The sequence below is a fragment of the Microbacterium rhizomatis genome, assembly GCF_008710745.1.
Classification (GTDB): Bacteria; Actinomycetota; Actinomycetes; order Actinomycetales; family Microbacteriaceae; genus Microbacterium; species Microbacterium rhizomatis.
In genome coordinates this window covers 1,023,451-1,138,793 of the sequence record NZ_VYSA01000001.1, presented here as the reverse complement: position 1 = coordinate 1,138,793, position 115,343 = coordinate 1,023,451, and the positions used below count along the sequence as shown (strand labels likewise).

Here is a 115,343-nt window from a genome sequence, read left to right as displayed (position 1 = left end):
CGAGCTGCCCGGCGAGGAGCACGGCGCCGAACGCGAGGATGGCCGCGCCGTAGACCTGGATCGCCCGCTCGATGCCCAGACCGTGGTGCCGCACCCGCCCGATGGGGCCGGAGAAGAGGCTCGAGAAGAACGCTCCGACGGCGAAGGCCGCGGTCATGACCCCTGTCGTGATGGGGCCGCCCCCGAGGAGGACGGCGCCCACCGCGGGGAACAGCGCGAGCGGCTGGCCGAACGTCATCGCGATGATGTCGAGGAGGTACTGGAGGCGGATGTTCGGCGCACGCCGCAGGAACGCCCAGCCGTCTTTGAGTGACTCGAGCCCAGGGCGGACGATCGTTCCCTCCGGCTTGATGCTCGGCAGGGTCCACAAGCCCAGGAAGAGCGAGAACATCAACACGACGTCGATCGTGTAGGTCCACTGGTAGCCGGCGACGGCGACGAGGATCCCCGCCAGCGCCGGTCCCGCCATGACCATCACGCCCACGGTGATGCCGTTCAGGGCGGCGGCCGCCGGCAACAGCTCTCGAGGCAGGAGCCGGGGGGTGATGGCGGACTTGGTCGCCATCACGATCGAGTTGGCGGCCGAGTTGACGACGCTCAGCACATACAGCCACCACACCGTCTCGACGTGGGTCCATGCCAGGAGTGCGAGCAGCGCCGTCGAGATCCACGTGACGGACGCCGCCAGAAGCGCGACGATCCGACGATCGAACGCATCGGCGAGCATCCCTCCGTAGAGTCCGGCCACGATCATCGGAAGCAGGCCCGCGACGGCGATCATCGCCACCGCGAACGTGTCCTGGGTGATGTCGTAGACCTGCAGCATCACCGCGACGATCGTCAGCTGGCCACCGAGACCGGAAAGAGTCGAGCCGATCCAGAGCCGCGCGAACGGCGGGCTCACCCTCAGGGGGCGCAGATCGATGAAGCTGCTGCGGCTCAGGCCCGCCATCATGGGGCGATCGAGCGGGACAGCGGCATGCTTCGAGGCTATCCCGGTTCAGGAGGACGGTCGTCGTTCGTGCCGCGGGCTGGCGACTGGTAGACTCTGGAGGTTGCCGTTTGATCGGCCGCGGATAAAGAGAGCCCACGCATCAGGCGATGGGCGCCGCGCAATGACGAGAAAGGGGATCCCATCTATGCCACTCGAATCCGATGCTAAGAAGGCGATCATCGAAGAGTACGCGACGCACCCCGGTGACACCGGATCCCCCGAGGTGCAGGTCGCGATGCTGACGCAGCGCATCAAGGACCTCACAGAGCACCTGAAGGAGCACAAGCACGACCACCACTCGCGTCGTGGTCTGTTCCTGATGGTCGGTCAGCGCCGTCGTCTGCTCGGCTACCTCCAGGACATCGACATCGCGCGTTATCGCTCGCTGATCGAGCGTCTCGGACTCCGCCGCTAGGCGCGACCCGGCGTATATCGCACTTCTTCCGAAGGCCGTCCCACGGTGTGGGGCGGCCTTCGACGTTCGCGGTGCGGGGGCGGCCCCGGGCGCGAGCGCACGGGAGCAGGAAAAAGGCGCCGAGACAGGAGCATCCCCTCCCTATTCATCCTGATTCGGGAAGTTCTCCTGTGCGGGGGTCGCCCCGGGCGCAGGCGTCAGCTCGAGCGGCGGATGTAGCGCATCAGCCACGCGATGATCGCGATGACGATGATGACGATGCCGAGCCAGAGCAGGAACTTCACGGCTTCGACGAAGAGTCCGAACGCGAGCAGGACGATTCCGATGATGAGCAGGACGATAGCGAGAGCGGGCATGCGACAAGCCTCGCGGACGCCCACGCCGCGCGCGACCGCTTGACAGCGTGCGCGCGATCCGTCTAAAGGCTCGTCACGCGGATGCTGCGGCTCGCGCTGCGACCAGGTCTGCGTGGTGCAGAGCCGCCACGTCGGGGTGCGCACGCAGTCGCGATTTCAGCGCGTTCTCGCCGTAGAGGGCATGGATGGGATTGGTCGGATCCTGCGCGACGCCACGAGCTTGCGCGGCGAGCTCCGGCGGCAGCTCCAGGAGCGGCAGCCGCTGATCGAGGGCCGGGTTGAAGAAGAACGGCACCGAGATGCGGTCGTCCGGGTACCGCGGCGACACCACGCGATGGTTCGTAGCGGTCAAGTAGCCCTGCGTCGCGTACTCGAGGAGCTCGCCGATGTTGACGACGAACGCACCAGGCACCGAAGGGGCATCCACCCATTCATCGCCGCGCTGCACCTGCAGGCCGCCCTTGCCGGGCTCCACCCAAAGCAGGGTGACTACGCCGGAATCCTTGTGGGCGCCGACACCCTGCTGCGGTTCGGGGTCGGTGGTGCCGGGGTAGCGCACGATCTTGATCAGGGTGGACGGTTCGCCGAAATGCTCGTCGAAGTACGACTCAGAGGCGCCGAGCGACAGCGCCCAGGCCCGCAGCAGCTTCCGCGAGACACCCGACAGGTGGTCGTGCCATTCGGCGACGACGTCGCGTAGCTCGGGCTGCGCGTCCGGCCAGAGATTGGGTCCGATGAGCCGCAGGTAGTCGGCCGCCGAGGTGTCGGACAGGGGTTCGCGTTCCGGCCCGATATCGATCTGCTCACGCCAGTCGACCCGGCCCTGCGTGCGCTCGCCGCCGACGCGCGTATACCCGCGGAAGTGCGGGCTCTTGACGTTCTCGATGGCGAGTTTGTCTTCCTCGGGCAGCTCGAAGAACGCGCGCGCCGCGCGGTGCAGTCGATCCTCGAGCTCTGCAGGGATCCCGGTGCCGGTGAGGTAGAAGAAGCCGACGTCGTGCGTCGCTGCGCGCAGCTCGTCACGGAAGCGCGACGCCGCCTCCGGCCCGTCGTCCAGGAGGGAGAGATCAAGGAGGGGAAGGGTCGACTCTGCCATGGTCCGAGGGTAGGCAGAGCCTCCGGCATCCGCTCGTTTGTTGCCCTCCGTGACAGAGGTGCCTCTCAGGCGAGGGGCACCAACCTGCAGTAGCGTCTATCGCGATATGTCCGACGAGATCGATGCGCCTCCTGCCGAGCTTCCCCAATCCGAACCGGTCGCCCCCACGGGTGTGTCGCGTCGCGGACTGCTGGGCCTCGTCGGCGCGGGCGCCGCCGGACTGGCCGTGGGCGGGGCGGCAGGGGCGGGAATCGCCGTGGCCGCGCAGGCCTCGACGACGCCATCGGGCACCTCGAGCACGACCTACCCGTTCTTCGGCGAGCACCAGGCGGGCATCACGACACCCGTGCAGGAGCATCTGCATTTCGCTTCGTACGACATGATGTCGCGCACGACCCGTGAGGACCTCATCTCGCTCCTGCAGGACTGGTCGTACGCCGCGTCGCGCATGACCCAGGGCCTGGACGTGAGCGCGACGGGGGCTGTCGGCGGTCCGATGGAGTCACCGCCCGACGACACGGGTGAAGCGGTCGGCCTCGCGGCCTCGGGTCTGACGATCACGTTCGGATTCGGCCCGACGCTCTTCGACAACGCCGGCCAGGACCGATTCGGACTCGCCGGGCAGCGTCCCCCAGAGCTGGAGCCCCTTCCGGCGTTCCTCGGGGATGCTCTCGACCCGGCCCAGAGCGGCGGCGACCTCTGCATCCAGGCATGCGCCGACGACCCGCAGGTCGCCGTCCACGCGATTCGCAATCTCAGCCGCATCGCGTTCGGGCGGGCGAAGATCCGCTGGTCTCAGCTCGGGTTCGGACGCACGTCCAAGACGACGGCGGCGCAGACGACCCCGCGCAACCTGTTCGGGTTCAAGGACGGAACGGCCAACATCCTCGCCGACGATTCCGCGGCGCTCGCCGCCGACGTGTGGATTGCGCAGGATCAACCGGGATGGATGGCCGGCGGGTCATACCTCGTGGCCCGCAAGATCGCGATGATCATCGAATCGTGGGACCGCGTACGCCTGTCCGAGCAGCAGCGCATCATCGGTCGAGACAAGGCCGAGGGCGCTCCGCTCTCCGGCGGCGACGAGTTCACCGCGCCAGACTTCGAGGCGACCGGCGCCAACGGCAAGCCGCTCATCGATCAGCGCAGCCACGTGCGGCTCGCGCACCCCGACCTCAACGACGGTGTGCGGATCCTGCGCCGGGGGTACAACTTCGTCGACGGGAACAATGACCTCGGCCGCCTGTCCGCGGGCCTGTTCTTCGTGTCCTTCCAGCGATCACCCGCGCAGTTCGTCACACTGCAGCGCGCACTGTCGACCGATGCCATGAACGAGTACATCCGGCATGTCGGATCGGGCATCTGGCTCGTGCCGGCCGGGGCGACCACCGGTTCATACGTCGGCGCAGCCCTCTTCGCCTGATCGGCGCTCTCCGCGACGTCGTGCGTCCGCCGCACGGAGGACGGGTAATGTCGTGCAGCGTGATGAGGCGCAGATCATGACGACGGTCGACGACGCACGCGAGCGTGACAGGGCGATCGAGGACGTCGACTGGCACGTCTTCCCCGAGGGAACGGTGCGCGACCGCTTCGCTGCGCCGAGCGGCGACCTGGCGCGCGTGCGCCTCGGGCCGGTCGACGGGCCCCGCGTCGTGCTCGTGTCGGGAGTCGCAGGCTCGAAGGAGGACTTCATCCGGCTGTTCCCCCTCTTCGCCGGGGCGGGCTACCGCGTGGAGTCTTACGACATCGCGGGGCACTACGACTCCGTCGACGCCGGGCCGCAGAACCTCGTGCCGCCGCGCGAGCACTACGACTACCGCCTCTACATCGACGACCTGATCGCCATCCTCGAGGACGGCGGGGTTCCCGCCCACGTGCTGGGGTTCAGTTTCGCCGGACTGGTGGCGGAGCTCGCACTCATCGAGCGCCCCGACCTCTTCGCCAGCTTGACGCTGATGGCGGCTCCTCCGGCCACCGGGCAGGTGTTCCGCGGCGTCAAGCACATCGGCCCGATCTCCGACATGCCGCCGCACCGCGCCGCCGGACTGATCCTGTGGGGCATCCGCTACAACCTCAATCGCACCCCACCCCTCCGCATCGCGTTCGTGCGCGAACGGATGGCGATCACCCGGCGCGCCGCGATCGACGACATCGTCGGCGAGATGATGGCGATGCCCGACGTCGCCGACGAGGTCGCTGCCGTCGCCATCCCCAAACTGATCGCCGTCGGCGAAGAAGACCTCTGGCCGACGGCGCAGCATGCCGCGTACGCGGAGCGTATCGGAGCGCGTCTGGCGTTGTACGCCACCGGGCATGCGCCGTGCGAGACCGCCCCGCACCAGCTCGTCCGTGACATGCTCCGGCTGTTCGAGGGCGGCTGAATCTTGCGGATGCTCCGCAACCGCCTCCGTGAGGGGCGGCGTTGCGCGGCCGCATGTATCGGATGGCATCGCACCTGCCTCTCTCCGGTGAGCACCTCGCTCGCTCACCCGACTGGAGGCCCATCATGTCCGCACCATCCACCCGGCGCGCATCGCTGCTCCTTGCGTGCGCCGCTTCCGCCGTCATCGCGGGGCTCGTCCTGCTCCCGGCGACCGCCCAAGCCGACGAGATCGCCGCGCCCGACCCGGCATCCGCTTCTGCTCCGGCCGATCCGGTACCCGCGACGGACCCTGGTTCCGGCGCCGAACCTGCTCCCGCGGCGGACCCGGCGTCAGCCACAGATCCGGCGCCCGACGCCGCGACCGCACCCGAGCCCGTTGCGGCCGATCCTGCCGCACCGGCCGACGCCATTCCGGTGACCGATGCTGCTCCCGCCGGAGAAGCCGCGACTCCGACCGACGTCGTCGTGGTCGACCCCGCTGTCACCACTCCCGCGGACGTCCTCGCCGACGCGCCCGATGCCCCGACCGTCACGCTCTTCGCAGAGCCCGCAGACCCTGCTGCCGCGGCGGCGCCCGCTCCGGGCGACCCGTGCTACCCGGCGGTGTGCATCGACAACGGCACCATCCTCCTCGCGGTCAATCCGACAGGCGAGCTCAACACGAGCGACGGCACCGGTTCGAAGGCCGGCCCCGGCGACGCGGGGCTGGAGTTCCTGCCCACCGGCAACGACTCCACGTCCCCCGGCTGCCTGTGCGAGGGCTGGGGCGTCGCCGATCCGGCCACCGGCGTGTGGGGCGGCGCGAATCAGGATGACTCGCCGAACGGGATCAACCTCTCGGTCGAGTCGTTCACGTGGACGGGTTCCACGGCGACCTCGGTGGTTCTCGTCAACGATGCCGAGGGTGCTCCGTACTTCCGGGTGACCCACGAGTACGTGCCTTCCGAGGCCACCCCGAACCTGTACCAGGTGAACGTGACGATCGAGAACATGTCGGGCGCGCCGATCGCGACGGTCCAGTACCGTCGCGTCATGGACTGGGACATCGAGCCCACGGCCTTCAATGAGTTCGTGACGATCGACGGCGGCACCGCCACGGCCCTGAAGTTCACCAGTGACGATGGATTCGCCTCATCGAACCCGCTCTCCGGACCGAGCCAGATCCTGTTCACCGGCAATGCGGTCGATTCGGGGCCGGCCGACCACGGCGCCCTCTTCGACTTCTCGTTCGGCGGTCTCGATGTCGGCGGCAAGCTCTCGTTCGTGATCTACTACGGCGGAGCGGCCGCCGAAACCGATGCACAGGCGGCTCTCGCCGCCGTCGGTGCCGAGGCGTACTCGTTCGGCCAGACCTCGACCGACCCCGCAGGAGGAACGCCCAACACGTTCATCTTCGCGTTCGGCAAGGTGGGCGGTTCTGCCATCTTCGCGGCACCCGAGCCGCCGGCCCCCGCGGAGGTGCAGCCGGTCGTCGACGTGCAGCCGGCCGCGCCGATCGTCGCTGAGGTCGCATCGGCCCCGGCGCTGGCGGCGACCGGTTCCGACCCGGCGACGACCGCAGCACTCCCGTGGTGGTCGCTCGCGGCCGTGACGGGGATCATTGCCGGTGCCGCACTGGTGGTGCTGCGCCGTCGCGCGGTTCGCGCGGAGCGCTGAGACGGAAAACCCGAGAGGGGCGGATGCTGCGGCCGGCGGCATCCGCCCCTCTCTCGGTGTTTCATACGTCCCTGGCACGCGGCCGCCCAGGTTATGGCGCGCTCGTGCAGTGCAGGATGATCTCGACGTCGTTCTCGGCAGACGAGAGATTGGTCATGGAGCTCTGAAAGAAGGGCACGGGGTCGACGTTGCCGACGCTCCCCGGAGTCGTGCTCACGAGAAACGCGTCCAGTTGCTGGCCGGACTGAGTGAGCTCCACCCCCGGGGGGATCCGCCAGGCGGTCTCGGTGTTGTACCTGGTGGTGTTCAGATACATGTCCGGGGGACATGAGATCGGGGTCACATCTACCGTCCACGGTGCTTCGACCCAGAACCCTCCCAAGCGAAAACTCTTGGTGACGGTGGTTTCCGTGGCGACCGAATCTGTCGGCATGGCCTCGGCGTCGGCCGGGGCTGCCGTCCCGATCAGGGCCGCGCATGTGGCGATTGCGATGAGTGCGAGAGTCGACTCTGGCATCGGAAAAATATATCACTATATCGATACGTCGGAGAGCGTTCGATCCGGGCGCCGGTGGGGGTGGCGCCGGGCTGGACCGGGAATAATCTGAACGGACACGTGTTACACGAGATACATTCAAATGCATAGATCGGATGCCACAGCATCCGGGAAGCGGGAAGCGATCGTGAACGACACCACACAGTGGCCGGCCATGCAGTTCGGAATCTTCACGGTGAGTGACATCACCGAAGACCCCACGACCGGCACGACGCCCAGCGAAGCCGAGAAGATCCGCAACACGATCACGATGGCCAAGCACGCCGAAGAGGTCGGGCTCGACGTCTTCGCCCTCGGCGAGCACCACAACCCGCCGTTCTGGTCGTCGTCGCCCACCACGACGCTCGCCTACATCGCCGCCCAGACCGAGCGCCTCGTGCTCTCGACCGCGACCACGCTCATCACGACGAACGACCCGGTCAAGATCGCCGAGGACTTCGCGATGCTGCAGCACGTGTCGGGCGGTCGCACCGACCTCATGCTCGGTCGCGGCAACACCGGCCCGGTGTACCCGTGGTTCGGCAAGGACATCCGTCAGGGCCTCCCGCTCGCGATCGAGAACTACGCGCTCCTGCACAAGCTCTGGCGTGAAGACGTCGTCGACTGGGAGGGCAAATTCCGCACGCCGCTCCAGGGGTTCACGTCGACTCCGCGTCCGCTCGATGACGTGCCGCCGTTCGTGTGGCACGGCTCGATCCGCACGCCCGAGATCGCCGAGCAGGCCGCCTACTACGGTGACGGCTTCTTCGCGAACAACATCTTCTGGCCGTCCGAGCACTACCAGCGGCTCATCACCCTGTACCGCCAGCGCTATGCCCACTACGGCCACGGCACTCCCGAGCAGGCGATCGTCGGCCTCGGCGGGCAGGCCTTCATGGCGAAGAACTCGCAGGACGCCGTCCGTGCCTTCCGCCCCTACTTCGACAACGCGCCCGTTTACGGGCACGGTCCGTCGATGGAGGACTTCACCGAGATGACACCGCTCACCGTCGGCTCGCCGCAGCAGGTCATCGACCGGTACGCCGGCATGCGCGACCTCTTCGGCGACTACCAGCGACAGCTCTTCCTGATGGACCACGCTGGTCTGCCCCTCAAGACCGTGCTCGAGCAGCTCGACATCCTCGGGGGCGAGGTGGTGCCCGTGCTCCGCAAGGAGCTCGCGAAGAACCGTCCCGCCGAGGTTCCGGATGCCCCGACCCACGCCGCGCTCGTCGCCGCCAAGTACGGTGACGGCGACGTTCGTCAGCCGCGCCCGAATGCCAACCGCGGCGACAACGTGACCGGCGGATCGCCCTACCAGGACACCCCGGCACCCGCGGGCGCGTCCTTCGGCATCGGTCGCTGAGAACGCGAGAAGAGACGAAACCATGACCACCACTGCTCGACGCATCGCCGTCATCTCCGCGGGACTCTCGAACCCGTCCTCGACCAGGATGCTGGCCGACCGCCTCGCCGCGGCCACCGTTCGCGACCTCGCGGAGCGCGAGATCGCGGCCGAGGTCGACGTCTTCGAGCTGCGCGACTACGCGCACGACATCACGAACAACCTGCTGACGGGCTTTGCTCCACCGGCGCTCGAGACGATGATCAATGCGGTCGTGTCGGCCGACGCGATCATCGCGGTGACCCCGATCTTCTCGACGAGCTACTCCGGACTGTTCAAGTCCTTCATCGACATCGTCGACCCCGATGCCCTCACCGGCACTCCCGTGCTGATCGGCGCCACTGCGGGCACAGCGCGGCACTCGCTCGCGATCGACTACGCGATCCGCCCGCTGTTCACCTACCTCCACGCCGAGCCGGTGCCGACGGGGGTGTTCGCGGCCTCCAGCGACTGGGGAACGAGCGCCGATCGGGTCGCTCCGCTCGGCAACCGGATCGACCGCGGTGCCCGCGAACTGGCCGACGCGATCGCGCGGCGGCCGGTGACAGCATCCGTCGACCCGTTCGATCCCGCGCACTACCTCGGCGAGGGCCGCTCGTTCGGTCACCTGCTCGGCGGTCTCGCGGGGGAGTGAAGCCCCGCTCACCCGTCGCAGCATGCCCGTCGCTCATCGCGGCGGCGGGCGGGTCGTGACGGGTGGGGGTGGGCGGTCCGGGGGCGCGGTCAGAGGATGACGTCGGCCAGCGAGTTCAGCTCGCGCGGCGCGCGAGCGGCGGCCGTCGGGGCGGTGAGCACGTCAGCGGCGGCGAGAGCGCCGACGTCGATGCCGGCCAGCACGGCGATGTCGCCCACCGGCACCTGGAACGTCCGGAAGCCCCCGAGCGGGACGACGGTCACGCCCTTCGCCAGGGTGGTGTCGATGAGGTGCGACTGGTCGAGCACGAAGCCTGCCGCGGCCAGGGGAGCGGATGCCACGCCCGTGGCCCAGGCCGCCACCTTCCAGAATCGCCGGGGGATGCGGATGCCGCGATAGGGCGGGTCGTCGCACGCCAGCACCGGGGCGGTGAAGACGCTGATGCGCGAACCCTGCGTCTGCGCGTACGCGAGCACGTGGTCCTCGAGCCCCAGCCACAGTTCTTTGGACTGATTGAACCGGGCCGCCTGGGGCGCGGCGTTCGTGAAGACGAAGGTCGCGTCGGTCGCGCGCTTCGCCGTCGCGGCGTCGCCCCATCCGGGGTCGCGACGGCGTACCAGGTGCCCGCGATCGAGGTCGTTGTCGGCGTAGACGCCCGGCCCGGTCTGCTCGTCTTCGGGCACGCGAGGGTCGTAGTCCCAGGTGCCGGTGCGCGGGAGGTCTTGCACGGTGGGTCCGTCGATGTTCACCCCGGTGACGACCGCGAGACGGCGAGCGGGGTCGAGCGTCACCGAGAAGTGCGGATACGTGAGCTCTCGCGCCGGGCGCGCGTCAGCCGGGCGGGGGAGCGGCAACGGGATGCCGAGGAACGCCTCGTCGTAGCCGGGGTAATCGGTCATGGGGACGCCCCCGTCAGCCGAGCTTCTCGGTGAGGAACACCAGAGTGCGGTCCCAGGCGTCGGATGCCGCTTCGGGCTGGTAGCGCTGCGCGTTCGAGTCGTTGAAGAACGCATGCCCGGCGTCGGGATACACGATCGGCGTGAAATCGATTCCCGCAGCGGCCATCGTCGCACGCACTTCGGGGAGGGCATCGATCAGGGCGGGATCGTGCTGGCCGTAGAGCGCGAGGACCGGGCATCCGATGCGAGCGATGTCGTCGGCCTCGGGTGCCTGACCGTAGAACGGGATCGCTGCGCGCACTCTGTGATCGTCCGCCGCGAGGGCGAACGCGTAACTGCCACCGAAGCAGAAGCCGATGACCGCGATGCGCCCGTCCACCCCGGGCTCGACGTCGAGGGCGTCCACGACGGCGCGCAGCCGCTGCACGGCGGTGTGACCGAAATCGGGAACGCGTGTGGGGGCCAGCGCGGCCCGCAGGCGCGGCTGCGCGGCTGTGCGGCGCTCCTCGTCGGGATCGGCGAGCATCGCCTGGATCTCTTCGCCGAACTCAGGAGTGATGCCGACGTCGCTCAGCAGGTCGGGGGCCATCACGACGTAGCCTTCGGCAGCGAGGCGGTCGGCGATGTCGCGGATGTGCGGGACGAGCCCCCAGATCTCGTGGATCAGCACGATCCCGCCGCGCGGAGTGCCGAGGGGAACGGCGCGGTACGCGCGCACGCCGTCGAGTTCGATGAGAGCATCCATGGGTCCAGCCTCCCACTCGCCGACGACACCCGGTCTCGAACGCGGTCGCCATCGACGTGTGAGGACCGCGTCGAGGATGAGCCCGAACACCAGGGCCACCACGATCGAGATCACCACCGCGAGAAGAGTCGAGCCGGGCATCAGCTGGGCGACCAGGGCGCCGATGAACGCCTGGTAGAGGGCCCACACGAGCGCAGCGCCCGAGGCGAAGAGCACGTATCGGGGTGCGGGCACGCGGCTCGCCCCCGCGGTCAGGTTGACGGCGAGGCGCCCGAATGGGATGAAGCGGGCCGTGAAGAGCACGGCTGCGGTGCTGCGGTCCAGCCGACGACGCGCCCACGCGAACGCTGCCACGACGCGGGGTCGCCGCATCCATCCCCATCGATCCAGCCCGACGCGACGCCCGATCAGGTAGCAGATGATGTCGCCGAGGAGCGCGGCGGACGCCGCCACGAGGATGACCGAGACGAGCGGCGGCCGCCCCTGCGACACCGCAAGAGCGGCATACGCGGTCACGGCCGTCTCACCCGGGATCACCACGAGGAAGGCGTCACCGAGCACCAGGAGGAACAGGAGCGGGAGGGCGGCGCTGCTCGCGGCGAGAGCCGACAGGGCGTCATCGATCATCGTTGACACGAGCATCCCTTCGCTTGCCCGACCTTCAGGCAGACGCACGGTGGCCTGTCGACGTGCATTCGGTGAACACTCGATTCGGCGTGTGGTTTCGACGCATCCCCGCGCGCAGCGGGCCTCACCCTGGACGTGTGAGAGTCGCGCTGATGGCCGAGTCCTTCCTTCCCCACATGAACGGTGTCACCGGTTCGGTACTCCAGGTGCTCAAGCATCTCGAGCGGGAGGGCCATGAGGCCATGGTGATCGCCCCGGGCGCCGGAGACGGCGCGGCCGTCCACGGCGCGCGGACCGCGCTCCTGCGATCGGTGCCCCTTCCCTCGTATCCCGAAGTGCGTGTGGCGTTCGCACGCACGGCCTACCTGAGCCGCGTGGTGCGTGAGTTCCGGCCCGACGTCATACACCTTGCGTCGCCCTTCGTGCTGGGCTGGCAGGGGGTTGCGATCGCCGATGCCCTCGCCGTGCCGTCGGTCGCGGTGTACCAGACCGACGTCGCCGCATACGCGGAGCGGTACGGCCTACCCGGTATGGCGCCGCTCGTCTCGCGTCACGTCGCCCGGCTGCATCGTCGGGCGACCCTCACCCTCGCGCCGTCCACTCCGGCCACGACCCAACTCGAGGCCCTCGGGATCGACCGGGTGCGACGCTGGGGTCGAGGGGTGGACTCGGAGCGCTTCGCCCCCGAACGCCGGAGCGAGCAATGGCGCAGGCAGGTCGCGCCCGACGAGATCCTCGTCGGGTACGTCGGGCGCCTCGCCCCGGAGAAGCAGGTGGAGGACCTCGTCGCTCTGGCCGATATCCCGGGTGTACGCCTCGTGATCGTCGGCGACGGCCCGTCGCGCCCCCGACTCGAGACGCTGCTGCCTCACGCGATCTTCACCGGATTCCTGAGCGGCGACGAACTCGCCGTGACCCTGGCCAGTCTCGACGTGTTCGTGCACCCAGGGGAGAGCGAGACCTTCTGCCAGACGGTGCAGGAGGCGCTCTCCAGTGGTGTGCCGGTCGTGGCGACAGGGCGGGGCGGGCCTGTCGATCTCGTCCGCAGCAGCATCGACGGGTGGCTCTATCGCCCGGGAGACCTCGCCGACATGCGGGCGCGGGTCGCGGACCTGGTCGGCGACGAGGCCAAGCGCCGATCGTTCCGGCTCGCGGCGCGCGCCTCTGTTCGCGATCGTACGTGGGAGGCACTGGGGCGCCAGCTCGTCGGTCACTACGAAGAAGCGCGGATGCTGCGACCCCTCGACGATGCTCTGCTCGCACGGGCGGCCACCCGCCCGGTGATCCCGACGCGGCCCGCCGAGGCATCCGTCCTCCCCTCGCCGCGCTGGGCGCGGTACGTCGCGCTCGGCGATTCGATCACCGAAGGGCTCTGCGACACGTCTCGCGTGCCGACGGGCGCCTACCGCGGATGGGCCGACCGGCTTGCGCTCCTCCTCGCCTACGCACGCCAGGGCGGGGAGCGCTTCCGATTCGCGAACCTCGCGGTGCGCAGTCGCAAGATCGCCGACGTGCTGCGCGAGCAGATCCCCGCAGCGATCGCCCTCGGTCCCGATCTGGTCTCAGTGCTGATCGGGGCGAACGACCTCGTGCGGATCGGAGCCGATCCCGTCGCGCTCGCGCGCCAACTGGAAGGCGGGGTCCGCACGCTCCGGGCCGCAGGCTGCGACGTGCTGCTGGTCACACCGTTCCTCCCGCGCCGGATGGCCGCGCGGGTGATCCTCGCCCGAAAATTCTCGGCTTTCGCATCGGAGCTGCGTCGCGTGGCGACCGACACCGGTTCGATCCTGCTCGACATCGAGGCACTGCCGGCCCTGGGGAGCCTCGACATGTGGGCGCAGGACCGCGTGCACCTGCAGACAGTCGGGCACCGCTTCCTCGCCTACCGCGCCGCAGAGATGCTGGGCGTCCCGGACGCGGAGGCACTGGGGAGCCTGGATGCTGCGCTCCACGCCGATGCCGAGCTGCCGGTCGCCGGACTCCCGTCGGCGACGTGGCTGCGCCACCACGCGTTGCCGTGGATGATGCGCCGCCTCGCCGGACGCACGGCCGGCGACGGCCTGAGTGCGAAGCACGACGGGTACATCGAGCTGCGCCCCAAGGCGACGAAGCGCCGCACGGACGCGTGACGGACCGCGCGGAGGCGGGGCGCCGCGCTCAGCGCACCCAGGAGTACTCGGTCTCGGGGCGCCCCGGCGTCCCGTAACGGGGCGTGCGATCCACTCGCCCCGCTTCGGCGAGATACTCGAGGTAGCGGCGCGCCGCGACCCGCGACATCCCGAGCCGTCCCGCGGTCTCGGCGGCAGAGAGCGCCGACGCCGCCGAGCTCAGAGCGCTCACCACGAGCTCGAGCGTGGCGGCCGAGACGCCTTTGGGCAGTGCGGGAGCGGCCGCGGGACGAAGCGACCCGAGCAGCGCGTCGATCTCGGCCTGCGTCGCCGGTCCGGCAGCGCCCGTCATGCGTCGGCGGTAGTCGTCGTACTGCTCGAGGCGCTCGCGGAACGTGGCGAAGGTGAACGGCTTGACGAGGTACTGCACGACGCCCAGGCCCACCGCTGCCCGGACCACTTCGGCATCCCGCACGCCGGTGATGGCGATGATGTCGACGGCGGCGGCGTGCGCACGGATGTGGCGGGCGACATCGAGCCCGTGCCCATCCGGCATCGTCATGTCCAGGAGCACGAGGTCGATCCCCTCGGCGGGCGGCGTCTCGAGCACGGCCATCAGGGCGGCGCGGGCGTTGGCGCATTCCGCGACGACCCGGAAGCCGGGAAGCCGGCCGACGTACTCGCCGTGCAGCTCACGCGTCAGATGCTCGTCATCGACGACAAGGACGTTGATCATGGCGCCGCCTGGGCGGGAAGCTCCACCCGGAAGGTGGTGGGATCGGCCGCGAGCTCGAGTGTGCCCCCGGCGGACTCGGTGATCGCGCGCACGAGCGCGAGCCCGACGCCGCGGCCATCGGCTCCCGCGGGTTTGGTACTGAAACCGTGCTCGAAGATGCGGTCGCGGATATCGTCTGCGACCCCCGTGCCGCTGTCGCTGAAGGCGAGGACGATCCGGCCGTCGCCCGCTTCGGCCATGCTCACGCGCACCCACCGGGGCTCCGGGCCCGCGGCGGCGGCGTCGATGGCGTTGTCGACCAGGTTGCCCACCAGCGAGACCGCATCCACGGCGCCGAGCGCGGTGCGCGGGATCGCCGGCTGCATCTCCACGATCCACTCCACGCCGCGCTCGGCCGCCTGAGCGGCTTTGCCGAGAAGCAGTGCCGCGACGGTCGGATCGCCATCGCGGGCGACCACGCGATCGACGAGTTCCTGGCTGGACCGCGCGGTCTCGGTCAGCAGTTCGATCGCTTCCTCGGTCCGCCCGAGTTCCATCAGCGCGACGGCGGTGTGCATCCTGTTCCCGTGCTCGTGGGTCTGAGCGCGGAGCGCCTCCCCGAGTGTGCGCACGGATTCGTACGACGAGACGGCGTCGCGCACCGCGCTCGCCGGAAGGTCGCCCGCGATGCGCCGGGTGAACCGTCCGGCGAGCCATGCGGCCAGCAGCCCCACTGCCGCCAGCGCGGCCGCGACGGCGATCACGAACGGCACCTGCCGCAGGATTGCGCTCCCGACGCTCCCGAGTGTGATCCCCGCCGCCACGAGCGCGACCACTCTGCCCTCCGAGATGACCGGAACCAGTGAGCGAAGCGAGGGCCCGAGCGTACCGCTGGCCTCCTCGGTCAGGTCGTGCCCCTCCAGGCCCGGTTCGATCGTGCCGATGTAACGCTTGCCGATCTCGGCGGGATCGGCATGCGTCAGCCGGATGCCGTCCGTGGTCATGATCGTGACGAAGTCGATCGGTGTCTCGGCCATGATCCGCTCGGCGATGGGCTGCAGCTCTGCGGTCGCCGTGGCATTCGTCCCGCTCTGCACGGCCTGGGCGACCTCGGGCATCTCCGCGATCGTCCGCGCGACCGCGAGCGTCAGCGCTTCGGCCTGGGAGCGCTCGGTGGCCTCCGCCTGGAAGGAGAGCAGGACGACCAGGAGGGCCGTGATCACCACGACGGCTCCGAGGAAGGCGAGGAACACGCGGGATGCTGCGCTCGCGCGTCGCTCCGATACCGCCATCCGCGTCCTCGCGTTGTCGTGACCAATACGACCGTAACCCGGTGGGTGGGGCCGTCGTGCCTCACAGTCTAGGCAGGCCGAGACGCGAGCGACGCGTCCCGGTGGACAACGAAGGTCCCACTCACTCGGAGGCAACGATGGCTCTACAGATTCCCCGCACCCAGAGCTTCAAGCTCCCCGGCTACAACTGGCGCCGGGGCAAGACGGCCTGGGACAAGCACACCTGGCTGTACATCGCGGTGATCATCGCCGTGGTGCTGGGCGCGACGGTCGGCCTGCTCTGGCCGGATGTGGGGAAGGCCCTCGAGCCCATCGGCACGGGCTTCGTCGCCCTGATCAAGATGATGATCGCTCCGATCATCTTCTGCACCATCGTCGTCGGCGTCGGGTCGATCGCCAAAGCGGCCACCGTCGGCAAGATCGGTGGCCTCGCACTGCTCTACTTCATGGTCATGACGACCTTCGCCCTGGCGATCGGACTGGTCGTGGGCAACCTCATCCACCCCGGTGAGGGCCTGAACATGACGAGCGTGACCTACTCGGGGGCCGGCACGGGCGAAGCCACGACCACGCAGGCATTCATTCTCGGGATCATCCCGGCGACCTTCTTCGGAGCATTCACCGGCGAGAGCGTGCTGCAGGTGCTGTTCATCGCCCTGCTCGTCGGCTTCGCGCTGCAGCAGATGGGCTCGAAAGGCGAGCCGATCATGGCCGCCGTCAAGAACCTCCAATCGCTCGTCTTCCGCATCCTCGGCATGATCCTCTGGCTGGCTCCGCTCGGGGCGTTCGGAGCGATCGCCGCGGTCGTCGGCAAGACCGGCTTCGCCGCGATCCTCAGCCTGGGCGTGCTGATGATCGCCTTCTACATCACGTGCGCAGTGTTCATCATCGGCATCCTCGGAACGCTGCTCTTCGCGGTGGCACGGATCAACATCTTCAGCCTCATGAAGTACCTCGCCCGCGAGTACCTTCTGATCGTCGGGACCTCCTCGTCCGAATCGGCGCTGCCCCGCCTCATCGCCAAGATGGAGCACCTCGGTGTCGCCAAGCCCGTCGTCGGCATCACCGTTCCGACCGGCTACTCGTTCAACCTCGACGGCACGGCGATCTATCTGACGATGGCATCCCTCTTCATCGCCTCGGCGATGGGCGTGCCGATGTCGATTCCCGAGCAGATCGGCCTGCTGGTCTTCATGGTGATCGCGTCGAAGGGCGCCGCGGGGGTCACCGGCGCGGGTCTTGCGACGCTGGCCGGCGGGCTCCAGGCGTACCGGCCCGACCTGGTCAACGGGGTCGGGGTCATCGTCGGCATCGATCGCTTCATGTCCGAGGGTCGTGCGATCACGAACTTCACGGGCAACGCCGTGGCCACCGTGCTGATCGGAACATGGACGAAGCAGTTCAACGCGACGCAGGCGCGGGCCGTGCTGTCGGGCCAGTCGCCGTTCGATGAGACGACACTGTCCGGCGACGACCACGACGGCATGTCGGATGCGAAGGATGCTGTCGGCACGCAGGGCCTGGAAGACGCCGCGATCTCCGAAGCCGAGGCGAAGGAGCAGCGGGCGAACGACCGGGAACTCTCCGGGAGAAGCGCTCGCTGATCCGAGACAGACGAATCGCCCGCCGCATCCGATGCGGCGGGCGATCCGTCGTCCCAGGGGGATCAGCCGCTCTTGCGGCGGAACTCCCGCTTCGTGCCGGCGGGGCCGTGCGACTGGTGGACGACCGAATCGCCGTCCAGGTGAGCCTCGCCCTCGCGGTGCTTGGCGTTCTTCTTGTCGAGCGCCTCTTTGAACTTGCGCTTCATCTCTTCGGATGCGGCGTCTGTGGGCTTGTCGTCGGTGCTCATACCCCTCAGCTTAAGCGGAGGCCGGAGCTTCGGCACGGGCGGGCCCCTGGCGGGCCCCTGGCGCGGGGCGCGATCACCTCGATACGCCCCACGGGGATGCCGATCACTCCCGCTGATAGGCTTGGTCGGGTTGCCCTCGGGCATCCGCTCAATTGAACATGAGCTCACGGAGCAGGCCGGCAGGAAGCTGGTCCCCTGTGGTGGTCTCCCGATCTCGCGCGAACCGCGGCGAGAGCGGTGGATTTCTACTGGTGACCAGCGCTGGCACACACCTCGCGCACCCTTGCGCGCGCCGATATCTGCCTGTTCCTGCTCCTTCGCATGAACTCGCTCGCCACACGGGCGTGCGAGTCAAAAAAAAGAAGGAGAGACCTCTTGGAAGGTCCTGAAATCACCGCCGCCGAAGCCGTCCTCGACAATGGACGCTTCGGCACCCGCACGATCCGCTTCGAAACCGGCCGCCTCGCGCAGCAGGCTCAGGGAGCGGTTGCTGCATACCTCGACGAGGAGACGATGCTCCTGTCGGCCACCAGCGCCGGCAAGCACCCTCGCGAAGGGTTCGACTTCTTCCCGCTGACCGTCGACGTCGAAGAGCGCTCGTACGCGGCGGGCAAGATCCCCGGCTCGTTCTTCCGCCGTGAGGGTCGCCCCTCGACCGAGGCGATCCTGGTCTGCCGTCTGATCGATCGCCCGCTCCGCCCGTCGTTCGTCGACGGTCTCCGCAACGAGGTCCAGATCGTCGTCACCGTCCTGTCGATCGCCCCCGGCGAGTTCTACGACGCGCTTGCGATCAACGCGGCCTCGCTGTCGACGCAGATCTCGGGTCTGCCGTTCTCCGGCCCGATCGCGGGTGTGCGCCTCGCGCTCATCCCCGGTCACGGCGAGCATGCCGATCAGTGGATCGCGTTCCCGACCGTCACGCAGCTCGAAGAGGCCGTCTTCGACCTCATCGTCGCGGGCCGTGTGATCACGGATGCCGATGGCAACGAGGACGTCGCGATCATGATGGTCGAGGCCGAAGCCACCGAAGGCAGCTGGAACCTCATCAAGGCGGGCGCCGTCAAGCCCAACGAGCAGGTCGTGGCCGAAGGCCTCGAAGCCTCGAAGCCCTTCATCAAGCAGCTCGTGGGCGCACAGAACGTGGTCGCCAACACCGCGGCCAAGGAGATCAAGGAATTCCCGGTCTTCCTGCCCTACAGCCAGCAGACGTACGACTTCGTCGCCGGTCGCGCATACGACAAGCTCGTGCCGATCTACCAGATCGCCGACAAGATCCAGCGCCAGAACGCCGATGACGAACTGAAGGATGCCGTCAGGGCTGAGCTCGTCGCCGCGGTCGAGGCGGGGGAGCTGCCCGCCGTCGCCACGCTCGAGTTCTCGGCCGCATACAAGTCGGTCACCAAGGTGATCGTCCGCGGACGCATCCTCGCCGAGGGCGTCCGCATGGACGGTCGCGGCCTGGCCGACATCCGTCCGCTGGACGCAGAGGTGCAGGTCATCCCGCGCGTGCACGGCTCAGCGATCTTCCAGCGCGGAGAGACCCAGATCCTGGGTGTCACCACGCTGAACATGCTCAAGATGGAGCAGCAGATCGATTCGCTGTCGCCGGTGACGCACAAGCGCTACATGCACCACTACAACTTCCCGCCGTACTCGACCGGTGAGACCGGCCGAGTGGGAAGCCCGAAGCGTCGCGAGATCGGGCACGGCTTCCTCGCCGAGCGCGCGCTCGTTCCGGTGCTGCCCAGCCGCGAGGAGTTCCCGTACGCGATCCGCCAGGTGTCCGAGGCTCTCGGCTCCAACGGGTCGACGTCGATGGGCTCGGTCTGCGCGTCGACCCTGTCGCTGCTGAACGCGGGTGTGCCGTTGCGCGCGCCTGTCGCCGGTATCGCGATGGGCCTGGTCTCCGACCAGTTCGAGGGTCAGACGCGCTACGCGGCGCTCACTGACATCCTCGGTGCGGAAGACGCCCTGGGCGATATGGACTTCAAGGTCGCCGGCACGAGCGAATTCGTCACGGCGATCCAGCTCGACACGAAGCTCGACGGCATCCCGTCATCGGTGCTGACCGCCGCGCTGCAGCAGGCTCGCGAGGCTCGCCTCACGATCCTCGGTGTGCTCACCGCGGCGATCGACGGCCCTGACGAGATGGCTCCGACGGCGCCTCGCGTCATCAGCGTCCAGATCCCGGTCGACAAGATCGGCGAGCTGATCGGCCCCAAGGGCAAGACGATCAACGCCATCCAGGACGAGACCGGCGCGCAGATCTCGATCGAAGAGGACGGCACCGTCTACATCGGCGCGACCGACGGCCCTTCGGCCGAGGCGGCCCGCGCGCAGGTGAACGCGATCGCCAACCCGACCAACCCCGAGATCGGCGAGCAGTTCCTCGGCACGGTCGTCAAGATCGCGACCTTCGGGGCGTTCGTGTCGCTCCTGCCGGGTAAGGACGGACTGCTGCACGTCAGCGAGGTCCGCAAGCTCGCCGGCGGCAAGCGCGTCGAGAACGTCGAAGACGTACTCTCGGTCGGACAGAAGATCCTCGTGAAGATCACGAAGATCGACGACCGCGGCAAGCTCTCGCTCGAGCCCGTGGTCGAAGAGCCCGCGGATCAGGAGGGCCGTGCCGCGGCCAGCCAGGGTCCCGAGGCTCCCGCCGAAGGCTGACCCCGGCGGCTCACGCCGCCCTGTCCGGTTGCCCGCTCCCTCGTAACGAGGGAGCGGGCAACCGTCGTTGCGGGCCTGGCCGTCGTCGTCGCGCGCGCGGGAACGACCGCGTCGTGACGAAAGCGTTATTCAATGTTTACCGACTGGATGCCGCAATGTCCGGAACCCCAGCCGTCCGGGCCTACCCTCGTAATACGCGCCGGGGGGCGCGCAATATACGAACACACGATCGTTCCGAAGGATCGACGTGGGGGGTGGGACATGGCTTTCTTCACTGTTGGTCCGGCGGCATCATCGTCGGATTCGATCCCGCCGAGCCAGACCGCGCCCATCGTCCCCGCGACACACCCTTCGGCCCCGATTCCGGTGCAAGGTCCCGGTGTGGGGCACAACGTCAGGGTCGCGCTCGGTGAGACCGGCTTCGAGATCTTCCCCCTGATGATCGGTGGCGCCGAGTTCGGGTGGAACGTGGATCTCGAGTCGAGCCACGACATCCTGGACACGTACGCAGAGGTCGGCGGCAATGCCGTGCACACCGCCGACAGCTTCTCGGGCGGTCGCAGCGAGCACATCATCGGGCAATGGATGCACTCGCGCGGACTCCGCGACGACGTCGTGCTCTCGGTGCGCATCGGCGGACACCCCGACAACCCGGGACTCGGGCCGGTCAACCTGGTGCGCGCGGTCGAGGCATCCCTCACACGCCTGCGCACCGACCGGATCGACGTGCTCTACCTCGACGCGGGAACCGACCGCACGACGGCGCTGGAAGACACGCTCGCCACCGCCGAGTGGCTCGTCGAGGCGGGCAAGGTACGTGCACTCGGAGCAGTCGGCTATACCGCGGCCCAGCTCGTCGAGGCCCGCATCCTCGCATCAGCCGGCTTCCCGCGCATCATGGTGCTGGACGTGCCCTTCAATGTGCTGCGCCGCAACGACTTCGACGCGGATCTGCGGCTGGTCGCGGGCGCGCAGGCGATGGCCGTCACTCCCTCGCACGCTTTGGAGCACGGATTCCTCTCCGGTCGGCACCGGGCTCGCACCCGCGTCAATCTCTCGGTGCGCGGTGCTCAGATCGCCGCGAGCCTGAACAGGCGGGGGAGTCGCACGTTGCGCGCGCTCGATGCGGTCGGGACTGAGCTGGGTGTGCCCGACGCGGCGGTGGCCGTCGCATGGCTTCTCGCGCAGAAGCTCGTGACCGCTCCGATCGTGAACGCCTATGCGGCGCAGCATGTCGAAGAGCTCGTGCAGGGCATCGGTGTCCGCCTCAGCCGCGCGCAGCTGGCCGACATCGCCCGCGCCGCCGAGTAACGTACCGCTCGCGCGGCCGACGTCAAGTCCCGATGGCGTGTTCATCGGTCTGTCGTAGGCTGAGGATGCTGCGAGCAACCCCCGACGAAGTGAGCTGGTGTGACGCACTATCTGTATCTCGTGCGGCATGGCGAGCACCAGGACGCCGAGTACGGCCTGGCTGACGGACCCTTGTCGCCGCGCGGCCGACGCCAGGCAGCGCTCCTGGCGGATCGGCTCTCCGGTGTTCCGCTGGACGCCGTGTGGCACTCGCCGCTGGAACGGGCGAGCCAGACCGCCCGCGCGGTCGCCGACCGCCTGCCGTCGGTCTCGCCCGAGCCGACCGCGCTCCTGTTCGACTGCGTGCCGACGGGCATGACGCCTGAGACGCCCACGGTGTTCGAACCGTTCTTCGGCGGGTTCACCGAGGAGGAGATCGAGGCGGGGCGCGCCCAGATGGCCGACGCGGTCAGCGAGTTCCTGGTGCGCAAGCCGGGCGACGTGCATGAACTTCTCATCACGCACAACTTCGTGATCGCCTGGTTCGTGCGGGAGGTGCTTCAGGCACCGGACTGGCGCTGGATGACCCTGAACCAGGCCCACTGCGGATTGACGGTGCTCGCCCAGCGGCATCGCGGCCCGTGGACTGTCGTGTCCCACAACGACCTCGCGCATCTGCCGGTCGAGATGCGCACAGGGTTGCCCGAGATCTATCCGGTCTGAGTCGCCCTCCTCCGCGGGGAGCGCGTTTCGATGCGCTCGGCTAACGGAGCGATTTGGCGTACCACCGCGTCGCGTTCGGATTGTCGTTGAACCGCTCGGTCAGGGCGAAACCCGCCGACCGGTACAGCCCCGCGGCAGCTTCGAGCGAGTGATGGGTGTCGAGCACGAGCTGCGTGGCATCCCAGTCCCTGGCCCGCCTCTCCAGGTCATCGAGCAGCAGGCGCCCCCAGCCGCGGCCGCGCGTCTCGGGCCGCAGGTACAGGTGCTTCACCTCGTAGCGGATGTCTTCGCCGTCGTCCGCGATACGGCGTATTCCGCCGCAGCCGACGTCACGCCCCTCGCCGTCGACCAGCACCACGAAAACCCCCGCGGGCGGAGTGAAGACCGACGCAGCCGGGAAGTTCGCCGTGTACACCGTGTTCTGATGCGCGAAACCGATCTCACGCGAGTGGAAGTACTCCTCGAGCAGCGCATGGGCGCGTGGGTCCTCGACGGGGAGAGACTGAATCATCGCCATGAGTCGAGGATAGGCACGGGCGCCGGCGCACCGCGCCTAGGCTGGTGGGCATGACGACACGCGTGGCCATCGTGGGCGGCACCGGAAAGCTCGGCGGCATCATCCGCGACGTCGTCGACGCCGAAGACGGCTTCGAGGTCGCCGTGGTGCTTTCTTCGCGATCAGACCTGTCCGAGCTCGACAGCGTCGACCTGGTGGTGGATGCCTCGACTCCGGCCATCTCGATCGACGTCGTGCGCGCTGCGGTCGAGCGCGGCATCAACGTGCTCGTCGGCACATCCGGGTGGTCGGTGGAACGGATCGCCCTCATCCGCCCGCTCGTCGAAGCGGCCGGTTCGGGTGCGGTGTTCATCCCGAACTTCTCGATCGGGTCCGTCCTCGGTTCGGCTCTGACGGCGGTGGCGGCTCCGTTCTTCCCGTCGATCGAGATCGTCGAGGCGCACCGCGAGACGAAGGTCGATTCGCCCAGCGGCACCGCGGTGCGTACCGCTGAGCTGATCGCCGCCGCTCGCGCAGACGTGGGTCCCGTCGAGTCGCCACACGTCGACCAGCGCGCTCGGGGTCAGCAGGTGGCGAGCATCCCCATTCATTCTCTACGTCGCCCCGGTGTCGTCGCCCGCCAGGAGACGATCCTCTCGGGCGCGGGCGAGTCGCTCACGATCATCCACGACACGATCGAACCGGCCGCAGCCTATGGCCCCGGCATCCGTCTCGCGCTCCTCGCCGCGCGCGATGCGCGCGGGGTGAGCATCGGGCTGGACAGCGTGATCGACATCGGCATCCGCGTCCCGGGCCGCCCTCCCGTCGACCAGCCCGTTCCGGAGGGCGGCGTGCCGGGGCAGGTCGCCCGCTCGACGGCCTCGTGAGCGCCCGCATCGGCGCCATCGTCATGGCGGTGCTGCTCGCGCTCTACATCGTGCTCGTCGGGCAGCGCGCGGTCCTGCTGCTGACGAGCGGCGAGCCGGTGGGAATCGCGATGGGTGTGGCCCTGATCGTGCTGCCGATCGTCGCGGTGTGGGCGCTCGGCCGCGAGCTCTGGTTCGGCGTGCGCGCCGAAGCACTGGCACGGCGTCTCGAGAAAGAGGGCGGCCTTCCGGCCGAGCCGGTCGCCGTCCGGCCGAGCGGGGCGGTGCTTCGCGATGAGGCGGACGCGTTGTTCCCGGCGTACCGCGCCGATGCCGAGGCCGCGCCCGACTCGTGGCAGGCGTGGTACCGCCTGGCCCTCGCCTACGACGCGTCGGGTGACCGGCGTCGCGCCCGCGGGGCCGTGCGGCACGCGATCCGGCTGGAGTCGGCGGAGCGTCGCACCGCACGCTGAATCGGTACGGTGAACCGGATCGGGACGTCAGCTGCGCGCGGGAACAGCGTCTGCCACGGCGTCTTGGACGGTCGTGTGCCGGAAGACGAATCCGCTCTGCTCGAGCACGGTCGGCACGACGTCGGCGTCGGAGGTGAGAAGCGCCTCGGTCGCCTCGCGCCCCAGCACGAGCTTGATGCCCCACACCGGCGCTCGAAGCACGAACGGCCGATTCATGCGCACCGCGAGAGCGAAGCCGAGGTCGTTGGCGGCCGCACGCGTCGGACCCACGAGGTTGACCGGGCCTGCGATGTCCGCATCGATCACGTGCCGGATCGCGCTCACCTCGTCCTCCAGCGAGATCCACGGCCAGATCTGCGTCCCGCGGCCGATCGGCCCCGACAGGCCGAGTTTGGTGAGCAGAAGCAGCGGCGCGAGCACGCCTTTCTCGTGGACGATGGGCGCCGTGCGCAGCAGCGCCACGCGGGCGTGGGATGCTGCGGCCAGCGCCGCGGATTCCCATTCGCCGCACAGATCCGCCAGGAACGACTCGCCGCGCGGCGAGTCCTCGGTGAGCACCGCGCCCGGGGCCGACCCGTAGTACCCGACCGCCGATGCCGAGACGAACGCCGGAGCATCCGATCCCAGGGAACTCAACGCCCGAGCCAGGGTGCGCGTCGGAGTGATGCGCGACCACAGCAGCGTGTTCCTGTACGACGCCGTCCAGGGGAAGCGGCCGATGCTCGCGCCGTTGAGGCCCACGACGGCATCCGCGCCCGCGAGGATGCCCGGGTCCAGAGGAGCATCGTCGGTGAGCCACTCGATCTCGTCGGGTCCCTGCGCGGGACGCCGCACGAGCGTCGAAACAGCGACGCCATCTGCGCGGAGGCTGTCGACCAGGGCGGATCCGATCAGGCCGGACGCCCCGGCGACGATCACGCGCCGGGGGTCAGGCAAGCGTGGCCTCGAGAGTGATCTCGATGCCGGCGAGGGCCTGCGACACCGGGCAGTTCGCCTTGGCGTCGGCCGCGATGCGCTCGAAGTCCTCGGGGCTGAGCCCCGGGACCGACGCGTTGACGTTCAAGTGGCTGCCCGTGATGCCGGTACCCGGCTTGAAGGTGACGGACGCCGTCGTGTTGATCTCGTCGGGGGGTGTGCCGTTCTCGGCGAGGGCGTGCGAGAACGCCATGCTGAAGCACGACGCGTGCGCGGCGGCGATGAGCTCTTCGGGCGTGGTGACCGAGCCGGATCCTTCGCTGCGCGCCTTCCAGTTGATCTCGAACGTGCCGAGGTGGGAGGAATCGAATGTGACCGTGCCCGACCCATCGGTCAGGCTTCCGTTCCAGACGGTGGTCGCTTCGCTCGTGACGGTCATGGGAACCTCCAGGATGGTCGATGCGCCGCCCGCGTGAGGGCGCGCGGTCAGCCTATGGGGTCCTCCGCTCGAACGCGACGGGTTGACGGCTCGGGTGGCGGTCGTTCAGACCTCGGCGGGCGCGACGGACAGCCGCGCGAGTTCGAGCTCGACCACCTCGCGGCTCGGCACCCCGCCGAAGCGGGTCTGCACGACGCCCTCGCTGTCGAGGATCAGCGTCGTCGGAGTCTGCAGCACGTGGAAGTGCCGTGCGATGTCGGGGCGGTGGGTCAGGTCCACGTCGAGGTGGCGGACGCCGTCATGGCGATCGGCGACGGCCGACAGCGTTCTGTGAACGCCGGGGCACCGGGCGCAGAGCTCCGTGCTGAACTGCAGCAGGGTGGCATTCTCGCCGAGTCCGGCTGCGCCGAGTCGTTCGGGCTCGACGACCTCGTGCGGGATGTGTCGGCGCGGGCGCCCCTGGCGCCACTGGAGGAAGATGCCCACGCCGACGGTCACCGCGAGAAGGGCGGCGAGGCCGATGAGTGCGTTGACGATGGTCACAGCATCCCAGGCTAACTGGTCCGAGCGGCACGAGGCCGCACGACCTCGCTCAGCTCGGGGATGTCACGACCGCTCGCGCCCGCGCCGTCGGTAGGGTGGCAGGCGTGACCGATTCCGACGTTTCGCCTGAGACCCCGCAGATCGAATTCCGCAGCGACGTGACCGTCGAGCTCGTCCGCTCCAGTGCGAGTGATTCCGACGTGCTCTTCGCCGCGCGCGTGTCGACGATGGGGGAGCAGACCCTCGAGGGCGCCGCCGCAGGCACCGAGGCCACGGCCCGCGATCGCGGGCTGATCAACTACCTCATGCGCGATCGTCACGGCTCGCCGTTCGAGCACAACTCGATGACGTTCTACATCCAGGCCCCGATCTTCGTGTTCCGCGAGTTCATGCGTCACCGGATCGCGTCCTACAACGAGGAATCGGGCCGCTATCGCGAGCTGCGTCCCGTCTTCTACGTGCCGGGTCGTGAGCGCAACCTCCTTCAGGTCGGCAAACCCGGGGCGTACGAATTCCTCCCCGGCACTGCCGAGCAGTACGACCTCGTCGACACCGCCACCCGGACGGCATCCGTGTTCGCCTTCGAGTCGTATCAACGGATGCTCGCAGCCGGCGTCGCTCGCGAGGTCGCCCGCATCGTGCTGCCGCTGAACATCTACTCGTCGATGTACGTCACGATGAACGCCCGCGCTCTGATGAATTTCCTCTCGCTGCGCACGAAGGTCGAGGGAACGCACTTCCCGTCCTTCCCGCAGCGCGAGATCGAGATGTGCGCCGAGAAGATGGAGACGGCGTGGACCGAGCTCATGCCGCTCACCCACGCCGCATTCAATGCGAACGGGCGCGTGGCCCCCTGACATGGTCCGCACCGCACTGATCACGGGTGCGAGCTCCGGGCTCGGGGCCGAGTACGCACGTCAGCTCGCCGGGCGGGGCGCCGCCCTCGTCCTCGTCGCGCGTGACCGCTCGGCGCTCGACGCCCTGGCGGCCGAGATCCGCGCAGATCACCACGTCGCAGTCGAGGTGATGGCAGCCGACCTGCTGCACGAGCGTCAGCGCGCGAAGGTCGTCTCGCGTCTGACCGACACCGGGCATCCGATCGACGTCCTCGTCAACAACGCGGGATTCGGGCTGCCGCTCGCTTTCGAGAGCAACGACATCGCCGACGAGGTACGGCATCTCGACCTGCACGTCGAGGTGCCCATGCGGTTGACGCACGCCGCGCTGGGGCCGATGCTGGCGCGCGGGAGCGGGCGCATCATCAACGTCGCCTCCGTCGCCGGGTTCCTGCCCCGTTCGACCTACGGCGCGTGCAAGGGCTGGCTCATCAGCTTCAGCCGTTGGGCGAACGGTCGCTACCGGGCGCGGGGCGTCACGGTCACCGCGGTCTGCCCGGGGTTCGTGCACACGAATTTCCACGAGCGTCTCGGCCTCCCACCCGGCGAAGAGGGCGTCGCCTCCTGGATGTGGCTGAGTGCCCCCGACGTGGTGAGCGAGTCGCTGCGAGACGCCGCGCGCGGGAAGGCGGTATCGATCCCGTCGCTTCGGTACAAGGCCATCGTGGCGGTCAGCCGCCTGGTCCCGCCCGCGATTGTCGCGCGCGCAGCCGCCCGCGGGCGTTGACGCGGTTCCTCAGCCGACCCCGTCTCAGCGGACGCGGCCGAGGTGGATCGCTGCGAAGGCGATGGCGGCGATCGTCTCGCCGTCGCTGATGCCCCCGTCGCCGATCAGGCGTAGCACGTCGGCGAACGGCATCCACCGCACTTCGGCGATTCCTTCTTCGTGCTGCGACGCCGACACCTCGTCATCGCTCGCACCCCGCCGGAGCTCGCGAGCCAGGAACACATGCTCGGGGGCGTCGGCGAGTCCGTTGAGAGCGTTCATCCGTCCGATCTCCACCCACTCCTCCGCCACGATGCCCGTCTCTTCCAGCAGCTCGCGACGAGCGCCCACCAGTGCGTCCTCGCCGTCGGTTCCTCCCGCGGGCACCTCGATGGAAGGGCCGCCGGTCGCATAGCGGTCGACCGTGACGAGGCATACCCTGTCGTGCTCGTCGATCGCGACGACGAAGACGGCCGGGTTCCGGACCGTCACGACCCCATAGATCCCCGCCCCATCGGGTCCGGCGACCTCGTCCTCGCGGACGTGCATCCAGCGGTTCTCGTAGACGGTGCGCGAGGAGCGGGTCTGCCAGGCCATGCCGCCCACCCTAGGCCCGCGGCATCCTGCGCGGTCAACACCGTTACCCGCCGTCTGCAGGGAGCGGTGTGAAAGATCTTTCCCTCGGCCGGCCCGAAACGCGACGTTTGGTCTTGAGCTCCCTGCATATGGACGGCGCCATGGCCGCGGCGCGTCCTCCTCAGGCCGGAGCGCCGGACGGTTGTCCACCATTCCCGTCGGACACCAGCCACGCGCGACATCGCCGATGCACGCTCGGTGAGTGAGCACAGCAAGAATCATCGAGATCCTCGAATGGCGCGAAGGCGTGGCTCATCGGCGCGCCCTCATCAGGGCAGGGGCGAGCAAGGCGGATATCGCCTGTGCGATCCTCGGAGGTGCCATCGTGCGACTCCGAAAGGGCGTGTACGCCTTGCCGGCGGCCGACCCGCTCGTCGCCGTCGCGGCGCGACACGGGGGTGCCGTTGCGTGCATCTCTGCCCTGCGGGCGCATGGCATCTGGGTCCTCGACGGGCCGAATCGTCCACACGTGTGGCTCGGCGGCAAAGGACGCACCCATGCCCACCCCGACTGCAGGTGCATCGATCATCACGATGCGGGGCGTGCGACGTTCGGGCTGACGCCCGTGAGACTCGCGCTCGTACAGGTCGCTCAGTGCTGTGACGCCGAGACCTTCTTCGTCGCGTACGAATCGGCGTGGCGACTGGGCAAGCTGGCGCCGGCTGACCGTCAGTGGATTCGCAGCGTGGTCCCCGCACGAAGACGATGGCTCGTCGACCTTGCTCGAGGTGATGCCGACAGCGGGCTCGAATCGCTGGTGCGCCTGAGGCTCGTGCGAATCGGCATCAGCGTCGAGCCGCAGGTGCTCATCGTCGGGGTGGGCAGAGTCGACTTCCTGCTGTCTGGCAGGCTCATCGTCGAGGTGGACGGACGCGAGAACCACGACGGTCAGTCCCTCCGGCACAAGGATCTGGTGCGGGATGCTGCAGCCGCCGCGCTCGGCTACGACACCTTGCGGTTCGACTACGCGCTTGTCGTCTACGAGTGGGCGACAGTGGAAAGGGCCATCCTCGCGCGTCTGAGTCGAGCGCCCCATCCATTCGTCGGGTGACATGGGGCAGGAGTGGACACGACCCTCGCCGAACGGGCGAACGTCCGGCGAGCTCCCTGCACATGGCCGCCAGGCCGAGAGAAAGGCTGGCCCTGAACCGATACCCTGAGAGCATGACGCACACGGGAAACCCTTTCGGGCAGGTTCTCGTCGCGCTCGTCACCCCGATGACGGCCGACGGTGAGGTCGACTGGCCCGCCGTCGAGAAGCACATCGACGATGTCGTGGCCGCCGGCGCCGACGGCATCGTCGTGACCGGCACCACCGGCGAGACCAGCACTCTGACCGACCGCGAGAAGATCCGTCTCGTCGAGGTCGGCAAGGACATCGCCGCAGGCCGCGCGGCGATCATCACCGGAGGCGGTTCGAACGAGACCGCTCACGCGATCGAGCTGTACAAGGCCAGCGAGAAGGCCGGCGCAGACGGCATCATGATCGTCACGCCGTACTACAACAAGCCGACCCAGGCCGGGATCCTGACGCATTTCCGCCTCGTCGCCGACGCCACGGATCTGCCGGTGATCCTGTACGACATCCCCGGCCGCACCGGCGTGCCGATCCAGTACGAGACGATCCTGCGGATCGCGAAGCATCCGAATGTCATCGCGATCAAAGACGCCAAGGGCGACTTCAGCGAGGTCAGCCGGGTGCTCAATCAGACCGACCTGATGTACTTCTCGGGTGACGACTCGAATGTGCTGCCGCACCTGGCGATCGGGGCGACCGGCTTGATCGGCGTCACGGCGAACATCGCACCGGGGCCGTACCGTGCGATCGTGGATGCCGTCAACCTCGGCGACCTGAAGACCGCCACCGCCGAGCACCAGCGCCTCGAGCCGCTCGTCCGCGCGGTCATGACCCATGTGCCGGGCACCGTGTCGGCGAAGTACATCCTGCACGGCCTCGGTCGTATCGGCAGTCCGCGGGTGCGACTGCCGCTGGTCGGCCCCGAGGAATGGGAGGCGGCGAAGATCGAAGACGAGCTGGCTCTCGTCAAAGACATCCCCGGTGCCGACTTCTCCAACTTCCGCCCCGACCGCAATGCCGCCGCAGGCGGGGCATTGCCCAAGATCTCGGGCACGACCCGCTGATCACATGATCTTGCACCGTGCGGATTCCCCGAACGTGATTCCCGCCCGTGCACCACGTGCGGCGGCCGACCGGCTGTCCGCGCGAGCGAACTCACACTGAACGAACGGATGCCGCGCAGCGGCGTCGCAAGGAGGCACGCCATGCCCAGCACCGTCTTTGATCCGCCCGCCCTCGAATCCGGCACGCTCCGAGTGACGCCGCTCGGCGGTCTCGGCGAGATCGGCCGCAACATGACCGTCTTCGAATACGGCGGGAAGCTTCTGGTCGTGGACTGCGGTGTGCTCTTCCCCGAAGAGCACCAGCCCGGCGTCGACCTCATCCTTCCTGATTTCGAACCCATCAAGCACCGGCTCGACGATGTCGTCGCCGTCGTGCTGACCCACGGCCACGAGGACCACATCGGAGCGGTGCCGTATCTCCTCAAGCTCAAGGCCGACATCCCCCTCATCGGCTCGGGCCTCACCCTCGCGCTGGTCGAGGCGAAGCTCAAGGAGCACCGCATCAAGCCGTACACGCTCACGGTGAAGGAGGGCGAGCACGAGCAGGTGGGCCCGTTCGACCTCGAGTTCGTCGCGGTCAACCACTCCATCCCCGACGCGCTCGCGGTCGCGATCACGACACCGGCGGGTGTCGCGCTTGCCACGGGCGACTTCAAGATGGACCAGCTTCCGCTCGATGGCCGCCTCACCGACCTGCGGGCGTTCGCCCGCCTCGGTGAGGCAGGTGTCGACCTGTTCCTCGTCGATTCGACGAACGCCGACGTGCCGGGGTTCACAGCGCTCGAGCGCAGCATCGGCCCCGTGCTCGACCAGGTGATCGGCAAGGCCCCGCGCCGCGTCATCGTCGCGAGCTTCTCGAGTCATGTGCACCGTGTGCAGCAGGTTCTGGATGCCGCGGCCGCCCACGGTCGGCGCGTCGCCCTTCTCGGTCGCAGCATGCTGCGGAACATGACGATCGCCGAAGACCTCGGGTATCTGCACGTTCCCGAGGGCATCCTCATCGACTACAAGAAGGCGCGCGATCTGCCGGACGACAAGATCGTCTACATGTCGACCGGATCGCAGGGCGAGCCGATGGCGGTCCTCAGCCGCATGGCCAACAATGATCACGAGATCGAGCCCGGTCCGGGCGACACCGTGATCCTCGCCTCCAGCCTCATCCCGGGGAACGAGAACGCCGTCTATCGCGTGATCGACGGGCTGACCAAGCTCGGCGCGACCGTCGTGCACAAGGGCAATGCCAAGGTCCACGTCTCGGGCCACGCCGCCGCGGGCGAGCTGCTGTACTGCTACAACATCCTGAAGCCGAAGAACGTCCTGCCGGTCCACGGGGAGTACCGGCACCTCATCGCCAACGCCAAGCTCGCGCAGGACACCGGGGTGCCGGCTGATCGCACGATCATCGGCGAGAACGGGACGGTGATCGACCTCCGCGACGGGCTCGCCCGAGTCGTCGGGCAGCTCGATCTCGGCTTCGTCTATGTCGACGGCTCGACGGTGGGCGAGATCACGGATGCCGACCTCAAGGATCGTCGCACGCTCGGCGAGGAGGGCTTCATCTCGGTGATCGTCGTGATCGATTCGGCCACGGGCCGGGTGATCACGGGCCCGGAGATCCACGCCAGGGGCTTCGCCGAAGACGACAGGGTGTTCGACGCCGTCAAGCCGAAGATCGCCGCGGCGTTGGCCGAGGCCGCCCAGTCGGGTGTTCGCGACACGCACGCCCTGTCGCAGGTCGTCCGCCGCACGATCGGCCGCTGGGTCAACCAGTCGCTGCGCCGTCGCCCGATGATCATCCCCCTGGTCATCGAGGCGTAGCGGGCAGCCGCGTCCCGGATTCAGACCCATGCCCTCGACGTTCCGGATCCGCCCGGCCACACAGGCTGACGGGGCGTTCCTCGGCGACATGGTGGTCGAGGCCGCGAACTGGCGCCAGGGCGCCGCGCGACCCCGGCACGAGGTGCTCGCGAGCGCCGAGCACATCCGATACATCTCGGGCTGGATGCGCCCCGGCGACGCCGGGTTCGTGGCGCTGGACGGCAACGACGATCCGATCGGTGCGGCCTGGTATCGCAACTTCCCGCGCACGGACCCGGGGTTCGGATACGTCGGCACGGGTGTGCCGGAGCTCACGATCGGCGTTCGGCCCATCTGGCGGGCCCACGGCGTGGGACGTGCCCTCCTGCACCAGCTCGGCGACCACGCACGGGCCCAGGGTTTCGCGCGGCTCAGCCTGAGCGTCGAGCGGGGCAACTTCGCGATGACGCTCTACCGATCTGAAGGGTTCGCGGTCACGCAGAGCGGCATCGGACGCGACACCATGGTGAAGCGCCTGCGCTGACGGCATCCGCGGGGATCCGGACGACGGGCCCGCGTCGTTGCACCCGAAACCGGCTCGCGAGACGTAGCGTGGAGCGCATGGCCAGGAGTTCCACCCCGACCACGAATGGTCGTGCGTCCGCACGCGGGTCATCGGCGCGCGCGGGAAAGCCGGCTCCGGCGCCCAAACGCTACGTCGGCGACACGGAGAAGGCCGAGAAGCCGCCCGTGATCGTGCGGATGTGGCTCGCCCTCGCGCACGCGACGGGCGGTCTGTTCCGCGCCTTCGGACTCGAAACCCTCGAGAAGGATCAGCGTCGCGACGGCTTCCCGTTCCTGCTCGTGCTGCTCGCGATCGCGGGTGTCGTGGTGGAGTGGTTCTTTATCGGCACGGACGTCTCGCGCTCCATCAGCGCCTATACGGCGGGAGGGCTGGTCGGCCGCGTGGCCTTCGTGCTCCCGGTGATGCTCCTGCTTCTGGCCGGATGGCTCTTCCGCCATCCCGCATCGGTGCACGACAACGGTCGCATCGGCATCGGCTTCGCGATCTTCACCGTCATGGTCGCGGGGTTCTGCCACGTCCTCGGCGGCCGACCCGAGCCCAAGCAGGGACTGCCTGCGCTCAGCGAAGCGGGCGGTCTGTTCGGCTGGATGGTCGGCGAGCCGCTCTCGCTGGGACTCAGCGAGGTCGGCGCATGCATCGTGCTGGGACTGCTCACCGTTCTCAGCGTCCTGATCATCACCAAGACACCGCCCAACCGCATCGGCCGTCGCCTCGGCGACCTGTACACGTGGATGTTCGATGCCGAGCGGCCCTCGACCGAGCAGGTCGCAGGCGCAGGCGCAGTCGAGACGGATCCCGATGCGACCGATCCTGCTCTGCCGTGGTGGCGCCGCAACAAGAGCGGGCGCGAACGCGACCCCGAAGACGGCATCGGATCGCAGGATCTGACCGAGCTGCTGACCCCCGGCGCCTCCGAAGGCGGCTTCGAGCAGGTCTTCACTCCTCCGGTCCCTCCGCTTCCCGAGGCTCTTCCCGACGCGCTGACGGAGGTCATCGCACCCGCTCGCGCGGTGCCGGACGTGAGTGAGCCCGAGACCTCGCTGCGTGACGACAGCCCCGAGCACGACGACATGCTCCCCGGGCTCTCGGGCATCGGTGGGGGAGGGATGCCGGCATCCGCGCCATACCGTCTTCCCGGCGTGGCGGCGCTCGCTGCCGGGACCCCGCACAAAGCCCGCTCGGCGGCCAACGACGAGATCGTCCGCGCGATCACGAGCGTGCTCGAGCAGTTCGGGGTCGACGCGCGCGTCACCGGATTCTCGCGCGGACCCACCGTCACGCAGTACGAGATCGAGGTCGGTCACGGCGTGAAGGTCGAGCGCATCACGGCGCTCTCGAACAACATCGCGTACGCCGTGGCCTCCAACGAGGTCCGCATCCTCGCGCCCATCCCGGGCAAGAGCGCGATCGGCGTCGAGATCCCCAACACCGACCGCGAGATCGTGACCCTCGGCGACGTCCTGCGGTCGCAGGCTGCGACAAGCAGCACGCACCCGATGACGATCGGGGTGGGCAAGGACGTAGGCGGCGGCTATGTCGTGGCGAACCTCGCGAAAATGCCGCATCTGCTCGTGGCGGGATCCACCGGCTCTGGCAAGTCGAGCTTCGTGAACTCGATGATCACCAGCCTCCTGATGAAGGCGAAGCCCTCCGAGGTGCGCATGGTGCTGATCGACCCGAAGCGGGTCGAACTCACGTCGTACGCGGGTGTTCCGCACCTGATCACCCCGATCATCACGAACCCCAAGAAGGCTGCTGAGGCGCTGCAGTGGGTCGTGAAGGAGATGGACATGCGGTACGACGACCTCGCGTCGTTCGGCTATCGCCACATCGACGACTTCAACAAGGCCGTGGTCGCTGGGGAGGTCGTGCTGCCCCCGGGGAGTGAGCGGGTGCTCAAGCCCTACCCGTACCTGCTCGTCGTCGTCGACGAGCTCGCCGACCTCATGATGGTCGCTCCGCGTGACGTCGAGGACTCGATCGTTCGCATCACACAGCTCGCGCGCGCCAGCGGCATCCATCTGGTGCTGGCCACGCAGCGCCCGTCGGTCGACGTCGTGACGGGGCTGATCAAGGCGAACGTCCCCTCTCGTCTGGCGTTCGCGGTGACGAGCGTGACCGACAGCCGCGTCATCCTCGACCAGCCCGGCGCCGACCGCCTGATCGGGCAGGGCGACGCGCTCTTCCTTCCGATGGGCACCTCCAAGGCCGTCCGTGTGCAGGGCGCGTGGGTCAGCGAGCCCGAGATCGAACGCGTCGTCAAGCACGTCACCCAGCAGGCTCGGCCGGAGTATCGGCACGACGTCGCAGCCGACGTCGTGAAGAAGGAGGTCGACGCGGACATCGGCGACGACCTCGAGCTTCTGCTGGCCGCGGCGGAGCAGATCGTCTCGACGCAGTTCGGCTCCACCTCGATGCTTCAGCGCAAGCTCCGCGTCGGATTCGCCAAGGCCGGCCGCCTCATGGATCTCCTCGAATCCCGCGAGATCGTGGGACCCTCGGAGGGTTCGAAAGCCCGCGACGTCCTTGTCACGGTCGAGCAGCTTCCCGAGGTGCTCGCGCGACTGCGCGGCGATGTTTCGCCGGCGCCGAGCGCGTCCGCGGCGCCGAGCGCAGCATCCGACTCCTATGGAGCCGACCCGGTCGACGCCCAATATCAGGGGTATCCCGTCGTCGAGGCCGAATCCGACGAGGATGCCTGGGGATTGACGGGTCGCGACTGATGGCCGTTCCCAGGCAGCTGCCCAATACGATCACGATCGTGCGCATCCTGTGCGCCCCCGTCTTCCTCTGGATGCTGCTCGCCGACGGCGGTGCCGGCGGAGCGTTGCGCTGGTGGGCAGCGGTGCTGTTCATCGTCGCGATCGCGACAGACGGCATCGATGGGTGGATCGCGCGCCGCTACGAGATCGTGACCGATCTCGGCAAGCTGCTCGACCCGATCGCCGACAAGGTGCTCACCGGTTTCGCCTTCATCGGGTTGTCGATCCTCGGTGAGCTGCCGTGGTGGATCACGATCGTCGTGCTGATCCGCGAGGTGGGCATCACCGTGCATCGCCTGATCGTCGCGAGCGACCACGTGGTCGCGGCGGCGTGGATGGGCAAGCTCAAGACGCTCGCGCAGAGCGTCGCGCTCTCGCTGGCTCTTCTGCCACTCGCATCGCTTGCCGGCGGGGCGTGGCCGGGTGTGGTGTGGTGGATCAACGTGATCACGATGACGATCGCCGTGGTGCTGACGATCGCGAGCGGCATCGATTACGTCATCACCGAGATCCGCGGCTCGCGTCGTGACCGGCGGATCGACGGGCCTCGTGCCGCCTGAGCGGGCGCTGAGCATCCAGCACGCCGGCGCCGAGGACGTGCTTCGAGCGCTTGCATCGCGGGGCTGGTCGATCGCAACCGCGGAGTCGCTCACCGGAGGCCTGCTGGCCGCCGCGCTCGTGGCTGTTCCCGGGGCCTCGTCGCACGTACGTGGGGGAGTGGTCGCCTACGCGACCGACCTCAAGCACAGCATCCTGGGCGTCGATGAGGCGCTCCTCGAGGCCCACGGCCCGGTGCATCCGGACGTCGCCGCACAGATGGCCGAGGGCGTGCGCCGTGTCGCCGGACGCGACGGGATGCTCGCTGACGTCGGCCTGTCCACGACGGGTATCGCCGGACCCGCCTCACCCGACGGGCAGCCGGTGGGCACCGTGCACATCGGGGTGTCCACACCGAGCGGCACGACGGTCACGTCGCTCCGCCTGCTCGGGACGCGCGCAGAGATCCGCGCCGACACGGTGACGCATGCGCTGGAGGCGGCACTCGCGAGGCTCTGAGCACAGACGTCGCCGCGGGGGCGCGCACCGTGTTTCGCCTCCGTTACATTCGGCGATTCCCACCCTTTCCCCAGCGCACGGGATTAGATTGGGACAAGCCGGTGTTGTACTGTTGTCCACCCAGACAGCGGTGAATCATCAAGTGAGGAGGGGGCCCACATGATCCTTGTTCGTCAAGAGATCGGCGATGTCCTGCGTGATTATCGTCAGCAGAAGGGACGCACCCTCCGTCAGGTGGCGAGCCGCGCCAGCGTGGCGCTCGGCTACCTGAGTGAGGTTGAGCGCGGGCAGAAGGAAGCATCGAGCGAGATCCTCGCGTCGGTCGCCGAAGCTCTCGATGTTCCCATTTCGACCATCATGCGCGAGGTCGGAGACCGGATCAGCGTGCTCGAGGGGCTGCAGACCTTCCCCGATGTGGTCCCCGACGACCTCGTCGCGTCGGTCGATGCCGAGCTCTCGCTGCGCTGATCCGCGCATATGCGACGCAGTGAGTTCCTGCGTGCCGTCGCTGACGAGTTCGGTTCCAGATCGACCTTCCTCCTGAATGATCTGGTGCTGGGCGATGTCGGCGGTCGTACGCCCGCTCAGGCGCTGAGCGCGGGTCTGCCACCCCGTGATATCTGGCTTGCGCTGTGCGCTGAGATGGACGTCCCCGAAGAACGCCGCTACGGTGCCGGGCGTCTCGAACCGCGCCAGCGCTGACACCCGAATCCGTCGGCGTGTCGTCGAACGTTCGTTCGACTGGAGAATAGGCTCCTGCACAGCTGGTGTCGAGGACACGTCTGTCCACAACCATGGGAGGTGCGTGATCCGCATGTCGGAGGCCACCCGTAGCGTGACCGACGTCGAACGACACCACACGCCTTGTCGCAGCATCCTCCCCGGCCGTCGGGGCGGAGCGCGACAGCCTACAGGCGACGGAACGCGAGCATAAAGGAGCACGTCATGCCCTCACCCGAGAACCGCGAGAAGGCCCTCGAATCGGCCCTCGCCCAGATCGACCGGCAGTTCGGAAAGGGCTCGGTCATGCGACTGGGCAGCGACGACCGCGCTCCCGTCGAAGTGATCCCCACGGGTTCGATCGCCCTCGACGTCGCGCTCGGCGTGGGGGGACTGCCTCGCGGTCGCATCATCGAGATCTACGGGCCCGAGTCGTCAGGTAAGACCACGCTCACGCTGCACGCGATCGCCAATGCGCAGCGAGCGGGTGGCATCGCCGCCTTCATCGACGCTGAGCACGCGCTCGACCCCGACTATGCGATGAAGCTCGGCGTCGACATCGACCAGCTGCTCGTGTCTCAGCCCGACACGGGTGAGCAGGCGCTCGAGATCGCCGACATGCTCATCCGCTCCGGCTCCATCGACCTGATCGTGATCGACTCGGTGGCCGCGCTCGTGCCCCGCGCCGAGATCGAGGGCGAGATGGGTGACTCCCATGTGGGTCTGCAGGCCCGCCTCATGTCGCAGGCGCTCCGCAAGCTCACCGGTGGACTCAACCAGACCAACACCACGATGATCTTCATCAACCAGCTGCGCGAGAAGATCGGCGTGTTCTTCGGCTCGCCCGAGACCACCGCCGGTGGCAAGGCGCTCAAGTTCTACGCGTCCGTCCGTCTCGACATCCGCCGCATCGAGACGCTCAAAGACGGTACGGATGCGGTGGGTAACCGCACTCGCGTCAAGGTCGTCAAGAACAAGATGGCGCCGCCGTTCAAGCAGGCGGAGTTCGACATCCTCTACGGCGTCGGCATCTCGCGCGAGGGCAGCCTCATCGACTTCGGCGTCGAGCACGAGATCGTGAAGAAGTCCGGCGCCTGGTACACGTACGACGGCGAGCAGCTCGGTCAGGGTAAAGAGAACGCCCGCAACTTCCTGATCAAGAACCCGGACATCGCGGCAGAGATCGAATCGAAGATCAAGACGAAGCTCGGCATCGGCATGCCGAAGCTGGCCGCGGTGGTAGACAGCCCCGTCCAGACCGATCAGCTGGCCAAGAAGCGCCCGGCCTGACATGGCGATCAGTAACGGTCACGGGGGCGATGCGCTCGCTCCCGTGACCTACCTCCCCGGGGTGGCGCCGCAGAACCGGGGCGTCGTCTTCGCGGAGTCGTCTCGCGCCGATGACACATTCGACGGGGGATCGACGCCGAACGACGAAGAGTTCGTGGACCGCGCGTCGCTGATCGATTCGGCATCCGTGTCCCTCACGCGGAGCCTCGGCCGTCGGGGGCTCTCGGTGGCCGAGGCCAGGGCCAAGCTGCGGTCGAGCGGGTTGACGGGCGACGAGATCGACGGGGTGATCGATGACTTCGAACGCCGGCAATGGCTCGATGACGCGATGCTCGCCGAGCAGCTCGTGCACTCCGCGACCACTCGACAGGACATGGGCACCAAAGCCGTCAAGCAGCTCCTGCAGAAGCGGCTGGTAGCCCGCGAGGTGATCGAGGCGGTGATCGCCGAGCTGCCCGATGACGACGCGCAGCGCGCGATGGAGTTCGCCACATCCAAGGCGCGCTCTCTCGTCCGCTACGACGACGACACGGCGATCCGGCGACTGATGGGTCAACTCGCGCGGCGCGGCTTCGGTGGCGGGGTCGCAGGTCACGCAGCGCGAACGGCGCTTGCCGAGGCGCGCAAGAGCGCCGCCGCCGGCGGAGTCCGGTTCCGCTGAGCGGGGTCGGCGCCGCAGCATCCCGCCGTACAATCGATCCATCATGACTCTGCTTGACAGCACCCCCACGATCATCGCGCCGTCGGCGGCCGCCCAGGATGCGGTCGGAAACCCCCGGTCGTACGAGGTGCGCACGTTCGGCTGCCAGATGAACGTCCACGACTCAGAGCGGCTCTCGGGCTCGCTCGAAAGCGCCGGGTACGTGCGCGCGGCCGCAGGGGAAGAGGCCGATGTCGTCATCATCAACACCTGCGCGGTGCGCGATAACGCCGCGGGCAAGCTCTACGGCACGCTGGGTCACCTCGCGTCGGTGAAGCGCCGCAGGGAGGGAATGCAGATCGCTGTCGGCGGCTGTCTGGCGCAGATGGACAAGCAGACCGTGATCGACAAGGCGCCGTGGGTCGATGTCGTTTTCGGCACGCACAACATGGGATCGCTGCCGAGCCTGCTCGAACGCGCCCGCCACAATGACGAGGCACAGCTCGAGATCCTCGAGTCGCTCGAGGTCTTCCCCTCGACGCTTCCGACCAAGCGAGACTCGGTCTACAGCGGCTGGGTGTCGATCTCCGTCGGCTGCAACAACACGTGCACCTTCTGCATCGTCCCGAGTCTCCGCGGCAAAGAGAAGGACCGCCGGCCCGGCGACATCCTCAACGAGATCCGGCTCCTGGTGGAAGATGGCGCGATCGAGGTCACTCTTCTCGGGCAGAACGTCAACTCCTACGGCGTCGAGTTCGGCGACCGGCAGGCGTTCGGCAAGCTGCTGCGCGCGGCCGGCGAGATCGAGGGTCTGGAGCGCATCCGTTTCACGAGCCCGCATCCCGCCGCGTTCACCGATGACGTGATCGATGCGATGGCCGACACCGCATCGGTCATGCCCCAGCTGCACATGCCGCTGCAGTCGGGCAGTGACCGCATCCTCAAGGCGATGCGCCGTTCCTACCGCAGCGAGAAGTTCCTCGGCATCCTCGACCGCGTGCGCGACCGTATCCCGAACGCAGCCATCACGACCGACATCATCGTCGGGTTCCCCGGCGAGACCGAGGCCGACTTCGAAGACACCATGCGGGTCGTCGAGCAGGCCCGATTCTCCAGCGCATTCACGTTCCAGTACTCGATCAGGGCGGGCACGCCGGCGGCGACCATGCCCGACCAGGTGCCGAAGGCGGTCGTCCAGGAGCGCTACGAACGGCTGATCGCTCTGCAGGAGCGCATCTCGCTGGAAGAGAATCAGGCTCAGGTCGGCCGCGACGTCGAGGTGCTGGTATCGATGGGCGAGGGCAAGAAGGACGCGGAGACGCACCGCCTCACCGGTCGCGCCGAAGACAACCGCCTCGTGCATTTCGAGGTTCCCGCAGGAAGCGAGCTCCCTCGGCCCGGCGATGTGGTCAGCGTCCGGGTGACCCACGCGGCCCCGTTCCATCTGCTCGCCGATTCCGCCGATGGCTCCGCGCTGCGCATCCGCCGTACACGCGCGGGCGACGCATGGGACCGCACGCAGGCCGAGTCCTGTGCCGTTCCTGCACCGCCCTCCGATCCCACCGGCGGACGCGCCGTTTCTCTCGGGCTTCCGACGTTGCGCATCGGGGTGTGACCCTGCCGCGACCGCGCCGGGATCTGCGGGAACCGACGCTTCCACGGCTGTGGGCCGTGGTGGGGGCGACAGGCACCGGCAAGACAGCGCTGTCGCTGGGTCTTGCCGAGGCGCTGGCCGCCGCCGACCGTCGCGCCGAGATCGTCAACGCCGATGCGATGCAGCTGTATCGCGGCATGGATATCGGTACCGCAAAGCTGTCCGAGGGCGAACGGCGCGGCATCCCGCACCACCTTCTGGACGTGCTGGCGGTCACCGAGGAAACGGCCGTCGCCTGGTACCAGGATGCTGCGCGGCGCGCGATCGCCGATATCAACGGCCGCGGGGCGGATGCCATCCTGGTCGGCGGCTCCGGGCTGTACGTCTCGAGTGTGCTGTACGACTTCCGGTTCCCGCCGACGGATGTCGAGCTGCGCGCTGCGCTCGAGGCCGAGCTCATCGAGCACGGTCCTGGAGTCCTCTACACGCGGCTTCTCGCAGCCGACCCCGTCACGGCCGCGCGGGTGGATCCGCGGAACGGGCGTCGCGTCGTGCGGGCTCTGGAGGTCCTGGCCCAGGGTGAGGCGACGCATGGTGCCGCGCTCCCGTCCGAGCCGGTCGAGTGGCACGAGCGAACGCGAATCATCGGGACGCAGGTGGCCCGCGATCGACTCGTGCCTCAGCTGGACGCCCGGGTCGAGCAGATGTGGTCCGACGGACTGATCGACGAGGTGCGTGCGCTGCAGAAGTCGGGCCTGGAAGCTGGCGTGACGGCGCGGCGAGCGATCGGGTACGCGCAGGCGCTGGCCGAGCTCGCGGGGACGTCGACGCGGAACGAGGCGATCGCCGAAACCCAGGCGCTCACACGCCGCTATGCGCGGCGTCAGGTGTCGTGGTTCCGGCGGTACGCCGGAGTGCGGTGGGTGGACGGCGCCGAGGTCAAGGCCGACACCGCCGGGCTTGTGCCGCACATACTGGATGCATGACCAGCATCCGCGCATTCGCGCTCCGCGACACCGAGTCCGTCATCGCGCTGTGGCAGGCCACCGGTCTGACGCGGTCGTGGAACAACCCGCACCTCGACATCCAGCGCAAACTCACCGTGCAGCCGGAGCTGTTCCTGGTGGCGGTGGACGGTGAAGACGTCGTTGGCAGCGTGATGGGCGGGTACGACGGCCACCGCGGCTGGATCTACTACCTCGCGTCATCGCCGCAGCGTCGCGGGCAGGGCATCGCACGCGATCTGGTCGCCGCGGTCGAGGATCTGCTTCTCGAGATGGGCTGCCCCAAGGTGCAGCTCATGGTGCGCCCCGGGAACGAAGACGTCCTCGGCTTCTACGATCGTCTGGGGTACGAGCGATTCGACACGACGACGACCGGCAAGCGCCTCATCGCCGATTAGGTTCCGGCCGAGCGATTCGCGCCCCCGTAGACTTGGGGGATGCCGCAGACCGTCGCCTTCACGAAGGGTCACGGGACCGGCAACGACTTCGTGATCATCCCCGACGCCGACGGCGAGCTTGCCCTCACCGACGACCAGGTCGCCGCGCTGTGCGATCGGCGATTCGGCATCGGCGCGGACGGCATCCTCCGAGTGGTCCGTTCGTCGCAGATCGCGGAGGGCGCGGCCACGTCCGAGGCGGAGTGGTTCATGGACTACCGCAATGCCGACGGGTCGGCGGCTGAGATGTGCGGAAACGGCATTCGCGTCTTCGCCCGGTTCCTGGTCGATCGCGGGCTGGTCTCGTGGGACGAGGGCGCGCCGCTCGCCGTCGGTACTCGCGCGGGTGTGAAGACCCTCACTCGGAGCGAACTCGGCTTCGAAGTCGACCTCGGGCCGTGGACCGTCGAGTCGGAGGACGTGCTCGTCCGCGCCCGCGGTTTGGGTGTCGCCCGACCGGGGGCAGGGATCGACGTGGGCAATCCGCACGTCGTGGTCGCCCTGCCTTCGGAGGACGAGCTGGAGGGGCTGGATCTCACGGTGCAGCCCGTCCTCGATCCGCCGCCGCCCCACGGTGCGAACATCGAGTTCGTCGTCCCGAGCGACCCGCTCGTACGGCACGGCGTCGGTGCGATCCGGATGCGGGTGTTCGAGCGGGGCGTCGGCGAAACGCTCAGCTGTGGTACCGGAGTCGCCGCGGCCGCGCTGGCCGTGCGTCACTGGGCGGGCGCCGCGGCACCCGACCACTGGGCGGTGTCGGTGCCCGGCGGTGAGCTGGGCGTACGCATGGTCGACGGGCACGTGCTGCTGTCCGGCCCCGCGACGTTGGTCTACTCGGGCCAGGTCGCGCTCGCCTGAGCGGCGCCGGCTCTGACTGCACGGTGCTACGTCGGAGGATCCGCAGAATGTCGGAGGGCTTTCTCTGAATCCTCCGACATTCGGCCAATTCTCCGACGGAGCTGCGGTCGACAGCCGCGGCGGGCCCCGTCGACTACGACTCGATCGTGCTGATCGGGTCGGTGATGGGACTGCCGTGCCTGCGTACCTTGAGGACGCGGAAGCCTCGACCGGTCGCCGTGCGGTGCACGCTGAACCCGTGCGGGAAGGATGCCGCGAGCCAGCGCTGAAGCGAATCCGATCCGAGGTTTCGCTGTACGACGAGCCACGCGTCGCTGCGCTCGTCCAGGCGAGGGATCCAGCGTTCGAGCAGGCCGTGCAGTTCGTTCTTGCCGACGCGGATCGGGGGATTGGAGCGGATCGTCCGGAAAGTCACGTCGGCGGGAACATCGTCGGGGAGAACGGCGTTGACATTGTCGAGGCCGAGCGCAGCGCTGTTGCGCCGCACGAGGTCGAGCGCACGTTCGTTGACGTCGACCGCCCACACGGTGGCGTGCGGTGCGGCGGTAGCCAGCGACAGCGCGATGGGTCCCCACCCGCAGCCGAGGTCCAGCAGGTGGCCTCCGGGCGGTGGCGGGGGCGTATTGGCGAGCAGGACGGCGGTTCCCGTATCGATATGGTCGGGACTGAACACGCCGCCGGCCGTCGTCACCTCGATATCGCGACCGCCGATCGAGACTCGAATGCGACGCAGATTCTCCGGACTTGCCGGCGACGCACTGAAGTAGTGGTCGCTCCCCATGGGAGCGAGCGTAGCGGAGGAGGACGTCGGCGGGGGAGGCTAGAGTTACCGCGCAGTACGACACGAAGGAACACATGACAGACACCAGCGCACCGACGAGCACCGAAGACGACCAGCTCGACCCGGTGGACCGCGTGCTCGCACGCGCCGATGCGCACTCGGGCGTGCGCGTCTTCGGAGCAGCGCAAGCGCTGCAAGACGAAGCGACGACCGGGAGAGGGTCGGCTGACGGCGACCAGTGGGATCGTGAGGAGCGGGCCGCGTTGCGCCGTGTTCCGGGGCTCTCCACCGAGCTCGAAGACGTCACCGAGGTCGAGTACCGTCAGCTGCGGCTCGAGAACGTGGTTCTGGTCGGCGTGCACCCTCAGGGTGAGCAGGCCGATGCCGAGAACTCGCTCCGTGAGCTCGCCGCACTCGCTGAGACGGCCGGCGCGGTCGTCCTCGACGGTGTGCTCCAGCGTCGTCCCCACCCCGACCCGGCCACATATCTCGGCCGCGGCAAGGCGCAAGAGCTCAAAGACCTCGTCGCGGCGCTCGGCGCTGACACCGTGATCGCCGACACCGAGCTCGCACCCAGCCAGAGGCGCGCCCTCGAGGACGTCGTGAAGGTGAAGGTCATCGACCGCACGACCGTCATCCTCGACATCTTCAGCCAGCACGCGAAGAGCCGCGAGGGCAAGGCTCAGGTCGAGCTCGCCCAGCTGGAATACCTCCTCCCGCGCCTGCGCGGCTGGGGCGACTCGATGAGCCGTCAGGCCGGCGGCCAGGTGGGTGCGGGCGGTGCGGGCATGGGCTCGCGCGGCCCCGGTGAGACGAAGATCGAGCTGGACCGACGGCGGATCCGCACCAAGATGGCAATCCTGCGCCGTCAGATCCGCGACTTCGGCCCTGCGCGCGACGCCAAGCGCGCCGAGCGCAAGCGCAACACGATCCCGTCGGTCGCGATCGCGGGCTACACGAACGCCGGCAAGTCGAGCCTGCTCAATCGCCTGACGAGTGCGGGTGTGCTCGTCGAGAACGCTCTGTTCGCCACGCTGGATGCCACGGTGCGCCGCACCGAGGCATCCGATGGCCGCGTGTACACGCTGACCGACACTGTGGGGTTCGTCCGCAACCTCCCTCATCAGCTGGTCGAGGCGTTCCGTTCCACGCTCGAGGAGGTGGCGGACGCCGATGTCATCGTTCACGTCGTGGACGCTGCGCACCCGGATCCGGCCGCGCAGCTGCAGACTGTACGCGATGTGATGGGTGATGTCGGCGCGCGGAGCATCCCGGAGCTGGTCGTGTTCAACAAGGCCGACCTGGTGGACGATGACACCCGTCTGGTACTCCGGGGTCTCGAGCCGAAGGCGCTGTTCGCCTCATCGCGCAGCGGCGAGGGCATGGCGGAGCTCCGCGCGGCTGTCGAAGCGGCTCTTCCGCTCCCGGCTGTCGAGGTCCGCGCTCTGGTGCCCTACGGCCGCGGTGATCTGGTGTCGCTCGTCCACGAATCGGGGCACATCGTGTCGCAGTCGCACGAAGAGGGTGGAACGGCACTGCACGCCTACGTGTCCGAGCGGCTCGCCGCCGAGCTCGCCCCCTTCGCGGCGTGACTCTCCGGCGTCAGTCGAGCCGGAGCGGTGCGACGTCGTCCGGCTCGAAGCCGAGGACGGCGCCGAGGAACGCGAGCTGCGTCTGATAGGCGTGCACAAGGGTCTTGGCCTGGCGGAAGCCGTGGCCTTCCCCTTCGTACAGAACGTACGCGTGCGGAACCCCGCGAGCGGCGAGTGCGTCGCGGATGCTCTCGGACTGCGCCGGTGGGACGACCGCATCGTCCGCGCCCTGCAGGAGCAGCAGGGGCACGGTGAACCGCTCTGGGTGCGTCAGCGGCGACCGCTCGATGTACACGTCCTCGGCCTCAGGCAGCGGCCCGATCAGCCCATCGAGGTAGCGCGCCTCGAAGTCGTGGGTGTCGGCCGCAAGGGCTCTGGCGTCGCCCACGCCGTATCGCGAAATCCCCGCGGCGAAGACGTCGGTGTTGGCCACGGCGGCGAGCACGGTCCACCCTCCTGCCGAGCCTCCGTCGATCGCGATGCGCGCCGGGTCGGCGAAACCCTCCGCCGCGAGCCCGCGTGCTGCTGCGGCGACGTCCTCGACGTCGACGATTCCCCACTGCCCGCGCAGGCGCTCGCGGTACTCGCGCCCGTAGCCGCTGGAGCCTCCGTAGTTGACGTCGAGGACGCCGATCCCGCGGCTGGTGAAGTAAGCGATGCGATCGGATGCGGCGCCGCCCACGTGGGCGGTCGGTCCACCGTGCACGAAGACGATGTAGGGCGGGAGCTCGTCCTCCGGGCCCGCGACATGCGGATTCGTCGGCGGGTAGGCGAACGCATGCACCGGGCCCCGAGGGCCGGGGGTGGAGAGGGCGCGGGGATGCGGCATCCAGTCGGCTCCCCAGGGGGACTCGCCGCCTCGCACCAGCGATATCTCCGTGGGCCGGTCCAGATCGATCTCCCACAGACCGGGAGGAGCGTCGACTCCCGCTCCGGCGATGAGAACGCGCGTGCCGCGCACGTCTTCGACAGTGATGCCGGACGTGGGCGGCGCTGCAAGAAGCGAGATCACACCATCCGGCCCGATCACCACCAGGTCATCCGATCCTTGTGTCCGCACCGCGAGGATGCGTCCGTCCTCCAGGTGGGCGAACCACTTCGCACCCAGAACCCAGAGGGGGCCGCCGGTGTCGGCATCCGCGCTCTGGACGTGATGGCTTTCGATGGGATGAGCGGTCGGAGCAGGTACCTGTGCCCTCCAGAGATTCCATCGCCCGGTCGGGTCGTCCGCGTACAGCAGTTCGTCCGCCCCCGCCCAGACGGGCTGCAGCGCGGAGGAATCTGCGCCTGCGACGGTGGTCCATTCCCTGACGACACCGTCTTGGAGGGCGCCGACCCTCAGTTCGGCGCGGTCCCACGGCATGTCCGGGTGATCCCACGCGATCCACGCGAGCATCCGCCCGCCCGGTGACAGAGCCGGCTGGGCGACGAAATCGCTCCCCGACGCGACGCAGGTGATCTCGATCTTCTCGCCCACGCCGATCCGGACGATGTCTCGCTGCGGGATCGCCCGCTCCCCGCCAGGAGCCTCGTGCGATTCGCGAATGGCCAGCAGGACGCCCTGCTGCCAGGACAGCCCGCCGAAGCGCGTGTCAACGGTCTCCGGCGTCAGCGCACGCAGCTGCCCGCCCGGTTCGCGAAGCCAGACGCGCTGGTCCGCCTTCTCGACGAAGAAGAGCCGGCCGTCGTCGGCCGCCGTCCACGCGCCGCCTCCGTACTCGTGGACTCTCGAGCGGGCGCTGTGCGGAGACGGCAGAAGGTCGTCCACGTCACCGCTCGCCGTGCGACGCCGCACCGACGTCCTGCCGCCCTCGCCGGGGATCGTCTCGCCCCACCAGACTTCGCCTCCCACGAACCGAGCCCCCTCGATCCTCGGCGATGCGGAGGCGACGGCCTCAGCCGTGAGCGGGGACGGCCAGGACCCGTAGGGGAGGTGCTCTGTCATATGTCCACCGTATGCCGACCCGTTGATCTCCGGATCGGTCGAACGGCCGGGAGCAGTGCTGCCCGCGGGGCCGGTGCGTCCACAGAAAGAGGGTCTCCTCCCGGCGGTGTCTCGCCCGAAGGCGGGGATTCGGCGCGGTTCTGACGCTTCCAGAGGACGGTTCGACACATCCCTATGAGCATATGCATCGAGAGGTATGTACCCCGACACGGGACGTCACAGATCGCATATTGCGCGCGTTTCGTCAGGTAGCCTCGACGCAACGTCCGGCGATCCCGCAAGGAATCCCGGGCAGGAGCGACAGCCGAGCCCGGCACCCGCCCGCGATCACTCCGCACCTCGGTGCGGCTCGCGGCCCACCGGCTACTCGACACGACTCCAAGGATGACGACATGTCCGTTCACGACGGCGCTCGCGCACCTCGCGTACCCGTCTCGTTCGAGCTGTACCCTCCGCGATCCGCGGAGAGCGCCGCCGCGCTCCATGCGACCATCGACGCGCTCGCGGCGGTCTCTCCCCGCTTCCTGTCGGTCACCTTCGGTGCCGGCGGCTCGTCGGGAGGATCATCGCTCGAGCTGCTCCGTCACATCCGCTCCTACACGTCCGTCGAGCCGCTCGCCCACCTCACGTGCGTCGGTAACACCTATGCGGGGGCGACAGCTCTCATTCGGGAGTTCCTGGATGCCGGCATCACGAGTTTCCTCGCACTCCGAGGCGACCCGCCGCTGAGTGGCGACAGCGGCATCGGCGACCTCGAGAGCGCGGCTCAGCTCGTGCAGCTCATCGACCGCGTCCAGGCCGAGCGCGCGCCCTATCGGGAATCCACGATCCCGGGACTGCCCGGTGCCGCGCGCGTGGACAGCCGTCCGCGGGTGCAGATCGCGGTGGCGGCATTCCCGAACGGGCACCCGCGGTCACGCCACCCCCTCGAGCACATCGATGCGCTGCTCGCCAAGGAAGCGGCGGGTGCGACGTTCGCCATCACCCAGCTGTTCTTCCACGCGGACGACTACTTCTGCTTCGTGGAACGCGCTCGCACCGCGGGTGTGACGATCCCGATCCTCCCCGGCTTCATGCCGATCACCTCGCCGCAGCGGCTGCGGCGCGTGCTGGAGCTGAGCGGCGAGGCGCTGCCCAGTGATCTCGCGATCGACCTCGATGTCGAGCCGACCGCGGAGGGCCGGCGCGAGGTCGGCATCCGCCACGCGTCCCGGCTCGCCGCCGAGCTGGTGGCCGGTGGTGCCCCCGGCATCCACCTCTACGCCTTCAACAATCACGACACGGTGCTCGCGGTGCTCCGAGAGGCCGAGATCATCCCCTCCATTCCCGAACAGGAGTTCGCACGATGACCGCTCCATCCCCTTCCTTCCCGGTGGGAACGATCCTCGGGTATCCCCGCATCGGCCCCGCCCGCGAACTCAAGCGCGCGGTCGAGGCGTACTGGGCCGGGTCGCTCGAGCTCGTCGAGCTCGAGCGGATCGCTGCCGACCTCCGCCGCTCCACGCGGGCGCGCCTCGTCGCGCTGGGTCTCGGCACGACGGACTCGTCCATCCCCGAATCGTTCTCGTTCTACGACCAGGTGCTCGACGCCGCCGTCGCGGTGGGGGCGTTCCCCGCCCGGTTCGCCCGCTTGCGCGACGACGACGGCGCCATCGGGCTCGACGCAGCGTTCACCGCGGCGCGCGGCGATGGCGAGAACGCGCCGCTCGAGATGACGAAGTGGTTCGACACGAACTACCACTACCTCGTTCCCGAGATCGGTCCGGAGACCGTGTTCGCCGTCTCCGCCACGCGCTTCGCCGACCAGGTCGCCGAAGCGCGCGACGAGGGTTACGTCACGCGCCCCGTGATCGTCGGGCCAGTGACCCTGCTCGCCCTGGCGAAGGCCACGGATGCGGCACCCGCGGGGTTCTCGCCCCTTCAGCGCCTGGAGGACCTGCTGCCCGTATACGTCGAGCTCCTCGCCGCGCTGCGCAACGCCGGCGCCGAGTGGGTGCAGCTCGATGAGCCCGCTCTGGTGAGCGAGACCCTCCCGGATGACGCGCGCGAACTCGCGGATGCCGCGGCCCGTGCCTATGCCGTGCTCGGTGCGGCGACCGATCGACCCGCGATCCTCGTCGCCGCCCCTTATGCGCAGCTGAGCCCGAACGCGTGGGCCGTGCTGGCCTCCGCGCCCGTGGAGGCGATCGCGATCGACCTCACCCGCGGAGCCGTGCCGGCAGCGACTCCAGGACTCGCGGGCAAAACCGTCGTCGCGGGAGTGATCGACGGACGCAACGTGTGGCGGGGCGACCTCGCCGGCGCGTGGAGCCGCCTCGACGAACTTCGGACACTGGGCGCCGGGGCGGTCGCCGTCGCGACGTCCACCTCTCTCCAGCACGTTCCGCACGATCTCGCCGTCGAGACCGATCTTTGTCCTCGTCTTCGATCATGGCTCGCGTTCGCCGACCAGAAGGTCGGGCAGGTGGCGGTGCTCGCCCGCGGGTTGCGCGAGGGAGCCGGGTCCATCGCTGCAGCGCTCGCCGAGGCATCCGGTGCTCTCGACGACCGGCGCGGCGCCCCCGGTGTGAGCGACGGGCGCATCCGCGCGCGTCAGGCCGCTCTCACCACCGCAGACTTCGTGCGCGCGGAGTACGCCGAGCGTCGGATCGCGCAGGACGCGACACTGGCACTCCCGGCGCTGCCCACGACGACGATCGGGTCGTTCCCGCAGACGGCGGACATCCGGCAGATCCGGGCGCGACACGACAGGGGCGACCTCACGACGGCGGAGTACGAGGACCTCCTGCGGCTGGAGATCACCACCGTCATCGGACTCCAGGAGGAACTGGGTCTGGACGTGCTCGTGCATGGCGAGCCCGAGCGCAACGACATGGTGCAGTACTTCGCCGAGAACCTCGGCGGCTTCGCCGTCACCCGCAACGGCTGGGTGCAGTCCTACGGGTCGCGCGCGACGCGACCCTCCATCCTGTGGGGTGATGTCTCGCGTCCCGCCCCGATCACGGTCCGCTGGTCGCGGTTCGCGCAGGATCTCACCGACCGGCCGGTGAAGGGGATGCTGACGGGGCCCGTGACGATCCTCGCCTGGTCGTTCGTGCGCGATGACCAGCCGTTGGCCGAGACCGCCGACCAGGTGGCGCTCGCGCTGCGCGACGAGATCCGCGACCTCGAGGCAGCGGGCATCGGGATCATCCAGGTCGACGAGCCCGCTTTGCGCGAGCTTCTCCCGCTGAAGAGGGCGGACCATCCTGCCTACCTTGCATGGTCGGTGGGATCGTTCCGTCTCGCAACCGGGGGCGCCGCATCCGCGACTCAGGTGCACACGCACCTCTGCTATTCGGAGTTCGCCGTGGTGATCGATGCGATCGCCGCCCTCGACGCCGATGTGACCTCGATCGAGGCGGCACGCAGCCGCGGCGACGTGATCGACGACATCGCCGATTCCGGGTTCACCCACGGTGTGGGCCCTGGCGTGTATGACATCCACTCGCCACGCGTGCCCTCGGTGACGGAGGTGCAGGAACTCATCGAGCGCGCTACGGGTCAGCTTCCGCTTCGGCAGGTATGGATCAACCCCGATTGCGGTCTGAAGACACGCGCCTACCCCGAGACGGTTGCGTCCCTGCGCAACCTGGTCGAGGCGACGCGTCTGGCCCGGGAACGCATCGAAGTCAACGCCTAGGGGCGCGCGGGCGCGGCGGGCGCTTGCCCGTCGTGCCCGTGGCGCTGACATCCGGAGGGGAGCCGGCCGGGAGCGGCTCGACCACCCCTCTGACGGCGTCTGGCTCTGTGACGGCGTCTGGCTCTGTGACGGCGTCCGGGTCGACGACGGCGTCGTGATCGATCACCGCGGTCTCGGCGGCCTGCACAACGATGGCGGGTTCGATGACGGCCGTGTCGCCTTGCGGTGACGCCATCGCTCCGACGGGTACGAGCTCAGTCGCCGCATCCGGCAGGATGGCGCCGTCGTCCCCTTCGATCGGCGCACTCTCACTCGGCCGCTTCTGCACGAGCTCCGCCAGCCACCAGAGGAGCAGCCCGACGATGAGCACGAGGGCGACGTCGCCCGCGCCGAGCGGCCGCAGCAGCATCAGCCACACGATGAGCACGACTGCCAGCACGACGCGCACCAGCACGCGCTGCGCGTACATCCACGCACCGAAACGACCGGTGTCGACGCCCCGCGCCGCCAGCGAGGTGCGGATGCTCCCATTGACCGCTCCCGCGGCGCGCCGCGTCACCTGCGCCCCTCGCCACCTGCCGCCCAGCCAGGCCAGCACTGCGATCACGACGCCGATGACGGCCACCACGACGGCGGTCTGCTTGGCTGCGGCGATGACCTGGTCGTAGATCGCGGTCAGCGCCGCCGTGGATATGCCGAGCTGCGGCGCGGACAGCGCCAGGACGGTCCCGCCGATCACGAAACCGGCAGCGAGTGTCGTACCGCCGATCGCGATCCCCACGCCGGTGCCGAGGAGGGCGGTGCTGCGCCGACGGGCGATCAGGATGCCGGCCAGAAAGAGAGCGAGGGCCACGAAAGGCAGCCAGAAGCCCACCGTGACGGCGAGGCTGTAGACGACACTGATCGTCGCGAGGGCGTCGCTCTGGGCGATGACGATGGTGCGATTGATCGTGGGTATCGCCGAGGCGAAACCGACGCCCTGATCCACCAGGCGCTGCTTCACCGCGTCGATGATGGGTCCGAGCTGAAGGCCGATCTCGCCGGTGTCGCTGACCGTGACCGCGCCGCTCGCCGTGCCACCGGTCGCTGCAGCCACCAGGCCGCGGTGGCTCGCGGTGAGCGCCCCCTGCCACACGCTGGCGAAAGCATCCGACTGCACCACTCTCGTGACCGTGGTCGTCACCAGGCTGTTGAGTCCCTGCACTGCGGGCTCCCGGAGCAGATTGATCGCCGCGGAGGCGCGCGGAGGGAGGCCGAGGCCCTCGATTCCGTCGAACAGATCGTTCGTGATGCCCGCGAAGTCGACGGACGAGTTGATCGCCGTCGTCGTCTCGTCCACGATGAGCGACTGGACGGCCGGGTCATCGATCAGCGGCGCGAACGTCGCGACGAACGTGCTCTCGTCGACGAGCTGGGTTCGCGCCCACGTCGTGACGACCGAGATGGGGACGAGCACAGCGGCCAGGACGATGCAGAGCGCGGAAAGGAAAGCGCGCCACGTTCCGCGCCCTCGTCGTGGTGCCACGACCGCGTCGGACGCCGATGCCCGCAGTCGCGCGTTCTCCGCCTCCAGACGGTCCAGGCGCGCGCGAAGCTCGTCGGTGTCGCGGGACGAGGGGGCAGAGTCGGCGAGGGTCATTTCACCCTTATAGCGGTCATCGCCGAGCACGCAAAGCCGGTGGTCGCTATTTCATCCTGCGCGGATGAGTGGTCTGCGCTCAGACGGCGCGAAGGACGGCGACGACCTTGCCGAGAACTGTCGCGTCGTCGCCCAGGATGGGTTCGAATGCGGAGTTGCGGGGGAGCAGCCAGGTATGGCCGTCGCGCTGACGAAAGGTCTTCACCGTCGCATCGCCGTCTAGCATGGCCGCGACGATGTCGCCGTTGTCAGCCGTGTTCTGCGCGCGGATGACGACCCAGTCACCGTCGCAGATCGCCGCATCGATCATCGATTCGCCGGAGACCTTGAGCATGAACAGATCGCCCTTGCCGACGAGCTGCCTCGGCAGCGGGAAGATCTCTTCCACCTGCTGCTCGGCGGTGATCGGCACACCTGCGGCGATGCGCCCGACGAGCGGGACCATCGCCGCGTCGCCGACCATGGGCGCCGAGTCTGCGGGATTCTCGGTCGACATGCCGGGTAGGTCGATGAGCACTTCCATGGCCCTGGTCTTCCCGGGGTCACGACGGAGGTAGCCGCTCAGCTCCAGCTGATTCAGCTGATGCGTGACGCTGGACAGCGACTTCAGGTCGACCGCGTCGCCGATCTCGCGCATGCTCGGCGGGTAGCCGTGGCGCGCGATCGAGCGCTGGATGACCTCGAGGATGGCGAGCTGCTTGTCGCTGAGGCTCTTCCTCCTGCGCGTCTGCGGTCTTTCACGCCCATTGGCGGGTGAGGTCGCCTCGCTCATGATCGTGCTCCTGTCTCGTGCCACGGGGTGAGAACTGGCATCCGTCTTCGAATGTCGGAGGCCCGTGGTGGGGTCTTCTTATCGAAACCGTATCCGCATCCCCGTCGAATCGTCCGCACCTCTCGCGCGTGTCGTGTTCGAAGGACGCGCGTGCGGAATCGATATTGACACCCTATCAATTCGAAGATAGCTTCGGAAGAGAAGTTCGCAGACAGCACGCTTGCAGCATCGGCGAATGCGAATCTCTCGCCCATCCAGGAGGAATCATGACTGTGATCGCCATCGGACGCCCGGTCGGGCGCCACCGCGCCCGCACTGTCTCGCGGGACGTGCAGGCCACGCGCTTGCGCCTCACGGTGCGGGGCCGCCGCCTGCTCGCGGCCGTCGCCGCGATCCCCGCCGTGATCGCGCTGTCCCTCGCGATCCTTGGGGGCGGCGCGGCGCTCGCATCGCGCGACGCAGGCATGTCGGCGGATTCGTTCCAGACGGTCACGGTCGCATCCGGCGAGTCGCTGTGGTCGATCGCGCAAGAGGTGGCGCCCAACGCCGACCCCCGCGACGTCGTCGACGCGATCATGCGACTCAACGCGCTCGGTGGTGCGACGGTCTCGGCGGGCCAGAGGCTCGCGATCCCCGCCGAGTACAGCGCCTCCCGCTGATCGCCCGTCGCCGGTCCGACGGCATCGCGGCCTTAGCATGGGACGGGTGAACGCTCGTCTCGAAGACCTTCCGATCCGCGACGACCTCCGAGGGCTCGTGCCCTATGGGGCTCCCCAGGTCGCGCTTCCGGTCGCACTGAACGTCAACGAGAACACGCATCCTGTTCCACAGGAGGTCGCAGACGACATCATGGATGCCGTCGCCCAGGCGCTCCACGAAGTCAACCGCTATCCCGACCGCGAGTTCACGGAGCTCCGCGACGGGTTCGCGACCTACCTCGGGCACGGCCTCACCCGTGAGAACATCTGGGCCGGAAACGGCTCGAACGAGGTGCTCCAGCACCTCCTGCAGGCTTTCGGTGGTCCGGGCCGGACGGCGTTCGGATTCGCGCCGACGTACTCCATGTATCCGCTGATCAGCCGAGGCACCGGGGCGGAGTGGGTGGCGGGGACGCGCGGCCACGCTTTCACGATCGATCCGCAGGACGCGGCATCCCAAGTCTCTGACGCGGCTCCCGATGTCGTCTTCCTCTGCGCGCCGAACAATCCGACCGGCACGCCGATGGGCATCGACGTGATCGAAGCCGTATACGACGCAACGGACGGCATCGTCATCGTCGACGAGGCCTACCACGAGTTCGCTCCGCGCGAGGAGCGTTCGGCCCTCACTCTGCTGCCCGGTCGGGAGCGTCTCGTCGTGTCGCGCACGATGAGCAAGGCCTTCGCCTTCGCGGGCGCCCGCGTCGGCTACCTGGCCGCCGACCCCGCTGTGATCGATGCGCTGCGCCTCGTCCGGCTTCCGTACCACCTCAGCGCGCTCACGCAGGCGGCGGCGACCGCAGCTCTCCGCCACGCTCCGACGATGCTGCGGATGGTCGACGACATCGTCGGGCAGCGAGACCGCATCTCGGCGACGCTCGAGGCTCTCGGCTACGAGCCTTACGAATCATGGACGAACTTCGTCCTGTTCGGCGGCGTGAAGGACGCGCGCACGACCTGGCAAGCGCTTTACGACCAGGGCGTGCTCATTCGTGATGTCGGAATTCCTGGGCATCTGCGCGTCACCGCGGGCACCGAGGACGAGACCTCCGCATTCCTCGATGCCCTCGCCTCGCTAGACTCGGCCTCATGACGAGTGCCGCCTCATGACCGCGTCGACCGGGCACCGGACGGCGTCGCTGCGTCGTTCCACGAGCGAGTCCACCGTCGAGCTCTCCCTGGACCTCGACGGCACGGGGTCCAGCCACATCGACACCACGGTGCCGTTCTTCGACCACATGCTCACCGCGTTCGCGAAGCACTCGCTCACGGATCTCACCGTGCGGGCGTCGGGCGACACCGACATCGATGCACACCACACCGTAGAAGACATCTCGATCGTGCTCGGTCAAGCGATCCGCGAGGCCCTCGGCGACAAGTCAGGCATCTCACGGTACGGCGATGCGCTCGTTCCCCTCGACGAGGCGCTGGCGCAGGCCGTCGTCGACATCAGCGGTCGCCCCTACCTCGTGCACGAGGGTGAGCCGGCGGGTTACGAGCACCATCTCATCGGCGGGCACTTCACCGGCTCGCTCGTGCGGCACACCTTCGAGGCGATCGCCTTCAACGGCGCGATGACCGTACACGTGCGGGTACTCGCGGGCCGCGATCCGCACCACATCGCCGAGGCCGAGTACAAGGCCTTCGCACGTGCGTTCCGTCAGGCGAAGGCTCTGGATCCGCTCGTGTCGGGCATCCCCAGTACGAAGGGCGCCCTGTGACCGCAGCTTCGAGCCCAGCTTCGAGCGAAGCCGAGCCCGACACGGCGGGGGATGCCGGTTCCCGGCCGCTGGTCGCTGTGCTCGACTACGGCTCGGGGAATGTCCACTCCGCGGTCAAGGCCCTCGCCGCTGCGGGCGCCGATGCCCGCCTGACCTCCGATCGCGGGCTCGTGGCCGAAGCGGACGGACTGCTGGTGCCCGGTGTCGGAGCCTTCCGCGCCGTGATGCATGCGCTACGCAGCAGCCGCGCCGATGAGCTGATCGAGCGCCGCCTGGCCGGCGGCCGCCCCGTGCTGGGCATCTGCGTGGGAATGCAGGTTCTGTTCGGTCTGGGTGTGGAGCGCGGGGTCGATACCGAAGGCATGGGGCAGTGGCCCGGCGTGGTCACCGAACTGGACGCCCCGGTCCTGCCGCACATGGGGTGGAACACCGTGCACGCCGGAGACGGCTCACGCCTCTTCCGGGGCATCGAAGACGAGCGCTTCTACTTCGTGCATTCCTACGCGGTGCAGCAGTGGCAGCTGGAGGTGCAGCCGCCGTTCCCTCAGCCGGTGCTCACCTGGTGCGATTACGGCGGCCCCTTCCTGGCGGCCGTCGAGAACGGACCGCTGGCGGCGACGCAGTTCCACCCCGAGAAGTCGGGGGCTGCCGGCATCCGGCTGCTCTCCAATTGGATCGCCAGCCTCGGCGCGGCTACTCTCTAAAGCCGTGCCCTGACCTCGAGTCGCACGCACATGAGCGGCTGTGCGCCGGTCAGCATTTCACTTGAACCGTGGGGATCCATGAACGATTTCGCGTCCACGCCCGAACTGGTCCTTCTGCCGGCGGTCGACGTCGCTGGGGGCAAGGCCGTCCGACTCACCCAGGGTGCGGCAGGATCGGAGACGAACTACGGCGACCCGGTCGATGCGGCTCTCGAGTGGGCTCGCCAGGGCGCGCAGTGGATCCATCTCGTCGATCTCGACGCGGCTTTCGGACGTGGGAACAACGCCGGCGTGCTGCGGAAGGTGATCAAGCAGGTGCGCGGCGTCCAGGTGGAGCTGTCCGGTGGCATCCGCGATGACGAGACGCTCGAGGCAGCACTGGAGAGTGGCGCATCGCGGATCAATCTCGGAACCGCCGCGTTGGAGAATCCCGAGTGGGCGGCGGACGTGATCGGCCGCTACGGCGAGGTGATCGCGGTGGGCCTCGACGTCCGCGGCACCACCCTCGCCGCCCGAGGCTGGACGCGGGACGGCGGCGATCTCTGGCAGGTCCTCGAGCGCCTCGAGACCTCGAACTGCGCCCGCTACGTCGTGACGGACGTCACGAAGGACGGCACGCTCAAGGGGCCGAACCTGGAGCTGCTGCGCGAGGTCACCTCGCGCACACCGAAGCCGGTCGTCGCCTCAGGCGGCATCTCGAACCTCGATGACATCGCGGCCCTGCGCGAACTCGTGCCGCTGGGGGTGGAGGGGGCGATCGTCGGAAAGGCGCTGTACGCGGGCGCGTTCACCCTCGCCGAGGCGCTCGATGTCGCCGGACACTGATCCCGGCGACACTCCGCCCGTCGGCGGGATATCCGGCCACGCAACCCATCCGGCGGACTCCGCCGGGGTGCCATGGGCAGGTCGGAGTTTCGAACCCAATGCGCACGCGTCCGACGACGGCTCTGCCGACCCGGCGCTCCTCTCGGCCCTCGAGGCGTTCCAGCGCGGTGAGGGCAGTGCGGTGGCCGTGGTGGATGCCTACCGCCTCGCTCGCCTCCTCATTCCTCTCGTCGCCGAGAAGGGCGACGAGGGCGTCGGTGCGCACGGGCTGAAGGTCGACAAGACGCAGGAACTGTCGATCGTCACGGTCGCTGCCCCGGACGGCCGCGCGGTGCTTCCGGTGTTCACCTCCGTCGCGGCGCTCGGTCGATGGGATGCTGCGGCCCGGCCGGTTCCTGCCGACGGTGTGCGCACCGCCTTGGCCGCGTCGGCCGACGACACCGATCTGATCGTCATCGACCCGGGCTCGGACACCGAGTTCGTCATCCGTCGTCCGGCCGTGTGGGCGATCGCGCAGGGCCTGCCGTGGGAGCCCGCGCACGTGTCGCCCGAGGTGTTCCTCGGCCTGCAGCACAGCGTCGCCGGCGAGCTCGCCGTCCTCGACCTCGCGGTGGAGACCGGTGACCCGCTGTCACGCCTGCGCGGTCCCGAGCTCGTCGTGCGTCTCGAGCTGATCCACGGACTCGACCAGGAAGAGCTCGATGCGGTCCTCGGCCGGCTCGCGAAACGATGGGCGTCGGATGACCGCGTCGCGGTCCTGGTCGACTCGCTGACGGTCAAGCTGATCCGCGCCTGACGGCAGGGTTGCGGTCCGGGCCATGCGAGGCGGATGATCGCCCCTGCGGAGGTGTCTGGATGAATGACGAGACGAACGAGTACGGACCGGCTCTGGGCGCGGCGGAGAGGCACGCGCGCGCATGGCTCGCCTCGGTCGACTCCCGCCCCATCCGACCGGAGGCCGATGTCGACGCGGTCCTCGCCGCCGTCGACCGAGAGTGGCAGGACGATGGTCGGGATGCTCCGGCCGTCGTCGAGGAACTCGCCGCCATCGTCGAGCCCGGCCTGCTGGCCATGGGCTCGTCTCGCTTCTACGGCTTCGTGATCGGTGGTGCCTACCCGGCAGCCCTGGGCGCGGACTGGCTCGTGTCCGCCTGGGACCAGAACACCGGATCCCGGCAGTCGACGCCGGGTACTGCCGCCGTCGAGGAAGTCGCCGCGGGGTGGTTGCTCGAGGCGCTCGGACTGCCCGCAACGAGCGGCGTCGGGTTCGCCACGGGAGCGACGAGCGCGAACATGGCGTGCCTGGTGACGGCGCGCGATGCGGTTCTGCGGGCGCACGGCCACGATCCAGTGCAGGGAATCCAGGGTGGCCCGGCCATCCGATTCCTTGCCGGGGGAGCGGTGCACACATCCGTCGTCCTGGCGGGACGCATGGCGGGCCTGGGAGCCCCGGTCACCGTGGGGGCCGACGACCAGGGCCGCATCGACGTCGACGGGCTCGCACGCGCACTCGCCGGGGACGATGGACCCTCGATCGTGTCCCTGCAAGCCGGCGACGTCCACTCGGGATCGTTCGACGACTTCGCCGGGGCGATCGCCGTCGCCCGCGCGGCAGGTGCCTGGGTGCACGTCGATGGCGCGTTCGGCCTGTGGGCGGCGGCGACCCCGACCCTCGCACACCTTGTGGCAGGACTTCGCGATGCGGACTCCTGGGCCACCGACGCGCACAAGACGCTCAACGTGCCGTACGACTGCGGGGTGGCGATCGTGCGAGATGAGGCGGCGATGTCTTCGTCGCTCGGCGCACGCGCCGCGTACCTGCCCGCGGCGGAGGGCGTCGCAGACCCGTGGGACCACGTGCCCGAGCTCTCGCGTCGCGCGCGGGGCATCCCGGTGTGGGCGGCCCTGCGCACACTCGGCCGTCACGGTGTCGCCGCCCTGGTCGATGGTCTGGTCGAGGCAGCGTCCGCGCTCGCCGACGGCTTCAGAGGCATCCCCGGCATCGACGTGATCAACGACGTCGTCTTCACCCAGGTCTGCGTGGCCGCGTCGGACGACGCGGCGACCGCAGCCCTCGGCGACTGGCTGCGAGCCGAAGGAACGGTATGGGCGTCGTCGTCGACGTGGCGCGGACGGGCTGTCGTGCGCTTCTCGGTCAGCAATCGCGGGACGGATGCTGAGGCGGTGCGCCGCACGGTCGACGCCGTCGCGCGGGGTGCGCGCGCCCTCGGGATCCCCTTCGACTGACCGGGGGAAGGACTTATCCACAGGCCTCTCCGGAGCCGTCGCGGCGTCGTTACGCTGATTGTTGGAGAGGGAGGCAGATGTCCTTGATGGGCGCTGAGTGTCGATGTCAGGGGCGCAGGGTCGGGCCCTGTCGCCGCCGTCGATGATCTCTCTCTGCATCAGTCGCACCTGATGCGCGAGCCGGCCAGCCGCGGCCGGCGCGCCCCCTCGCATCCCAGCTCGACCCGAGCCGGGTATCTTCGGCGACCCTTTGGAGAACACCTGATGAAGACCCGTGCCGCGGCGACTGCCGCGATCACTCTCACCGCTGTCCTTGCTCTCGCCGGCTGCGCGGGATCGGATTCCGGTCCCGCTCACGCCAACGCCGCTGACATCATGTTCGCGAGCATGATGATCCCGCATCATGTCCAGGCGGTGGAGATGTCCGACGCCCTGCTGAGCAAGGAGGGCGTGGATGAGCGCATCGTCGCGCTCGCTGAGCAGGTCGTGTCGGCTCAGCAGCCGGAAATCGATCTGATGGAGAACTGGCTCGCCGATTGGGGCGCCGAAGCGTCTGACCTCCCGACCGGCACCGACATGGGCCATAGCGGCGGCATGATGTCCGACGGTGACATGCGGGCCCTGGACACCGCCGTCGGCGACGAGGCGGGCCGTCTGTATGTGGCGCAGATGATCGATCACCATCGCGGGGCGATCGACATGGCGCGGGGCGAGATCCAGAAAGGCCAGAACCCGGATGCGGTGGCTCTGGCCCAGCAGATCATTGCGACGCAGACGGTAGAGATCGACACGCTCGAGGACGTTCTCGCGACGTCCTGAGAGGCAGGGTGGGGCGCGGGCGCAACGCTGCCCCACTTGTCCACTGCCGGTGAGAGAGGGCGTCGGATATGGTGTGCGTTGTGAGCCTCGTGGAGGCACCCTCCATGAGTAGTCGGGTCCGATCGGGCGAGGGCGGCCTTGCGGCGATCGGATCGTCGGGGGAGGCGCAATGAGTGCGGTCAGGCGCCCGGGTGGCGTCTTGTTCGCGGTATGTGCGGCGCTGTTCCTGGTGGTGATCGACGTCACCGTGCTGCATGTGGCAGCCCCGCAGATCGCCGACTCGCTGGCGCCGTCCGCCACAGAGTTGTTGTGGATCGTCGACATCTACCCTCTGGTCATCGCACCCCTGTTGCTTGCAGCAGGAGTGGCGGGTGACCGCTTCGGTCGGAGGAGGTTCCTCCTCATCGGGCTCGCCGTGTTCGGGGTGATGTCCGTACCCGCGGCGTTCGCGTCTACTCCGCTGATGCTCATCGGTGCCCGCGCGGGAATGGCGGTCGGCGCGGCGATGATCATGCCCGCCACGATGGCGCTGCTCAGAGTCGCCTATCCTGACCGCTCCGCGCGACTCCGGGCCGTGGGCATCTGGTCGGCCGTCTCCGCGGTCGGCGCCGCGATCGGCCCGCTGATCGGTGGGCTGCTCGTCCAATCGTTCTGGTGGGGAGCCGTGTTCCTCATCAACATTCCCCTCGCCCTGGCGGTGTTCCTCCTCGTGTGGGCGGTCGTCCCCCCATCCCGCTCGGCGGCGGCCCTCGTGATGGACGTGCCCAGCGTGATCCTCTCGATCATCGCGGTCCTTGCGCTGGTCTTCGCGATCAAGCAGGCCGCGCGGTACGGGCTCGACGCGGTGGCTGTCGGGTCGCTTCTCGTCTCGACGATCGGCACGATCTGGTTCATCCGACGGCAGCTGGCGCGCCAACGAGCCGGGATCGAGCCGTTGCTGAACGTGCGGCTGTTCGGACGAGCAGGGTTCACGGTCTCGGTCCTCGCTGTCGCCTTCTCCATGTTCGCGATCGTCGGACTCGACCTGCTCTTCGCTCAATACCTGCAGAACATCCTCGGGTACACCCCCGTCGAGGCTGCCCTGCGTCTGATGCCGATGGCGATCGCCGCGATCTTCGGTGCGCTGTCTGCACACGTCATCGTGCACCGATTCGGCACCCGGATCGCGATCGGTGCGGGTCTGGGTCTTGCGGCGGCCGCGCTGATCCCCCTCCTCACCGTGGGCGCCAGCGAGCAGTTCCTCGTGTTCACCCTGTCACTCGCGGTCGTCGGTTTCGTGCTGGACGTCGCGCTGGTAGCGGCGAACGACACCATCATCTCCGCTGTCCCCGAAGACTATGTGGGGCAGGCGGCCGGTGTGGAAGAGACCGCATATGACCTCGGGGGCGGCCTCGGGATCGCCGTCCTCGGCTCGATCCTCGCCGCGACCTACACTGCAGCCTTCCCCGTGGTCCCCGGGCTCACGGCGGTCCAACAGGCGGCCGCCGCAGAATCCGTCGCTTCTGCCGGGCACCTCAGCGCGACCGTCGGCGGTGCACTCGCCGCGGACGTCCACGCCGCCGCGCAGAGCGCCTTCCTCCTCGGCTTCCACACAACGATCACCGTGTCCGTCGCGATCCTCGCCCTCACTGCAATCGCTGCCGCGGTCCTCATCAGGCCCCGCAAGGCCCAGCCCCTCGCAACGCCTCTGTAAAGGTTCAGCGGGAGCAATAGGGGAGAACCGAGAGCGTCATCGCACGAGGCCGTCGCACCGCATCGTCACACTACGTCGTCACACTATGTCGTCACACCACGTCGTCACACCACAACGGTCTGCGGGCCGTTAGCGGTCCGCGGGAATCGATCCGGGTTCCGTTCTCACCGGAAGCCACCGACCGCGTTGCCCTTCCTCGATGCGGCCTGAGGTGGGGGGTGACGGCTTGGCTGTTGTACCTGGCCCGGAGAGTCCCGGTATCGGGCTCTCGAACTCTGGACCGAGTTCGAGGGGCGTAGTTGAGGCAAAGAATGAAGGCGCAGACCTGGGGTGGGTCTGCGCCTTCGTGGAAGAGCAGGGGATGGCTCTTCAAATGGGGTACTCTTAAAGTAGCACACTAAAATACTGAAATGCAAGACGATGTGGCCATGAGACCGGCAAAAGAGGTGCGCCCATCGCATTTTGACGAAACATATATCAGTATGCTAGCCTTGAGCCAGTCGAGGATGTATCGGGTCCGGAATGGTGTTCCTCGCACACGCCGACCCAGGAGGTGCGTGACGGGGCGCCGCGGGGAGTCTGGCCCCCGCGGCGCCCCGTCACCTCTTCCACGCTCGAGATGCACGTCGGGCCGGTGTGGCGGAATGGCAGACGCGACCGACTCAAAATCGGTTGCCCGGAAGGGCGTGTGGGTTCGACTCCCACCACCGGCACCATCACCCGCGCACGATCACGAGTGTTGATCCGCCTTTGTGTAATGGCAGCACGTCAGCCTTTGGAGCTGTTCGGTCCAGGTTCGAATCCTGGAGGCGGAGCTCATTGCGGCTCCGCACAGCTCGGGCACACGGCGGCTCGTCCTGCTCTCGGTGACCTCTTAGGTGACCGGACCCGTCCACTTTTCGCCGGGACCCTTGCCGATCGGGTCGGGAATGGCGGATGCTTCGCGGAACGCGAGCTGCAGGGACCGCAACCCGTCGCGCAGCGAGCGAGCGTGCATGTCGCTGATCTCGGGTGCGCCTGCCGTGATGAGCCCGGCGAGAGCGTTGATGAGCTTGCGCGCCTCGTCGAGGTCGAGCTGACTGTCCGGATCGTCGGCGAGACCCAGTTTGACGGCGGCGGCGCTCATCAGATGCACCGCAGCGGTCGTGATCACCTCGACCGCTGGCACGTCGGCGATGTCCCGTGTGGCTGATGCGGCGGCACGTTCCTGGGCCTCCCAGCGCGACTGCCGATCGGTCTCTGCCGCGAGTCGTCCTGCCTGAAGGTCGTCGTCGCTCTGCCGAATCGTGTCCACGTCGCTCTCTCTGCTAGACTATGGCGGGCTTCGAAGCGTTCTGCTTCGAAGTAAAAGAGGATCACATCCCACCCGCGCTTGCCGTTCCAGGCTACCGGGTCACCGCACTCCGTTCCCACGCTACGCGTGCGGAGCAGTCTGGGTGCAGAAAGCCGGCGCTCGCGTCGTGCCGGGTGGTGTGTTGTTCCTCTTCCACCCGCGACGCACCCCGTGTCGTGGTGGCCGTCACCCGCACGAAGGAGTTCCGCATCAGCGATCCCCGCACCAATGACCGCATCCGCGTCCCCGAGGTCCGCCTCGTCGGCCCCGCTGGTGAACAGGTCGGCGTCGTCCGCATCGAGGTGGCACTGCGCCTTGCGCAAGAAGCCGACCTCGATCTCGTCGAGGTGGCTCCGAACTCGAAGCCGCCGGTGGTCAAGATCATGGACTACGGGAAGTTCAAGTACGAAGCCGCCCAGAAGGCAAAGGAAGCACGTCGTAACCAGGCGAACACGATCCTCAAAGAGGTGCGGTTCCGCTTGAAGATCGAGGCGCACGACTACACGACCAAGCTCAAGCGCGCCGAGGGCTTCCTGCAGTCAGGCGACAAGGTCAAGGCGATGATCCTGTTCCGTGGGCGTGAGCAGTCGCGTCCTGAGCAGGGTGTGCGTCTTCTTCGTAAGTTCGCCGAAGACGTCGCCGAGTTCGGCACCGTCGAGTCGAACCCCACGATCGACGGACGCAACATGGTCATGGTGATCGCCCCGCACAAGAACAAGTCCGAGGTGAAGACCGAGCAGAACGCCCAGCGCGCGGCGAACAAAGAGGCGAGCCGTCAGGCCGCACACGCCGGACCGGCGGCCGACGGCGCTCCTCGCGCCGCCCAGCCCGCCACGGCAGACGCCGAGTAGGCCCACCCACATACTCCCCGCACTGCGGGAAGCACATCCACGCCCCGCAGGGCGCACATCGCAAAGGAACAAGAGATGCCGAAGCAGAAGACCCACTCGGGTGCCAAGAAGCGCTTCAAGATCACCGGCAGCGGCAAGCTCATGAAGCAGCAGGCCGGCATGCGCCACAACCTGGAGGGCAAGGCGAGCAAGCGCACGCGCCGCCTCAACCAGGACCAGGTGCTGTCCAAGGCTGACACCAAGCAGGCCAAGAAGCTTCTCGGCCGCTGAGCGCGCCGAATCACGTTAGGAAACATGAGAAATGGCTAGAGTCAAGCGGGCGGTAAACGCCCACAAGAAGCGTCGCGTCATCCTGGAGCGCGCCTCGGGTTACCGCGGTCAGCGTTCGCGCCTGTACCGCAAGGCCAAGGAGCAGGTCACCCACTCCCTCGTCTACGCGTACCGCGACCGTCGCAAGCGCAAGGGCGATTTCCGCCGTCTGTGGATTCAGCGCATCAACGCGGCGAGCCGCCAGAACGGCCTCACCTACAACCGCTTCATCCAGGGCCTCGGCCTCGCGGGTGTGCAGGTCGACCGTCGGATGCTCGCCGAGTTGGCGGTGCACGAGCCGGCGACGTTCGCGTCGCTCGTCGCCACGGCCAAGGCGGCTCTGCCCGCCGACGTGAACGCAGCGAAGACCGCGTAGTACCGGCATCCGTTCGAAGGGGCGTCCACCTGCCGGTGGGCGCCCTTTCGCATTCGCGCTCAGCGGTCCCACTACACTGAGACCGTGCTCGAGAACCCGCGTTCGCCGCGCGTGCGCGCCGTCGCGAAACTCACCAAGCGCAGTGCGCGCGAAGAGACCGGTCTCTTCCTTCTGGAGGGCCCTCAGGCCGCGCGGGAAGTTCTCGCCCACCGCGCCGACACGCTCGTCGAGCTGTTCGCCACCCCCAGCGGATTGGAACGCCACCCCGACATCCGCGACCTCGCCCGCACGGCCGACGTCGAGGTGGTCTTCACCACCGAGGCGGTGCTCGATGCGATGGCCGACACCGTCACCCCGCAGGGGATCGTCGCTGTTGCGCGACAGAGCCCGACCTCGGTCCGCGACGTCTTCGCCGGGGCGCCCCGGCTGGTCGCGATCTGCGAAGAGGTGCGGGATCCCGGCAACCTGGGGACCATCATCCGCGCCGCGGACGCTGCGGGCGCCGACGCGGTGGTGCTCACCGGGCGCACGGTCGATCCGTACAACCCCAAGGTCGTTCGCGCCACGACGGGCTCGCTGTTCCACCTGCCGGTGGCCGTGGGCGTCGAATTGGCGACCGTCATCGAACTCGCCCGAGGGGCGCACCTGCGGGTGATCGCGGCGGATGTCGGCGGCAGCGACTTCCTTGAGGCGCGGCCTCTGCTCGCCGAGCCCACGGCGTGGCTATTCGGGAACGAGGCGCGGGGTCTGGACGAGGATTCGCTCGCCCTGGCCGACATCGCCCTGCGCCTTCCGATCTATGGCAGTGCCGAGTCCCTGAACCTCGCGACAGCGGCCAGCGTGTGCCTCTACGAGAGCGCGTTCGCCCAGCGCGAGGCCGCTCCGCGCGCGTAACCACGTCTTCGGAGTCGATCGCCGAGGCGGCGCATCGGGCTTGATACCGTCTGGTCGAGGTGGTTGTCCACCCCTTGGCGTTCTCATGGCATTTTCATAGGGTGGCCGGATGTCAGTCACAGCGACCGCCGATCCCCTCGTTGTCGTCGAGAACGTCCAGAAGCACTACGGCGAATTCCAGGCGCTCACCGACGTCGATCTCACGGTGCACAAGGGTGAAGTCGTCGTGGTGATCGGGCCCTCCGGCTCCGGCAAGTCGACGCTCTGCCGCACGATCAATCGTCTCGAGACCATCACCAGCGGAACGATCACGATCGACGGCGAGGAGCTCCCGAAGGAGGGCAAGGGGCTCGCCGCCCTGCGCGCCGATGTCGGCATGGTCTTCCAGTCGTTCAACCTGTTCGCGCACCTCACGATCCTCGAGAACGTCACGCTCGGACCCATCAAGGTCCGCAAGATGAAGAAGGCCGATGCCGAGCGCGAGGCGAAGGTGCTTCTGGACCGCGTCGGTGTCGGGCAGCAGGCATCCAAGCTTCCCGCGCAGCTCTCGGGCGGTCAGCAGCAGCGCGTGGCGATCGCGAGGTCGCTGGCGATGAACCCGAAGGTGATGCTGTTCGACGAACCGACCAGCGCGCTGGACCCCGAGATGATCAACGAGGTGCTCGACGTGATGATCGGTCTCGCTGCGGACGGGATGACCATGATCGTGGTCACCCACGAGATGGGCTTCGCGCGCAAGGCAGCCGACCGAGTCGTGTTCATGGCCGACGGCCGCATCCTCGAAGACCAGAAGCCCGACGATTTCTTCACCCACCCGCAGACCGACCGAGCGAAGGACTTCCTCTCGAAACTGATCACGCACTGACGGCACGACCCGCCTTCACGACTCCGAGCGACCCGAACGTCGGACACGAAACGCACAGACAGATCAATACGCACGGACACATGCGAAACACAAGGAGCACTCACATGCGAAAGACACGAATCCTCGTCGGAACAGCCTTCGCCGCTGCGGCAGCCCTGGCCCTCTCGGGTTGCAACAGCGGCACTCCCGGTGCCGAGACCGGTGCATCCGCGGGCGACGCCCCGATGTTCGAGGTCGCTTCCGGGGTCACGATCGCAGACAGCCCCACCTTCGATCGGATCACGGCCGATGGGAAGGTGATCGTCGGTGTCAAAGAGGATCAGCCGGGTCTCGGCTACCTCGACGCCGCCACGGGTGAGCGCAGCGGATTCGACATCGATATCGCGCGCTGGATCGCTGCGTCCCTCGGCTATGACGAGAACAAGATCGAGTACAAGTCGATCCCGTCGGCCAACCGCGAACAGGCGATCGTGAACGGCGACATCGATTACTACGTCGGGACGTACTCGATCACCGACAAGCGCAAGGAGCTCATCGACTTCGCCGGCCCGTACTTCATCTCGGGACAGGGGCTGCTCGTCGCCGCCTCCGACGACACGATCACCGGCATCGACACGCTTGCGGACAAGACCGTCTGCTCTGCGACCGGCTCCACGTCCATCCAGCGGATCAAGGATGAGCACCCCGAGGCAAAGACCACGGAGTTCGACACGTATTCGCAGTGCGTCGAGCAGCTCAAGACCGGGCAGGTCGACGCCGTCACAACCGACCAGGCGATCCTGATCGGGTATGCCGCGCAGGACCCCTCCGAGCTCAAGGTCGTCGGCGACACCTTCAGCGAGGAGCGCTACAGCGTCGGCATCCAGAAGGGCGACACGGCATTCGTCGACTTCGTGAACACGATGCTGACCGATGGCGGCACCACGTGGACGGCGATCTTCGACAAGAACCTGGGCGCCTCGGGCATCGAGGTCTCTCAGCCGCAGGTCGACTGACCCGTTGTCGGGGGTGACGGCGCGCCGCCGTCACCCCCGACGCTCTTCCGATCCGCGAAAGGACGGCATGTGAACGTCATCTTCGACTACCCCGACCTCTGGCTCGAGGCGATCAGGGGCACGCTCATCCTGTTCTTCGCGGGCGGCGCGATCGCCCTGGTCCTCGGCCTGGTGATCGGCGCTATGCGCGTCTCGCCGATCCCGATCGCCCGTACGGTGGGCACGGTCTACGTGAACACGATCCGCAACACGCCCCTACGCTGATCTTCTTCTTCTTCGCGTTCGGGATCCCGCTGCTGGTCGACTTCCGCGTCGACTTCCTCGTGCTGGCGATCTGGGCGCTCGGCATCTACACGGCTACATACGTCGCCGAGACGATCCGCTCGGGGATCAATACGGTGCCGGTGGGCCAGGCCGAGGCGGCGCGGGCACTCGGGCTCACGTTCGGCCAGGTGATGGGCTCCGTCGTGCTGCCGCAGGCGGCACGGTCGGTCATCCCGCCGATGATGAGCGTCTTCATCGCGCTGCTGAAGAACACCACGGTCGCGGCGGGCTTCTCGGTCGTGAACCTCGGCAACATCCGCGCCGACATGAGCGAGAAAGGCGAGAATCAGCTCGTCGTGCTCCTCTGGGTGATGGTCGTCTTCATCGCGCTCGTCCTGCTCCTGAGCTGGCTGCAACGTGCGCTCGAGAATCGCTGGAGGGTCGCTCGATGACTTCCGTGCTCTACGACGTCCCCGGGCCGCGCGCCGTCGCTCGCAACCGGGTCCTGGGTGTCGTCACCGTGCTCGCGGTTCTGGCGGTGCTCGGGTTCGTCGTGTGGCGTTTCGCGGTCACGGGCCAGTTCTCGGCCGAGAAGTGGTCGGCGTTCACTTATTCGCTGGTATGGCAGAACTTCGCTCTGGCCACGCTTCGGACGCTGGCGGCCTTCGCCGGCGCGGCGGTCGGTGCGATCATCCTCGGGTTCGTCCTGGCGATCGGACGCATGTCGGAGCACGCGTGGGTGCGCATTCCGGTCACCGCGATCATCGAGGTGTTCCGCGCGGTGCCCGTGCTGGTGCTGATGCTGCTGCTCTACTACGGACTCCCGGTCGTCGGCATCCGTATGGGCACGTACGCTGCCGTGGTCATCTCGCTGATCGTCTACAACGGATCGGTGCTGGCCGAAGTGATCCGCGCGGGCGTCGAGTCACTCCCGCGAGGTCAGCGCGAGGCGGGGTTCGCCATCGGGCTGCGCAAAGCCGGGGTCATGCGTCTCGTGCTGCTCCCGCAGGCGATCCGGGCGATGCTGCCGGTGATCATCGCGCAACTGGTGGTCACGCTGAAAGACACCGCACTCGGGTTCATCATCACCTACCCTGAGCTGCTCAAGTACGCGAAGGACCTCGGTTCGTCGGCGACGCTCGACTCGCCGCTCATCCAGTCGGCCATCGTCGCGGGCGCGATCTACATCGGCCTCTGCCTGCTGCTGTCGCTGCTGGCGCGCACCGTCGAGAAGAGGCTGCACCGCTCTCCCGCCGCATCGAGCGATCCGAGGAAGAAGGACGGCCCCAACACCGAACTCCTCGTCGCACAGCGCGGTCTGGGCCCGTTCGATCAGGGCAACGCCCCGTAGCCGAGGTTCGAGTCGATCGCGGCGGGGCGCGGCATCCCGCGTCGGTAGACTCGTCTCTCGTGTCTGACAGTCCCCAAGAGAACGAGAATCCGGTCACGCCCCCCGTGATCGACGCAGCAGCAGTGGATGCTGCGGTTCAGGCCGCGCTGGCTGCGATCGAGGCTGCGACAGACTCCGGTGCCCTCAAGGCGGCACGGGCTGCTCATGCGGGGGAGGGTTCGCCCCTGGCCGCCTTGAACGCGTCGCTGCGGGCTGTCGCACCGGAGCACAAGGCGGAGTTCGGCAAGCTCGTCGGCCAGGCCCGCGGACGCGTCGGACAGGCGCTCGCCGCTCGCGAGACCGCGATCGTCGAAGCGGAGACGGCAGCCAAGCTCGATGCGGAGCGCGTGGACATCACGGCGCTGGCTTCCCGTGCACGCGCCGGGTCGCGGCATCCGCTGACCCTTCTCCAGGAGCAGATCGGCGACGTCTTCGTCGGCATGGGATGGGAGGTCGCCGAGGGGCCGGAGCTCGAGCACGAGTGGTTCAACTTCGACGCACTGAACTTCGACGTCGACCACCCCGCGCGTCAGATGCAGGACACGTTCTTCGTCGATCCGGTCCACCGGCACCTCGTCATGCGCACGCACACCTCGCCCGTGCAGGTGCGGTCGATGCTCGAGCGCGACATCCCGATCTACGTCATCTGCCCTGGCCGGGTGTACCGGACCGACGAGTTCGACGCGACGCACCTGCCGGTGTTCTCGCAGGTCGAGGGCCTCGTGATCGACAAGGGCATCACGATGGCCAACCTCAAGGGCACACTCGATCATTTCGCACGCGTGCTGTTCGGGCCGCAGGCCAAGACCCGGTTCCGCGCCAACTACTTCCCCTTCACCGAGCCGTCGGCAGAACTCGACCTCTGGCACCCGACCTTCAAGGGTGGCGCGCGATGGATCGAGTGGGGCGGCTGCGGCATGATCAACCCGAACGTCCTTCGCGCGGCGGGGATCGACCCCGAGGTGTATTCCGGGTTCGCCTTCGGCATGGGCATCGAGCGCACGCTCATGTTCCGCAGCGACGTGCAGGACATGCGCGACATGGCCGAAGGCGATGTCCGATTCAGCGAGCAGTTCGGGATGGTGGTGTGATGCGCGTTCCGCTGTCGTGGTTGCGAGAGTTCGTCGATGTGCCGGCGGATGCTGCTCCCGAAGACGTGCTCGCCGACCTCGTGCGCGTCGGTTTCGAAGAAGAAGAGGTCCACCGCTTCGACCTGCAGGGGCCGATCGTGGTCGGCGAGGTGCTGTCCTTCGAGCCCGAGCCCCAGTCGAACGGCAAGACGATCCGCTGGTGCCAGGTCGACGTCGGGCCCGAGCATGGCGGTGTTCGCGGCATCGTGTGCGGAGCGGACAACTTCTTCGCCGGCGACAAGGTCGTGGTCACGCTTCCGGGCGCCGTGCTCCCCGGACCCTTCCCGATCGCCGCTCGCAAGACCTACGGTCATGTGTCCGACGGGATGATCGCCTCGGCGAAGGAGCTCGGGCTCGGTGACGAGCACAACGGCATCCTGCGTCTGGTCGAACTCGATCTCGATGCCCCGGTCGGAACCGACGCGATCGCACTGCTGGGCCTGGACGACGTCGCCGTGGACATCAACGTGACACCCGATCGCGGCTACGCCCTGTCGATCCGCGGTGTGGCACGCGAGTACTCGCACGCGACGGGCGCGCCCTTCCGCGACCCCGCGGCGCACACGGGGGGCGATGTGCAGGCGGGCAGTGGTTTTCCCGTCGCCGTCGTCGACGAGCATCCGATCCGTGGCCGTGTCGGCGCATCCGAGTTCGTCGCGCGCATCGTCCGCGGCGTCGATCCGACCAAGCCCACCCCCGCATGGATGGTCGCGCGCCTCACGCTCGCGGGCATCCGTTCCCTGGGCGTTCTGATCGACATCACGAACTACGTCATGATCGAGCTCGGCCAGCCGATCCACGGGTACGACCTCGACAGGCTCCAGGGCGGTATCACGGTGCGCCGGGCGGGTGCGGGCGAGACGCTCGAGACGCTCGACGGCAGAGTGCGCACGCTCGATCCCGAAGACCTCCTCATCACGGACGAGTCCGGACCCATCGGCCTCGCTGGCGTCATGGGCGGCGGCACGACCGAGATGACGGATGCCACGCGCAACGTCCTCATCGAGGCGGCGACCTTCGACGCTGTGTCGATCGCGCGCACGGCGCGGCGGCACAAGCTGCCGTCCGAGGCATCCCGGCGCTTCGAGCGCGGCGTGGACCCGGCGATCCCTTTCGTTGCTGCCGCGCGAGTGGCCGAGCTCATGGTGGCGTACGCGGGGGGCACCGACACGCGGGCGGGGGGCGCGCTCGGTAGCTCCTTCTCCGGTCCGCAGATCGAGCTGCCCCGCGGCTTCGTGCCGGATCTGATCGGGGTGGAATACACCTCCGCCGAGATCCTCTCTGCGCTCGAGATGGTGGGGTGCGAAGTCCGCGACCTCGACGAAGAGCGGTGGTCGGTCACCCCTCCGTCCTGGCGGCCCGATCTGACCGACAAGTGGACGCTCGCGGAAGAGGTCGCCCGCATCGGCGGGTACGACCGCATCCCGTCGATCCTTCCCACGCCGCCGTCCGGCCGCGGCCTCACGGTCGCGCAGCACGCACGTCGCCGCGTCGCGAACGCGCTCGCCGCGGCGGGCTATGTCGAGACGCCGTCGTTCCCCTTCACGACGGAGGCGGACAACGACCTCCACGGTTCGGCGTCGGGCGGGCGAACCCCCAGCATCAAACTCGCGAACCCTCTCGACGGAGAGGCGCCGTTCCTCCGCCGCTCACTGGTACCCGGGCTGCTCGAGGTGGCTCACCGCAACCTCTCGCGCGGGTTCACCGACCTCGCGCTGTTCGAGACGGGCGTCGTCTTCGTGCCGGAGGCCGGAGTCGTGTACGGTACCGACGTCGTCCCGCCCCTGGCGGTGCGGCCGGATGCGGCGACCCTCGCCGCGCTCGACGCGTCGATCCCGCCGCAGGAGCGCCATGTCGCGGTGCTGCTGACCGGCAACCTCGCGCCCAAGCAGCCGGGTCGGGCGGCCGAACCGGTCGAGCTCGGAGATGCGCTCGACGCCGTGCGCACGATCGCCCGTGCGGCCGGAGTGACGATCGAGATCGCCCAGGCACAGCGCGCCGCCCTGCATCCGGGGCGCGCGGGAGTGCTGAGCGTGGACGGGCGCGAGGTCGGCTACCTGGGCGAACTGCTGCCCGCCGTCGCCGACGCCGCCGAGCTGCCCGGGCGCGTGATCGTGGCCGAGCTCGACCTCGACCTCGTGATCTCGCTCGCTGCCCCCAAGCCCGTCGCGGCATCGTTGTCGGCCTACCCCGCTGCGACGCAGGATCTGTCGTTGGTCGTCGGAGCGGACGTCACCGCCGCCGACGTTCAGGCGGCGGTCACCGACGGCGCCGGTGACCTGCTGGAGTCGCTTCGGCTGGTCGACGACTACCGCGGCGCCGGTGTGCCCGAGGGGGCGAAGAGCCTTACGTTCGCGCTCCGATTCCGTGCGCCGGACCGTACGCTGACGGCTGCCGAGGCAACGGCTGCCAAGCTCGCGGGCGTGGACGTCGCCGCCGAGCGCTACGGGGCCACGCTCCGCGAGTAGCGACGTCGCAGATGCGGGCCCCACGGGCCGTGCTCGTCACAGCGCCCGGACTCTTCGCGGTTCGAGCGCGCGTCAGGTCCGGCGGCCATCGGTTGATACCGATGGTTCGCCGAGAGAGGAACGCGCCGACGGGGATCCCGCTGATCTGATGTGATGTGGGGATGACGAACGTTCTCGTCTTCGGTGGCACCGGATGGTTGAGCGGGCGTATCGCTCGTCGTTGGGTGAATGCCGGAGCATCCGTCACCTGCCTCGCGCGCGGTACACGGCCCGCTCCCGACGGCGCCGAACTCGTGGTCGCCGATCGCTCGGCCGCCGATGCCTACCACAGCGTCCGTGCCCATGACTGGGACGAGGTCATCGATATCTCGTCGATTCCCGAGCACGTCGCACGAGCCGTCGACGCGATCGGGCCGCGAGCCCGTCATTGGACCTACGTGTCGTCGCTGTCGGTCTACGCGTCCAACGATCAGCCCGGCGCCGATGAGAGCGCTGTGCGCAGCGAGGTCGCCCGCCCCGGCGAGGAGTACGACTACAGCCGGGCGAAGGCGGCGGCGGAGGCATCCGTCTCTGCTCTCGCCGCCTTCGCGATCGTCCGGCCGGGACTCATCGTCGGGCCCGGCGATCCGACCGACCGGTTCGGATACTGGGTGGGACGCTTCGCGCTCGCGGGGGAGGAGCCGGTGCTGACCCCGGATCCGGCGGACCGCGCGGCACAGGTGATCGACGTGGACGATCTGGCAGATTTCATCGTTCATCTCGGTGCCGACGGCCGGCGGGGTGTGGCGAATGCGATCGGCGACACCGTGCCCCTCCGCGAGATCCTCCGGCTCGCGCGCGAGGAGGCCGGTCACACCGGTCCCCTCGTCGAAGCCGACGACGCGTGGCTCTCCGCTCACGACGTGACGTACTGGGCGGGCCCGCGCTCCCTGCCGCTCTGGCTGCCCGCAGACATGCCCGGTTTCGCCACCCGGTCCAACGGCGCCTATCGAGCGATGGGTGGGCGGATCCGCGACATCCGTCAGACGCTTCGCCGTACTCTCGTCGACGAGCGCGTCCGGGGCCTGGATCGGGCTCGGACGTCGGGGCTGACCCGGGCGGAGGAGCTCGCTCTCATAGGCGAGCTCGGCTGATCCTCGGCGACGCTTCGATGGGAGTCTCGGGGGTCCTCCCTCACGGCCAGTGGGTCCTCCTGGCACGAGGGCGCCAATCGGTGTAGTAGTATATTAGGTGTCTTGCTCCTTTGCACCCTAGGGATACCTTGCTCTACATCTGCACCCACCGGCCGCGGTCCGCGCGGCCTTCTCGCGCGACCGACCACGGCAGTGTGCAGCGCCCGTGACCCTACTGACAGCACGACCACCGGCCCGTAGAGTCAGCACCGTGAGCTCGTCGCTCCGAAGCATTCTGATCGTCTCTCTCGTCGTGCCGATCGCTCTCGTGCTCGGCGGCTGCACCGCGCCCGATCCGACTCCGGCGCCCACCGCCTCTGAGGCGACGCCCAGCGCTTCCGATTGTCCTGACGGCACGTCGCCGCGGGGCCGCTTCTGCTTCTCGTCGGATCCGATCGGCGGTCAGCTCGCTGCAGAGGTCGAGGTCGTCTTCGCCTCGGACAAGCTGGGTGCGGTCATCGCCGGGGTCTGGAAAGACGGTGAGCCGGTGATGGTCGGTGCGCTCGGCGACTCGATGGCAGGTGTGCCTGCGACGATCGACATGCACCACCTGTACGGAAACTGGTCGACGCCGATGCTCACGACGGTGCTCCTCCAGCAGGTCGACGCCGGCAAGCTGTCGCTGCAGGATCCCCTTTCGACCTGGTACCCGGACATACCGGGCTCCGACAAGGTGACGATCGCGATGCTCGCCCGCTCCACCTCGGGCTACCCGCACTATCCCGTGATGGATGCGTTTCTCGACGCATTCCATGCGGATGTGTTCCGGGCGTGGCCGATCGATGAGGTCATTTCGTACGGTGTGGCGAACGGGCCGTTGTTCACGCCCGGAACCAGCTGGCTCTTCTCCGACACGAACTTCCTCCTGCTGCAGGGTGTGCTCGAGAAGGCGACCGGTACCAGCGTGGCAGAACTCATGCGCACCGGCATCTGGGATCCGCTCGGGATGAAGGGCGTCACGCCGCCCACGACAGCGGCCAAGACCGAGCCCGTGCTGCACGGCTACAGCGCGGAGCGCGGCGTGTGGGAAGACAGCACCTACTGGTCGCCGAGCTGGACCGAGTACGCCGGCGGGGTCGCCGGCAACCAGGAGGCGTTGCAGCTGTTCGTAGACGCCTTCGCGTCCGGTTCGCTCGTGTCAGCCAAGAGCCACCAAGAGCAGCTCGCGCCGGTGAACGTCGGCCTGGGGCCCAATGTCCCGAGCAAGTACTACGCCATGGGCGTCGCGGTGATCAACGGCTGGATCTTCAGCAACCCCGGGCTTGTCGGCTATCACGGCGCCGTGGGTACCCTCGCCGACAAGGGCTGGGCGATCGTGATCTACACCGCCACAGGCCAGAACGGCAACCCGGATACCGCTTCGGCGACGACCATCTTCGAAAGACTGAGCACGATCCTCGTGCCCGAGCAGCCGATGACGGTCGATTCGCCGGTGCCCTCGGACCCGTGATGTACGGCGCGGCGCCGCTCCTTGATTTGCGGATGCCGCGGCCGGGCGGCTATCGTCGCCCCATGCCTTCGGCTGCGCCGTTCTCCGCCACGCTCGTTCCGAGCGTCTCTCCCGCGCGCCGACGTCTGGACGGACGCCGACTCTAGGCGACGCTGCGCACCTCGGATCCGGGGAGTCGTCGGCGTCGCCGTCGGAAGCCCACGACCCCAGACTCTAAGGTGGAATCCATGACATATTCGGTCGCCGTCTCCGGCGCATCCGGCTATGCGGGCGGCGAGATCCTGCGAATACTCGCTGCACATCCCGACGTCGAGATCCGCACCGTCACCGCGCATTCGAACGCGGGGCAGCCCCTCATCCAGCATCAGCCGCACTTGCGCTCGCTCGCGCACCTCGCCCTGCAGGAGACCACCCCCGAGGTCCTCGCCGGGCACGACATCGTCTTCCTCGCGTTGCCCCATGGGCAGTCCGGGCAGTACACCGAGGCCCTGGCGAACACTCCGCTCGTGATCGACGCCGGCGCCGACCACCGCCTCGAGTCGGCCGCCGATTGGGACCGGTTCTACGGAGGCGTCTTCCACCAGCCGTGGGTCTACGGCGTGCCAGAGCTTCTCGTGGACGGCATCAAGCAGCGTCAGCGGCTGGTCGGAGCATCCCGCATCGCCGCTCCTGGGTGCAACGCGTCCACGGTGAGTCTGAGTCTCGCGCCGGGAGTCGCGGCGGGCGTCATCGACACGTCCGACATCGTGACGGTGCTGGCCGTCGGCCCGAGCGGCGCGGGCAAGAGCCTCAAGACGAATCTGCTCGGCGCGGAAATCCTCGGAACGGCCAATCCGTATGCCGTGGGCGGAACCCATCGGCACATCCCCGAGATCCGACAGGCGCTCGCCGCAGCCGCGCGCGCGTCGGAGAATTCGTCGAATGTCGGAGGATTCGGCGCCCATCCTCCGACGAAGACCGATTCCTCCGACGTTCCCCACGCCGACGAGAGCATCCGTATCTCGTTCACGCCCGTCCTCGTGCCGATGTCGCGGGGGATCCTCGCCACCAGCACCGCTCCGATTACGTCGGGTGCCACCGACGCCGAGATCAGGCAGGCGTGGGAGAGCGCGTACGCGGACGAGACGTTCGTGCAGCTCCTGCCCGAGGGGCAGTTCCCGCGCACAGCCGACGTGCTCGGCGCCAACACCGCGCTGATCGGTCTCGCGATCGACCGCGCCGCCGGCCGCGTCGTGGTCATCGCCGCCGTCGACAATCTCGTCAAAGGCACCGCCGGCGCTGCCATCCAGTCCATGAACCTCGCCCTGGGCCTCGCCGAGGGCACCGCACTCACCGTGAACGGAGTCGCGCCGTGAGCGTCACCGCCCCCCGAGGATTCGAAGCCGCCGGCGTCGCCGTCGGTCTCAAATCGACCGGCAAGCCCGATGTTTCCGTCGTGGTCAACCGCGGCCCGCTGAAGACCGCTGCTGCCGTCTTCACGAGCAATCGCGCGAAGGCCAATCCCATCCTCTGGTCGCAGCAGGCGATTCAGGACGGCGTCGTCGAGGCGATCGTGCTCAATTCGGGCGGGGCCAACTGCTTCACCGGGTCGTTCGGCTTCCAGACCACTCACCAGACCGCCGAGAGGGCGGCCGAGCTCCTCGGTGTGAGCGCCGGCGACATCCTGGTGTGCTCGACGGGGCTCATCGGGACAGGTGACGAGGTGTTCCGGGCCAAGGTCCTCGACGGCACGGCGCAGGGGATCGCCGAGCTGTCGACCGACGGCGGCGAGGCAGCATCCCTCGCGATCATGACGACCGACTCCCGCCCCAAGCGGGTCGTCCACACCGAAGGCGGATGGACGATCGGCGGCATGGCGAAAGGAGCCGGGATGCTGGCACCCGGCCTTGCCACGATGCTCGTCGTGATCACGACGGACGCCGTCCTGACCGCCGCCGAAGCCGACGAAGCCCTGCGCCACGCCACACGGGTGAGCTTCGACCGACTCGACTCGGACGGCTGCATGTCGACGAACGATCAGGTGACCCTCATGGTCAGCGGAGCGTCCGGCGTCACCCCGGCGCCGGGATCCTTCGCCGACGCGCTCGCAACGGTGTGCATCGACCTGGCCGAACAGCTGCAGTCCGACGCGGAGGGCGCGAGCCACGACATCCGCATCGTCGTCCGGAACGCGGCGTCGGAAGACGAGGCGGTCGAGGTGGGCCGGAGCGTCGCCCGCAACAACCTCTTCAAGGCGGCGATCTTCGGCAACGATCCGAACTGGGGCCGCGTGCTCGCCGCGATCGGTACGACGACCGCGCAGTTCGACCCGTACGACGTCGATGTGTCGATGAACGGTGTGCGCGTGTGCAGCCGTGGCGGCCCCGATCGCCCGCGGGAAGAGGTCGATCTGACGCCGAGGGCGGTGACGCTCGAGATCGACCTGAAAGTGGGCTCGGCGACGGCGATCGTCCTCACGAACGACCTCACCCATGATTACGTGCACGAGAACAGCGCGTACGCCTCATGACCGACATCCAAGACACCGATCCCGCCGCGGCCAGCGCCCGTGCGGTCACGATGATCGAGTCGCTGCCGTGGCTGAAGCGGTTCCGCGACCAGATCGTCGTCATCAAGTACGGCGGCAACGCCATGGTCAGCGACGAGCTCCAGGATGCGTTCGCCGCCGACATCGCCTATCTCCGGTACGTCGGGGTCAAGCCGGTCGTCGTGCACGGCGGCGGCCCGCAGATCTCATCGATGCTCGACCGCCTCGCGATCCCGAGCGAGTTCAAAGGCGGGTACCGAGTGACGAGCACCGAGGCGATCTCGGTCGTCCGAATGGTGCTGACCGGCCAGATCAATCCTCAGCTGGTCGCACGGATCAACGCTCACGGACCCCTCGCGACCGGGCTGTCGGGTGAGGACGCGGGGCTGTTCGGCGGCCGCCGCCGGGGTGTGACCGTCGACGGCGTCGAGCACGATCTCGGACGTGTCGGCGACGTCGTCACGGTGGATCCGCGGCCCGTGCTCGACCACCTCGCTGCAGGGCGCATCCCCGTGGTCTCGAGCATCGCGCCCGACCTCGATCATCCCGGTCACTCGCTCAACGTCAATGCCGACGCCGCGGCTGCGGCACTCGCGGTCGCGCTCAAGGCGACGAAGCTCGTCGTGCTGACCGATGTGCCCGGGCTCTACGCCGACTGGCCCAATCGCGACTCGCTCGTCTCGCATCTGACCTCGGCAGAGCTGCGCACGATCATGCCGCGCCTGGAGTCCGGGATGATCCCGAAGATGCAGGCCTGCCTGGACGCGGTCGAGAGCGGTGTCGAGACGGCGGCGATCATCGATGGGCGGGTGCCGCACTCGGTGCTCGTCGAGATCTTCACGAGCAAGGGAATCGGAACAGAGGTGGTGGCACAGTGAACGGTGGCACGGGGAACGGCGGCACGGGGAACGGCGCAGCGCAGAACGCCCCGGTGGCGGGCCCGAGGGGGACGACGTGGCAAGAGGACGTGGGCCGCGATCTGGTGCGCAACCTCGGAGACCGCCTCGCTCTGCTCGTCCGCGGCGAGGGCGCGTATGTCTGGGATGCCGAGGGTCGGCGCTACCTCGACTTCCTGGCCGGCATCGCCGTCAACTCGCTGGGGCACGCGCATCCGGTCTTCGTCGAGGCGATCGCGCGTCAGGCGGCCACCCTCGCGCACGTCTCCAACTACTTCGCAACGCCGCCTCAGCTCGAGCTCGCCGCGCGGCTGAAGCGCATCGCGGGCACGGGCGACGCCGGCCGGGTGTACTTCGGAAACTCCGGTGCTGAGGCAAACGAGGCCGCGTTCAAACTCGCCCGTCTGCACGGCGCGGCGAAGAACGGGGGCCAGGGCCGCCCGCGCATCCTCGCGTTGAAGAGCGCCTTCCACGGTCGCACCATGGGAACGCTGGCGCTCACCGGCAAGCCGGCGATGCAAGAGCCGTTCCTCCCGATGGTGCCCGGTGTCGAGTTCATCGACTCGACGATCGACGCACTCGACGCGGCGCTGGACGAGCGGGTCGCGGCGCTCTTCGTCGAGCCGATCAAGGGCGAGGCGGGTGTGATCGAGCTTCCCGAGGGCTACCTCGAGGCCGCACGCGCGTTGACCGCGCGTCACGGAGCCCTGCTGATCCTGGATGAGATCCAGACCGGTGCGGGCCGCACGGGCGAGTGGTTCGCTTTCCAGCACACGGGCATCACGCCGGATGCGATCACCGTCGCCAAGGGCATCGGAGGCGGTTTCCCGATCGGCGCGCTCATCACCTACGGCGCGGCGAGCGACCTGTTCTATCCCGGTACTCACGGCTCGACCTTCGGGGGGAACGCGCTCGGCACGGCTGTCGCGGGAGCGGTGCTCGCCGAGATCGAAGAGGCGGGGCTCCTCCGCAACGCGACGGAGCGGGGGGCTCAGATCCGGGCTGCCGTCGACGCGATCGAGTCGCCGCTGGTGGAGGGATGCCGGGGCCAGGGGCTGCTCATCGGCATCGGGCTGCGGCATCCCATCGCCGCTGCCGTCGTCGCTGCCGCGCAGGAGCATGGCCTCATCGTCAACGCTGCCAACGACGAGACGATCAGGCTCGCTCCCGCCCTCACGATCGGGGACGTCGAGGTCGACGAGTTCGCGGGCCTCTTCGCCGCCGCGCTCAAGACCGTCGAGGACGCGCTGATGCTCGAGGCATCCGGATCCGAAGAGGAGATTCCCGCATGACCCGCCACCTGCTGCGCGACGATGACCTGACCGCTGCCGAGCAGCGCGAGATCATCGACCTCGCGATCGAGCTGAAGAAGGACCGCTGGGCCGACAAGAGCCTGGCAGGGCCCCAGACCGTCGCGGTCATCTTCGACAAATCCTCCACGCGCACGCGCGTCTCGTTCGCGGTCGGTATCGCCGACCTCGGCGGGTCACCCCTGATCATCTCGACGGCCAACAGCCAGCTCGGCGGCAAGGAGACCCCGGCCGACACGGCCCGAGTGCTCGAGCGCCAGGTCGCCGCGATCGTCTGGCGCACCTACGCGCAGGCGGGCCTGGAAGAGATGGCGGAAGGTACGACGGTTCCGGTGGTCAACGCGCTGAGCGACGACTTCCACCCCTGCCAGCTGCTGGCCGATCTCCTCACGATTCGCGAGCACAAGGGTGATCTCGAAGGCCTCACGCTGTCATTCTTCGGCGACGGCCGCTCGAACATGGCGCACTCGTACGTCCTGGCCGGTGTGACGGCGGGAATGCACGTTCGCGTCGCGTCCCCCGAGTCGTACGCGCCACGCGAGGACGTGATCGCCGACGCCGACCGCAGAGCGGCGGAGACAGGCGGGTCGGTCACGCTGTACACCGACCCGCTGGAGGCCGCGGCCGGCGCCGACGTGATCGTCACCGACACGTGGGTGTCGATGGGCAAGGAGGAAGAGAAGCTCTCACGCCTTCGCGATCTGGGCGAGTACAAGGTCACGCGAGAGCTCATGTCGCTCGCGCAGCCGGACGCGATCTTCATCCACTGTCTTCCTGCCGACCGCGGTTACGAGGTCGACGCCGAGATCATCGACGGACCGCAGAGTGTCGTGTGGGACGAGGCGGAGAACCGGCTCCACGCCCAGAAGGCGCTGCTCGTATGGCTGCTGCGGCAGGGCTGACCGAGGATCCTCGTCAAGACTCCGGGAGCTTCTGGCCTGGGGAAGCGCGTAGCGCGTCGAAACGGCTGGATGGGCCTGGCCGTTGAGCGAGCGCGCGCCGTCGATACCGGAAGCCGGCTGGCTGGCGACACGCTGGGCCCGTCTCGACGGCCCTGAGCGTATCGCCGGCATCGACCTCGCACGCGGCCTCGCGGTGCTCGGCATGTTCGCCGCGCACCTCCTCGCGCTCCCGGAGGTCGACCTCGCCGACCCCGCGACCTGGATCGGCGTGGCGGACGGACGATCGTCGATCCTCTTCGCGACGATCGCGGGTGTCTCGATCGGGCTGCTCTCGGGCGGCGCCCGGCCCGCTCGTGGCGCCCAGCTGCGCGTCGTGCGCATCCGGTTGGTCGCTCGGGCGATATTCCTGTGGCTGCTCGGCGTGCTCCTGGTCGTCACCGGGGTGCCGGTTTACGTCATCCTGCAGGCCTATGCCTTCCTGTTCGTGCTGTCGATCCTCCTCGTGCCGCTCAGCGCTCGCGTGCTGCTGTCGTTGGCTGCGGCACTGGCGCTCGTCATGCCCTTCGTGCAGGTCTGGCTCGACGAGCTGCCGTTCTGGGCCACCGCCGCCGGCGAAGAGGTCGCCGCCGCACTCGGCTGGCACTACCCGTTCGTGACCTGGATCGCGTTCATCGCTGCGGGTATGGGCTTTGCCCGGCTCGGCATCCGGCGGGGGGCGGTGCAGGTGTGGATGCTCGTGGCCGGCGCCGCGCTGGCCGCAATCGGCTACGGACTGGACGCCGTGAGCGGCACGGACGCGGCATCCGAGAATCTCTCGTATTGGAACCAGCTCTGGACCGCTCGCGCGCACTCCACCGGCCTGCTGGAGGTGATCGGTTCCGGTGGATTCGCGATCGCCGTCGTCGGCGCGTGCCTGCTGCTGTGCCGTACGGTCCTGCGTTATCCGGCGGTGCCGCTGCGCGCGGTCGGAGCCATGCCGCTCACCGCATACACCGCGCAGATCGTCGCGTGGGCGATCGTCGCGGCTGCGGTGCTCGGCGATACCGGGAACCTCTGGGGATTCCGGGCGCTGGAGCCGTTCGCTCCTTTCGCGATCTGCACGATCGTCGGCTGCACCGCCTGGGCCTTGCTCGTCGGTCGCGGACCCCTGGAATGGGTCATGGATCGGTTCTCCCGTGTGTTGTCGACCCCGGTCGGTCCGGGTCGCTGACGACGGCTCGGCCGGGGCGCATCGATCCGTGCTCCCGACTCTCGGAGGCCGGAACGAAGGTCGGCGACCGCCGCATCAGACGATGTAGTCCAGGACCTGCCGTTATGGGTTGCAGGCGGCGGCGATGAAGCCGGCGAGCCCGTAGTCGGGTTTGTCCGTCTCAAGATTCCACGGGCTCTTCAGAGGCCCAACGACCATGTGGCACCCGATTTGGTTGCCCGTGGTCGCCCTGTTCACCTTGTCCTTGTTCGCGGCGTTGATCTGCACGCCGGCAAGCTCCGACTGGACGGCGCCCTGCCAGGCTGCCGCGCACACGACGTTGCCGGGGCATGCCCACTGCGCGAAGGTCGTCGGAGTCAAAGCGATGCGAACGATGCCGCTGTACCAAGCCCATTCCTGCACCCAGGTGCCACCGAGCCAGGGGTCAGCGACGACCGGATATTTGCTGGCGGCGCTGTGGTCGACCACCTGCACGAGAGCGGTGCCCTCCAGGACGTACTTGGTGTCGACGGCTGCTCCAGTGGCATCCACTGCCCACGGTGCAAGGATGCCGTAAAGCACGGTGCCGTCGCCCCCGACGACAGCAACCCCGCCGTCTTCGACTTGTTCGAGTTTCGCTCCGACAGGAAGGTCCAGGTCATATCGGAACGAGGTGGGGCTGTCTGGGGATTCGATGATGGTGGTGAACTGCACGGAGCCGTCCTCCTTTGCGATAGGCACCGAAGTTGTGCCGTCACCTCCGTCGTACCCCACGAGCCCGTCGCCGATGGCCTCGGCCGCGGCGGCACCGCCAGGCAACCTGACGGTGATCTGACCCCGCCCGTGCCCGACTACAACCGGGTCTGCTGAGCTGTTGGGGAGGGAGACGCCGGTCTGATCCGCACTGACCGCTCCGTCAAGGAGGTGAGGAGTGCTGGCTGACGCGGAAGTAGCCGTGAGCGCCTTCAGCTTGTTGGATGGGCCGTCCACCGCTGTGCGGGGGACACCATCGAATGTGCTGACGATGAACAAGCTGATCGCAGCGGCGCTCAGGTAAGGGTTAAGTCGAATCATGGTTGTCTCTCGTGGGGATCGTCGGCATCTCCATCTCGCCGGATTGAGTTCGCCGTAGTGCATAGCCGGAGCAGTTTCGCAGTCGACGGTATATGGGGATATCAGTTCTCGCCATATTCTTGCCGGGTGGAATATAAGGGTGCTAACGTTTTCGCGTGCCCGTCACAGATCTCCAGTTCGCCATGTTGACCGGGCTTGCGGCCGGTCCGCGACACGGATACTCCCTGCTGAAAGAGGCCGAGTCTCAACTCGGCAGGAGGGTGGCTGTCGCCACGGCGTACGCGTGCTTCGAGGTGATGATCACAAGAGGCTGGATCCGATCAGATGGTGAAGAGGAGATCCGAGGGCGCACTCGGCGGTATTACGTCTTGTCCGGATCAGGGAGAGAGGTACTCGCAACCAGGGCTTCCGAACTGGCTGCGCGGATCCGGCTTGCGCAGGATCGACTGTTCGGCATGGCCGGAAAGGCGACGACAGCATGAGGGCGATCGAGCGGGAGCTGGAGCAGATGATGCGGTGGTACCCGCGACGCTGGCGAGATCTGCACGAACTCACCCTCAAAGGGATGTATCTGCAGAGCGCTGACGCCGACGGCGCCAGCCGCCTCAGCAAACGAGACCGGGCGGCACTCCGCGCCGCGGGAGCTTTCGAGCGAACGCGTTTCGTCCTGCCGATCGCGACATCTAGCTTGGCGATAGTCGCGTTCATCACTGGAATGTTCCTTGCAACTTTCGGCAGCCCGGTGGTCGGGGCATGCTTGTGGATCGTGGTCGGCCCGTCACTGCTGGCACTGGGCGTGTCGAGTCTCGTGGCGGGCCGGAGCGGCGGTTGGAGGCTCGCGCACCTCCTTGCTTTGGTGAGCGCGTCCGCGGCCAGTGCCGTACTGATGATCGCCTTTCGGATCGCGAGCGAACGCGATAGCGGAGCTGTCGACATCCCCGGTCTGGGCACGTTCTGGGCGTTCCTGCTCATCTATGCGGGGCTGATCGGCATCGTGGCCACGATCGCGCTCGCGCCGTCGATGGTGCGGTCCGGCGTTCGACTCGAGTGGTCGCTGCCGCTCGGATTTCTGAGCGGCTTCTGCGGAGCCATACCTCTGGCGGCGGGGGTCGTCGCGGGGTTCCCCGCGGTGATCGCTTCCTGCGCGGTCCTCTTGTTCGGGCTGCGCTCCTGGAGGCGATTTCGTGTGGAAACCCTCCGACAGCCGTCCGTCTCAGCGGCATGATCGCCACCTCGAGGTCGCGCGCCCTTTCCGATCCGGTCGTGGAGAATAACGTGCCGCAAGCGGCCCCGAGCCAACCACCATGGTGTCCCTGTTCGTACGCTCGGCTGGGTGCGCACAGTGGCTCTCGGTAGGCTGGCCCGGTGAGTGAGTCCCAGAGCAACGCCACCAATGAAGGCGCACTGTGGGGCGGCAGGTTCGCCTCAGGGCCGTCGCCCGAGCTGGCGGCGCTGAGCCGCTCCACGCATTTCGACTGGGCGCTCGCCCTCTACGACATCGCCGGGTCGCACGCTCACGCGAAAGCGCTCGCCGCCGCCGGGTACCTCACTGCGGACGAGGAGCAGGCGATGCACGCGGGCCTTGACACCCTCGCCGAGAGGATCGTCGACGGGACCCTCCAAGCCGCTCCCGGCGACGAGGACGTACACGGTGCCCTCGAGCAGGCGCTGATCGGCGTCGTGGGCCCCGAGCTCGGCGGCAAGCTGCGCGCCGGCCGCAGCCGCAACGATCAGATCGCGACGCTGGTGCGCATGTACCTGCTCGACCACTCACGTACGCTCGCCCGAGACATCGTGCGACTGATCGATGCGATCGTCGCACAGGCCGAGGCCCACCCCGCGGCGGTGATGCCGGGTCGCACGCACCTCCAGCATGCTCAGCCGGTGCTGCTGGCACACCACCTGCTGGCTCACGCGTGGCCGCTCGTGCGCGACCTGGAGCGCCTGCGTGACTGGAGTGCGCGGGCATCGGTCTCACCGTACGGCGGGGGAGCGCTCGCCGGATCGACTCTGGGGCTCGATCCCGAGCTCGTCGCGCGTGAACTGGGGTTGAGCCGTCCCTCCGAGAACTCCATCGACGGGACCGCCGCGCGTGACGTCGTGGCCGAGTTCGCCTACATCGCCGCTCAGATCGGCATCGACCTGTCGCGGTTCGCCGAAGAGATCATCATCTGGAACACGCGCGAGTTCGGTTTCGTCACCCTCGATGACGGCTATTCGACCGGGTCGAGCATCATGCCGCAGAAGAAGAACCCCGACATCGCTGAGCTGGCGCGCGGCAAGTCGGGGCGGCTCATCGGCAATCTCGCCGGCCTCCTCGCCACGCTCAAGGGCCTCCCGCTCGCGTACAACCGCGATCTGCAGGAAGACAAGGAGCCGGTCTTCGACTCGATCGCGACCCTCGAAGTTCTCCTGCCCGCCTTCACCGGCATGGTGGCGACGCTTCGATTCGACGCTGCGCGGATGGCCGAACTCGCCCCGCAGGGCTTCAGCCTGGCGACCGACGTCGCCGAATGGCTTGTGAAGCAGGGCGTGCCGTTCCGCGACGCGCATGAGATCTCGGGCGCGTTGGTGACCGCGTGCGAGCAGCGCGGCATCGAGCTGTCGGATGTCGATGACGCACTGCTCGCCGAGGTCTCTCCGGCCCTCACACTGGACGTGCGCGGCGTCCTGACCGTGGAGGGGTCGGTCGGCAGCCGCACGGGTGTCGGCGGGACGGCGCCCGTCCGAGTGGAGGAGCAGCGCGCCGAGCTGATCGCCCGGACGCAAGGCGTGGCGCACACCCTCGGGCTCTGAATCCCCGGACTCGTCTTCGGGCATGCCCGCAATGTCGCCGGGTTCACGCCCGGTAGCGCACCTGTCCGCCTCTCGTTCACCCGCCGGCTTCCTGGCGGTGGTCTGCCGCGGGCAATCTTCCCAGGCGCCCACTACGCAGACGCGGCGCGAGAAAGAGGACGGGGATGACCGCGCACTTCCTGTTCGCGCGGTTTCACAGTCCCGATCAGCGCGCGGCCGTGGATTGGCTCCGCAACGCGGAGGACATCGTCGCCGACCACTCAGGCGTCCGTGCGCCCGAGTCCGATCGCTCGCTCGCGGGCCCCGTGCTCGCGTGGAGACTGGTGAGTGACAACCAACGTGAGATCGCTCGCGGTTGCCGCCTCTATCGACATGAGCGGGCAGCGATGGCAGACATCGCCGCCCTGCTGCAGTCTCAGCCCGAACTCGAGGTGCGCGCCGCGACGGCGGCTCGCGTGCGCAGCACGGGCTGGTTCGTCACTCGCGCTGACGAACTCGTCATGATGAGCGCCCGACGTTATGAGAACAGGTCGGCCGCTCGGAAGGCCGGCGCTCTGGCGCTCCGTCTGATCGGCGAGCTCGCAGCTGCCGAAGACGCCCCCCGCGATATCGAGGAACTGATCTCGTGATGAGGCAGCTCGCATGACGGAATCGGCCTCGTGAGGGGAGGGCTGGTCGCGGGCCGATTTCACCTACGCGCACTGCTCGGAAGCGGGGGGACCGCGGCGGTGTTCGCGGCCGTCGATGAGCAGACCGGCCGCGATGTCGCCCTCAAACTCCTCCACCCGCACCTCGCCGTCGAACGCGCGGTCTGGGACGCGTTCTTCGAAGAGGTGCATGCAGCCCAGTCGATCGACCACCCCGGCCTCGCCGAGATCTTCGACGCCGGTGCCGTCGATGCCGAGCCCCCCATCGTGTGGATCGCGATGGAACGCGTGCACGGCGTCAGTCTTGCCGACCACGTGCACGCGCACGGCCCCCTCGCCACCCTTGCCGCTGTTGCGCTGACCGACGCCACGCTCGACGCGCTCGCCGCCGCCCACGCCGGGGGGGTCGTGCACCGCGACATCACTCCGGCCAACATCATGTTCGATCCCGCGCTGCTCGGGCCTCCTTTCGATCGCGCGGCGTTCACGCGCAGCGTCCGATTGCTCGATTTCGGGCTCGCGGATGTGCCGGGTCGCTCGACCGCGGGCGCAGACGCTCTGCTGAGCGCTAGAGGGTCAGCGCCGGCGACTGTCGTGGCGAGCGTGCCGTACGCGTCACCTGAGCAGTTGTCCGCTCAGCCGGTCGGCGAGCGCAGCGACCTGTATCAGCTCGGAGCGACCCTGTATTTCGCCCTCACCGGCCGACCGCCGTTCGCGGGTGACACGGCCACCGTCGTGCGCGCACATCTGACTGCGCCGCCGCCGGTGCCCTCCACGATCCGCCGTGACGTGCCGCGATCACTCGATCGCGTCGTCACGACCGTACTGCTCAAGCGCCCGGAGGATCGGTACGCGGATGCTGCCGCCATGCGAGCGGCTCTGACCTCCTCGATCGGTCCGGCGGCCCGCGCTGCGCGGCCCGTCGGCGCGAACGCCGCGACGGACCGGGGCGGGGCGGGGGAAGGAGCGCGCGACCAGACGGATCGCACCGGCGTGACGCGCGTGTACCGGACGAGCGTGCCGGTCGATCCGAGCCCTGCGCCACGACGGCAGGCCTCCGCCGATCGGCCCGCCGGCAGCCGGAGCGGCTGGCAGCCCTGGATGGTGATCGCGGCCACGATCGCGGCGCTGACCGCGATCGTCGGCATCTCGGCGGTGGCGGCATCGACGGCACCTGCTCCGATCGCGTCGGCGCCGGCATCCGCCTCACCGACTCCGACGACGACCGCAGAGGATTCCGTCGGCGTCGAGACCCCGATGCCGACCACTCCCATGCCCGAACTCGCCCGACTGTCGCTCGTCGACGCCGGTGCGGCCATCGCACGCGCAGGCCTGGTTCTCGGCGATGTATCGCGCGAGAACTCCGCGTCACCCGCCGACACCGTGCTGGGCTCGTCACCTGCGGCGGGTGAGTTCGCTCCCGTCGGGTCCGCCGTCTCCCTCCGTGTGGCGTCGGGGAACAACGCGGTGCCGCCCGTCGCCGGACTCTCACCCGCCGAAGCGACGGGAGCGCTGACCGCGGCCGGTTTCGCCACGCAGCTGACCGAGGTCGACGCGGGGACCCCCGGCCTCGTCGCCGGCTCCGCACCGGGCCCGGGAGAGCTGGTGCGCGTCGGGGGAACGATCGTCGTCGTCGTGACGCGAACACCTCCGGCACCGCCCACCCCGCAGGCGACGCCCACCCCGATGGCGTCGCCCACGTCGCAGCCCACGCCGACCAAGAGTCCGGGGCCGTGAACACCCGCCGTCGACGCGCGTCCGCGCGCCCGTCATCCCTCGCACGACAGCCCGTCACGCCCAGGACACACGGCGAGTGGTCCTCGTTCACCTGCTGCCGCCATCCTGGCTTTCGCCGGGTATGCCTCCGAGGAGCGCGTCGCCCGATCGATGCCGCTCACAAATCAATCGTCACGCCGTGCGCCGATCCGTCTCGCCGGGCACAGACACCGAGCCCGTCACGGAGGTGACATGACAGATTCGGTCACCGAGGTCATCACGCCGTCCACAGGCGGCGCGGACGCGCGGGAGCCGCGCTCGTTGAAGTCGCGCCCTGTGCGAGTCGATCGCGTCTTCCGCACCGTGTGCTATGCCGCAGGCGGCGTGACGGTGGCGATCATGCTCGCGGTCGGGATCTTCCTCTCGGGCCGTGCGAGCGAGGCCCTCGCACGATCGGGTCCGGCATTCCTCTGGACGCAGGAGTGGTCGCCCGAGACCGGCAGCTTCGGCGTGGGCGCCGTCCTCTTCGGCACTGTCACGATCGCGCTCATCGCGTTGTCGATCGCGCTGCCGCTGTCGCTCGCGACAGCCCTGCTCATCAGCGAGATCGTGCCGGGCAGGATCAAGTCGACGCTCATCTCGCTCGTGGACCTGATGGCCGCGGTTCCGAGCGTCGTGTTCGGACTCTGGGGCGTCTTCTTCCTGCAGGCCAACGTCATCCCCGTCTCGCAGTGGATCTCGACCTACTTCGGCTGGATCCCGATCTTCGCGGTGACGGATGCGAACGGTGCACCGATCACGGATGCGGGCGCCTTCACGTCGTCGGCATTCATCGCGGGGATCGTGGTGTCGCTGATGATCGTTCCGACGCAGACGTCGGTGATGCGCGAAGCGTTCTCGCAGGCGCCGCTCGGTGAGCGCGAGGGCGCGCTCGCGCTCGGATCGACGCGGTGGGGGATGATCCGCACCGTCGTGCTCCCGTTCGGTCGCGGCGGCATCATCGGCGGCACGATGCTCGCGCTCGGCCGGGCGCTCGGCGAGACGATCGCGGTCGTCATGATCATCTCGCCGATCTTCTCGATCAACTGGCAGGTGCTCAAGACCGGCACCAACTCCGTCTCAGCGCTCATCGCTCTGCGATACGGCGAAGCGAGTCAATTCGGTCTCTCGGCGCTGATGGCGGCAGGGCTCGTGCTGTTCATCATCACGCTCATCGTCAACTTCAGCGCGTCGATGATCGTCGCGCGCAGCCGATCAGGGGCGGAGAGCAACTGATGACCATCCTCGAAGCACGACCCGGATCGCGGATCGACGACGCGTCCGTCGATGATCCTGCCATCGACGAGCCTCGGCGCACCTCGATTCCGGCCCAGGGTGACGGCAGCAGCGGGGGAGTGCGCCGCGACCTCCGCAGCATCCCGCTCGATGATTCGTTCAATGCGCTCGGCGCTGCCGCCGCCGGTCTCGCCCTCGCCACGCTCCTGTTCGGGTGGCTCACCCCGATGACCGGGTTCGTCGGCTGGCTGATCATCTCGTTCCTCGCCTTCCTCGGCATCTATGCGGTCCTCTCATCGCTGCGCGCCGACCGCCTGACGGTGAGCGATCGCATCATGACGGCCCTGTTCTACTCGGCGGGAACGATCCTGTTGAGCGCGCTCGTCTTCGTGCTGGCCTTCACCGTGGTGCGGGGCCTGCCTGCTCTGCTGAACCCGAACTTCTTCGTCGAGACCATGAAGCTCGCCGGGCCGCTCGATCCGCTGAGCATCGGCGGCATCTCGCACGCCATCGTCGGAAGCCTGATCCAGATCAGCATCGCGCTGATCATCACGATCCCGCTCGGGATCACGACGGCGGTCTTCCTCAACGAGGTCGGCGGCCCGTTCGCGCGCTTCGTCCGCACGATCTCGGACGCGATGACGGCCCTCCCATCGATCGTCGCCGGCCTTTTCATCTACGCCGCGATCGTCACGCTGGTCACCCACCAGCGGTCGGGGTTCGCGGCGGCGCTGGCCATCAGCGTCATGATGCTGCCGATCATCATCAGGGCCTCCGATGTCGTGCTGCGCCTCGTGCCCAACAACCTGCGCGAAGCCTCGTACGCGCTCGGCACGACCCGGTGGCGCACCGTGTGGAACGTCGTCCTGCCGACATCGCGGTCGGGGCTCGTTACCGCCGTCATTCTCGGCACGGCGCGCGGTATCGGCGAGACCTCACCGGTCCTGCTCACGTCGGGCGTGACGGCCGAGATGAACATCAATCCGTTCGAGGGGCCGATGATCTCGCTGCCCCTGCAGGTGTTCGATTTCGTCAAGTCACCCGAGCCGAGCATGATCGCCCGCGGGTTCGGCGCGGCTGCCGTGCTGGTCCTCCTCGTGCTCCTGCTCTTCCTGATCGCGCGGGTGATCGGCGGACGGGGGCCGGGCCAGCTCTCCGACCGGCAGCGCCGCGCGGCTGCTGCCGGCTCGCAGCGTGACCTGCAGCGCATCGAACAGCGCGGAATCGAGCGGATCCGGCCGGAGAACCACCCGACACACCCGACAGACCCGACACCTTCGAAAGAGGAGGCACGTTCGTGAGTGCTCGCGCCCGCTGGGCCCGGTTCGGTGCCATCGCGGTGATCACCGCGATGATCGCCGCCATTCCTCTTCCCGCCCATGCGGACACTTTCGTCCCGATCTCGGGTTCCGGCTCGACGTGGTCGCAGAACGCGCTCGATCAGTGGCGGAAGAACGTTGCGGCGAACTATGGGATGACGGTGAACTACAGCGGTACGGGTTCGTCCGCGGGTCGGCAGGACTTCATCAATCAGACGGTGGATTTCGCGATCAGTGAGATCCCGTTCCAATCGCAGCCCGAGGATGGTTCTGCGCCGGAGGTTCCGACGACGGGGTTCAAGTACATGCCGATCGTGGCGGGCGGCACCTCGTTGATGTACAACCTGAAGATCGGTGGCAAGCAGGTCACGAATCTGCGGTTGTCCGGTGAGGTCATCGCGAAGATCTTCACGGGCGCCATCGTGAATTGGAATGATCCGGCGATCCAAGCCGATAATCCGGCCCTGGCGATGCCGGACAAGGTGATCACACCGGTGTATCGGTCGGACGGCTCGGGTACGAGTGCGCAGTTCACGCTGTGGATGTCGAAGCAATTTCCGTCGGTGTGGACATACGGGATGCGGTCGCAGTTCCCTCAGGTCAATTCGACGTTCAAGGGGCAGAACGGGTCGCTCGGGGTCGCCGGCTACGTCAGCCAGAGCTACGGCGAGGGGGCGATCACCTACGTCGAGTATTCGTACGCGCTGAAGTCCGGCTTCCCCGTCGCGAAAGTCCTCAACAATCAGGGCTATTACGTCGAGCCGACATATCAATCGGTGGCGGTGGCCCTCATGGGCGCCGCGATCAACACCGACCTCACGCAGAATCTCGACGGCGTATACAACAACGCCGATCCCCGTACATATCCGATGTCGAGCTACTCGTACATGATCGTGCCGACGCAGACGAACAAGGTGTTCACCGCGGAGAAGGGCAAGACGCTCAGCAAATTCGCCGGGTACATGATCTGCGAGGGCCAGCAGCAGGCCGCGGCGCTGGGGTATTCGCCGCTTCCGATGAACCTGGTGCAGGCAGCATCCGATGTCCTGGGGAGCATTCCGGGCACGGTCGGCGGTGTCGACTTCAACGCCTGCAACAACCCGACCTTCAAACCGGGCGATTCACCATCGAGCAATCAGCTCGCGGCGACCGCCCCCCAACCGGCCGACTGCGACAAGCAGGGCCCCACCCAGTGCGCGACAGGAACGGGCGGCGCGTTGGTCGATACTCCTGTGACCGGCACGGGCGGTACCGGCACCGAGGCGAGCGGGGGAGCAGCGGGTGGGGATGCCGCGACCTCCGGTGACGCCGCTGCGGCGGGTGGAGGTGCGGCCGGCGCATCCGATGCCGTGTACGACGCGAACGGCAACCTCGTGTCGGGGTCCGCAGCCTCGGCGGGCAAGGCGGTGTCGTCGCCTTTCACGCTCGCTTCGGACGGCTGGGGAACGCCACAGGTGATCATGCTCGCCGCCGGCGCACTGCTCTTCGCAGCCGTCGTCGTGCCGCCGCTGGTCTCGCGTCGACTCCGCGGCAAAGGCACCGAGAAGTAGCAGAAGAGGCCGCAGTTTTTGTGGCACTGATCTGGGATTTTATCCGTTTGATCCCCGAGCACCGAGTGGAGTCGCCTCGTTACCGGGTCGTTCATCTGGCGGCCACAGTGCGCTCATAGCTTGAGGTCGTCGGCGATGGGGTTCTCGCCGGAAATCCTCTGGAGAAACATTGTCTGCAATGCTGCGTGCCCGACGCCGCACCTGGTTCACATCCGGTATCAGCGGATTGCTGACAGCCGGTGCCGTCTTCGCTCTTGTGGCGGGCTCGAGCGTCGCCTTCAGCGGAGCTGCAAGAGCCGTCGACGATAGTGCCAAGACCATCACCGCCAAGGGCCAGGACCCTGACCTCGCGACCGCACCGATGCCCGACCTGAGCGTGACCGTCGCTCAGACGCAGGATCTGCTGTCGCAGGGCATCAGGCTCACATGGACCGGAGGGAAGAAGTCGATCGCCCCCTCTGCGGGCGGGAACGGCGGCGAGAACTTCCTTCAGATCTTCATGTGCTGGGGAGATGATCCGCAGGACGCGAGCCGACCCGATCGCACGACCTGCCAGTACGGGGGCGCGGGAAGCGTCGGTGCCACGAGGGACGGGTATCGGAACTATCCGCTCGCTCAGGTACCCGCGGCTGATCTGCCGTACACGGCGCCCTCGGCCGTGCCGTTCCTGCCCCCCTTCACGTCCATCCCGTTCGTCGCTCGTGACGGCACGCGTGTGGACGGGATCAAGACCGATCCCGTGACGGGCGTCACGTCGATCGACGACACGGTCGATCCCAACAACAACCAGTTCTTCAGCTCCTACACGACGAACGAGATCCCGTGGGTCGGGTCCGGCAATGACGGAAAGGGCTCCGTGACGTTCGAAGCCCAGACCGCCGTGCAGTCCAACGGGCTCGGTTGCGGAGCGCCGGTCACTGTCGGGGGCACGACGAAGGGCGCCGACTGCTGGCTCGTCGTGCTGCCGCGCGGCACGTCCGACAACGGCTCGACGAACATCACCCAGTCGGGCCTGTTCATCGATTCGTGGCGGCACGCGCTCTCGGTGAAGCTCGAGTTCGCTCCGGTCGGGAGTCGGTGCCCGATCGGAGGTGTCGAGCGGCAGATCGCCGGGAGTGAGCTCGCGGCGATCGCGGTCAACTCCTGGCAGCCGGTCGTGTGCATTCAGGCGGGTGGGTCGGCCTACGCGCTTCTGACCGGTGCGGAGTCGGATGCCGCCTACGCGGCAGCCTCCACCGTCGATGCGCCACTCGCACTCACGAGTCGACCGCTCAAGACGGCGGAGGGCAACGACCCGCTCCAGTACGCCGCCGTCGCGCTCACGGGAGTCACGATCTCGGTCGCGATCGACCGGTTCCCGAACCCGAACGACCCGAAGCTGCCCCCCGAGCACGCCGATGCCGCACGGTCCGCGTTCACCCGCATCAACTTGACCCCCCGCCTGGTCGCGAAGCTGCTGAGCTACTCGTACCGGTCGGCGATACCGACCGGGGCGAACACGAGCTATCTCACCGGTACCAACGGGTACAACATCACGGAGGACCCCGACTTCCTCGCGGTGAACGACCCGGAGTGGGCTGCGCAGTCCCTGTCGGGTCCGGCGATCGCCGACGTCATCGTGCCACAGGGGCGCTCGGACTCAGCGCGTGCGGTCTGGGCCTACATCGCCGCCGATCAGGATGCTCGTGACTTCCTGGCGAGCAAGCCCGACCCGTGGGGGATGATCGTCAATCCCTGGTATTCGACCGACGCGAGCGTGAACCCGACGGGCACGGCGTTCGAGCTCGATCGGGAGGACTTCCCGAAAGCCGATCCGATCGAGTACACCCCGAAGAATCAGGGGCCGCTCAACCTGATCACGTGGCGCCCCTACGCCAACGACCTGAGCGGCGTCGCCTACCTCACTCTGCGCGGCGACGCGCAGGGTCCGGGCGGATGGGATCCGAACTCGGTGCCACCGAAGTACGGGAAGAGCTCGCGGATGCTGCCCGGGGCGCAGCGTCTCATCGGGCTCACGAGCACGGCCGCCGCCGCACGCTACCGGGTGGTCACCGCATCCCTCCGGAACCCCGCAGGCAGGTTCGTCGACCCGACGGCATCCGGAATGCTCGCCGCTTCGGCCGCGATGTCTCCGAGTGGAGCAGACGGGCGCGTGCTCGGATTCGACTCGGGTTCGGAGGCCTCGAAGTCGGCGACGGATGCCTATCCGCTGACGATGCCGGTGTACGCGGCGAACAATCCCGCGAAGACGAGCGCACCGATCCGGGCCGCGTACGCGTCGTTCATCCGATACGCCGTGAGCAGCGAGGGCCAGACGCTCGGTGTCGAGGCCGGGCAGCTTCCCGACGGCTACGCGACGATCCCGGCGGACTGGGCAGCGCAGTCCCTTGCGGCAGCCGATTCGATCGAGCGGGGTCCGACGCCCCCGACGGCGGCCTCATCACCCCCGGCTGCGTACATCCCGTCACAGACTCCCGCGTCCGCCACCCGCAGTTCGGCGGCCGCTGCCCCCGATGCGGCCGCGGCCGCACCCGCCTCACCGTCCGCAACCGGAAATGCGAGCCCTGCCCTCTCCGGTGGCAAGACCCCCGTCGACCCCGACATGGGGGCCATCGCTCTCGCGGTCCCCGCGAGCGTGCTCGGCGGCGCGCTCGGGGCTGCCGTCGTCCCACTGATCACCCGTCTGCGAAGGCGGGTTCCCTGAGGCCTCGTTCGTACGCGGCCTCGTCTGCTCCACCCCTGCATCACCCGACAAGGAAATGGATCACATGAAACTCAAGAAATTCGCCGCGATGGGCGCGGCATTCGGTGTGGCACTCGCCGGTTTCGGCGTGGGCACGGCAGCACACGCCGATCCGGTGACCGACGGCTACTCGATCGTCGGTTCCGACACGCTCCAGGATGCTGTGAGCGCGCTGGCCAACGGCACCTCGATCACCGGATCGTCGGTGAGGCTCAGCGGTAACGGCAAGGCGCTCGCGTCCTGGGATGCCTTCACGCTCGGCGTGTCCGGCGGCGTCGGCGGCATCCAGACGAAAGCCTTCGGCCCGATCTTCGACCGCCCCAACGGCTCCGGTGCGGGCCGCAGCGCGCTGGTCGCCTCCGTGGGCGGGACCACCGGAGCCGCGTTCACCTACAACACGGTGAACGTCAAGGACCAGGTCGACTTCGCACGCAGTTCGTCGGTAGGCGGCACGGCTGGCTCGCTCCTCACATACGTCCCGTTCGGCCAGGACGCGATCGGCTATGTGTACAAGATCGGCAACGCCACGGGTGGCGCTGACGCCGTCGCCGCGAAGGCGGTCGTCGAGGACCTCACGAAGGCCCAGCTGACGAGCATCTACTCGGCGAACACGCTCGCAGCGGCCAGCGCTGCGCTGAGCGGCACGGGTTTCACGCTGCAGCCCATCGGTCTTCAGTCCAGCTCGGGGACGTGGACCACGTTCCTGGGCAAGATCGGCGTCAGCGCCCTCGGCACCGCTGTGGACACCCGTGGGAACAACGTCCCGGAGAACGACGGGCGCGTCCTCACCCCGGCTGACAACGAGATCCAGATCGTGCCGCTCTCGATCGCCAACTACATCGGGCAGGTGAACGGTGCGGCACGCATCAACACCTTCGCGGGCGTTTCCGCAGGCGCGATCGGCGGCGTGGCTCCCTACACGGGGACCGCTCCCGCCCTCGCTCCGAGTACGGCGTACTACACCAGCTCGGACTGGGGCCGCACCGTCTACATCGTCGTGCCGACCGCGAAGATCACCTCCGGCAATGCGGCGTTCGATCAGGGCGTCTCGGACCTCGTGAACACCTCGTCCTCGACGAGCCTGACGTACTGGGGAGCGTCCGGCTCTCCGACGACCAGCAAGGCCGTGAAGATCAAGTTCGGCTTCTCGGCTCCCACCGGCACCGTCGTCACCCGCAACAACTGACTCGCGCGACAAGGAAGAGAAGCCAGCCATGAAGAAGTTCACCAAACTCAGCGGGATCGGCATCGGCGCCACCGTCGCCGCTGTCGCACTCATCATCACCCCGGCGCTCTCAGCGTCGGCCGCCATCGTGCCGACCGTCGGCTCGACCCAGCCGTTCTACCTTCTGTCGGATGAGGACGGATCCCAGATCCCCGCCGGCAGCGTGAAGGGCTGGAACGACTCAGTCCTCGGCTCCCCTGAGGAGTCGGACGCAGACTACAACAGCAAGTTCGTGATCCCCGCGGACGCCGGCTCGGTGCGCACGTTCATCGCGCCGCGCGGCCAGGAGAAGAACCAGGCGGCTTGGAACGCGTCCGCTCCTCTTTCGCTCACCCCCGGGGGGATTCAGCTTCCGAACCTCAAGCCGAGCGGCAATATCTCCGCCGGTACGGGCACGCCTTCCGGTAGCGGTGGCGTGGCGAACGCTGGCGGGGACTACTCGCTCGGCATCGCATTCATCGCGAACAACGGCAACACCGTTCTCGAGGCCGACTACACCTACATCACTGTCGTCGCGAACCCCAACCCCGCGCTCGCCACATGGACGTTCGCCACGCCTGCCGCGGCGGCGGTCGCCCCGGCGATCACGACGACCGCGCTCGATGCGCTCGCGCAGGGCAACGCGTTCACGCAGACGATCGCGGCGACCGGAACCGCTCCGATCACGTGGGCGGTCCAGGCGGGCGCGCTTCCCGCGGGTCTGACCCTCGACGCGGCGACCGGTGTCATCGCGGGCACGCCGACGGCTGCGGGTGCGTACAGCTTCACGCTCCGCGCGACCAACACCGCAGGCACTGCTGACCAGGCCTTCACGGGCACGGTCAGCGCGCCTGCGCCGACCGCACCGACGCAGCCCACGGGCACCGACGCAGGCAAGGTCACGATCGCCGCTCCCGCGAAGGGCGACGCGACGGTGACGCTGCCGGCGGGCTCCGCTCAGGCGAACAAGACGCTCGACGTGTGGGCATGGTCGACCCCGACCAAGCTCGGTCAGGTCACCACGGACGCCTCGGGCAACGCGGTCATCGACATCTCGTCGCTGCCGGCCGGTTCGCACACGGTGGCGCTCGTCGCCCCCGGTGATGCGGCGTTCACGGTTCTGTCCTGGGGCACGTTCGACAAGCTCAGCGCCTCGGGCGACACGCTCACCGACACCGTCGACCTGACGGCCAAGGTCACGGCGAGCGACCTGTGGTCGCTCAACGCCGAGAAGACGTCGATCGACTTCGGGGACGTGGCGCGCGGGGCCAACAAGACGGCCGCGCTCGGCAAGGTCACCGTGGTCGACGACCGCAACGACCTCAAGGGCTGGAACCTGACGGCGGCGGCTTCGGCCTTCACCAAGGGAGCCGACACGATCCCGGCCACCGCGCTGACGATCGCGCCCTCCGCCTTCGCGGGTGCAACGCTGAAGACGGGCATCACCACGGGCACCAACGGCGCGACCTTCGCGACCAGCGCGCCGCTCGTGTCCACGGGCACGGCGGGCGCCCTGTTCGACGCCGGCCTCACCTTCACGGCGCCTGACAGCGCCAACGCGGGTGTCTACACCTCGACGCTGACCCTCACGCTCACTTCCAAGTGAGCGTGAGGTTCCGCTCGTAGGAACCCTCTGACCTGTGTGGGGAGGCCGTCCGCGGCCTCCCCACACAGCGTTTTCGGCCGTCCGCGTGCATCGGGCGCGCGGGCGGGGGTGGGGATGGACACCTCTCGGAGTCATCCCGATCACTCCTTGTTCACCCTTACGACCGACCTACGTCGTTCAGATCTGCGGAGATGTATCGTGCCTTCCTTGATGACCCGACGGGGCGGTCGCGCCCTCTTCGCCTGGGGTGCGCTCGCTCTCGCTCTCGCAGTCCTGTCGGGCAGCGTCCTGCCTGTGAGCCCCGCCGCCGCGGCCGACGATCCCGGCACCGTCGGGGTCGCGACGCGCCCCGCCGGTGCCGACGGCCGCCCGGATGGTCGGACGCGCTTGACCTACACTGCCGACCCGGGGCAGAGCATCACCGATCAGGTGCTCGTGGGCAACACCGGCACTCAGCGCCAAGACTTCACGGTCTACGCCACCGACGCCTACAACGGAGGGGACGGGGCGTTCTCACTCCTCGCCACGGCGGAGAAGCCCACGCAACTCGGGGCGTGGGTGCGATTCGACGACGGCAGCGACCGCCTCCAGTTCGCGCTCGACCCCCAAGAGGTGCGGCTCATCACCTTCACGATGCAGCTCCCCGCCGATGCCACTCCCGGCGACCACGCGGGAGGGCTCGTCGCATCGGTGCTCGAACAAGGCCAGCAGGTCAGTCTCGATCGGCGCGTCGCGACCCCGATCTATGCGCGGGTCTCGGGCGAACTGCAGCCGAGGCTCAACATCTCCAGCTTCGACGTCGCGTATGCGGGCGACTGGTGGAACCCGTTCGGCGGCTCGGTGAAGATCCTGTACACGGTCGACAATCCCGGCAACGTCGCCCTGGCGGCCAACCTCACGATGGCGGCGAACACGTGGTTCGGTATCCCTGCCACAGAACCGCAGGGCGGCAGCATCCCGATCCTGCTCCCCGGCAACTCGGCGACCTACACGTTCGAGCTCTCGGGTGTCGGGCAATGGGTCTACCTGGATCCGGGCATCACGATGCAGCCCTTCGTCGATTCTCCCGATGCTGCCCAGTTGCTGAACGTGTCGCCGGTGACGCGGGACTCGATCCTGATCGCCGTTCCGTGGCTTGTTCTGATCCTCATCTTGATCATCGTCGCGCTGGTGGTCTTCTTCCGATGGCGCCGCAAGCATGATGAGGCACGGGCCCGCGAGTGGATCGCATACACCGAGCAGCAGGCTGCCGCCGCCGCTCTCGAGAAGGTGACGGTGGGCAGTGCTGCCGGAAAGGCAGACGACTCATGACGGCTCCGCGGCGTGCCCTGCGCCGTGGGGTATTGCTCGGAGCGCTCCTTGCGGCCGCGGTCCTCTCGTCTCTCGCGTCGGTCGGCGCTCAGGCGGCCGATCCGCCACCCGATGAAGGCGGGGGCAACCTCTCGGTGGTGATCACCGATGGCTCCCCGACGACGCCGACCCCCACCCCCTCGGCCAGCAAACCGGTGGGAGCGGCGGGAAACGGTGCGAGCTCGACCGGGGCGACCAGAGGAACGGGAAGCAGCTCGGGCGCCGGGGGTTCGGGCACCGGTGGCGGGGGTGCCGGAGCGACGGGCACGACCCCGGCAGGGGAGGTGAGCGTCGCGGGGATGCTGTACATCGGTGGCCTCAACTCTGCCGCCGCGCTCTCCCCGAGCCCTCTCGAAGGCGACGTGACACTGTGGTTCACGGTGCGCAACGCGTCCAAGAGCACGATCGATGCGACGGCGAGCTTCTGGATGAACAGCCAGCTGTTCACGAACCGCATCGACACCGTCGACGCCGTCGCGATCACGGGGCTTCAGCCCGGCGAGACGAGGGTCGTGACGACGCAGCTGCACCACGCCGGACAGTGGACCGTGCTCGACGCGCACGTGACCCTGACACCGCCCGAGACGGTCGACGGGACGGCGCTCGCGCCCGTGACGCGAGACGCGACGGTGCTCTTCTTCCCGTGGCTGATCGTCGGGGCATTGGCCATCATGGCTATCGGCTTCCTCGTCGTCCGCGTGCTGCGACGAGTGGTCTTCGTCCCCGCGATGATGGATGCCGCGTGACGATCACCGAAGACCGCATGGACGTCACCGACGCGAGGACAGCCCCAACGACCGGAGGTCCGGCAACGGCGGGGGGAGGGCCTCCGCGGTCGCGCAAACCACCGAAGCCCCCGCGACGGATGCCGCGGCCGCTGCCGGTCTACGCACCCCTGTCCCCGGGGCAGGCCCTGGTGCGCAGCGTCCTCGCCCTCGTGGCGGCACTCGTGCTCGCGTTCGTCTTCCACCTCCTCGTCGTCAGTCATGTCGAGCATTTCGCGGCGCAGCAGCAGCTCTCCAACAGCTACCGCGCTCAGCTCGCTGCCGGAACGGCGCCGGTGAGCGAGGGCGACTTCGACGATGTCCTGCTGCCGGACGGGGCCCCCGTCGCCGTGCTGACGATCCCGCAGCTCGGAGTGAAGGAGGTCGTCTCGGAGGGCACATCCTCGGGCGTGCTGAACGCCGGCCCCGGCCATCGGCGCGACACGGTGCTCCCCGGTCAGGTCGGAGTGAGCGTCGTCATGGGTCGCGCGGCGGCGTTCGGCGGTCCGTTCGCGCGCCTGCAGTCGCTGCAGCCCGGCGATCAGTTCGAAGTGCGCACCGGACAAGGGGCGAGCACGTTCGAGGTCATGGGACTGCGGTACGCCGGCGACCCCACGCCGCCGGCACCGGTGAAGGGCGAGAGCCGGCTCATCCTCATGACCGCGCGGGGCGCGCCGTTCGTCCCGGTCGGCGTCGCCTACGTCGATGCCACGCTCGTGGGCACCGCCCAGCCGGCGGGTGCGCGCCAGACGACGCCCGTCACCCTTCCGCCCTCGGACAAGCCCATGGCCACCGACCTCACGACCGTCTGGGCGCTCGTGTTCGCCCTCCAGTTCCTGGTCATCGCCGAGATCGGCGCCGTGTGGGCCTTCCGACGCGTCGGAGCTCAGAAGACATGGATCGTCTTCGTGCCCGTTCTCCTGCTGGCCAGCCTCTTCGCGGCCGACCAGCTGACCCGACTTCTGCCGAACCTTCTGTGACCGGAGCTGCGACATGGCTGTAGAACCCGAGACCGACGCGCTGAATCCATCGGCGGCATCCGAAGCCGATCCGTACATGACCGACGTCGTGTCTATGGACGAGCGCGCGATGGTGGAGCGCATCGCATTCGAGTCGGTGTCGACGACCGACGTCCACGATCCCGCATTCATACCGTCATCCCCCGACATGGAATCCGGACCCCCGGCGGGGGCGGCGCCAGAAGCGTCCGTTCCCGCGGTGAACCGCCGCGACCAGCGCGAGAGGAAGCCGAGGTTCCTCGGGCGCGCACACACCGCACCGGCGGCCGGCCTGACATCGAGCGCGGGATACACCGTGCCCGCCGCGACGGTTCGCGCTTCGTCGGTGTCACTGCTGGGCGGGGCCTCCGCGACGGCGGATCGCCTCGCGGCGGCGGAGGCGCAGCTCGCCGCCAGGTCCGCCCAGTCGCAGCTCGAAGCCCGCTCGATCTCGGCCTGGTTCGGTGATCATCAGGTGCTGCGTGACGTCTCGCTCACGATGCCGGCCGGCCGGGTCACAGCCCTCATCGGGCCGTCGGGTTGCGGCAAGTCGACCTTCCTGCGCATCCTCAATCGCATGCACGAGCTCGTTCCTTCCGCTTCGCTGGCGGGGGAGGTGCTGCTCGACGACGACGACATCTACGACGCCGGGCACCGGCTCGTGGATGCGCGCAAGAAGATCGGGATGGTGTTCCAGAAGCCCAATCCGTTCCCCGCGATGTCGATCTACGACAACGTCGTCGCAGGACTCAAGCTCGCCGGCATCCGGGCCAGCCGTTCCGAGAAGGACTACCTCGTGGAGTCGTGCCTGCAGAAGGGCGGCTTGTGGAACGAGGTGAAGGATCGTCTCCGAGCTCCGGGCGGAGGTCTGTCGGGCGGACAGCAGCAGCGGTTGTGCATTGCGCGTTCCCTTGCGGTCAAGCCCCGCATCCTGCTCATGGACGAGCCCTGCTCCGCACTCGATCCGACCTCGACGCGCGTGATCGAAGAGACGATGCTCGAGCTCGCGCAGGAGGTCACGATCGTCATCGTCACGCACAACATGCAGCAGGCGCAGCGTGTGTCGCAGCAGTGTGCGTTCTTCCTCGCTTCGCAAGGCCAGCCCGGGCATATCGTGGAGCACGGCGACACCGACGCCATGTTCGCCGATCCGATCGATCCCCGCACCTTCGACTACGTCAACGGGCGATTCGGATGACTCGTCGTCGCAGCTTCTTATTCACGAAGATAACCCGAAAGCTTATAAACCAAGAAAATAAGCCATAGACTTATCCCGTGACCGTAGCAGTGACAGCCGACATCGTCGGTTCGCGGCAGCTCGCTGATCGAGACAGCGCCCAGCGGCTGCTCGACGACACGATAGCCCGAGTCGAGCACGACTACCCGGTGAGCCTGCGCGCGCTCCGCCCGACCGTCGGCGACGAGCAGCAGGGCGAGTTTCCGACGCTCGAGTCCGCTCTCGCGTCTCTTCTCCTGCTGCAGCTCGCGCTGCCTGACGGGGTGGAGTGCCGGTTCGGCGTCGGGGTCGGAGCCGTGGGAACCGTGCCTTCCGCCAGTGGTGACCTGCATGACGGCCCTGCGTGGTGGGCGGCGCGCACCGCGATCGACACGGTTCACGAACTGCAGCGTCGCGCGGTCCAGACCGCCCGTATCCGGGTGGTCGCGGCAGCGGAGGAGGATGCGGCGACCCACGCCGCGGTCGCGCTGGCCAACGCCTACCTGCTCGCGCGGGATCAGCTCGTCGTGTCGATGAACGAGCGCACGCGCCGGATCGCGTACGGGCGATGCCTGGGAGAGACGCAGGCACATCTGGCTGAGGTCGAGGGCATCACGCAGCCGGCGGTCTCGCAAGCGCTCGCGAGCGCCGGCGCAGCGGCCGTGATCGCAGGGTTCGCCCTTCTTCAGCCCCACCGCGATTGACCCGACCCGCATGCGGTCACGCGCCGCGACTCACCAGATAGAGAGCCGTACGAGCGCTCCCACGAGGCATGCCCAGAGCAGGCTCGACATCGTGCCGATGATGAATCGCTCCCTGGATTCGGGCGCGACCAGTTCTGAGAACCGTCCGACGCCCTTCACCGCCACCACGACAGCCAGCGCTTCGGGAAAGCCGGCGATGATCGCCACGACCACCGCGATGCGCTCCAAGTACCCGATCGTGGTGCCTCCGCGCATCACTTCGCGAACGTCGCCCGACGAAGCCCCGATGGCCGGATCCACCGCGTCCACCGCATCCGCCGCAGGGGATGGCGCTCGCAGCAGGATGCCGCCGCTCTCGCCGTCGCGCACGTTCCCGTGCGTGGCGAAGGCCAGGATGCGGCGGGTGATCGGGTCGCCGCCGAGTGCGGCGACCGCGGTGCCGAGCATGGCCAGCACCATCCCGACGACGATCGGTACCTTCAGCGGCGAGACCGCCACGACGAGCAGGGCCAGGACGACGAGGCTCGCGGCGACGATCAGCACGGGATCGGTCGGTGACCGCTTGCTCACGATCACCAGAGTGAGCGTGACCGAGAGCACGAGGAAGAGGAAGATCGACAGGATCAGGACGAGGATCGCCTCGGGGGAGAGAACCATCCCGCAAGTCTGTCATCGGGGTCGGTCATCGCCCCGCTGATAGCCTGGAACGCGTGTCTGCCCCCGTCGCGATCGACTTCGATTCCCCGCGTGAACCCGCCAACGATCCCACTTTCGAATCCGTGTGGGACGAGATCGTCTGGCGCGGGCTCGTACACGTGTCCACCGATGAGGCGGCACTTCGCGATCTGCTCGCCGGGCCGCCGATCACGTACTACTGCGGATTCGATCCGACGGCGCCGAGCCTGCACCTCGGAAACCTCGTGCAGCTCCTGCTCATGCGTCGACTGCAGCTCGCAGGCCACCGGCCGCTCGGGCTCGTGGGTGGGTCGACCGGCCTCATCGGTGACCCGAAGCCGACCGCCGAACGCACGCTGAACGACAGCGCGCTCGTGGAGGAGTGGGTCGGGTACCTCCAGACCCAGGTCGCGCGGTTCCTCGATTTCGACGGCGAGAACGCGGCCAGACTGGTGAACAACCTCGACTGGACTGCGCCGATGAGCGCGATCACGTTCCTTCGCGATATCGGCAAGCACTACCGCGTGGGCACCATGCTCAAGAAGGATGCGGTCAGCGCGCGCCTGAACTCCGAGGACGGGATCAGCTACGCCGAGTTCAGCTACCAGATCCTGCAGGGCCTCGACTTCCGCGAGCTGTACGTCCAATACGGCTGCGTGCTGCAGACCGGGGGCAGCGATCAGTGGGGCAATCTCACCAGCGGCGTCGATCTGATCAAGCGTGCCGAGGGAACGAGCGTCCACGCGATCGGCACCCCGCTCATCACCAACAGCGACGGTCGCAAGTTCGGCAAGAGCGAGGGCAACGCGATCTGGCTCGACCCCGCCTTGACGAGCCCCTACGCGATGTACCAGTTCTGGCTCAATACCGACGATGCCGACGTCGCCGATCGCCTCAAGGTCTTCACATTCCTCACCCGAGCCGAGATCGAAGCGGTCGTGGCCGAGCACGAGGCCGCCCCCTTCCGGCGCATCGGCCAGAGGACGGTCGCCCGTCTGGTGACGAGCTTCGTGCACGGGGCGGATGCCGCGGATGCGGCGATCGCGGCATCCGACGCGCTGTTCGGCCAGGGCGACCTCACCGCCCTCGATGCCGACACCCTGGCGACGGCACTGCGCGAGCTGCCCCATGCCGACCTGCCGCCCGGTACGCCCGTCGTCCAGGCGCTCGTCGACACCGGACTCGTGTCGAGTCTCGGCGAAGGGCGGCGCGCGATCGCGCAGGGCGGTGTGACCCTCGACGGTGCGAGGGTCACGGACGATGCGGCGGTCATCGACGGTGCGCTTCCCGGGGGCGTGTCGGTGCTTCGGCGCGGCAAGAAGACCCTCGCGGGCGTCTTCGTCGTACCCGCGCTGGGAGATGTCGAAGCGCCGGGCGGAACCGGCAGATGAGCACGCGGAGTGACGCGGATCGCCCACATCGTCCCGCTCGTTCGACGAGCGGGACGTGCTGAGCCGAAGCGATGCCCTTCACTCCGAGCCATGCCGTCGTCGCCCTCCCGTTTGTTCGGTCCCCGCTGATCCCCGCGGCGATCGGGGTCGGCGCGATGGCTCCCGACCTGCCGCTGTTCGTGCGTGGTGTCGGCCCGGACTACGACACGACGCATGATCTGCGATGGGTCCCGCTGACGGCGGTCGTCGCGCTCGTGCTCCTGCTCGCGTGGCGCGCCGTTCTGCGCCCAGCGACCCGCGAGCTCTCTCCGCGCTGGCTCGCATCGCGACTGCCGGACGATTGGGATGCGCCTGCCGCGCCGTCTCTGCGCGCGACTTTCGCGCAGCGCGGTCGCGCCCGCGCGTCCTGGCGGGGCGGGGCAATCCTGGCGATCTCGCTCGTGGTGGGGGTGGTGAGTCACATCGTGTGGGACCTCTTCACGCACGAGGGCCGCTGGGGGAGCGAAGTCCTGCCCGCCCTCGACGATGCGTGGGGCCCGCTCACCGGGTACAAGTGGTTGCAGCACGGATCGAGTGCGATCGGGCTCGTGATCCTCGCGGTGTGGGGGATGGGCTGGCTGAAGGCGCGGGATGCCGCGGAATCCCTCGATCGCGTCCTCCCCGCGGGTGTGCGCTGGGCGTGGTGGGCTTCCCTGCCCGCCACCTTGATGTTCGCCTGGGGCCTGGGTCTCAGTGCATACGGGCCGTTCACTGCGGAGTGGACGATCGCCCACCTCGCGTATCGGGTGCTTCCCCCCGCGTGCGCCGTGTGGGCCTGCGCGACACTGCTGCTGTGTGCCGCGATTCAAGCCCTCCGAGTTCGCCGGGCATCCTAGAACCGCGGAAATCCGGGGCGACACGCCCGGGATGCGGTTTCGATTTGCGAGGCGCGAAACCCGCACGTAATGTATTCACTGTTCGCCCCACAGGGAAGCGGAGAGGCCGAAAGGCTCACCCCCCTCAAGCGGAGAACCACCCCCCATCTGAAACACACTCCTTGAGTGTGTGCGACCCTCGGGTCTACGATGGAGGTTCCCACTCCTCGAAGCTGTCGAAGAGTGCTGTTCACAGACGCTTGATCGTCACGAACAGCCGATTTGACAAGCTGACGGAAAGGGATAAGATAGAGAAGTTGCCCAGCGGGCCGGCTCACATGCCGAGACGCAGGGCACCTGATCTAGCTTCGTGAGATGTCGTCATCGACAGCTGCCCCTCGACTTCGAGTCGAAGAGCGCTGATTTGACAGGCGGATCACGACGCATAAGATAGAGAAGTTGCCCTGCGGGCAAGGCCGAGAGGCTGAGCAGCAGGAGCATCCGATCCTTGAGAACTCAACAGCGTGCACTTGTCAAATGCCAAAAAACCTCGCGGTCAGCTTGCTGACCGATGAGATTCTTTTGAGATTAAACGAGATGTCAGCAATGACATCCGATCGTCAGATCAAACTCGCTCGGCTCGACCTATTCCGGTCTTGTCGCAGCAAAATTCTTTCACGGAGAGTTTGATCCTGGCTCAGGATGAACGCTGGCGGCGTGCTTAACACATGCAAGTCGAACGGTGAAAGAGAGCTTGCTCTCTGGATCAGTGGCGAACGGGTGAGTAACACGTGAGCAATCTGCCCCTGACTCTGGGATAACAGTTGGAAACAGCTGCTAATACCGGATACGAGCTGTGAAGGCATCTTCAACAGCTGGAAAGAACTTCGGTCAGGGATGAGCTCGCGGCCTATCAGCTAGTTGGTGAGGTAATGGCTCACCAAGGCGTCGACGGGTAGCCGGCCTGAGAGGGTGACCGGCCACACTGGGACTGAGACACGGCCCAGACTCCTACGGGAGGCAGCAGTGGGGAATATTGCACAATGGGCGCAAGCCTGATGCAGCAACGCCGCGTGAGGGACGACGGCCTTCGGGTTGTAAACCTCTTTTAGCAAGGAAGAAGCGAAAGTGACGGTACTTGCAGAAAAAGCACCGGCTAACTACGTGCCAGCAGCCGCGGTAATACGTAGGGTGCAAGCGTTATCCGGAATTATTGGGCGTAAAGAGCTCGTAGGCGGTTTGTCGCGTCTGCTGTGAAATCTGGGGGCTCAACCCCCAGCCTGCAGTGGGTACGGGCAGACTAGAGTGCGGTAGGGGAGATTGGAATTCCTGGTGTAGCGGTGGAATGCGCAGATATCAGGAGGAACACCGATGGCGAAGGCAGATCTCTGGGCCGTAACTGACGCTGAGGAGCGAAAGGGTGGGGAGCAAACAGGCTTAGATACCCTGGTAGTCCACCCCGTAAACGTTGGGAACTAGTTGTGGCGACCATTCCACGGTCTCCGTGACGCAGCTAACGCATTAAGTTCCCCGCCTGGGGAGTACGGCCGCAAGGCTAAAACTCAAAGGAATTGACGGGGACCCGCACAAGCGGCGGAGCATGCGGATTAATTCGATGCAACGCGAAGAACCTTACCAAGGCTTGACATATAGAGGAAACGTGCAGAAATGTACGCCCCGCAAGGTCTCTATACAGGTGGTGCATGGTTGTCGTCAGCTCGTGTCGTGAGATGTTGGGTTAAGTCCCGCAACGAGCGCAACCCTCGTTCTATGTTGCCAGCACGTAATGGTGGGAACTCATGGGATACTGCCGGGGTCAACTCGGAGGAAGGTGGGGATGACGTCAAATCATCATGCCCCTTATGTCTTGGGCTTCACGCATGCTACAATGGCCGGTACAAAGGGCTGCAATACCGTAAGGTGGAGCGAATCCCAAAAAGCCGGTCCCAGTTCGGATTGAGGTCTGCAACTCGACCTCATGAAGTCGGAGTCGCTAGTAATCGCAGATCAGCAACGCTGCGGTGAATACGTTCCCGGGTCTTGTACACACCGCCCGTCAAGTCATGAAAGTCGGTAACACCTGAAGCCGGTGGCCCAACCCTTGTGGAGGGAGCCGTCGAAGGTGGGATCGGTAATTAGGACTAAGTCGTAACAAGGTAGCCGTACCGGAAGGTGCGGCTGGATCACCTCCTTTCTAAGGAGCATTTGGTACCACCTCGGTGGTATCCAGAGCCAGAACTGAGACATACGTTCTCAGCTGGTCAGCTCATGGGTGGAACATTAGACAAGGTGCCCTTCGGGACGTCCCGGACTCAGTACGCTGCTTGCAGCTGGAAAGGTCTTGTTCGAACTGATCGGCACATGCACGCTGTTGGGTCCTGAGGGACCGGATGCCTCGATCTTCGGGTCGAGTCAGACGAAACTCAGGACCTTTTTTGTTGCCGGTCAGCCGGCAGCCGGAAAGGTACCGCCCGTACTTTGAGAACTACACAGTGGACGCGAGCATCTTTGAGATGATCCTTCGGGGTCATTTCACATAGATGATCTTTATAGATCATTAGTCAATTTCAACTCTGGACTTCGGTCCAGACCGATTCTGACGAAACTCATGTGATTTCAAATCTTTAAGAGCAAACGGTGGATGCCTTGGCATCTGGAGCCGAAGAAGGACGTAGCAATCTGCGATAAGCCTCGGGGAGTGGATAAGCACACTTTGATCCGAGGATGTCCGAATGGGGAAACCCCGCTGGGCGGCTTGCCGACCCAGTGACTCCCGCCTGAATATATAGGGCGGGTAGAGGGAACGTGGGGAAGTGAAACATCTCAGTACCCACAGGAAGAGAAAGCAACCGCGATTCCGTTAGTAGTGGCGAGCGAAACCGGAACAGGCTAAACCGAGTACGTGTGATATCCGGCAGGAGTTGCGTATTCGGGGTTGTGGGACTTTTCAGACTGCTCTGCCGAGCAGTCGGCGTTACAAGAAGGTATAGACGAACGGCATTGAAAGGCCGGTCACAGAGGGTGCAAACCCCGTAGTCGAAATGCCTCCCTTGGCGCGAAGAGTATCCCAAGTAGCACGGGGCCCGAGAAATCCCGTGTGAATCTGTCAGGACCACCTGATAAGCCTAAATACTCCCAGATGACCGATAGCGGACAAGTACCGTGAGGGAAAGGTGAAAAGTACCCCGGGAGGGGAGTGAAATAGTACCTGAAACCGTTTGCTTACAAACCGTTGGAGCCTCCTTAGTAGGGGTGACAGCGTGCCTTTTGAAGAATGAGCCTGCGAGTTAGCGATATGTGGCGAGGTTAACCCGAGTGGGGTAGCCGTAGCGAAAGCGAGTCTGAATAGGGCGATTCAGTCGCATGTCCTAGACCCGAAGCGAAGTGATCTATCCATGGCCAGGTTGAAGCGACGGTAAGACGTCGTGGAGGACCGAACCCACTTAGGTTGAAAACTGAGGGGATGAGCTGTGGATAGGGGTGAAAGGCCAATCAAACTTCGTGATAGCTGGTTCTCTCCGAAATGCATTTAGGTGCAGCGTTGCGTGTTTCTTGCCGGAGGTAGAGCTACTGGATGGCCGATGGGCCCCAAAAGGTTACTGACGTCAGCCAAACTCCGAATGCCGGTAAGTGAGAGCGCAGCAGTGAGACTGTGGGGGATAAGCTTCATAGTCGAGAGGGAAACAACCCAGACCACCATCTAAGGTCCCTAAGCGCGTGCTAAGTGGGAAAGGATGTGGAGTTGCTTAGACAACCAGGAGGTTGGCTTAGAAGCAGCCACCCTTGAAAGAGTGCGTAATAGCTCACTGGTCAAGTGATTCCGCGCCGACAATGTAACGGGGCTCAAGCACGCCACCGAAGTTGTGGCATTGACATTATTGGTAGGCCTTCGTGGTCCAGCCGTGTTGATGGGTAGGAGAGCGTCGTGTGGCGAGTGAAGCGGCGGGGTGACCCAGCCGTGGACGCCACACGAGTGAGAATGCAGGCATGAGTAGCGAAAGACGTGCGAGAAACACGTCCTCCGAAAGACCAAGGGTTCCAGGGTCAAGCTAATCTTCCCTGGGTAAGTCGGGACCTAAGGCGAGGCCGACAGGCGTAGTCGATGGACAACGGGTTGATATTCCCGTACCGGCGAAGAACCGCCCAAACCAATCCAGTAATGCTAAGTGTCTGAATCCCTTTGACGGATCCCTTCGGGGTGAAGCGTTGGGCCTAGCACACGACCCTATGCTGAGGCGGTTAGCGTATTAACAGGTGTGACGCAGGAAGGTAGCCCAAGCCAGGCGATGGTAGTCCTGGTGCAAGTGCGTAGGCCAAGTGATAGGCAAATCCGTCACTTATACAGGCTGAGACACGATGCGGATAAAAAGTGGGTGATCCTATGCTGCCAAGAAAAGCATCGACGCGAGGTTCAAGCCGCCCGTACCCCAAACCGACTCAGGTGGTCAGGTAGAGAATACCAAGGAGATCGAGAGAATCGTGGTTAAGGAACTCGGCAAAATGCCCCCGTAACTTCGGGAGAAGGGGGGCCTTCGACGTATAAGGACTTGCTCCGAAAGCGTTTGGAGGCCGCAGAGACTAGTGGGTAGCGACTGTTTACTAAAAACACAGGTCCGTGCCAAGTCGCAAGACGATGTATACGGACTGACGCCTGCCCGGTGCTGGAAGGTTAAGAGGACCGGTTAGCCGCAAGGCGAAGCTGAGAATTTAAGCCCCAGTAAACGGCGGTGGTAACTATAACCATCCTAAGGTAGCGAAATTCCTTGTCGGGTAAGTTCCGACCTGCACGAATGGCGTAACGACTTCCCAACTGTCTCAACCGCGAACTCGGCGAAATTGCATTACGAGTAAAGATGCTCGTTACGCGCAGCAGGACGGAAAGACCCCGTGACCTTTACTATAGTTTGGTATTGGTGTTCGGTGTGGCTTGTGTAGGATAGGTGGGAGACTTTGAAGCGTGGACGCCAGTTCATGTGGAGTCATTGTTGAAATACCACTCTGGTCACTCTGGATATCTAACTTAGAACCGTAATCCGGTTCAGGGACAGTGCCTGATGGGTAGTTTAACTGGGGCGGTTGCCTCCCAAAAAGTAACGGAGGCGCCCAAAGGTTCCCTCAACCTGGTTGGCAATCAGGTGTCGAGTGTAAGTGCACAAGGGAGCTTGACTGTGAGACTGACAGGTCGAGCAGGGACGAAAGTCGGGACTAGTGATCCGGCAGTGGCTTGTGGAAGCGCTGTCGCTCAACGGATAAAAGGTACCTCGGGGATAACAGGCTGATCTTGCCCAAGAGTCCATATCGACGGCATGGTTTGGCACCTCGATGTCGGCTCGTCGCATCCTGGGGCTGGAGTAGGTCCCAAGGGTTGGGCTGTTCGCCCATTAAAGCGGTACGCGAGCTGGGTTTAGAACGTCGTGAGACAGTTCGGTCCCTATCCGCTGCGCGCGTAGGAAGTTTGAGAGGATCTGACCCTAGTACGAGAGGACCGGGTTGGACGAACCTCTGGTGTGTCAGTTGTTCCGCCAGGAGCACCGCTGATTAGCTACGTTCGGGATGGATAACCGCTGAAAGCATCTAAGCGGGAAGCCGGCCTCAAGATGAGACTTCCATGCCTTCGGGCGAGAGGCTCCCAGCCAGACTACTGGGTTGATAGGCCAGATGTGGAAGCGTGGTAACACGTGCAGCTGACTGGTACTAATAAGCCGATGATTTGATAATCACCTTCCTAGGTGCTTGCGTCCACTGAGTGGTTCTCGATGTACGGTCGAGAACCGCATGTATCGCTGCAATTGCAGCACTCATGCTTTGAACGATGAAACATCAATAGTGTTTCGGCGGCCATAGCGAGAGGGAAACGCCCGGTCACATTCCGAACCCGGAAGCTAAGCCTCTCAGCGCCGATGGTACTGCAGGGGGGACCCTGTGGGAGAGTAGGACACCGCCGGACTTCTTTCGAGAAATGGCCACCCAATGCTGGGTGGCCATTTCGCGTTAACACACCTGAAGAGAGACTGCCGAGAGGACCGAAATGGCTGACGACGAGAAACGCGACGATCGAGCGCGGGATTCGCGTCCGCCACGTAGCGGTGCCCCGCGGAAGTCGTATCCGCCGCGTGATGGTGAGCGGAAGTCGTATCCGCCGCGTGATGGTGAGCGGAAGTCGTATCCGCCGCGTGATGGTGAGCGGAAGTCGTATCCGCCGCGTGATGGTGAGCGGAAGTCTTATCCGCCGCGTGATGGTGAGCGGAAGCCGTACGCCTCCCGTGATGGTGAGCGGAAGCCGTACGCCTCCCGTGATGGTGAGCGGAAGCCGTACGCCTCCCGTGATGGTGAGCGGAAGCCGTACGCCTCCCGTGATGGTGAGCGGAAGCCGTACGCCTCCCGTGATGGTGAGCGGAAGCCGTACGCCTCCCGTGATGGTGAGCGGAAGCCGTACGCCTCCCGTGATGGTGAGCGGAAGTCGTATCCGCCGCGTGATGGTGACCGCTCTCACGCGCCCCGCGCGGGCCGTGATCGTCCAGAGCGCGAGGGCGAGGATCTGCGCCCGGTACGGGCGCGCCATGACGATCCGCTGATCCCCGACGACGTGTTGCCTCAGGACCTCAACGGCGGCGCGCGTAACGAGCTGAAGACCCTGACGAAGGAGAACGCCGAGCAAGTCGCGCGTCACCTGGCGATGGCCTCGCGGCTCATCGATGAGGATCCGGAATTGGCTCACGCCCACGCCATCTCGGCGTCGCGGCGCGCCGGTCGCATTGCGATCGTCCGCGAGACGCTGGCGATCACCGCGTACACGATCGGTGACTACGCCCTTGCGCTCCGCGAGCTGCGCACATACCGACGGATCTCGGGCAAAGACGATCAGCTGCCACTCATGGTGGACAGTGAGCGCGGGGTCGGCCGGCCCGACCGCGGGCTCGAGCTCGGCAGATCCGTGGACCGGTCGACGCTCCCGACACAGGTCCGTGTCGAGCTCGCGATCGCGATGTCCGGTGCGCGGCTCGACCTTGGCGAGGCTGAGCGGGCTCTGCAGGAACTGGACATTCCTGAACTGAACCCCGATGTCGCTTTCGAGTGGAGCCCCGCGCTGTTCGCCGCACGCGCCACCGTGCTCGAAGAGCTCGGCCGGGAGGACGAAGCACGTGAGTGGCACCGTCGTGCCGTCGTGGCCGCAGAGGCGCTGGATGCTGCGGACGACGACGACGCCGATCGTGAAGTCGTCATCGTCGAGGAGGTCTTCGAAGAAGTCACGCTCGATGATCATGCCGGCGATGCCCCCGCACACGATCCTCAGGGCGCCGATGAGGCGGCGTCACTTCCAGCCTCGGACGACGGAGACCACGCCTGATGGCCCTGCTCGATCGCTTCACGAAGAGCGGTGCGACCCCGCTCGACAACGTGGATGTGGTACTGGCAGACCTCGACGGAGTCGTCTATGCGGGAGCGGGAGCGCTCCCTCACGCGGTCGAAAGTCTCAACGCCGCAGCGCGGGGAAGACGAATCGGCTACATCACCAACAACGCGTCACGCACGGATGCCTCGGTCGCCGCGCACCTCCGAGAGCTGGGCCTCGACACGACCGCACGTGACATCGTCACGAGTCCTCAGGCGGCGATGCGGTTGCTGCTCGAGCGGGTCGCGCCCGGAGCGACGGTCCTCGTGGTCGGGGGCGAAGGACTCGTCGTCGAAGTCGAGAAGGCGGGATTCACGGTGACGCGAAGCGCGGACGACGCCCCCGCGGCCGTCGTTCAGGGCTTCGCCCCCGAGGTCGGCTGGGCACAGTTGGCCGAAGCCGCGTATGCGCTGAAGATTCCTGAGGAAGACGGCGGCATCCCTTGGATCGCCACGAACACCGACTGGACGATCCCGCAGTCCCGCGGCATCGCGCCGGGGAACGGCACGCTCGTCTCCGCCGTGCACACCGCGGTCGGGCGGCTCGCGACCGTCGCAGGAAAGCCCGAGACCCCGATCTTCGTCGAAGCCGTCGCCCGGTTCGACGCCCGGCATCCGCTGTTCATCGGTGACAGGCTCGACACCGACATCCTCGGTGCGAACCGTGCCGGCATCGCCTCAGCGCTCGTCCTGACCGGCATCGACCGGCCCAAGCACGTCCTGGCGGCGCCCGTCGATTCGCGTCCCACATTCATCCTCGGCGACCTGCGCGAACTCGACCAGCCCTACCCGAGGACCAAAGTCGCCGGCGGCGTGACCACCGTCGGCGACGCGGCTGTGCGGATAGACGGCGCTGACGTGCGCATCGTCAGTGAAGGCAACAGGCCCATCGATCTCGTTCGCGCCGGCGCCGCGGCGATCTGGGCGACCGGTCGCGGGATCTTCGGTTTCCGCGTTCCCGAGCGCCTCTACGCCGATCCATTCCACCGGCCCTGACCGCGGAAACGGGTGGGTCCGCGTATCCTGACGGTATGTCCGACCCAGAGAGCACCGGTGATGCAGGCCCTGCACCCGAGCTCGAGGTGACCCCCGAGCTGCTCAGTCGGCTACGCATCATCGAAGGTCAGCCCCTCTCCGCCCGAGCCGATGCCTACGCCGCGCTGCACGAGCAACTCGCCGCGCGGCTCGAGTCCGGTCCGCACGCGTGACGCAGCGCCTCGATGCGGCTTTGGCCGCGCGCGGACTCGCGCGGTCCCGCACGCATGCCGCGACACTCATCGCCGAGGGTCTCGTCACCGTCGACGGCAGGGGAGTGGTGAAGGCGTCGGCGCAGGTCGCCGATGATGCGGCGCTCGTGGTCGCCGGGGCCGACCACTACGTCA

The 115,343-nt window shown here is 67.6% G+C and carries 102 protein-coding genes, 2 tRNA genes, 3 rRNA genes and 1 pseudogene (2 of these 108 only partly in view); 87 read left to right on the top strand and 21 right to left on the bottom strand.

Annotated elements, in window-relative coordinates; all coding sequences use genetic code 11:
- Positions 1 to 955: the 5' portion of an MFS transporter gene (locus F6B43_RS05475; protein WP_246159809.1), read on the bottom strand. Its footprint begins 356 nt before the window's first position; only the first 955 of its 1,311 coding nucleotides appear in the window; it begins with the start codon at positions 953 to 955; its stop codon lies off the left edge, out of view.
- A gap of 184 nt (positions 956 to 1,139) precedes the next feature.
- Between F6B43_RS05475 and rpsO the strand changes: the two genes are divergently transcribed.
- The gene (rpsO, locus tag F6B43_RS05470) at positions 1,140 to 1,409 is read left to right on the top strand and encodes a 30S ribosomal protein S15 (RefSeq protein ID WP_019180606.1); all 270 of its coding nucleotides are present in this window, start codon (positions 1,140 to 1,142) and stop codon (positions 1,407 to 1,409) included.
- A 197-nt stretch (positions 1,410 to 1,606) separates the two neighbouring features.
- On the opposite strand, the gene F6B43_RS05465 is transcribed toward rpsO, so the two are convergent.
- Together F6B43_RS05465 and F6B43_RS05460 are read right to left on the bottom strand one after the other, a co-directional pair.
- Complete coding sequence (locus F6B43_RS05465; protein WP_150447834.1) at positions 1,607 to 1,765, bottom strand: DUF4175 domain-containing protein; 159 nt, start codon at positions 1,763 to 1,765, stop codon at positions 1,607 to 1,609.
- Positions 1,766 to 1,838: 73 nt separating this feature from the next.
- On the bottom strand, positions 1,839 to 2,861 hold the full coding sequence (locus F6B43_RS05460; RefSeq protein ID WP_150447833.1) for an isopenicillin N synthase family dioxygenase: 1,023 nt from the start codon (positions 2,859 to 2,861) through the stop codon (positions 1,839 to 1,841).
- A 106-nt stretch (positions 2,862 to 2,967) separates the two neighbouring features.
- On the opposite strand from F6B43_RS05460, the gene efeB reads away from it, so the two are divergent.
- The 3 genes from efeB to F6B43_RS05445 all read left to right on the top strand — a co-directional run bounded on the left by efeB (position 2,968) and on the right by F6B43_RS05445 (position 6,900).
- Positions 2,968 to 4,284, top strand: coding sequence for an iron uptake transporter deferrochelatase/peroxidase subunit (gene efeB, locus F6B43_RS05455; protein WP_150447832.1), 1,317 nt, complete (start codon positions 2,968 to 2,970; stop codon positions 4,282 to 4,284).
- Between the two features lie 76 nt (positions 4,285 to 4,360).
- Entirely contained in the window at positions 4,361 to 5,242 is an 882-nt protein-coding gene (locus tag F6B43_RS05450; RefSeq protein ID WP_150447831.1) for an alpha/beta fold hydrolase, read from the top strand.
- A gap of 125 nt (positions 5,243 to 5,367) precedes the next feature.
- Positions 5,368 to 6,900, top strand: coding sequence for a hypothetical protein (locus tag F6B43_RS05445; RefSeq protein ID WP_150447830.1), 1,533 nt, complete (start codon positions 5,368 to 5,370; stop codon positions 6,898 to 6,900).
- Between the two features lie 91 nt (positions 6,901 to 6,991).
- Here the strand turns inward: F6B43_RS05445 and F6B43_RS05440 are convergent, their stop codons facing one another.
- Positions 6,992 to 7,417: a hypothetical protein gene (locus F6B43_RS05440; protein ID WP_150447829.1), complete on the bottom strand. Its 426-nt coding sequence runs from the start codon at positions 7,415 to 7,417 to the stop codon at positions 6,992 to 6,994.
- 193 nt (positions 7,418 to 7,610) lie between these two features.
- Between F6B43_RS05440 and F6B43_RS05435 the strand changes: the two genes are divergently transcribed.
- Entirely contained in the window at positions 7,611 to 8,801 is a 1,191-nt protein-coding gene (locus tag F6B43_RS05435) for an LLM class flavin-dependent oxidoreductase (RefSeq protein ID WP_425486819.1), read from the top strand.
- A gap of 22 nt (positions 8,802 to 8,823) precedes the next feature.
- Positions 8,824 to 9,474, top strand: a complete 651-nt coding sequence (locus tag F6B43_RS05430) for an FMN reductase (RefSeq protein WP_150447827.1) — start codon at positions 8,824 to 8,826, stop codon at positions 9,472 to 9,474.
- An 89-nt stretch (positions 9,475 to 9,563) separates the two neighbouring features.
- Here F6B43_RS05430 and F6B43_RS05425 read toward each other — a convergent pair whose 3' ends face one another.
- Entirely contained in the window at positions 9,564 to 10,373 is an 810-nt protein-coding gene (locus F6B43_RS05425) for a DNA/RNA non-specific endonuclease (RefSeq protein WP_150447826.1), read from the bottom strand.
- A gap of 13 nt (positions 10,374 to 10,386) precedes the next feature.
- Positions 10,387 to 11,745: an alpha/beta fold hydrolase gene (locus F6B43_RS19845; protein WP_246159869.1), complete on the bottom strand. Its 1,359-nt coding sequence runs from the start codon at positions 11,743 to 11,745 to the stop codon at positions 10,387 to 10,389.
- Between the two features lie 152 nt (positions 11,746 to 11,897).
- Between F6B43_RS19845 and F6B43_RS05410 the strand changes: the two genes are divergently transcribed.
- Positions 11,898 to 13,874: a glycosyltransferase gene (locus tag F6B43_RS05410; RefSeq protein ID WP_246159808.1), complete on the top strand. Its 1,977-nt coding sequence runs from the start codon at positions 11,898 to 11,900 to the stop codon at positions 13,872 to 13,874.
- A gap of 28 nt (positions 13,875 to 13,902) precedes the next feature.
- Here F6B43_RS05410 and F6B43_RS05405 read toward each other — a convergent pair whose 3' ends face one another.
- Both F6B43_RS05405 and F6B43_RS05400 read right to left on the bottom strand, forming a co-directional pair.
- On the bottom strand, positions 13,903 to 14,589 hold the full coding sequence (locus tag F6B43_RS05405; RefSeq protein ID WP_150447824.1) for a response regulator: 687 nt from the start codon (positions 14,587 to 14,589) through the stop codon (positions 13,903 to 13,905).
- Positions 14,586 to 15,860, bottom strand: coding sequence for an ATP-binding protein (locus F6B43_RS05400; protein WP_150447823.1), 1,275 nt, complete (start codon positions 15,858 to 15,860; stop codon positions 14,586 to 14,588). The genes F6B43_RS05405 and F6B43_RS05400 overlap by 4 nt, the downstream gene beginning before the upstream one ends.
- Before the next feature lie 149 nt (positions 15,861 to 16,009).
- On the opposite strand from F6B43_RS05400, the gene F6B43_RS05395 reads away from it, so the two are divergent.
- A complete protein-coding gene (locus F6B43_RS05395; RefSeq protein ID WP_425486817.1) occupies positions 16,010 to 17,464 on the top strand; it encodes a cation:dicarboxylate symporter family transporter in 1,455 nt (484 codons plus the stop codon).
- A gap of 62 nt (positions 17,465 to 17,526) precedes the next feature.
- On the opposite strand, the gene F6B43_RS05390 is transcribed toward F6B43_RS05395, so the two are convergent.
- Positions 17,527 to 17,712, bottom strand: coding sequence for a DUF5302 domain-containing protein (locus F6B43_RS05390; RefSeq protein WP_150447821.1), 186 nt, complete (start codon positions 17,710 to 17,712; stop codon positions 17,527 to 17,529).
- Between the two features lie 375 nt (positions 17,713 to 18,087).
- On the opposite strand from F6B43_RS05390, the gene F6B43_RS05385 reads away from it, so the two are divergent.
- From F6B43_RS05385 to F6B43_RS05375, 3 genes are all read left to right on the top strand, one after another.
- Positions 18,088 to 20,379 (top strand): polyribonucleotide nucleotidyltransferase, encoded by a 2,292-nt coding sequence (locus F6B43_RS05385; protein ID WP_150447820.1) that lies wholly within the window; start codon positions 18,088 to 18,090, stop codon positions 20,377 to 20,379.
- Between the two features lie 261 nt (positions 20,380 to 20,640).
- Complete coding sequence (locus tag F6B43_RS05380; RefSeq protein ID WP_150447819.1) at positions 20,641 to 21,690, top strand: aldo/keto reductase; 1,050 nt, start codon at positions 20,641 to 20,643, stop codon at positions 21,688 to 21,690.
- Positions 21,691 to 21,789: 99 nt separating this feature from the next.
- On the top strand, positions 21,790 to 22,392 hold the full coding sequence (locus tag F6B43_RS05375; protein WP_150447818.1) for a histidine phosphatase family protein: 603 nt from the start codon (positions 21,790 to 21,792) through the stop codon (positions 22,390 to 22,392).
- A 40-nt stretch (positions 22,393 to 22,432) separates the two neighbouring features.
- Here F6B43_RS05375 and F6B43_RS05370 read toward each other — a convergent pair whose 3' ends face one another.
- Positions 22,433 to 22,909, bottom strand: coding sequence for a GNAT family N-acetyltransferase (locus tag F6B43_RS05370; protein ID WP_150447817.1), 477 nt, complete (start codon positions 22,907 to 22,909; stop codon positions 22,433 to 22,435).
- Positions 22,910 to 22,959: 50 nt separating this feature from the next.
- Between F6B43_RS05370 and F6B43_RS05365 the strand changes: the two genes are divergently transcribed.
- On the top strand, positions 22,960 to 23,775 hold the full coding sequence (locus F6B43_RS05365; protein WP_150447816.1) for a 4-hydroxy-tetrahydrodipicolinate reductase: 816 nt from the start codon (positions 22,960 to 22,962) through the stop codon (positions 23,773 to 23,775).
- A complete protein-coding gene (locus tag F6B43_RS05360; RefSeq protein ID WP_150447815.1) occupies positions 23,772 to 24,227 on the top strand; it encodes a hypothetical protein in 456 nt (151 codons plus the stop codon). Before F6B43_RS05365 ends, F6B43_RS05360 begins: the two co-directional genes overlap by 4 nt.
- A gap of 27 nt (positions 24,228 to 24,254) precedes the next feature.
- Here F6B43_RS05360 and F6B43_RS05355 read toward each other — a convergent pair whose 3' ends face one another.
- The 3 genes from F6B43_RS05355 to F6B43_RS05345 form a co-directional block, all read right to left on the bottom strand.
- Positions 24,255 to 25,163, bottom strand: coding sequence for a TIGR01777 family oxidoreductase (locus tag F6B43_RS05355; RefSeq protein WP_150447814.1), 909 nt, complete (start codon positions 25,161 to 25,163; stop codon positions 24,255 to 24,257).
- The gene (locus F6B43_RS05350; RefSeq protein WP_150447813.1) at positions 25,156 to 25,581 is read right to left on the bottom strand and encodes an OsmC family protein; all 426 of its coding nucleotides are present in this window, start codon (positions 25,579 to 25,581) and stop codon (positions 25,156 to 25,158) included. The genes F6B43_RS05355 and F6B43_RS05350 overlap by 8 nt, the downstream gene beginning before the upstream one ends.
- 105 nt (positions 25,582 to 25,686) lie before the next feature.
- Positions 25,687 to 26,124 (bottom strand): TlpA family protein disulfide reductase, encoded by a 438-nt coding sequence (locus F6B43_RS05345; protein WP_150447812.1) that lies wholly within the window; start codon positions 26,122 to 26,124, stop codon positions 25,687 to 25,689.
- 104 nt (positions 26,125 to 26,228) lie between these two features.
- Here F6B43_RS05345 and thyX point away from each other — a divergent pair, with 104 nt between their 5' ends.
- Positions 26,229 to 26,981: an FAD-dependent thymidylate synthase gene (thyX, locus tag F6B43_RS05340; RefSeq protein ID WP_150447811.1), complete on the top strand. Its 753-nt coding sequence runs from the start codon at positions 26,229 to 26,231 to the stop codon at positions 26,979 to 26,981.
- A 1-nt stretch (position 26,982) separates the two neighbouring features.
- Entirely contained in the window at positions 26,983 to 27,747 is a 765-nt protein-coding gene (locus F6B43_RS05335) for an SDR family NAD(P)-dependent oxidoreductase (RefSeq protein ID WP_150447810.1), read from the top strand.
- 24 nt (positions 27,748 to 27,771) lie between these two features.
- Here the strand turns inward: F6B43_RS05335 and F6B43_RS05330 are convergent, their stop codons facing one another.
- Positions 27,772 to 28,323, bottom strand: a complete 552-nt coding sequence (locus F6B43_RS05330; protein ID WP_150447809.1) for an NUDIX domain-containing protein — start codon at positions 28,321 to 28,323, stop codon at positions 27,772 to 27,774.
- A gap of 241 nt (positions 28,324 to 28,564) precedes the next feature.
- Here F6B43_RS05330 and F6B43_RS05325 point away from each other — a divergent pair, with 241 nt between their 5' ends.
- From F6B43_RS05325 to dapF, 15 genes are all read left to right on the top strand, one after another.
- Positions 28,565 to 29,413: a DUF559 domain-containing protein gene (locus F6B43_RS05325; RefSeq protein WP_150447808.1), complete on the top strand. Its 849-nt coding sequence runs from the start codon at positions 28,565 to 28,567 to the stop codon at positions 29,411 to 29,413.
- A 113-nt stretch (positions 29,414 to 29,526) separates the two neighbouring features.
- Complete coding sequence (dapA, locus tag F6B43_RS05320) at positions 29,527 to 30,504, top strand: 4-hydroxy-tetrahydrodipicolinate synthase (protein WP_150447807.1); 978 nt, start codon at positions 29,527 to 29,529, stop codon at positions 30,502 to 30,504.
- A 141-nt stretch (positions 30,505 to 30,645) separates the two neighbouring features.
- On the top strand, positions 30,646 to 32,322 hold the full coding sequence (locus F6B43_RS05315) for a ribonuclease J (protein WP_150447806.1): 1,677 nt from the start codon (positions 30,646 to 30,648) through the stop codon (positions 32,320 to 32,322).
- A gap of 28 nt (positions 32,323 to 32,350) precedes the next feature.
- Positions 32,351 to 32,845 (top strand): GNAT family N-acetyltransferase, encoded by a 495-nt coding sequence (locus F6B43_RS05310; RefSeq protein WP_150447805.1) that lies wholly within the window; start codon positions 32,351 to 32,353, stop codon positions 32,843 to 32,845.
- A 77-nt stretch (positions 32,846 to 32,922) separates the two neighbouring features.
- Positions 32,923 to 35,610 (top strand): FtsK/SpoIIIE family DNA translocase, encoded by a 2,688-nt coding sequence (locus tag F6B43_RS05305; RefSeq protein ID WP_150447804.1) that lies wholly within the window; start codon positions 32,923 to 32,925, stop codon positions 35,608 to 35,610.
- Positions 35,610 to 36,209 (top strand): CDP-diacylglycerol--glycerol-3-phosphate 3-phosphatidyltransferase, encoded by a 600-nt coding sequence (gene pgsA / locus F6B43_RS05300; protein ID WP_150447803.1) that lies wholly within the window; start codon positions 35,610 to 35,612, stop codon positions 36,207 to 36,209. Before F6B43_RS05305 ends, pgsA begins: the two co-directional genes overlap by 1 nt.
- Positions 36,199 to 36,705 carry a CinA family protein gene (locus F6B43_RS05295; protein ID WP_425486816.1) on the top strand — a complete coding sequence of 169 codons (507 nt, stop codon included), beginning with the start codon at positions 36,199 to 36,201 and terminating at the stop codon, positions 36,703 to 36,705. The genes pgsA and F6B43_RS05295 overlap by 11 nt, the downstream gene beginning before the upstream one ends.
- A 159-nt stretch (positions 36,706 to 36,864) precedes the next feature.
- A complete protein-coding gene (locus F6B43_RS05290; protein WP_150447801.1) occupies positions 36,865 to 37,173 on the top strand; it encodes a helix-turn-helix domain-containing protein in 309 nt (102 codons plus the stop codon).
- A 9-nt stretch (positions 37,174 to 37,182) separates the two neighbouring features.
- Positions 37,183 to 37,407, top strand: coding sequence for a DUF3046 domain-containing protein (locus F6B43_RS05285; protein WP_150447800.1), 225 nt, complete (start codon positions 37,183 to 37,185; stop codon positions 37,405 to 37,407).
- 243 nt (positions 37,408 to 37,650) lie between these two features.
- On the top strand, positions 37,651 to 38,715 hold the full coding sequence (gene recA, locus F6B43_RS05280; protein WP_150447799.1) for a recombinase RecA: 1,065 nt from the start codon (positions 37,651 to 37,653) through the stop codon (positions 38,713 to 38,715).
- Position 38,716: 1 nt separating this feature from the next.
- Entirely contained in the window at positions 38,717 to 39,376 is a 660-nt protein-coding gene (locus F6B43_RS05275) for a regulatory protein RecX (RefSeq protein WP_150447798.1), read from the top strand.
- A gap of 43 nt (positions 39,377 to 39,419) precedes the next feature.
- Positions 39,420 to 40,970, top strand: a complete 1,551-nt coding sequence (miaB, locus tag F6B43_RS05270; protein WP_150447797.1) for a tRNA (N6-isopentenyl adenosine(37)-C2)-methylthiotransferase MiaB — start codon at positions 39,420 to 39,422, stop codon at positions 40,968 to 40,970.
- The gene (miaA, locus tag F6B43_RS05265) at positions 40,967 to 41,935 is read left to right on the top strand and encodes a tRNA (adenosine(37)-N6)-dimethylallyltransferase MiaA (RefSeq protein WP_246159807.1); all 969 of its coding nucleotides are present in this window, start codon (positions 40,967 to 40,969) and stop codon (positions 41,933 to 41,935) included. Before miaB ends, miaA begins: the two co-directional genes overlap by 4 nt.
- Positions 41,932 to 42,351, top strand: a complete 420-nt coding sequence (locus F6B43_RS05260) for a GNAT family acetyltransferase (protein WP_150447795.1) — start codon at positions 41,932 to 41,934, stop codon at positions 42,349 to 42,351. Before miaA ends, F6B43_RS05260 begins: the two co-directional genes overlap by 4 nt.
- A gap of 39 nt (positions 42,352 to 42,390) precedes the next feature.
- Positions 42,391 to 43,248 (top strand): diaminopimelate epimerase, encoded by an 858-nt coding sequence (gene dapF, locus F6B43_RS05255; RefSeq protein WP_150447794.1) that lies wholly within the window; start codon positions 42,391 to 42,393, stop codon positions 43,246 to 43,248.
- Positions 43,249 to 43,381: 133 nt separating this feature from the next.
- Here dapF and F6B43_RS05250 read toward each other — a convergent pair whose 3' ends face one another.
- Positions 43,382 to 44,029: a class I SAM-dependent methyltransferase gene (locus F6B43_RS05250; RefSeq protein ID WP_150447793.1), complete on the bottom strand. Its 648-nt coding sequence runs from the start codon at positions 44,027 to 44,029 to the stop codon at positions 43,382 to 43,384.
- 263 nt (positions 44,030 to 44,292) lie between these two features.
- Here F6B43_RS05250 and hflX point away from each other — a divergent pair, with 263 nt between their 5' ends.
- Entirely contained in the window at positions 44,293 to 45,621 is a 1,329-nt protein-coding gene (gene hflX, locus F6B43_RS05245) for a GTPase HflX (protein WP_425486814.1), read from the top strand.
- A 10-nt stretch (positions 45,622 to 45,631) separates the two neighbouring features.
- On the opposite strand, the gene F6B43_RS05240 is transcribed toward hflX, so the two are convergent.
- On the bottom strand, positions 45,632 to 47,566 hold the full coding sequence (locus tag F6B43_RS05240; protein WP_150447791.1) for an alpha/beta hydrolase family protein: 1,935 nt from the start codon (positions 47,564 to 47,566) through the stop codon (positions 45,632 to 45,634).
- Between the two features lie 392 nt (positions 47,567 to 47,958).
- On the opposite strand from F6B43_RS05240, the gene F6B43_RS05235 reads away from it, so the two are divergent.
- Positions 47,959 to 48,915: a methylenetetrahydrofolate reductase gene (locus F6B43_RS05235; protein WP_150447790.1), complete on the top strand. Its 957-nt coding sequence runs from the start codon at positions 47,959 to 47,961 to the stop codon at positions 48,913 to 48,915.
- The gene (gene metE / locus F6B43_RS05230; RefSeq protein WP_150447789.1) at positions 48,912 to 51,248 is read left to right on the top strand and encodes a 5-methyltetrahydropteroyltriglutamate--homocysteine S-methyltransferase; all 2,337 of its coding nucleotides are present in this window, start codon (positions 48,912 to 48,914) and stop codon (positions 51,246 to 51,248) included. Before F6B43_RS05235 ends, metE begins: the two co-directional genes overlap by 4 nt.
- Here metE and F6B43_RS05225 read toward each other — a convergent pair.
- Positions 51,238 to 52,887, bottom strand: a complete 1,650-nt coding sequence (locus tag F6B43_RS05225) for a hypothetical protein (RefSeq protein ID WP_150447788.1) — start codon at positions 52,885 to 52,887, stop codon at positions 51,238 to 51,240. The genes metE and F6B43_RS05225 overlap by 11 nt on opposite strands.
- Positions 52,888 to 52,966: 79 nt before the next feature.
- Positions 52,967 to 53,659: a transcriptional repressor LexA gene (gene lexA / locus F6B43_RS05220; RefSeq protein WP_150447787.1), complete on the bottom strand. Its 693-nt coding sequence runs from the start codon at positions 53,657 to 53,659 to the stop codon at positions 52,967 to 52,969.
- Between the two features lie 266 nt (positions 53,660 to 53,925).
- Here lexA and F6B43_RS05215 point away from each other — a divergent pair, with 266 nt between their 5' ends.
- The 11 genes from F6B43_RS05215 (at position 53,926) to F6B43_RS05165 (ending at position 63,181) form a co-directional block, all read left to right on the top strand.
- On the top strand, positions 53,926 to 54,318 hold the full coding sequence (locus F6B43_RS05215; RefSeq protein WP_150447786.1) for a LysM peptidoglycan-binding domain-containing protein: 393 nt from the start codon (positions 53,926 to 53,928) through the stop codon (positions 54,316 to 54,318).
- Positions 54,319 to 54,355: 37 nt separating this feature from the next.
- Entirely contained in the window at positions 54,356 to 55,450 is a 1,095-nt protein-coding gene (locus F6B43_RS05210; protein WP_170285564.1) for a histidinol-phosphate transaminase, read from the top strand.
- Positions 55,451 to 55,463: 13 nt separating this feature from the next.
- Entirely contained in the window at positions 55,464 to 56,078 is a 615-nt protein-coding gene (gene hisB / locus F6B43_RS05205; protein ID WP_150447784.1) for an imidazoleglycerol-phosphate dehydratase HisB, read from the top strand.
- A complete protein-coding gene (gene hisH / locus F6B43_RS05200) occupies positions 56,075 to 56,782 on the top strand; it encodes an imidazole glycerol phosphate synthase subunit HisH (RefSeq protein ID WP_150447783.1) in 708 nt (235 codons plus the stop codon). Before hisB ends, hisH begins: the two co-directional genes overlap by 4 nt.
- A gap of 78 nt (positions 56,783 to 56,860) precedes the next feature.
- Positions 56,861 to 57,607 carry a bifunctional 1-(5-phosphoribosyl)-5-((5-phosphoribosylamino)methylideneamino)imidazole-4-carboxamide isomerase/phosphoribosylanthranilate isomerase PriA gene (priA, locus tag F6B43_RS05195; protein ID WP_150447782.1) on the top strand — a complete coding sequence of 249 codons (747 nt, stop codon included), beginning with the start codon at positions 56,861 to 56,863 and terminating at the stop codon, positions 57,605 to 57,607.
- Entirely contained in the window at positions 57,591 to 58,403 is an 813-nt protein-coding gene (locus F6B43_RS05190; protein WP_150447781.1) for an SseB family protein, read from the top strand. The genes priA and F6B43_RS05190 overlap by 17 nt, the downstream gene beginning before the upstream one ends.
- A 59-nt stretch (positions 58,404 to 58,462) precedes the next feature.
- A complete protein-coding gene (locus F6B43_RS05185) occupies positions 58,463 to 59,854 on the top strand; it encodes a pyridoxal phosphate-dependent decarboxylase family protein (RefSeq protein ID WP_150447780.1) in 1,392 nt (463 codons plus the stop codon).
- Positions 59,855 to 60,025: 171 nt separating this feature from the next.
- Positions 60,026 to 60,673 carry a DUF305 domain-containing protein gene (locus F6B43_RS05180; protein WP_343030074.1) on the top strand — a complete coding sequence of 216 codons (648 nt, stop codon included), beginning with the start codon at positions 60,026 to 60,028 and terminating at the stop codon, positions 60,671 to 60,673.
- A gap of 169 nt (positions 60,674 to 60,842) precedes the next feature.
- The gene (locus tag F6B43_RS05175) at positions 60,843 to 62,366 is read left to right on the top strand and encodes an MFS transporter (RefSeq protein WP_150447779.1); all 1,524 of its coding nucleotides are present in this window, start codon (positions 60,843 to 60,845) and stop codon (positions 62,364 to 62,366) included.
- A 630-nt stretch (positions 62,367 to 62,996) separates the two neighbouring features.
- Positions 62,997 to 63,082, top strand: a tRNA-Leu gene (locus F6B43_RS05170).
- A gap of 27 nt (positions 63,083 to 63,109) precedes the next feature.
- Positions 63,110 to 63,181: transfer RNA gene (locus F6B43_RS05165), tRNA-Gln, on the top strand.
- Between the two features lie 59 nt (positions 63,182 to 63,240).
- Here the strand turns inward: F6B43_RS05165 and F6B43_RS05160 are convergent.
- Complete coding sequence (locus F6B43_RS05160) at positions 63,241 to 63,660, bottom strand: DUF1844 domain-containing protein (RefSeq protein WP_150447778.1); 420 nt, start codon at positions 63,658 to 63,660, stop codon at positions 63,241 to 63,243.
- Between the two features lie 218 nt (positions 63,661 to 63,878).
- On the opposite strand from F6B43_RS05160, the gene infC reads away from it, so the two are divergent.
- From infC to F6B43_RS05070, 18 genes and pseudogenes are all read left to right on the top strand, one after another.
- A complete protein-coding gene (gene infC, locus F6B43_RS05155) occupies positions 63,879 to 64,550 on the top strand; it encodes a translation initiation factor IF-3 (RefSeq protein ID WP_150447777.1) in 672 nt (223 codons plus the stop codon).
- Positions 64,551 to 64,625: 75 nt separating this feature from the next.
- Entirely contained in the window at positions 64,626 to 64,820 is a 195-nt protein-coding gene (gene rpmI / locus F6B43_RS05150; protein WP_091491544.1) for a 50S ribosomal protein L35, read from the top strand.
- Between the two features lie 31 nt (positions 64,821 to 64,851).
- Positions 64,852 to 65,235 carry a 50S ribosomal protein L20 gene (gene rplT / locus F6B43_RS05145; protein ID WP_150447776.1) on the top strand — a complete coding sequence of 128 codons (384 nt, stop codon included), beginning with the start codon at positions 64,852 to 64,854 and terminating at the stop codon, positions 65,233 to 65,235.
- An 84-nt stretch (positions 65,236 to 65,319) separates the two neighbouring features.
- Positions 65,320 to 66,129: a TrmH family RNA methyltransferase gene (locus tag F6B43_RS05140; RefSeq protein WP_150447775.1), complete on the top strand. Its 810-nt coding sequence runs from the start codon at positions 65,320 to 65,322 to the stop codon at positions 66,127 to 66,129.
- A gap of 109 nt (positions 66,130 to 66,238) precedes the next feature.
- Complete coding sequence (locus F6B43_RS05135) at positions 66,239 to 66,994, top strand: amino acid ABC transporter ATP-binding protein (protein WP_150447774.1); 756 nt, start codon at positions 66,239 to 66,241, stop codon at positions 66,992 to 66,994.
- A gap of 104 nt (positions 66,995 to 67,098) precedes the next feature.
- A complete protein-coding gene (locus F6B43_RS05130) occupies positions 67,099 to 67,989 on the top strand; it encodes a glutamate ABC transporter substrate-binding protein (protein WP_150447773.1) in 891 nt (296 codons plus the stop codon).
- Positions 67,990 to 68,058: 69 nt separating this feature from the next.
- Positions 68,059 to 68,705: pseudogene (locus tag F6B43_RS05125) on the top strand (amino acid ABC transporter permease).
- On the top strand, positions 68,702 to 69,604 hold the full coding sequence (locus F6B43_RS05120) for an amino acid ABC transporter permease (protein ID WP_150447772.1): 903 nt from the start codon (positions 68,702 to 68,704) through the stop codon (positions 69,602 to 69,604). The pseudogene F6B43_RS05125 and the gene F6B43_RS05120 overlap by 4 nt, the downstream one beginning before the upstream one ends.
- 59 nt (positions 69,605 to 69,663) lie before the next feature.
- Complete coding sequence (gene pheS / locus F6B43_RS05115) at positions 69,664 to 70,734, top strand: phenylalanine--tRNA ligase subunit alpha (RefSeq protein WP_246159806.1); 1,071 nt, start codon at positions 69,664 to 69,666, stop codon at positions 70,732 to 70,734.
- Entirely contained in the window at positions 70,734 to 73,241 is a 2,508-nt protein-coding gene (gene pheT, locus F6B43_RS05110) for a phenylalanine--tRNA ligase subunit beta (protein ID WP_150447771.1), read from the top strand. Before pheS ends, pheT begins: the two co-directional genes overlap by 1 nt.
- 161 nt (positions 73,242 to 73,402) lie before the next feature.
- The gene (locus tag F6B43_RS05105) at positions 73,403 to 74,374 is read left to right on the top strand and encodes an NAD-dependent epimerase/dehydratase family protein (protein ID WP_150447770.1); all 972 of its coding nucleotides are present in this window, start codon (positions 73,403 to 73,405) and stop codon (positions 74,372 to 74,374) included.
- 250 nt (positions 74,375 to 74,624) lie between these two features.
- Positions 74,625 to 75,863 carry a serine hydrolase domain-containing protein gene (locus F6B43_RS05100; RefSeq protein WP_150447769.1) on the top strand — a complete coding sequence of 413 codons (1,239 nt, stop codon included), beginning with the start codon at positions 74,625 to 74,627 and terminating at the stop codon, positions 75,861 to 75,863.
- A 227-nt stretch (positions 75,864 to 76,090) separates the two neighbouring features.
- Positions 76,091 to 77,218 (top strand): N-acetyl-gamma-glutamyl-phosphate reductase, encoded by a 1,128-nt coding sequence (locus tag F6B43_RS05095; protein WP_150447768.1) that lies wholly within the window; start codon positions 76,091 to 76,093, stop codon positions 77,216 to 77,218.
- The gene (argJ, locus tag F6B43_RS05090; RefSeq protein WP_150447767.1) at positions 77,215 to 78,372 is read left to right on the top strand and encodes a bifunctional glutamate N-acetyltransferase/amino-acid acetyltransferase ArgJ; all 1,158 of its coding nucleotides are present in this window, start codon (positions 77,215 to 77,217) and stop codon (positions 78,370 to 78,372) included. Before F6B43_RS05095 ends, argJ begins: the two co-directional genes overlap by 4 nt.
- A complete protein-coding gene (gene argB / locus F6B43_RS05085) occupies positions 78,369 to 79,268 on the top strand; it encodes an acetylglutamate kinase (RefSeq protein WP_150447766.1) in 900 nt (299 codons plus the stop codon). The genes argJ and argB overlap by 4 nt, the downstream gene beginning before the upstream one ends.
- A gap of 53 nt (positions 79,269 to 79,321) precedes the next feature.
- On the top strand, positions 79,322 to 80,578 hold the full coding sequence (locus F6B43_RS05080) for an acetylornithine transaminase (RefSeq protein WP_150448441.1): 1,257 nt from the start codon (positions 79,322 to 79,324) through the stop codon (positions 80,576 to 80,578).
- On the top strand, positions 80,575 to 81,498 hold the full coding sequence (gene argF, locus F6B43_RS05075) for an ornithine carbamoyltransferase (RefSeq protein WP_150447765.1): 924 nt from the start codon (positions 80,575 to 80,577) through the stop codon (positions 81,496 to 81,498). The genes F6B43_RS05080 and argF overlap by 4 nt, the downstream gene beginning before the upstream one ends.
- 82 nt (positions 81,499 to 81,580) lie before the next feature.
- On the top strand, positions 81,581 to 82,708 hold the full coding sequence (locus F6B43_RS05070) for a heparan-alpha-glucosaminide N-acetyltransferase domain-containing protein (RefSeq protein ID WP_246159805.1): 1,128 nt from the start codon (positions 81,581 to 81,583) through the stop codon (positions 82,706 to 82,708).
- Between the two features lie 102 nt (positions 82,709 to 82,810).
- Here the strand turns inward: F6B43_RS05070 and F6B43_RS05065 are convergent, their stop codons facing one another.
- A complete protein-coding gene (locus tag F6B43_RS05065; protein ID WP_170285562.1) occupies positions 82,811 to 83,761 on the bottom strand; it encodes a DUF2599 domain-containing protein in 951 nt (316 codons plus the stop codon).
- Positions 83,762 to 83,916: 155 nt separating this feature from the next.
- Here F6B43_RS05065 and F6B43_RS05060 point away from each other — a divergent pair, with 155 nt between their 5' ends.
- The 16 genes from F6B43_RS05060 (at position 83,917) to F6B43_RS04985 (ending at position 103,649) form a co-directional block, all read left to right on the top strand.
- Entirely contained in the window at positions 83,917 to 84,243 is a 327-nt protein-coding gene (locus tag F6B43_RS05060; RefSeq protein ID WP_150447763.1) for a PadR family transcriptional regulator, read from the top strand.
- On the top strand, positions 84,240 to 84,986 hold the full coding sequence (locus F6B43_RS05055; protein ID WP_150447762.1) for a hypothetical protein: 747 nt from the start codon (positions 84,240 to 84,242) through the stop codon (positions 84,984 to 84,986). The genes F6B43_RS05060 and F6B43_RS05055 overlap by 4 nt, the downstream gene beginning before the upstream one ends.
- 140 nt (positions 84,987 to 85,126) lie before the next feature.
- Positions 85,127 to 86,557 (top strand): argininosuccinate lyase, encoded by a 1,431-nt coding sequence (gene argH / locus F6B43_RS05050; protein ID WP_150447761.1) that lies wholly within the window; start codon positions 85,127 to 85,129, stop codon positions 86,555 to 86,557.
- Between the two features lie 164 nt (positions 86,558 to 86,721).
- Positions 86,722 to 87,186, top strand: a complete 465-nt coding sequence (locus F6B43_RS05045; RefSeq protein ID WP_150447760.1) for a hypothetical protein — start codon at positions 86,722 to 86,724, stop codon at positions 87,184 to 87,186.
- 30 nt (positions 87,187 to 87,216) lie between these two features.
- On the top strand, positions 87,217 to 88,941 hold the full coding sequence (locus tag F6B43_RS05040) for a protein kinase domain-containing protein (RefSeq protein WP_150447759.1): 1,725 nt from the start codon (positions 87,217 to 87,219) through the stop codon (positions 88,939 to 88,941).
- A gap of 231 nt (positions 88,942 to 89,172) precedes the next feature.
- Complete coding sequence (pstC, locus tag F6B43_RS05035) at positions 89,173 to 90,195, top strand: phosphate ABC transporter permease subunit PstC (protein ID WP_150447758.1); 1,023 nt, start codon at positions 89,173 to 89,175, stop codon at positions 90,193 to 90,195.
- On the top strand, positions 90,195 to 91,496 hold the full coding sequence (pstA, locus tag F6B43_RS05030; RefSeq protein WP_150447757.1) for a phosphate ABC transporter permease PstA: 1,302 nt from the start codon (positions 90,195 to 90,197) through the stop codon (positions 91,494 to 91,496). The genes pstC and pstA overlap by 1 nt, the downstream gene beginning before the upstream one ends.
- On the top strand, positions 91,493 to 93,064 hold the full coding sequence (gene pstS, locus F6B43_RS05025) for a phosphate ABC transporter substrate-binding protein PstS (RefSeq protein WP_150447756.1): 1,572 nt from the start codon (positions 91,493 to 91,495) through the stop codon (positions 93,062 to 93,064). The genes pstA and pstS overlap by 4 nt, the downstream gene beginning before the upstream one ends.
- A gap of 178 nt (positions 93,065 to 93,242) precedes the next feature.
- A complete protein-coding gene (locus F6B43_RS05020; protein WP_150447755.1) occupies positions 93,243 to 95,768 on the top strand; it encodes a hypothetical protein in 2,526 nt (841 codons plus the stop codon).
- 64 nt (positions 95,769 to 95,832) lie between these two features.
- The gene (locus F6B43_RS05015) at positions 95,833 to 96,993 is read left to right on the top strand and encodes a hypothetical protein (protein WP_150447754.1); all 1,161 of its coding nucleotides are present in this window, start codon (positions 95,833 to 95,835) and stop codon (positions 96,991 to 96,993) included.
- Positions 96,994 to 97,021: 28 nt separating this feature from the next.
- Complete coding sequence (locus F6B43_RS05010; protein WP_150447753.1) at positions 97,022 to 98,617, top strand: Ig domain-containing protein; 1,596 nt, start codon at positions 97,022 to 97,024, stop codon at positions 98,615 to 98,617.
- Between the two features lie 210 nt (positions 98,618 to 98,827).
- Positions 98,828 to 99,928: a hypothetical protein gene (locus F6B43_RS05005; protein WP_211368023.1), complete on the top strand. Its 1,101-nt coding sequence runs from the start codon at positions 98,828 to 98,830 to the stop codon at positions 99,926 to 99,928.
- Positions 99,925 to 100,713, top strand: a complete 789-nt coding sequence (locus tag F6B43_RS05000; RefSeq protein WP_150447752.1) for a hypothetical protein — start codon at positions 99,925 to 99,927, stop codon at positions 100,711 to 100,713. The genes F6B43_RS05005 and F6B43_RS05000 overlap by 4 nt, the downstream gene beginning before the upstream one ends.
- A complete protein-coding gene (locus F6B43_RS04995; RefSeq protein ID WP_246159804.1) occupies positions 100,710 to 101,711 on the top strand; it encodes a sortase in 1,002 nt (333 codons plus the stop codon). Before F6B43_RS05000 ends, F6B43_RS04995 begins: the two co-directional genes overlap by 4 nt.
- A gap of 466 nt (positions 101,712 to 102,177) precedes the next feature.
- Positions 102,178 to 102,927, top strand: coding sequence for a phosphate ABC transporter ATP-binding protein (locus tag F6B43_RS04990; protein ID WP_246159866.1), 750 nt, complete (start codon positions 102,178 to 102,180; stop codon positions 102,925 to 102,927).
- 77 nt (positions 102,928 to 103,004) lie between these two features.
- Entirely contained in the window at positions 103,005 to 103,649 is a 645-nt protein-coding gene (locus F6B43_RS04985) for a SatD family protein (protein ID WP_150447751.1), read from the top strand.
- A 30-nt stretch (positions 103,650 to 103,679) separates the two neighbouring features.
- Here F6B43_RS04985 and F6B43_RS04980 read toward each other — a convergent pair whose 3' ends face one another.
- Entirely contained in the window at positions 103,680 to 104,306 is a 627-nt protein-coding gene (locus F6B43_RS04980) for a hypothetical protein (protein ID WP_150447750.1), read from the bottom strand.
- A gap of 53 nt (positions 104,307 to 104,359) precedes the next feature.
- Between F6B43_RS04980 and tyrS the strand changes: the two genes are divergently transcribed.
- The 9 genes from tyrS to F6B43_RS04935 form a co-directional block, all read left to right on the top strand.
- A complete protein-coding gene (gene tyrS / locus F6B43_RS04975) occupies positions 104,360 to 105,715 on the top strand; it encodes a tyrosine--tRNA ligase (RefSeq protein WP_150447749.1) in 1,356 nt (451 codons plus the stop codon).
- 71 nt (positions 105,716 to 105,786) lie between these two features.
- On the top strand, positions 105,787 to 106,590 hold the full coding sequence (locus F6B43_RS04970; protein WP_150447748.1) for a DUF4184 family protein: 804 nt from the start codon (positions 105,787 to 105,789) through the stop codon (positions 106,588 to 106,590).
- A gap of 653 nt (positions 106,591 to 107,243) precedes the next feature.
- Positions 107,244 to 108,763: ribosomal RNA gene (locus F6B43_RS04965) — 16S ribosomal RNA — on the top strand.
- Between the two features lie 420 nt (positions 108,764 to 109,183).
- A 23S ribosomal RNA gene (locus tag F6B43_RS04960) occupies positions 109,184 to 112,287 on the top strand.
- A 112-nt stretch (positions 112,288 to 112,399) separates the two neighbouring features.
- Positions 112,400 to 112,516, top strand: a 5S ribosomal RNA gene (gene rrf / locus F6B43_RS04955).
- The 16S, 23S and 5S rRNA genes sit together here, the layout of an rRNA operon.
- Before the next feature lie 639 nt (positions 112,517 to 113,155).
- Positions 113,156 to 113,917, top strand: coding sequence for a hypothetical protein (locus F6B43_RS04945; RefSeq protein ID WP_246159803.1), 762 nt, complete (start codon positions 113,156 to 113,158; stop codon positions 113,915 to 113,917).
- Positions 113,917 to 114,957: an HAD-IIA family hydrolase gene (locus tag F6B43_RS04940; RefSeq protein WP_150447746.1), complete on the top strand. Its 1,041-nt coding sequence runs from the start codon at positions 113,917 to 113,919 to the stop codon at positions 114,955 to 114,957. Before F6B43_RS04945 ends, F6B43_RS04940 begins: the two co-directional genes overlap by 1 nt.
- 35 nt (positions 114,958 to 114,992) lie before the next feature.
- A complete protein-coding gene (locus F6B43_RS19540) occupies positions 114,993 to 115,169 on the top strand; it encodes a hypothetical protein (RefSeq protein WP_170285560.1) in 177 nt (58 codons plus the stop codon).
- A protein-coding gene (locus F6B43_RS04935; protein WP_150447745.1) for a TlyA family RNA methyltransferase crosses the window boundary here: on the top strand, positions 115,166 to 115,343 show its start. The gene runs 623 nt beyond the window's last position; only the first 178 of its 801 coding nucleotides appear in the window; the start codon lies at positions 115,166 to 115,168; the stop codon falls past the right edge of the window. Before F6B43_RS19540 ends, F6B43_RS04935 begins: the two co-directional genes overlap by 4 nt.

Excerpts from the sequence above, each read along its gene's own strand:
- rpsO (WP_019180606.1), top strand. The coding sequence starts at position 1,140 with ATGCCACTCGAATCCGATGCTAAGAAGGCGATCATCGAAGAGTACGCG.
- F6B43_RS05465 (WP_150447834.1), bottom strand. The coding sequence starts at position 1,765 with ATGCCCGCTCTCGCTATCGTCCTGCTCATCATCGGAATCGTCCTGCTC.
- F6B43_RS05460 (WP_150447833.1), bottom strand. The coding sequence starts at position 2,861 with ATGGCAGAGTCGACCCTTCCCCTCCTTGATCTCTCCCTCCTGGACGAC.
- efeB (WP_150447832.1), top strand. The coding sequence starts at position 2,968 with ATGTCCGACGAGATCGATGCGCCTCCTGCCGAGCTTCCCCAATCCGAA.
- F6B43_RS05450 (WP_150447831.1), top strand. The coding sequence starts at position 4,361 with ATGACGACGGTCGACGACGCACGCGAGCGTGACAGGGCGATCGAGGAC.
- F6B43_RS05445 (WP_150447830.1), top strand. The coding sequence starts at position 5,368 with ATGTCCGCACCATCCACCCGGCGCGCATCGCTGCTCCTTGCGTGCGCC.
- F6B43_RS05440 (WP_150447829.1), bottom strand. The coding sequence starts at position 7,417 with ATGCCAGAGTCGACTCTCGCACTCATCGCAATCGCCACATGCGCGGCC.
- F6B43_RS05435 (WP_425486819.1), top strand. The coding sequence starts at position 7,611 with ATGCAGTTCGGAATCTTCACGGTGAGTGACATCACCGAAGACCCCACG.
- F6B43_RS05430 (WP_150447827.1), top strand. The coding sequence starts at position 8,824 with ATGACCACCACTGCTCGACGCATCGCCGTCATCTCCGCGGGACTCTCG.
- F6B43_RS05425 (WP_150447826.1), bottom strand. The coding sequence starts at position 10,373 with ATGACCGATTACCCCGGCTACGACGAGGCGTTCCTCGGCATCCCGTTG.
- F6B43_RS19845 (WP_246159869.1), bottom strand. The coding sequence starts at position 11,745 with ATGATCGATGACGCCCTGTCGGCTCTCGCCGCGAGCAGCGCCGCCCTC.
- F6B43_RS05410 (WP_246159808.1), top strand. The coding sequence starts at position 11,898 with ATGGCCGAGTCCTTCCTTCCCCACATGAACGGTGTCACCGGTTCGGTA.
- F6B43_RS05405 (WP_150447824.1), bottom strand. The coding sequence starts at position 14,589 with ATGATCAACGTCCTTGTCGTCGATGACGAGCATCTGACGCGTGAGCTG.
- F6B43_RS05400 (WP_150447823.1), bottom strand. The coding sequence starts at position 15,860 with ATGGCGGTATCGGAGCGACGCGCGAGCGCAGCATCCCGCGTGTTCCTC.
- F6B43_RS05390 (WP_150447821.1), bottom strand. The coding sequence starts at position 17,712 with ATGAGCACCGACGACAAGCCCACAGACGCCGCATCCGAAGAGATGAAG.
- F6B43_RS05380 (WP_150447819.1), top strand. The coding sequence starts at position 20,641 with ATGGCTTTCTTCACTGTTGGTCCGGCGGCATCATCGTCGGATTCGATC.
- F6B43_RS05370 (WP_150447817.1), bottom strand. The coding sequence starts at position 22,909 with ATGGCGATGATTCAGTCTCTCCCCGTCGAGGACCCACGCGCCCATGCG.
- F6B43_RS05365 (WP_150447816.1), top strand. The coding sequence starts at position 22,960 with ATGACGACACGCGTGGCCATCGTGGGCGGCACCGGAAAGCTCGGCGGC.
- F6B43_RS05350 (WP_150447813.1), bottom strand. The coding sequence starts at position 25,581 with ATGACCGTCACGAGCGAAGCGACCACCGTCTGGAACGGAAGCCTGACC.
- F6B43_RS05335 (WP_150447810.1), top strand. The coding sequence starts at position 26,983 with ATGGTCCGCACCGCACTGATCACGGGTGCGAGCTCCGGGCTCGGGGCC.
- F6B43_RS05330 (WP_150447809.1), bottom strand. The coding sequence starts at position 28,323 with ATGGCCTGGCAGACCCGCTCCTCGCGCACCGTCTACGAGAACCGCTGG.
- dapA (WP_150447807.1), top strand. The coding sequence starts at position 29,527 with ATGACGCACACGGGAAACCCTTTCGGGCAGGTTCTCGTCGCGCTCGTC.
- F6B43_RS05315 (WP_150447806.1), top strand. The coding sequence starts at position 30,646 with ATGCCCAGCACCGTCTTTGATCCGCCCGCCCTCGAATCCGGCACGCTC.
- F6B43_RS05310 (WP_150447805.1), top strand. The coding sequence starts at position 32,351 with ATGCCCTCGACGTTCCGGATCCGCCCGGCCACACAGGCTGACGGGGCG.
- F6B43_RS05305 (WP_150447804.1), top strand. The coding sequence starts at position 32,923 with ATGGCCAGGAGTTCCACCCCGACCACGAATGGTCGTGCGTCCGCACGC.
- pgsA (WP_150447803.1), top strand. The coding sequence starts at position 35,610 with ATGGCCGTTCCCAGGCAGCTGCCCAATACGATCACGATCGTGCGCATC.
- F6B43_RS05290 (WP_150447801.1), top strand. The coding sequence starts at position 36,865 with ATGATCCTTGTTCGTCAAGAGATCGGCGATGTCCTGCGTGATTATCGT.
- F6B43_RS05285 (WP_150447800.1), top strand. The coding sequence starts at position 37,183 with ATGCGACGCAGTGAGTTCCTGCGTGCCGTCGCTGACGAGTTCGGTTCC.
- recA (WP_150447799.1), top strand. The coding sequence starts at position 37,651 with ATGCCCTCACCCGAGAACCGCGAGAAGGCCCTCGAATCGGCCCTCGCC.
- F6B43_RS05275 (WP_150447798.1), top strand. The coding sequence starts at position 38,717 with ATGGCGATCAGTAACGGTCACGGGGGCGATGCGCTCGCTCCCGTGACC.
- miaB (WP_150447797.1), top strand. The coding sequence starts at position 39,420 with ATGACTCTGCTTGACAGCACCCCCACGATCATCGCGCCGTCGGCGGCC.
- F6B43_RS05260 (WP_150447795.1), top strand. The coding sequence starts at position 41,932 with ATGACCAGCATCCGCGCATTCGCGCTCCGCGACACCGAGTCCGTCATC.
- dapF (WP_150447794.1), top strand. The coding sequence starts at position 42,391 with ATGCCGCAGACCGTCGCCTTCACGAAGGGTCACGGGACCGGCAACGAC.
- F6B43_RS05250 (WP_150447793.1), bottom strand. The coding sequence starts at position 44,029 with ATGGGGAGCGACCACTACTTCAGTGCGTCGCCGGCAAGTCCGGAGAAT.
- F6B43_RS05240 (WP_150447791.1), bottom strand. The coding sequence starts at position 47,566 with ATGACAGAGCACCTCCCCTACGGGTCCTGGCCGTCCCCGCTCACGGCT.
- F6B43_RS05235 (WP_150447790.1), top strand. The coding sequence starts at position 47,959 with ATGTCCGTTCACGACGGCGCTCGCGCACCTCGCGTACCCGTCTCGTTC.
- metE (WP_150447789.1), top strand. The coding sequence starts at position 48,912 with ATGACCGCTCCATCCCCTTCCTTCCCGGTGGGAACGATCCTCGGGTAT.
- F6B43_RS05225 (WP_150447788.1), bottom strand. The coding sequence starts at position 52,887 with ATGACCCTCGCCGACTCTGCCCCCTCGTCCCGCGACACCGACGAGCTT.
- lexA (WP_150447787.1), bottom strand. The coding sequence starts at position 53,659 with ATGAGCGAGGCGACCTCACCCGCCAATGGGCGTGAAAGACCGCAGACG.
- F6B43_RS05215 (WP_150447786.1), top strand. The coding sequence starts at position 53,926 with ATGACTGTGATCGCCATCGGACGCCCGGTCGGGCGCCACCGCGCCCGC.
- F6B43_RS05210 (WP_170285564.1), top strand. The coding sequence starts at position 54,356 with ATGGGACGGGTGAACGCTCGTCTCGAAGACCTTCCGATCCGCGACGAC.
- hisB (WP_150447784.1), top strand. The coding sequence starts at position 55,464 with ATGACCGCGTCGACCGGGCACCGGACGGCGTCGCTGCGTCGTTCCACG.
- priA (WP_150447782.1), top strand. The coding sequence starts at position 56,861 with ATGAACGATTTCGCGTCCACGCCCGAACTGGTCCTTCTGCCGGCGGTC.
- F6B43_RS05190 (WP_150447781.1), top strand. The coding sequence starts at position 57,591 with ATGTCGCCGGACACTGATCCCGGCGACACTCCGCCCGTCGGCGGGATA.
- F6B43_RS05185 (WP_150447780.1), top strand. The coding sequence starts at position 58,463 with ATGAATGACGAGACGAACGAGTACGGACCGGCTCTGGGCGCGGCGGAG.
- F6B43_RS05180 (WP_343030074.1), top strand. The coding sequence starts at position 60,026 with ATGCGCGAGCCGGCCAGCCGCGGCCGGCGCGCCCCCTCGCATCCCAGC.
- F6B43_RS05175 (WP_150447779.1), top strand. The coding sequence starts at position 60,843 with ATGAGTGCGGTCAGGCGCCCGGGTGGCGTCTTGTTCGCGGTATGTGCG.
- rpmI (WP_091491544.1), top strand. The coding sequence starts at position 64,626 with ATGCCGAAGCAGAAGACCCACTCGGGTGCCAAGAAGCGCTTCAAGATC.
- rplT (WP_150447776.1), top strand. The coding sequence starts at position 64,852 with ATGGCTAGAGTCAAGCGGGCGGTAAACGCCCACAAGAAGCGTCGCGTC.
- F6B43_RS05135 (WP_150447774.1), top strand. The coding sequence starts at position 66,239 with ATGTCAGTCACAGCGACCGCCGATCCCCTCGTTGTCGTCGAGAACGTC.
- F6B43_RS05130 (WP_150447773.1), top strand. The coding sequence starts at position 67,099 with ATGCGAAAGACACGAATCCTCGTCGGAACAGCCTTCGCCGCTGCGGCA.
- F6B43_RS05120 (WP_150447772.1), top strand. The coding sequence starts at position 68,702 with ATGACTTCCGTGCTCTACGACGTCCCCGGGCCGCGCGCCGTCGCTCGC.
- pheT (WP_150447771.1), top strand. The coding sequence starts at position 70,734 with ATGCGCGTTCCGCTGTCGTGGTTGCGAGAGTTCGTCGATGTGCCGGCG.
- F6B43_RS05105 (WP_150447770.1), top strand. The coding sequence starts at position 73,403 with ATGACGAACGTTCTCGTCTTCGGTGGCACCGGATGGTTGAGCGGGCGT.
- F6B43_RS05095 (WP_150447768.1), top strand. The coding sequence starts at position 76,091 with ATGACATATTCGGTCGCCGTCTCCGGCGCATCCGGCTATGCGGGCGGC.
- argB (WP_150447766.1), top strand. The coding sequence starts at position 78,369 with ATGACCGACATCCAAGACACCGATCCCGCCGCGGCCAGCGCCCGTGCG.
- argF (WP_150447765.1), top strand. The coding sequence starts at position 80,575 with ATGACCCGCCACCTGCTGCGCGACGATGACCTGACCGCTGCCGAGCAG.
- F6B43_RS05065 (WP_170285562.1), bottom strand. The coding sequence starts at position 83,761 with ATGATTCGACTTAACCCTTACCTGAGCGCCGCTGCGATCAGCTTGTTC.
- F6B43_RS05055 (WP_150447762.1), top strand. The coding sequence starts at position 84,240 with ATGAGGGCGATCGAGCGGGAGCTGGAGCAGATGATGCGGTGGTACCCG.
- F6B43_RS05045 (WP_150447760.1), top strand. The coding sequence starts at position 86,722 with ATGACCGCGCACTTCCTGTTCGCGCGGTTTCACAGTCCCGATCAGCGC.
- pstC (WP_150447758.1), top strand. The coding sequence starts at position 89,173 with ATGACAGATTCGGTCACCGAGGTCATCACGCCGTCCACAGGCGGCGCG.
- pstA (WP_150447757.1), top strand. The coding sequence starts at position 90,195 with ATGACCATCCTCGAAGCACGACCCGGATCGCGGATCGACGACGCGTCC.
- F6B43_RS05020 (WP_150447755.1), top strand. The coding sequence starts at position 93,243 with ATGCTGCGTGCCCGACGCCGCACCTGGTTCACATCCGGTATCAGCGGA.
- F6B43_RS05015 (WP_150447754.1), top strand. The coding sequence starts at position 95,833 with ATGAAACTCAAGAAATTCGCCGCGATGGGCGCGGCATTCGGTGTGGCA.
- F6B43_RS05010 (WP_150447753.1), top strand. The coding sequence starts at position 97,022 with ATGAAGAAGTTCACCAAACTCAGCGGGATCGGCATCGGCGCCACCGTC.
- F6B43_RS05005 (WP_211368023.1), top strand. The coding sequence starts at position 98,828 with ATGACCCGACGGGGCGGTCGCGCCCTCTTCGCCTGGGGTGCGCTCGCT.
- F6B43_RS05000 (WP_150447752.1), top strand. The coding sequence starts at position 99,925 with ATGACGGCTCCGCGGCGTGCCCTGCGCCGTGGGGTATTGCTCGGAGCG.
- F6B43_RS04980 (WP_150447750.1), bottom strand. The coding sequence starts at position 104,306 with ATGGTTCTCTCCCCCGAGGCGATCCTCGTCCTGATCCTGTCGATCTTC.
- F6B43_RS04970 (WP_150447748.1), top strand. The coding sequence starts at position 105,787 with ATGCCCTTCACTCCGAGCCATGCCGTCGTCGCCCTCCCGTTTGTTCGG.
- F6B43_RS04940 (WP_150447746.1), top strand. The coding sequence starts at position 113,917 with ATGGCCCTGCTCGATCGCTTCACGAAGAGCGGTGCGACCCCGCTCGAC.
- F6B43_RS19540 (WP_170285560.1), top strand. The coding sequence starts at position 114,993 with ATGTCCGACCCAGAGAGCACCGGTGATGCAGGCCCTGCACCCGAGCTC.